Origin of the sequence: Sporomusa malonica, from assembly GCF_900176355.1 — a bacterium.
In the GTDB taxonomy this organism is placed as follows: Bacteria; Bacillota; Negativicutes; order Sporomusales; family Sporomusaceae; genus Sporomusa; species Sporomusa malonica.
This window is the reverse complement of sequence record NZ_FWXI01000007.1, coordinates 1-115,343: the sequence shown is the minus strand read 5'-3', so window position 1 is coordinate 115,343 and position 115,343 is coordinate 1. Positions and strand designations below refer to the sequence as shown.

The window sequence follows — 115,343 nt, the reverse complement described above, 5'->3', positions numbered from 1 at the left end:
CTCAGTACTACCAATACCGACCGCTTCCAGCGACCTGGTTTTTCTCAGATAATCTCATTTTGCTAACTTCATTTAAGAGCTTTTCCAAATCAGCATAAAGGGCAGAGATATCGCCAACAGGTGCATCTCTTTCCCACTCGCGAATTTGTTGCAATTTCTCTTCAATCTTGTCAGTAAGTTCATTTTCTTGTTGAATTATAGCACGTTTGTTATTCATCACCGCTCTCCCTTAATAATTATTATCCTCATTATTGTAAAGAAGTGAGTATCTTCTGCGCAAAAAGCTATATTGTACCACTATTAATATATCAGGCAGAGTCTATAAAAATCATGATAAAAATACATAATTCTACCATTTTTTTGGGTTTTTATTATAAATTTTACTTATCCCTGAGCATCAATTCGCACATAGCCGGTTAATCGCATTGCTAGCTCTGATCAGCCTTTTCCTGATTATTAATATTCAGCCGGTAGCCAACGCCCCGTACCGTACTAATCAGGATCACCCGCGACAAACAGGCTACTTTTTGACGCAGTTGTTTCACCAATGCATCGGCACTGTTAGGCACGGCTTCGCCAGGTCCCCATATATGGTTGAGAATTGTTTCCCTTGCGACAGCTCTTTCTCTGTGTTTTAGCAACAGCTCTATCAGTTGACCTTCTTTCTTGGATAATCTAATACACTTGCCTCCAAAAGAAAGTATTCGCGCCTTAGGAACATAGGAAAGCCCATTGTATTCGTAATTTCCTATCCAACTTCCTGAAACCCGCCGCGTTAAAGCGTTCAGCCGGGCAAGTAGTTCCTCGAACGAGAATGGTCTTACCAAAACATCATCAGCTCCGTTTTCCAGGGCTGTTAGCCGATCCTGTATCGTATTTCGGTGAATAAGAAGCAAAATTGGTGCTTTCACACCCTGCTGTCGTAAAATTTTTAGAACGGTTAAACCACTTTTCAAAGCAAGAATAATGGCATCATAATGGTCATATGACAGAAAACTGATTGCTTGTTCACGATCCTCACTCCAGTCAACCTCAATTCCATTGGTCGTCAACCCATTGTTTATCATGCGTGCAGTGAGCGGTTCATCTTCAACCAACAAAATTCGCATGGCTTCTTTTTCCTTCAACATTCAATCTTCCCAGCGAAGAACGAACCCGCTTCCTCTTTCATTCTCAATGCTACAGCAAAAACGAAAAGGTCCAAGACGCCGGCGCAGTTGAGCGATCAATGGATCAACCGCAGCAAGCGACACCGGTTTCTCTTTCCAAATAGCTACTGCCAAATGTTCCCGCGAGACCGGCTGCCCTTTACAACGCAACAGTACTTCAAATAAAGCTGCTTCCTTTTTCGACAGATGAACCACTTGCCCTTTCGCGGCGATCGCCCGTTCGTCGCTGCGGTATTCTAATTTACTGGACTCTGCAATAATAGCTTCATCAATAGCATGGGTACGACGTATCAGATTTTGGATTCTTGCCAAGAGTTCCGGAAATACAAATGGCTTGGAAATATAATCATCTGCACCGCAATTCAGGCCAGTGACACAATCCTCCACTGTGCTGCGTGAAGTCAACATAATAATCGGTACGTAATTTCGCCGCCGCCGGAGCAAACTGCATATTTCGATTCCGGTGCACCCTGGTAGTATCCAATCGAGAAGCAGCAAGTCATATTTATTTCTCGTACACAGTGTTAATGCTTCATCTCCATCCTTCGACCATTCGACATTCCAGCCGGCTTTTGTAAATTGCATAACCAGAATTTCGCCAGTAAAAGGATCATCCTCTGCCATCAGTATACGCATCCATTAGACACCCTCTTTACATATCTCACCAGTCTCATTATAATTTACGCAATCTTATAAAATCATGAAAGTCTTCTATTTTTCACTGTTCTTCATAGATTTTTTCTATTAATAGGCGATATTCCGCCTCCACTGCTCGCAAGTTTTGTCCATAATTCCCGTCAGCGGTCCGCAGGCTGTTTTCCAGGATCATCGCGGTGCGCTGCAGACGAGGCGCGGCAAAACTCCCAGCTGCTCCTTTCAAGGTATGAACTAGTCGCTCCCCCTCCCGCCATTGTCCATCCCGGACTGAGGTGGTGAGTTCTGTCAGTAGAGGTCCAATTACAACTGGGAAACGCTTGATACATTCTTGGTAAGTAGCATAATCGCCGCCTACATACGCAAGCAGTTTTGCCGAATCAAAAACCACCTCTTTTGTGATTATACTTTCTGTCTTAGGCGAATTCTTATCTGTCAGCACCGCATATAGTTGTGACGCCGTAAATGGTTTAGTCAAATAATCATTCATACCGGCGCTAAGACACCGCTCCCGTTCTTCGGCCAGCGCCCCCGCAGTCAGTGCCACAATAAAAACATCACGGTTTCTCGTTGTTTCTGGCGAGCCACGTAGTAAGAGAACCGTGTCGTAGCCGTTCAGTCCTGGCATTTGGATATCCATCAGAACGACATCATATTTTCTTTTTTTCAGTTTGTGCAAGGCATCCCGTCCATCCAATGCTACATCAGCATCTGCGCCCATTTGCGCTAATAATTGCGCAATGAGTCTGCGATTCATCTCATTATCATCGACGAGCAGCACACGCAATCCCTTAACCGCAGCTTCTGTCAACGACCAGCCTGCCGTGTTATCTTTAGTAAACTTTCCAGGCTTAAGCGGCAGAGAAAAACAAAATGTCGATCCTTCACCCACATTACTGTCAAAGGATACATGTCCCCCCATTTTTTCAACCAGCAATTTAACAATAGACAAGCCTAAGCCGATACCGCCGTGGCGCCGCGTTGAGGCCGTATCAATCTGAAAAAACCTTTCAAAGATTAGGTCCTGGTTTTCTGGTGAAATTCCAGGTCCCGTATCAGTTACAGCAAATTTAACTAACTGTTTGTTCCCCCCGGCTTCAACGGCCTGAGCGACACGCAGGATCACCTGCCCAGATGCTGTAAATTTAACCGCATTGTCCAATAAATTCGTTAATACCTGCCGGATTCGAACACTGTCGCCCAGCACCCAGACAGGTAAATCTGGGTCGATAGAGACTTCTAAAGCTAGTCCTTTAGTCTGTGCTTTTGAGTTGATTAATAATGAAGTAGAGCGTATTAGGTCGACCAAGGAAAATACATCTTCTTCAATATGGATTACATCTGATTCCAAACGAACAAAATCAAGGACATCATCAAGAATTGTTACCATTGATCTGGCGTTAGCATGGATGTCGTGCACCTGCTCGGAAATTTCCACCGGCAGAGACTTCGCCAACAGCAGCTCGGAGCTAATCAGTATCCCGGTCATCGGTGTTCTCACTTCATGGCTCATGTTGGCTAGAAACTCTGTTTTTGCACGGGAGGCCACTTCGGCAGCGTCTCGTGCAACCTGTAGTTCCCCCTCCCGGTTACGGTTCCACAATGCCACAGCCAAAAGTTCTCCCAGCTGTTCTACCACTTCAAAGTCTGCTTCGGTGTAGTCTTGCGCCGAATTAGCCAGTGTGATATGCCCCAGCAGCGCCTTGCCAAACATCGCAGGCACAGTCAGATAATTTTTCAAATGAAGCCGTCCTTTGAGTAATCCTTTTGTTACCGGATGATCAGCTGGATTGTTAGTGAAAAAACCAAAATCTAAGCTGTGCTGTTCTTCCGGTAAATCATTCAAACCAGACGCAGCAGCGCACTCCTCCTGCTGCATTGCAATTAGTGTGGTGCTCGGCTGGCCTACCATTGAAGAAATAAAGCCATATTTACTTCCAGTTAATAATTTCGCCTGATTCACCACTAATTGGTAGATTTCGTCAGTGGTAGTATGTGGATTAATAATTGCTGCCGACAATGAGGCTAGTGCGACATTAATCATCGTCTCACGTTCTAATTTTTCGTTAACATCATACAGCGCCGCTTCCGTGAGCTTCTGTTCAGTGATATCAACAAGGGTACAGATAATGGCGGGCTGCCCCTCAAATTCAATAATTAGCGCACTGATCAACGCCCAAAAAGATTCCCGGTGGATGCCTTTTAGCTGGATCTCCATATTTTTCACGACACCATCTCTGTCCAACCGCGCAATCAGCTTATCCCTGATTTCAGGATTAACATAGAAACACGAAGTAGCTTTTCCCAGTATCTCTGCAGCGTCATTAGCAAATCCCATCACCAACGCACTTTCGTTGATAAATAAAACTGTCCTATCCGTTTGACTGGTAATAACAACTCCGATCGGAGCCGTATTAAGTAGTTCACGAAACTTGCTTTCTCGCAGAAATTTCTCCGCTTCACGTTGCTTCCGCGCATCTATATCGGTGAATGTGGCAAAGATAGCATGCTGCCCTTCAAACATAATGAACCGGGCACTAATGCTAGTCCAGAAGGCATTATCATTTTTTCTTTTGAGTTTTGCCTGAAAATCCGTGACCTTTCCATGCTCTTGAAGAAGTTCAAGCATTTTATTTCGTTCACCTAAATCATCCCAGAAGTCTGAGGCCGCATGACCAAGAACCGCTGCACGATCCACGCCCCCTGCACTTACTAATGCGAGCTTATTTACATACATCAAGCTGCCGTCATCTACTCTTGAAATCGAAATGGCGCTAGGCAGTAACTCGATTAATTCCCTGAACTGTTTTTCGTTGAAACGAAGCGCCATTTCTGCCTGTTTTCGTGCTGTGAGATCACGGACAACACTAAACACAACCTGTTTATTTCCTATCTTTTCCCCTCGTGACTTTACTTCCACAGGAAATAACGTATTGTTCTTACGCCGGTGGACGGTCTCGAAGGTAACCCCGCTTTCAACAGCCGTAATTAGCTGAGTAGTAATCAATTCCTTTTGCGGTTCTGGGCGCAGATCAACAATATGCATATTGAGAAGTTCTTGGCGCGAGTAACCATAGTTCTCCTCAGCCGCTGGATTAGCTTCCATAATTCTGCCGTCTGCAGGGTCAACAAACAACATAATGTCTTGGCTGTGAGTAAAGAACAGTTGGAACTTGCGCAGCTCTTCCTGCGCCATCTGGCGCTCTGCCACTTCTGTTTCCAGCGCCCTACTTAACTGTTGCAATTCGCTGACCATCTTCGCCAGTTTGGCATTGCTGTCATGCAGCTTCTTTTCTGCGATTCTTTGCTGAGTAATACTTTCTTCCGCTATATCAGTATTACAAATTCCCCTTGATCTTTGGAGCTCATTGTCCACACACGTCACCCTTCTCATTGTCAGTTTATTACTGACATATATATCCTTAAATGTTAATACATTACGGTTTTAGATTGTTTTTATTATACATCTTTCGACAATACCCTCTATGATTCTTCAGAAAATATAATATTTATTTGCAAATAGCTTCTATACTCTCACAAGAATTTAATAGTACCATTTACTGAAATTAAAATGGCCTTCAGGAATCTTTTTACCTGAACGCCATAATCGCTGTTCGGAACACCCTCTATTGTCATTCAAATATAAGGAGCACTGGCGGTCATTACCACCAGCGCTCCTTATTGCATAATTGCCGAATAATGGACGCTAACTACCAGCTTGATCGCGGGCTGCCCTAGCCTCATGCCAGGCGTCCCGCGCCAGGTTGGTTATCCTTGGCTCAAGCTTGGCTGATGGACTGCCAACAACCTTGCTCAAATATAATAAAGCTGTTTCGGTCTGACCGGTGCGCCGCGCCAGTTCACCAATCAAGTAGGTAACAGCCGCTTCACTCAAAGTACCAATGGGTAACCGCTCTCGCATTAAAGCCTGCTCATAATATTGGCCGGCTTTTGTGAGGGCGCTTTTTTCTTCCTCGGCATTCTCGCCTTCACGGTATACCCAGCCAAGTTTTAAATATAATTCAGCCAACCGGCTAGCCGGGGCAGCAATCAGGTCGGCAAAGAAAATCGCCAGCTTGTACGAAGCAATGGCCTGTTCACGCGTCCGTTCCCCGCTAAAGTTCACATTGACTGTCCGCGCTGCCAAAAATTCCGTAATCTTATCATAGGCTGCTGCAGATAGCTCGTCAAAATAGGAGTCAGCTGCCGCATAGCCGCAGCTAGAGCACACCCAAATGGTGTAATAATACGGTTTTATCTCTTGAAAATAAGCACAAAAATCGCTGTCTTGTTTGACCATAGCTTGTCGTCCCCGCAGCTTGGTAACACTAAATTTCTTCTGACACGCAGGGCACTGCTTCTCTACCGAATATGTCGGCTCAGCCATATTATCGCCTCCATATATACCATATCATACCAGGCCTTATGTCTCAAGTAGTATTTAACAGGTCTTGCTGTAAGCCCCACATTTGGTAAAACACCCCTTTTTGAGCCAATAACTCGGCCAAGGACCCTTGTTCGGCTATTTTTCCTCCTTCGATCACCAGGATTTCATCCATAGCTTCAAGACCAATCAGCCGATGAGTGATCAAAATAACCGAACAACTACCAGCCGCTTGCAATACGTTCTCCATAACAATACTCTCAGCGTAAGCGTCAAGCCCAGCAGTCGGTTCGTCTAACAGCCAGACCGGTGCTGTTTTTAACAATGCCCTTGCCAGAGCAATCCGCTGACGCTCTCCGCCAGATAAAGCCAAACCGTTCTGGCCTGTCATTGTTTTCAATCCCTGAGGCAGCTTGTCTATAAACTCCCCTAACATAGCGCCAGCAATGGCAGCCTTAAGCTCAGTCTCAGCAGCATCAGGTTTGGCTAACAGGATATTGTCTCTGATGGTTGCGTTAAAAAGATAGGTATCTTGACTGACAACACTGATAGCCCGCCGCACGGCCGCCGGCGCATAATTCCTAATGTCGTCTCCGTTTAACAGCAGTGCCCCCTGGCTATAGTCCCAAAACCGTAAGATGAGCCCGGCCAGCGTACTTTTTCCGGCACCGCTGGCCCCTACTATGGCTAACTTTTTGCCTTGCGGCAGATTAAATGTTATCCCGGATAGTGCCGACGGCAGACCAGGCTGATAGGCAAATGACAGGTTATGGGCGGCCAGGTGCACCGCTCCCGGCAATATCTCCTTGGTTCCTGAAAGCTGAGCAATAACTGGCTGCCGAGAGATGTCTTTAATCCGCTCCAGAGCGGCCTTGCTTTCCTGCCAATAGTAGATGACCGCCGGAAGAGGAAGAATAGCCTCAAAGCTTGCCTGCACGGCCAACGCCGCCACTGCCAGATAAACCCCTGCAAGCGTTCCGCTGCCAACCAGCGGCGCAGCCAGTGCAATCACGGCAATTACGGTTATGTTCATCCCCAAAGTTCCCAGAGCGTCAGCCATAGCCATTACCGCATTAGCCTGCTTTTGTCTATTTATCAGCCGGCTGTTTAGCGCTGTCACTTTAACAGCCTGAGTCTTTGCCTGACCGAAAGCAGCCAGTTCAGTCAGTCCCTCAATGCTGTCAGCAAGTGCGCCATTGAGCATAGCCCGAGCCTCGATAACCTTTCGCCCTGTGGTCTGCCCAAGTCTGCCAAGCACGACAGGGATAACGCAGCCTGCTGCTATAAAAGCCCCAGCAACCGGCCAGGCCAGCGGTGGGGCCAGCCATGCCAGAAATGCCACCGTTCCTGCAGCCGTGACTACCGCAATCAGCACTGGGAATACAGCTCTCAAATAGAAAAACTTTAGCGTCTCGACATCTGCGACCAGGCGGCTAAAAATATCGCCTTTATTAAACGCCATCAAACCTGCAGGTGCCAGTGGCTCAAGCTGGGTATACAGCCAACCCCTGATATCGGCCAACAATCGAAAGGTAACGTCATGACTCACATACCGTTCCAAGTAACGGCAGACCGCCCGCATAAGACCAAAAAACCGTACTCCGACAATAGCTACAGACAACTCAGCCACCGGCGGGTGGAGCGCAGCCGCTGAAATCAGCCAGGCCGAGGCGGCCAAGAGCCCCACATTGGCATATATAGTAAAACTGCCCAGCATACAAGCCGCAGCTGCCATCCACAGGGTACGCCTGCTGCCTGTTAACAGTTTAATCATCCTGCCCCTCCCCTGCTTGCGCAGCACCCATAAGTTGACTATATATCCCCTGATGCGCAAGCAATTCGGCATGTGTTCCGACCTCTGCGATTTTTCCTTCTGAAAGAACCATGATCGTATCAGCCTGACGCACTGTTGTCAGGCGGTGAGCAATAATAATGGCTGTCCGTCCTGCTAACAGCCGGGCCAGAGCAACATCCAACACCGCCAGCGAGGTCACATCAAGCCCGCGCGCTGCCTCGTCTAAAATAATTAGCGGTGCATCTTGTAAAAATGCCCTGGCAATGGCCAGCCTTTGTCGTTCGCCACCACTTAGGCTCCGGCCGCCTTCACCTACCAGCGTATCATAACCCGCAGGCAGGTGGCAGATAAAATCATGAGCCCCTGCAGCCTTCGCAGCTTCAATAACAGCGTCTAGCGTAGCGTCTGGCTGGGCCAGGCGAATATTATCTGCCACCGTTCCCTGGAATAAATGCGGTCGCTGCGGTACAAAAGCTACCTTACGCAGCCAATCTGAAAGGCTAAGTGTCGTAAGATTGATGCCGTTTACTGTGATTTTTCCGGATACAGGTGTAACAAAGCCTAAAAGCAGCGCCGCCAACGTGCTTTTGCCAGCGCCACTTGGGCCGACAATCGCTAGATGCTGACCGGCAGCAAGGTCAAAGGATATTCCAGCTAAGGCTGGGCGCTCACCATTTTGATAAGCTGCATAAACCTGCTTAAACGCAAGAGTTACTTGACCTTGCTTAGGCAGCTGTTTGCTACCGGCCTCCTGTTTATCACCTGTCAGAGCAAGCAGCCGGAAAATATCAGTTGCCGCTGTCTTGCCTGCCATTCCGGCGTGGAATTGGCTGCCAAGAAGCCGTAGCGGCAGATAATACTCAGGAGCTAATAACAGCACGAAAAAGGCCTGGGTAAAAGTAACCTCGCCATAAAGCAGCCTAAGCCCCAGTGCCACCGCCACCAAGGCCGTACTAATAGTAGCTAGCAGTTCAAGCGCCAAGGCTGACAGAAAGGCTATTTTTAGTACATCCAGGGTGGTATCTCGAAACTCCCGGCTGACCCTGCTAATAATCGCTATCTGCTCAAGGCTTCGCCCAAATAGTTTTAGCGTGGTCAGTCCAGCCAGCACATCCATAAAATGTGCGCTCAAATTGTTTAACGTCTCCCACTGCCTGGTATTTCGCCTTTCAGCCGCTTTGCCAATAAGAATCATGAACATAGGGATTAATGGTGCTGTTACCAGCATAATTATAGCTGAAGTCAAATCCAGCGGCCAAATGATAAGCAGGATAAATACAGGGATAAGGGTGGCCTTGGCCAGTTGAGGCAGATATTTGGAAAAATAAGCATCCAGGTTTTCCACCCCTTCGCTCACGACATTAATCAGTTCACCGGCGGGTTGGTTAGCGAGCGTTACTGGCCCTAGACCTAAAAGATGACCTGTCAGCCTTTCCCTCAAGGTTGTTTTTACTGCTGCTGCCAGGTTAAACGCCAGCACCCCTTCGAAATAAGTAACAACCGCCCGAACGAGGGCCAAGCCAGTAAGCAGCCACAGGAACTCAGCCACTGCGCCTAGCTCTTGCCTGCCTAAAAATATCTGGTCAATTACTTGAGTAATGTAATACGCCTGAGCAACCGCCAACACCCCACCGCCTGCCCCCAGCCCGGCGACCACTAACAGTAACCCACGCTCTTTGAATACTTCCCTGCCTAATTGCCTGTCGATCAACATACATCACCTACATCTAGTGTAAAGAGAAAACCGCCTTAGTATGGCGGTTTTCGTTGTTAACGAAGAAAGATACCTCTGACAACTATATACTACAGCGCGCAGCATATTCCTGCTGGTTTCCAACTTATTCCCAGATAAATCCTAGAACCAAATCCCCAATACACTAAGGCAAAAAGCGAGATTGCTTCACAAACCTTCACAATGACAAAGAACTTGATCCACAGTCATTGTAAGCAGCAGCATAGCAATCTCGCTTTTTATCTCTAATGTAAGTGTGTTACCGGGCCTGTTTCTTCCAGTTGATCAATATCTACGTGAAGTGTATTACGTTTCTCAAGGTAAGTTACATGAGCAGTATTCCGGCCTTTATCCACATCTTCAATCCAAACATAATTATTGCGGTACTTTACGCCAATAATATCAGCCGACTTCATTATTTCTTCAGCCCTTGTCGCTTTCACTGTGACCACCCCTTTTAGGAGTAGTATGTCACCAGCTCTGTCTTTTCATGCCTATGCTACAGTTGAAGCGGGAGGCACTCCCCTCTAACAAGGCCCAGCAGCTCCAGGTCAACATATTTACCGGCATGAAACGCGGCTTTTCTCAAGGTTCCTTCATAACGGTAGCCACACTTCTCAGCCACCTTACGGCTGGCCTCATTACCGGCAACCACGGTAAGCTGCAGTCTGGGGATAGGCTTTGACTCAAATAAAAATGCCGAAAACAGCGCCAATGACTCAGACATATAGCCTCTTCCTCTATCTTCACGTTTAAAAATCTGATAGCCGACCTCATACCCGGCTCGGTAATCAGCATTTCTATAATAGATAATCTCGCCGACAATTCTACCCTCTTGTTCTTTATCGGTAATCAGCATCCGGCCAAAATTCTCATGCCAAAACCCTCTTTCAGAAAAACCACGGCGAAATGCAGGCTCAGCCGGAATATCAATCAGCCAATACTCGCCTTTTTCTGATACGTCTGTCATTAACCTATAAATTAATTCAAGGTCACACTCCCGCACAGTCCGCATGCAGACCTTTTCCCCTTGAAGCACACAGCCACACCTCACACTACCACGCCTTCCACTAATAAACATATGTGTAAACACAAAATTTACGCCAGTATAGTATCCCTCATTATCTAATATTATCATAAAAAAGTAAAGCCTGGCACTTTAATGCCAGGAAATAATTTGTATTACCTCATCATCCAAGACCTGATATAACAATATTGCCTGCAGCATCAATACTAAACTCCCGTGCATGACCAGCATTTTTTGTAAAATCCGGATGCTCTCGCAGTCTGTCGGTAAGAAAAATAAGTTCTTGGTTAGCCGATCCTAAGAGATACTCGTTCGAAGGACGCTCTTTAACATACGGCCCGGCGACCAGCAAGTCAGCAACTGCAAGCAGCCTATTCCAGCCGGGGTTAGCCGCAGCCTTAAGTTCCTGATAGGTATAACCTGTAAAAATGGTTATCGTTAACCCCTGTATAGCTAAGTACTCAGCCAGCTCAGCGATGGAGTCGGCTTGAGCAAATGGTTCGCCCCCGGAGAAAGTGACGCCATTAATCCCCTGGATAGCCAGAATACTGCTGGCCAGTTCCTCTGCAGAGACTACCTGGTTGTCCTTAAACTCAAGCATGTCCTGGTTAAAGCAGCCCTGGCAGCGCCGGGGACAGCCCTGAACCCAGACTACGGCACGAAGACCAGGACCATTTACAACAGATTTAGGTAAAAAGGCGGCCATGTTAATCAGGCCGCCCTGCCTATTTTTTCCCTGGACGTTCATCGCCGGTTGTCTCTGATTTTCGCAGGATCAGCCGGCTGTTCGTAGTACTCGGGCGTCATGTCACGTACCTTAACTTCGCCGAGCGCATCTTCGATCGGCTTGGTAATATCCAGACATTTGCCGCCTTTGGCGCCAACCACTTTGATACTGACATTGCCGCTCGCATCAATGGTAATCTCCAGTTCCTCTTTATCCATCTTCTCCCGCCCTTTCCGCTTTAGTCCTGCTCCTCAATTTCTAAGAGTACCTGACCGGAACCTGGTTCGCCAGCAAATTCACCCGGATAGGAGGCCGACTGGGCGCGGCCTTCTTGCAGCCACTGCCGAAGGTACTGAATATTTTCCCGCTGGGAAACTGATAGCGGTACTTGGCGTTTTAACGACAACACAATATCCTCAGTGGTGATTTCGCGCATATTATCACTAAAGGCAAGGTACATGGCATCAATAATAGCCTGTTCAATCTCAGCCCCGACATAGCCGTCCGACTCTTTTATCAGGCGCTTGATATCAAATTCGCGCGGCGAACGGTTACGGCGTTTGAGATGAGTGACAAAGATTTCGCGGCGCTCAGCCATATGGGGTAAGTCAAGAAAGAAGATTTCATCAAACCGGCCTTTGCGCATAAGTTCAGGCGGCAAGGCGGCAATGTTGTTGGCAGTAGCGACAACAAAGCAGGGCGCTTTTTTATCCTGCATCCAGGTTAGAAGGGTGGCAAACACACGCTGACTGGTACCGGCATCGCCAGAACCGAAGGCAAATGCTTTTTCAATTTCATCAACCCACAAAATGCAGGGGGCAATCGTCTCGGCAATGTGCAGTGCCCGGCGGGTTCTGTCTTCCGACTCGCCGACATAGGAGCCAAACAAAGCGCCGACATCCAATCTTAAAAGCGGCAACTGCCACAGGCCACTGATCATTTTCGCGGTTAAGCTCTTGCCTGTTCCAGGGATACCGACCATGGCAATCCCTTTAGGTGCAGGCAGACCATAATCGCGGGCATCTTTGGTAAAGGCTTTTTCCCTAAGCCGGAGCCAGTCTTTTAAGACACCCAGGCCGCCAACGCTTTCGGCTGTCTCAGTAGTGCTCAGGAACTCAAGCGCTTCACTTTGACGTACCAGCTGAGCCTTTTCTTCAGTAATCAGGGAGATACTGCGGTCATCCAAGCAGCCACAGGTAACAATCGCTTTAGAAAATACCCGCCGGGCCTGACCGGCTGTCATCCCCATTGCGGCCTGGACAACCTTTTCCCGTCCGGTTTCTGTCAGGTTCATTTTAACATTGGCACCTTTTAACAGACCGTCTAGTACATTGTCAAGTTCTTCTCCGTTCGGACGCCGCAGGTGGATAACCACAGCCTCATCCTGCAATTCATCGGGAATTTGGCCGGTAGGGGTTGTAATCACAATAGAGGTCCGGGTTTGGGTCAGGCGTTGTACTACGCTTCTAAGTTTGCGCCTGACAGGCGGGTTGGTCCAAAAGTCGTGAAAATCCTTACAGACAAAGATAGCTCCGGTATTATCCATCCCTGTCTTTTCCATTAGATCAAGCGCCACCAGCGGGTCCCGGCATTTTAAATCCAGGGAAGTCCTCCCAGCCAATACAACAAACCCGTCAGCAACATCCCATGACAGACAAGTACGGTTTTTCTGCTCACACACCGTCTTGACATGTTCAATAGCCCGCTGTTCCTCAGGTGTCACAATAACAACAAGTGTGACACGCGCTCTTATATATGTATCAAATTGCTCGGCAAAATTATCCATTCCCTTACCTCCTTCATTCTGCCATCTCACACCCAACGTCTTACGATTAGTCTGATTTGGCCGTCCTGATCCCGCTGCTGCTCGACAACATTAAATCCCTGGCGATTAACCTGTTCCATCACTGTCCCCAGGGCGTACTGCTGCTGAACTTTGGTAGTAAACTGCTGCTCACTCACACCCTGCACCCCAAACCAGTCAGCCACAAAGCTATATGTCCCGTCAGCACCTAGTGTAAAACCAATATCATATCCCTGCCGCATGCGCACAGCAATATCAACTGGCGTTTCCTGGCCGCGGTACCCTCTGATTGACACTTTTTCCTCAATCTCATAGCCTAACTCTTTAAGACAGGTCAGCAATAATTCTTTATTGGCAATCTTAGTGGCTACCTGAGTAAAATGCGACATTGTTATTCCCTCCTCTACATAAGCTTGGCTGCCGGTGCGTTGTTAACAAGTATCTGCTTGCTGCCAACCTCGTAAGCCGTTACTACCAGCTGCCCGGCTCCATCAATGCTGATACTGGCTTGAATAGCCGCCTGACCAGAGCTGGCCGGAGCACCTGTCGTTATAATGAGCGGACTATCTTCATTAATACAATGACTGCCGCCCTGCTCCAGGCGGTAAATAAACAATGCATACTCCTGCTGTCCTTCATAACCGGCCCTAATAGTCAGCTCAGCAACAGGGCCATCACTAGGATAAAAAGTTCCGCTCACCGTCAACAGCCGGTATTGATAGTGGTCCTGATCTAAATAGCGCAGCCCATAGTTGTGCCTGATATAACCACAGGCATCAAAGCCTGCAGTTAACGCTGCAGCGCCACAGGCGGCGGCATCAAGTAAACGTTTATCATAAATAGGAATTCCTACAAAGAAATCATGTATACCTTGCTTGAACGGCAGCTGTTGACCACCGTCCCCGGTCACAATGACCCCGGCCAAATCATCCCCGGCATATCCCAGCCTGGCCGCCTGGCGGAGTGTCTGCTGCAGTATCGTTTCTAACTGATTGGCGCACTCATTATCACTCGCTTGCCCAACCGTTGGCCCCATTAGCCACTCGCGGACATGACTTAAAACCCGTAGCTGCCGCTCATCGCAGCCTAAACTATGACCTGCTTGAACAACAGCTGCTTCTACAATACCAGCATCTAGATCCAGTACAAGATATCGGTCCTCCGGCTTTATTCGCATACCTGCCCCCCAGGCAGCTGCCCAAGGGTGCTCTACCAGCTCCATCCGGGTAAAACCAGCCTGCCTGACAGCACCTGCCAGCCAGCTGCGATACCGCTGCCAGACAGCCTCATCCATACAGGCTGCCACCGGCACAGTAAAGGTAATGACAGCTTCACTACCTAAGCCAAGAGCTTGACCGGCCCGGCTGATGACCGCAGCTATATAGTCTCTGGCTATCTCTTGACCAGAGAGCCGCCGGCCGCCGGCCGCACTGTACACCCGTTTACCGGTAATAATATCTAGCTTTAGATTACTAAATATCTTCCGGTCATCTGTCAGGCCGCTCAAATTCTCGGCAACCTCCTGCCCGATCAAATATTCCTCAGCCGCTCCCCCATACAGGATCAGAGCGGGAGCTGCATATACAGCCTTGCCATTACGGTCAGTGCTTGTGCGTATCGGCCGCATAACCCCAGGCACATAGAGCGTCTCAGCCTGCCGGGACACTTGCCGCCAATAGGCAGCTACCGTATATGCATTGCCAAAATCAATTACCAACCGTCCAGCCACCCGATCCCCTCCCTATGACTAGAGCATAATGTCATACCGGAATTTCCCGGCCAACAGAGTATGTAAAAACGTCACCGCCTGCCCGACCGCCGGCACAAGATCCGGCACTGCCATTAGCTCTTGGGCCTGTCGCCAATCTGCATGAGTAGCACGGGCCAGCGGCTTTATCATGCGTATTTGTTTAATGGCAATAATCCCGTCTTCTGGTTTGCTTACTGCCGCTGTCGAGCCATCATAGCTGACTGCCAGCAGCCTGCCCGACTCTGGCATACTCCATAATAATTGGCCGCACTCAGGCTGCCATACCCTTAACATGCCGTCCGCGCCCGTACTTACGGCTATTCTGCCATCTCCGCTCAGCTTCAAGGACTCCACTGCGCCGATGTGGGCCGCCCAAGACCGGTTGCCGCATTTACTGCCTGTTAGCGCATATACCCTGATCTTTCCGTCCCGCCCACCACCAACTGCCACCCGCAGCTGGGCATTGACAGCAGCTGCACCAAAAACACTGCCCGGATACTGCCCCTGATTGACCATATACGCACCATCCCAGCCCCAAACCCTGGCAGCTGCCGCGCCACCGGCACAAGCAGCTGCCAGTAGTTGACCACTGTAGTCAGCCTCCAGCGCAGTTACCATCCCTGGCTGACCGTTTACACTGTTAACCCATTTTACCTCAGGCAGCCGCCAAGTATGTGCTTTTCCTTCCCGTCCAGCAGTTGCCAAATAGCGCCCGTCAGGCGTAAAGGCGATTGCCGTAATGGCATCAGCATGAATATCTACCGTTCGCCATACATGACGGCTGCCGATCTGCCATAATCTCAGCCGGCCATCCCGACCTCCGCCCGCCACAATCCGCCCATTAGGATGAAATGCCGCACACTCAATAACGGTATCTGTCAGCGCGAACTCCAGTAAAGCCATTTCCCTACCGTCAGGAACAAAAGCCTCTCGTCCATTTTGAGGACATACAGCCAGGGTTTTCTCCCACCCCGGGCGTTCCCATGCCCGCGGTTGCCAGCCTGCACTTTGCAGCATTAGCGTAATCTCGGCTGCCCAGTTTACCGGCGCGCGAAAGGCAAGGCGATATAACTCAGGCCATCGCTGCTGACTAACCAGCAGCTCAAGCATGGTCTCCCAATCTTTCGTAGTAATTTCCTCATATTCGTCATGACCACTGTTCTCTAAGAGCAGTCCGGCTAGCAGCAGGCTTTGACCATCTTTGCGAACAACCTCCAGAAAACGCTGCCTCTCAGCAGATCCAGCTTCCTTGTAGCCTTTAGCCAAGAGCGGCCGTGCTTCCTGCCAGTCAAGTGCATAATACTTATCCCATTGTCCGGTCGCTGCGTAGAAAAAGGCAGCCCGGCTGTCATTAGATGGAGCGTAGCGTGCAATAACAGCCCATGATTTCAATCGTTCATTATCAGCCTCAGCCAATACGATTTCACATACAGCGTCAATGGCTTGCCTGTCAGTTAACGTTAAGAGCAACCGTCTGGCACGTCCGGCAATAATCCGGTCAGAATCATCAACAGCGATTAGCAACTCAGGCACAAGTTCCGGCCCATCGTCTAACATAACCCTGTCTGCACCTGTTTTCAATACAGTTGACAACCTGATGCCCAGTGGCTGTGAAGCCAGATACCCAGCTTCAAGTAATATTTCTTCCAGCTCAGGACACCGGCTCTTAGCCCACTCACTGCAAAAAGCATCTATAGCACCGCTATCAGTTAAAGAACTAAGCGCCGTCCTGGCACAGGCGGCTGCGCCCACGTCAGCAGCAAGTGTTTCGATGAGCGGCCCAATACCCTCAGGCCCCATTCCGGCGGGGATATGCGGCTTACCGGCACTAAGCGCTGACAGCACTTTTTCCCGCACTTCCCGGTCAGCTTCCGCTTGAGCCGCTTGGTCACTGGCGCTATCTTGGTCAGGCGAAGCATCACTCGCCCCAGACCGACTTTTATTCATGATACCCCAGACAATGTCGCGGATATTTTGGCGCTCGCCTGCAGCCAACTGTTCTTTAACGACAGCCTCGACCAACTCTTTGAGTTCTGCCATATAGTCACTAGGATAAATCCAAGCTAGCTGCCGTAAAAAATCTTTGTCATCATCACGAAGCGCCATTATTTCACCACCTTATACATCGTCTTTCGTTTGTCCTGTTAGAAAGTATAACTTTCCGTCTGGATAAGGCAGCATCGACTTCCGCTGTCGCCAACGGCTCGGCGCAAGCCGTGCTTTCTTTATTCCTTCCCCTGTTAATACTCCAGTTCTTTGGCATTTACCCGTTTGCGGAACGTCCAATAGACCCATCCCTGATACACCAGTACTACCGGCACTAAGGCCAAGGCAGCAATGGTCATGATCGTCAGAGTATAGTGCGAAGAAGATGAGTTGACGATAGTCAAACTCCAGGCTGGGTTAAGACTTGAAACCATGAGACGGGGGAACAGCCCCCAGAAGAAGGCGATTGTCGTCAGAGCCACAGTCAAACTGCTTAAAATAAAACCTAGTCCATAGCGTTTGACATATACCGCGCCATAAGCACCGACAAACATGACCACTGCACCCCACAGACTAATACCTGCGCCCATACTAGTAAACAAATCAGTGTTGGTATAGGTCATACCGACAAGCGTCAGGCAAAAAACCGCTGCTAAAACCCCAGTCTTTACCGCCGCATTCCTGGCCCGTTCCACCATATCACCCTCAGTCTTGAGTGTCAGATATAGTGCGCCATGAAAAGTAAATACCAGGAAGAAGGCAATACCACCTACCAATGTATATGGACTTAGCAAATCAAAGAAAGTGCCGACATACTGCATCTTGGCATTAATAGGTACACCCTGAATCAGATTGGTCACTGCCACGCCCCAAAGCAGAGCCGGTATGGCACTGCCAAAAAATATCATAAAATCACCGGTCGATCGCCATGCCGGGTTTTCGTCTTTACTTCTGAATTCAAAAGCGACTCCCCGCCCAATCAGTGCAATCAACATCAGGAACAGCGCCAGATAGAAACCACTGAACAAGGTGGCATATACATGCGGGAAAGCGGCAAACATAGCGCCTCCGGCGGTAATCATCCACACCTCATTCCCGTCCCATACCGGACCGACCGTATTAATAATGACCCGGCGTTCAGTATCATTTTTCCCTAAAAACGGAAGCAGGATCCCCACACCGTAATCAAACCCCTCCAGAAAGAAAAACCCGATAAAGAGAACCGTGAGCAGAATAAACCACAGTACACTTAGGTCCATAACGTCGCCCCCTTTGCTGCTGGTTTATTAGTGTTAACCGGTGTGGAAACAGGCCCTTGCCGGACAAATTTCTGCACAAGATACACAGCAGCTGCTGCCAGCAAGGCATATACCAGGGTAAAGCCAATCAATGAAATCCAGATACTGATTGCGCCAACTGACGGCGACACAGCCTGATCTACCTTTTGCAATCCGAATACAATCCACGGCTGACGTCCGCCCTCGGTAACATACCAACCTGTTGAGTTGGCAATATACGGCAGCGGCAGGCTCCACAGTACAGCCTTCAGCACACAAGTCTTGGCTTCCAGTTGGCCGCGCCACCAGAAGAAGCCAGCTGCCAGCACCACAAGCATCATGACACTGCCTGCCGCCACCATGATTCTAAAGCTCCAAAACACTGGTGTTACTGGCGGCACATAGTTACCTGGGCCGTATTTAGCGATATACTCTTTTTCAATATCTTTAATACCTTTTACAGCAGTGTTTGGATCATTATTGGCCAGCAATGACAGCATGGCAGGGATTTTTAGTTCAACTGTATTGGTCTTATTCTGCTCATCAATAACTGCAGCTATGGCAAAGGGGGCTGGATTAGCCGTCTCCCATAGTGCTTCAGCAGCAGCCAGCTTCATCGGCTGGGCTTTGGCCATAAATTGGGTCTGTGCATGACCGCTGCCCATAAGGAGAAATAAGCTGACTGTCGTCCAGACAAGCCCAAGCTTAAATGAGGCCCGGAAAAAATCCAAATGGGTTTTACGGAGAAGATGATAGGCGCTGATCGCGAGAACAAAGAAACCAGCCGTCACCAGACCTGATAATACAGTATGCGGAAATTGGTAGAACACATAAGGATTAGTAATGAGTGCGACAAAATCAGTCATTTCAGCCCGGCCATTATTAATAACATAGCCAACCGGCGACTGCATAAAGGAGTTGGCTGTCAAGATCCAGAAAGCCGACAGATTGGTAGCCAATGCTACAATCCAGATACTGACAGCATGCAGCATTTTAGGAATACGTTCCCAGCCAAATATCCAGAGGCCGATGAATACCGATTCAAGGTAAAAAGCGGTAAGTGCCTCCATGGCCAGCGGCGCACCAAAAATGTCCCCCATAAAACGAGCATACTCTGACCAGTTCATGCCAAAATGAAACTCCTGAACAATACCTGTGACCACACCCATAGCAAAGTTGATAAGAAATAGTTTACCCCAAAATTTGGTTTGCTGTTTGTACATTTCGTTACCAGTGCGGACATAGATAGTTTCCAGAATAGCGACAATAAGCGACAGACCCAGTGTCAACGGCACAAACAAGAAATGATAGATGGTCGTGATCCCGAACTGCCAACGGGACAAAAGTAATTCTTCCATGCTCCTACCTCCTACTTAAATTTATTTTGCTTTAGCAGCTAGAGCTGCAAAAGTAACAGTGGATAAATCAGCAATCAGCCGGTCCTGAACTGCAGCCAGCGCTTGATGCACCGGACATTCCTGACCACAATCGCGATTGCACACCTTACGATCGTTCAGACAGCGCTGAATGCCGAGCGGGCCCTCCATGGCACTAATGACATCATACAGCGTAATTTCGTTAGCAGGCTTTGCCAATGTAAAACCACCCACAACGCCACGATACGATTTGACCAAGCTGGCAGCCACAAGCTTACGCATAATTTTCTGAAGAAACCGGGATGGAATGTTCTGTCTTTCGGCAATACTTACACCGTTTGCCACCTCGCCTGACGGCAGACTGGCCAGATATAACACCACCCGAAATGCATAATCAGTGGCCTGGTTTAGCTGCACAGCATCACCACCTTTTACTTGTCATAATAAATATATACTGAACTGGTATAGTATTAATTTTATTGTACTGCTCTTGCCTAAATTTTGTCAATAGTTCTTAGTTAGAAAATTGTATTAATAAAAAATAATTCGCAATACCGTATCATTACCTGTGCGATTTAATTGGGCTGCATCTAGAATAAAAATACTGCTAAAATCTGTTCATTGAAGCTATTCCAGGCTTCTGCTAAACTGAATAGTACTGATGTCCAATTACGGAATCTGCGCCATCATCTTGGACGCTGGACTTTTATCTTCTAGGGAGGAGCATTATGGTCAAGACTAACTCGAATCGCCGGCTTGATGGTGTGGCGCTTATCGTTTTCTTAATCTTTGCAGCGCTAGTAAGCAGGTTAGTAATATTGCAGCTAGTGCAAGGAGAAGTTTTTGCACTCCAAGCGGACAATAACCGCATACGACTTATGCCAATTACTGCTCCTCGCGGTGCTTTCTATGATCGCAACGGCACTTTGCTTGTTTCTAGCCGCCCCGGCTTCACCGTATCTTTAGTCCCCATTTCCGGGCCAATAGCTGATGAGGTTATTGTCAGGTTAGCCGATATTCTAGCTATGAAGCCTGAGGATATTAAGAAGAAAATAACACAGCAGGACAATCCGCTTGCGCCTATACAGATTAAGCATGACGTGGGTCCTGAGATTATTACCAGGATTGAAGAACGCCGGAACCAGCTTGAGGGTGTTGTCATTGAGGTTCAGGCTGTGCGTAATTACATCAATAACGAAATGGGTGCCCATCTATTTGGCTATGTTGGCGAAATCAGTGAGGATGAGCTAAAGAAAAAGAAGACCGAAGGCTATAAGACCGGCGATATTGTCGGTAAGTTCGGCCTTGAAAAAGTATATGACAAAGAACTTCGCGGTATAAACGGCGGCAGTCAAATAGAAGTCAATGTAAGCGGCAAACCGGTACAAATGCTGGGCAAAAAAGAACCGGTATTAGGCCATGGTTTGATACTAACCATTGACGCTAAGATTCAAAAAGCAGCTGAAAAAGCTATTGATGACCGGCTTCTGTATCTGCAAAAGCAGTTAGGCAACCCTAACGCCAAGGCAGCCGCCGCTGTGGCCATTAATCCGCAGACTGGCGAAATTCTTGCAATGGTAAGCCGTCCGACCTTTAATCCCAATTTGTTCAATGGCGGTATATCATCCAAAGACTGGAGCGCAATTAATGATAATCCCTTTAATCCGATGCAGAACCGGGTTATTGACGCCGAATACCCACCTGGATCAGCCTTCAAGATCGTTACAGGCACAGCAGCACTTGAAATGGGCAAGGTAACGCCTGAAGAAAAAATCTTTGACAGCGGCCAGCACTGGCTGGTACCTAAGGGCAACGCCCACGGTGCGGCGCTGGGCTGGATTGACTTTCAAGTGGCTATGGTGAAATCAGACAATGTCTTCTTCTATGAATTAGGCAATCGCCTAGGCATCGATAACTTGGAGAAATGGGCTAGGGCGTTCGGTCTGGGAGCGCCTACAGGCATTAACCTTATCGGCGAAAGCGAAGGCCTTGTTGCCAATCGCAAGTACAAAGAAAAAGTATATGACGAAGAATGGTATCTGTCTGAAACCTTTGATGCTGCCATCGGTCAGGGATTTCAGCTTACAACACCTCTACAGATGGCCTCAGTTATCTCCCAGATAGCAAATGGCGGCCACCGCTACCGCCCCTACCTGGTAAGTAAAATTGTTTCGCCTGAAGGGCAAACTGTTAAATCCTTCGTACCTGAAGAGTTAGGTACCCTACCTATATCACAAAAAAACCTCAAGACTATCCGCGATTCCTTACGCGCGGTTGTCGCGCCAGGAGGTACTGCCGCATACATTTTTGAAGGATTTCCTATTCCCATTGCTGGTAAAACAAGTACTGCCGAAAACCCGCATGGCGATGACCATGGCTGGTTTGTCGCTTATGGGCCATTTGACAACCCTACGATTGCCGTTGCCGTCATGGTTGAGCAAGGCGGCTATGGGTCAGACTCAGCTGCGCCAATTGCCCGCAAAATCATGGAAGCAGCTTTTAATTTACCGGCTTCTAAAGATATGGCTGATATCTTTGCCGAAAAAGAAGCTGCCAAAATAGGCTCAACTCCAGCTAAACCTAAACAATAGCTAAAAAACCAAGAAGGGATACTGAAGCAGCAGCTGCTTTGAGTATCCCTTCTTGGTTTATTGTCTTTCCTGCCAGCTCAATCAATATCTTATTGGCTTATTCCTTAACAGCAGATAAAGCCAGTTTCATTCCTAGTTCCTTACAAAGACTTAGCCCTTCTTCATTGGGAACTTCTTGAACAATCAATCCGTCAGCAACAAGTACAGCTCCAAGGCCCTTCATTCTCTCCACCCAATCTGTCATCCACTGTCCCTCGCCCCAGCCATAAGAACCAAACAATGCAAGCGGCTTTCCAGTTAATTCAGCAGCCTGTAATGTTTTCACAAATGGCTCCATCTCAGTCTCTTCCAAAACCTCATCACCCATAGATGGGCATCCCAGGGCTACAGCATCGGCTTCAAGCACATTACTCTTTGACGCGTTGCTTACAGCAATTAATTCAACACTAACCCCATCATTATTTTTAGCGCCGTCCGCTACAGCTGTCGCCATTTGTTCGGTATTCCCAGTACCACTCCAATAAATAACAACTATCTTCTTCATACTTACGCCTCCCGTAATTGAAATAGATTCTCAATTGATTGTCAAAAAAAATATCAGCCAAGCTTTAGATCAGCTGCTCACCTCCGCTATTGTATACTTATTAATGAAATTGATAATCGTTATCATTAATAATAGCGCGAAAGCACGATTTAGTCAATATCTCCCAGTATATTAATTGGTCTTTTTATTCTCTCCCTTGCTTCATTGACTCTTCGACGCCAGGTAATCGCTTATTTACAGTTCAACGCAGATGAGATAGTATTATAAAAATCAGAGAGTCTTTTTTTACAGATGAGCCCTGGGCAGGTCTCTTGCCCTATTTTCGTGACAATTAAACTAGAGGAGTACGCCTTATGAAACGTTTAGTACCCCAGACATTACGCAATAAGATGATTTTGTTTACTTTAATTATCGTGAGTATTCCGATACTCTTAACCGGATATATAATCAAATTAGAAACACAAGAAGCATTACTAGTAGAAAAACAGGCTAAATTATTTGGCATCGCTTTATTATTAGATAATAACCTTGGCGAAGGTTACAATGAAATATTGATATCAAGAAGTGCTGACAATGCAGATCGTGCGACGCAGATAAAAGCATTAAATGAGGTATTGAAGAATTACACTGATACCTTGACCAGCGCTTATCCCGGGGTTGGCGCCGGGTACTATAGTATGGAACTTGATGCAATTATTACGTATGGCCCAAGTGATAAATATGCCGATAAGGTTGGCATTACCATAGGACCCACACATCCTGGCCGTAAGGTTATGAATACAGGCGAACGGCTGGTTGAATTTGCGCCAATGGTCAGGGGCGATATTATGAACGCCATGATTCCTATTATACGTCATGGCGAGGTTATTGGGTATATCTGGGCAAACGAGCTGACCGATGACATCCATGCGCAAATGGCATCCATGGACTACAACATCTACCTGGCTGTAAGTATCGGCATTATCGTTAGTTTACTATTGTTTTTCTGGATGACCAAGGGTTTTATCCATGACGTCGAGACCATAAAAAACGGCCTGGAGCAGCTGAGATTTGACCTAGATCACCGGCTTATTCCCATGGAGGGGGAAATGGGACAGATTAGTGATGCCATCAATCATATGACGCGTTCCTTGCTCAACGCCCAGACGTTAAACCAAAATATTATGCACAGTATTGCCGATGGTGTCATTACTGTCGATATTAATGGCAATATAACCAGTGCCAATAAGTCTGCCGAAACCTTAACAGGCTATACTTGCTCAGAAATTGTAGATAAGCCTTATAAAGAGATCTTCTGTGAAGGCAAGCATTTTAATAGTTTGCTGTTAGATACCCTAGCAACAGGAACAAATTATATCGGCATCGAGATGGAATATCCTGTGAAAAATAAAGATATTTACATCAGCATCAGTACCAGCCGTCTAAAAGACAGTACCGATAAGATTATTGGCGCAGTTGTCGTATTCAAAGATTTAACAGAGCAGCATCGCCTCCAGGCGCAGATACTGAGAGCCGAGCGCTTAGCCTCCTTAGGAGAATTAATGGCTGGTGTTGCCCATGAAATACGCAACCCGCTCACTGCCATAAAAGGATTTGTACAATATTTGCAAGACACAGACACCGAAGAAGAACGACAAGAATATATGCCTGTGATCATTAAAGAAGTGGATCGGGTAAACCGCGTTATTGAGACCCTCTTATATTTTTCCCGGCCCTGTAAAACCAATTATAAACTGGTGGATATCAACGGCTTAATCAAGGAGACGCTAGTATTGGTTAAAAACACAGGTACCAAACATAAAGTGGAGTTTAGGCTGCAGTTTGGTGAAACAATCCCTCAAATCGAGGGAGATGCCGAGCAGCTCAAACAGGTTTTACTCAACCTGTTAATTAATGCTGTGCAAGCCATCACAGGCCAGGGAATAGTTGAAATTGCAACATGGCAGGGGCCTAGTAGTTTTGTGCATGTAAGTATCACCGATACCGGCAATGGCATTACGCCAGCCGATTTAAGCAAGGTCTTTGATCCCTTTTTTACTACCAAAGTGACTGGAACCGGATTGGGTCTAGCAGTGGTGCAGCGAATCATTAATGCCCACTATGGACGGGTTGATATCCAAAGCGAGATCGGTAACGGCACTGCGGTTACCTTACAATTTCCTGTTTTACATCATGGAGGCGAAGCTGATGAATAGCAACTATACGGTTATGGTTGTTGATGATGAAGACAGTGTGCGCAGATTACTGTCAGCTGTTTTAAAACGAGAAGGCTATCAAGTGGTGTGTGCTGAGAGCGGCGAAGAGGCTTTGAGCAAATTCAAGACGGTTCAGCCTGACCTAATTATTATGGATATACGCATGCCTAACATTGACGGTATAACAGCATTTAAAGAAATGCGGAAAATAAGGCAGAATGTTACTGTTATTCTGATGACAGCCTATGCTGCGGTAGAAACGGCAGTAGAAGCCATCAAACTAGGTGCCTTTGATTATGTTATTAAACCTTTTGATATTGAAGAAGTCAAATTATTAACTAATCGCGCCATTCAATTACAAAAAATGACTGAAAAAATCTATGTTTTAAACCAGCAGTTAATCGCTAGCTACCGGTTAGACAAAATTATAACCAACAGTCCAAAAATGCAGGAGTTATGCCAAGATATAGCTAAAATCGCTCAGAGTAATGCCAGTGTGCTAATTACCGGCGAAAGCGGTACAGGCAAAGAGCTGATTGCTAATACCATACATTATAATAGTAAACGGAATAGTGGTCCCTTTATAAAAATCAACTGCGGGGCATTGCCGGAAAGTCTTCTGGACAGTGAGCTGTTTGGCCATGAGAAGGGCGCGTTTACCGGTGCTGTTATGCGCCGCCCAGGACGGTTTGAGCAAGCCGACCACGGAACATTATTCTTGGATGAAATCGGCGAGATCTCACCAAATTTGCAGGTCAAGCTCTTAAGGGTACTACAAGAACGGGAATTTGAGCGGGTAGGCGGCAATAAAACTATTAAAACCGACATTAGGGTGCTGGCAGCAACAAACCGCAACTTAGCAGAAATGGTCAAGCAAGGTACCTTCCGGCAGGATTTGTACTATCGTTTAAATGTTGTGTGCCTGTCAGCACCACCCCTCCGGGAACGCCGGGAAGACATCGAGCTATTGGCTGGCTATTTTTTGCAGAAATTCACAGCAGAAAACGAGAAAGATATTATGGGGTTTGATCCAGATGCTTTGAAACTGTTAGAAAACTACAATTGGCCGGGCAATGTGCGGGAGTTGGCTAACATAGTCGAACGCTCTGTTATTATGAGTACCGGCAGCAGGATTTTCCCGGAAGATTTACCTGATAATCTCAAGTACAGTAATGACAGTGACCTAGTGAGCTCGTTTGGGTTTGAAAAACCTGAAGGAAAAACCCTAAAAGAGATGATCAAGAAAGTCGAGTGTATGTTCATCAAAGAAGCGCTGCAGCGTAATCAGGGTAATAAGGCAAAAACGGCCAAAGAGCTGGGTATGAGCAGGCGCTCTGTTTTATACAAAATTCAAGAATATGAGATTGAGTAAGTACGAAAAAAAGTGCGCACTGCGCAAGAAAATGCGCACTGTCGTCAATAAATTAGTTCATTATTTTTAAAGTTGTCTGGAAAAGGCAATCGTTAAGCTAGTATTTACAACTATTCAAAAGCCCTTTCGATTTTTCGATAGGGCTTTTTTCTTTTTTGGCACGGATTTTGCAATGATACAGTATAGTTTAAGATTCTTGTCGTTCCAGGTCGAATCTTAGAAGCAATCAGGCAGGTTGCACTAAATCAATTTCAATTTATCAGGAGGTTGAATATGACAAACAAACAAGCAAGCATTCAGCAAGTTACTGAATACCTGAAAGACGGAATGACGATCATGGTGGGCGGTTTTTTGGCGGTCGGCACACCGGAAGGCCTAATTAAGGCACTCATTGATCAAAAAGTTCAAAACCTTACACTAATTGCCAATGATACTGGGTTTCCTGACAAGGGTGTCGGCCCTCTTGTTGTCAATCGCCAAATAAAAAAAGTAATTGCTTCTCATATCGGCACAAATCCTGAAACCGGCAAACAGATGATTGCAGCGGAAATGGCTGTTGAATTAGTGCCGCAAGGCACTTTAGCAGAAAGAGTTCGCTGCGGTGGTGCCGGCTTGGGCGGTGTCCTTACACCAACCGGAGTAGGTACTGTTGTAGAAGAGGGAAAACAAAAGCTGTGCGTTGATGGTGTTGACTATCTTTTAGAAAAGCCATTGCGGGCTGATATTGCTTTGATTAAAGCGAAAAAAGCAGATAAAGCAGGCAATCTTGTCTATGATAAATCAGCGCGTAATTTCAATCCGTTAATGGCCATGGCTGCCGATTTGGTCATCGTTGAAGTAGATGAGCTAGTTGAAGTGGGAGAAATAAACCCAGATGACGTAATGACGCCGGGCGTAGTAGTAAACAAGATTGTTTATTTGGGGGGTTGCTAGTATGAACGCGAAAGAAATGATCGCGAGACGGGTCGCTTTGGAACTGGAAAACGGTAATGTTGTAAATCTGGGCATTGGTTTGCCAACAATGGTGGCCAACTACCTACCTGAAGGTGTTGATGTAACGCTGCAGTCAGAGAATGGTTTCGTCGGATTAGGTTCTTTAACCGGAGATGCAGACGCTAATTTGACCAATGCCGGTGGTCAACCTTGCGGCATTATTCCTGGTGCTGCCATGTTTGACAGTGCTATGTCGTTCATGCTCATCCGCGGCGGCCATGTAGATGTAACCGTGTTAGGTGGCCTGGAAGTAGACGAAGCAGGCAATTTGGCAAACTGGATGGTTCCCGGGAAAATGGTCCCCGGTATGGGCGGTGCCATGGATTTAGTAACAGGGGCCAAAAAAGTTATTATTGCCATGGAGCATTGTGCAAAGGACGGCTCGGCAAAAATCCTGAAAAAGTGCCGACTCCCGTTAACCGGCAAAGGTGTAGTCGATCTAATTATCACTGAACTTGGTGTATTTCGCGTAACCAAGGAAGGCCTTGTTCTGGAAGAAATCGCCCCTAGAATTGATGTTGAGTCTGTTACAGCCCGTACTGAGGCCAACTTTATTATCAGCCCAGATCTTAAACTGATGCAAAATATTTTATAGGAGGAGATCTACATAATGGTAGGAGCTATTTCACGTTTTTTTACCAATATTGTAAATAAATATTTGCCTGACCCGTTAGTATTCGCTATCTTGCTTACAATCCTTACCTTTGCTATGGGCATCACCATGACACCCAATTCTCCCCTGGATATGGTCAATATGTGGGGCAAGGGTTTTTGGAATCTGCTGGCTTTTGCCATGCAAATGGCCCTTGTCCTTGTTACAGGACATGCGTTAGCCAGCTCAGGTCCGGTAAAAAGAGCTATGACCAGTCTGGCTTCTGTGGCCAAAACGCCGGCTCAAGGCGTTATGCTGGTCGGCTTTGCTTCAGCTGTAGCCTGCGTAATTAACTGGGGCTTTGGCCTGGTTGTCGGAGCCATGTTTGCACGCGAAGTGGCCCGCCGGATTCCCAAATCCGATTACCGGTTGTTAATTGCCACTGCGTATATGGGTTTTTTAAGCTGGCATGGCGGCTTATCGGCTTCTGTTCCTTTGGTGGCAGCAACGGCTGGCAATCCAATGGAAAAAATGGTCGGACTTATCCCTATCTCCCAAACAATCTTTACTCCCTATAACATTTTTATCACTGTGGGATTAATCATTGCAGTACCGCTCATGGCTCGGATGATGCTGCCGAAAGAAGATGAAATCGTTGCCATAGACCCGGCACTGTTAAAAGAAGAAGCTTCTGTTGCTAAAGTATTAGGACCTGATGCAACCTGGGCAGAAAAGCTTGAAGAAAGCCGGATATTGGCTTGGGTGGTTGGCCTATTCTGTGTTGTTTATCTGGGTGCGTATTTTTCCCAAAAAGGATTCGACGTTAACATTAATACCGTAAATCTGATGTTCCTGGCAGCTGGTATTCTGCTGCACAAAACTCCGATGGCTTACGCCCGGGCCATAAGTGCAGCCGCCAAAGGAACAGCCGGAATACTGATTCAATTCCCTTTCTATGCAGGTATTCAAATCATGATGGAGCATTCCGGCCTTGGCGGCATTATTACCAATTGGTTTGTTAATGTTGCTACCGCTGAAACTTTCCCCGTAATGGCGTTTTTTAGCTCAGCTCTGATCAATTTTGCCGTACCTTCCGGCGGCGGACACTGGGTTGTGCAAGGTCCCTTCGTTATGCCCGCCGCCCAGGCATTGGGTGCAGACTTGGGTAAAGCCGCCATGGCCATCGCATATGGCGAAGCTTGGATGAATATGGCGCAACCCTTCTGGGCGCTGCCTGCCTTAGCCATTGCCGGACTGGGTGTACGTGACATTATGGGATATTGTGTTACCGCACTGATATTCTCAGGGATAATCTTTGTCGTTGGCCTACATTTCTTCTAATCCGAGAATCAAATTTATCTAAATTAATATACAATGGAGGTAAGTACACATGAGAGAAGTAGTTATTGCTAGTGCCGCACGCACCGCAATTGGTAGTTTTAACGGTTCATTGGCACCGTTTTCGGCAGTGGAGTTGGGAGCACATGCTATCAGCGAGGCTGTTTCCCGTGCTGGTATTGCAAAAGATACTATTGATGAAGTTATATTTGGTAATGTATTGCAGGCTGGCCTGGGACAAAACCCAGCTCGCCAAGCAGCTATTAAAGCTGGACTTTCTGTCGAAACACCATCCTATACGATCAATAAAGTCTGTGGTTCAGGGTTAAAAACAGTTAACTTGGCTGCTCAGGCCATTCTCGCCGGAGACGCTGATATTATTGTTGCCGGTGGGATGGAAAGCATGACAAATGCGCCCTACCTGCTTGATGCTAAAGCCCGTTGGGGTTACCGCATGGGGAACTCCAAAATCACCGACATCATGATTCAAGATGGCCTTTGGTGTGCATTTAATGACTATCATATGGGCATTACTGCCGAAAACGTTGCCGAAAAATACGGCATTAGCCGCCAGGAGCAAGACCAAGTGGCAGTTGAATCGCAGAGCAAAGCCGTTAAAGCCATTGCTGACGGTGTGTTTAAAAAAGAAATTGCCCCTCTTGTCATTAAGACGAAAAAAGGCGAAGTCGTAGTTGACACTGACGAATATCCACGGGCAGGAACTACCATCGAATCTTTGGGCAAATTAAAACCTGCCTTCAAAAAGGATGGTACTGTTACTGCCGGCAACGCTTCCGGGATTAATGACGGCGGTGCCGCACTTGTGATCATGTCTGGCGACAAAGCCAGGGAGCTGGGTATTACACCATTGGCGAGAATCCGTGCCTATGCTTCCGGCGGCGTTGATCCAAGTATCATGGGAGTCGGACCAGTCCCTGCAGCCCGAAAGGCATTGGCCAAGACTGGGTTAACAATAAATGATATTGATCTTATTGAAGCCAATGAGGCCTTTGCGGCCCAATTCCTTGCCGTTGGCAAAGAATTAGGTTTCGCTCAGGAAAAAGTAAATATTTACGGCGGTGCTATAGCGCTGGGTCATCCAATCGGTGCCAGCGGCGCACGTATTCTAGTCACTCTGTTGCATGCTATGGAACGCAACAACAAAAAATTAGGATTGGCCACACTCTGCATTGGCGGCGGCCAAGGCGTTGCAACCATTGTGGAAAGAATTTAGATTACTATTTGAGTAGAGCATTATAAACAACCAGTATGAAAAAAAGCAAGGCCTATCTGCCAGATAGGCCTTGCTTCTTTCATACTGGTTGTAGCCCTAAACATTAGAACCGGATTTATAGCTTTTTAACAAATTCAGATTTTAATTTCATAGCTCCAAAACCATCAATCTGGCAATCAATATTATGATCGCCATCAACCAGCCGTATATTTTTTACTTTTGTACCTACTTTTAAGGCTGATGAACTTCCTTTTACTTTAAGATCTTTGATTATTGTTACAGAATCGCCATCGTTTAAGACATTTCCATTTGCATCTTTAATAATCTTTTTATCTTCACTATTTTCGGTCTCTAATCCTAACGCCCACTCATGAGCACATTCGGGGCAAACTAAAAGACTTCCATCTTCGTAAGTGTATTCCGAATTACATTTTGGGCAACTTGGCAAATCAGCCATAATTTCATTCTCTCCATTCGTTATTGTTAATTTTAATATACTATCATAGTTTTCGCATATTGACAAACCTTCCATTTACATCCTGGAACGACTTGAATCCCGACAATGGTGATGCTTTTTTAATAGCACTGATAACAGCCTGCTCCATGACTCGCGCTGCTAATAATCCCACCACGTTGACATCTGCTGCCACATGGCCTGCCGACAAAGCAAAAATGGTATCACCATCAAGCATGGTGTGAGCAGGCCGCATGGTTCGGGCATAGCCATTATGGGCCATAGACGCTACTTTGTTCGCTTGTGCCTTAGTCAGCGCTGCGTTAGTAATGATTGCGCCAATTGTTGTATTGCTTGCGAAGGCGTTGGTTGCCTTATCATACTGCTTGATCATTCCTTCCTCAGTAGACAAAAAAGCAAATGGATCGTCCTGGTAGGCTCCTGCTAAAACAGCTCCGCTGCCGGGGTCGATAACGTCTCCAAAACAGTTTACTGCCACGACTGCCCCCAACATGAGATTACCTACTTGTACACAGTATGAGCCTAGTCCGCCTTTCATGGCATGCTGGCTTCCAAAAAACTTTCCTACCGTTGCACCAGTTCCTGCACCAACAGACCCCTCGGAAAACTCCTGACGTTGTGCGGCGATACAGGCCTGATAACCCATTGCTTTATCAGGCCGCACGCGGTGATCCCCACATGCAAGATCGAATAGTACCGCACCGCATACAATTGGCACCTTCGTTACGCCAACGTCAAAGCCTACGCCTTTTTCCTCCAGGAACTGCATGATACCTGCTGCCGCATCAAGGCCAAACGCACTGCCGCCTGCCAACATAACGGCATGGACTTTGTCCACATAGTTCTCTGATTTCAAAAGATCGGTTTCACGAGTTCCCGGTGCCCCGCCCCGCACATCAACGCCAGTAACGGCACCTTGTTCACATAGAATAACGGTACATCCGGTCACGGCATCTAAGTCATGGGCATTGCCGATTTGGATACCTGGAATATCGGTAATTTTCTTGATTTCCATTATACTATCTCCTCCTAAGCTGCTGACTGATGACCACTTGGATGTCCTCCAGTTTAAATGCAAAAATAATCTTTCTCGTTAAAGAGCAATTCCCATATTTATAATATCTTCCAAGATTTTGATTGTCTGTTTTTCAGATGGTTTATATTCAACAAGAGATAAGCCCAAGATATTACATTCTTTAATCAATAATTCTAACAGACTGAAAAGCGTTTCAATTTTTAATCCACCCGGAGCAGGAACTGGTACAAAGGGAAACTCTTTGGGATCAAGTACATCTAAGTCAATGTGGACATAAATATTCTCCGATCCTTTTAATTTAATAGTGTCTAACACGCTATTTACATTTGATTCAATGTCATCTACTTTTAACAATTTAATATTCTCTGCTTCTATATATTTTATTTCGGCATCATCAAGATCTCTAGTCCCCAGTAATAAAATTTGTGAAGGCAACAGCGTAAAAAATACTTGATTTAAAATTCCTATATCTCCTTCTCCAAGAAGCGTTCTAAGTGGCATTCCGTGAAAAGCTTTACTCTTAGAGGATTCCGGGGTATTGAGGTCTCCATGTGCGTCAAGCCACAGAATTGTGATATCTCCCTTTGTTTTGCTATTCAAATAAGAGACGGGAGCAATAGCAACATCACAGCCACCACCAATAGTAAAAATAGTTGTGGGTTTTTCTTGCATGATCAAATTTTTACATTGCGCCAACTGTACCATAATCGACTTATAACCGATAATATTATTTTCAAGGCTACAAGCATCTTCTAAGCTTACTTCAACGTCGATAATTGTTTTTTGGCATAAATATTGTTTTTTGATTTCAATGGCACCCTCATATGTAGATTGATCTTGTCCACCACCTTGCCATTGGGGGAAAAAAATATTCAGGTGTTTTTTCATAATCATGCTTCCTTTTGTCTAAAATACAAAACTTACTCCAAGTATTCCAAGAAAAAGCACAAACTCCTGCCAAGTCCACATACGGAATCTGGCAGGAGTGTATTTTGTTTTTCGCTGTTACACCGTTCGCCACATCGAGCAAAATAGTACTGAAAGTAATCCTATAAAATCTATTCGAAGGTGAATCTTACCGGTTTAAACAGAGCCAGAAGAATCAATCAGGTATGCGATTCAGGGTGGTCAACAATTTCGTTATCGAAGTGGTCAACTTTTTGATTGCCAAATACAACTGGCGACGCCCCTGCTAATCCGGGACACAGACAGCGTTTTGCCGAAAAGCCTTGATCGTTTGAACTGCTACGATAAAGATAATGAGAGTAGTCACGGTTATGAATAGTGCCGCCAGCCAGCCGAACAAGGCTAATCCTGTAAACTTGAAGGCTAGGGTCGTGGCAATAGTCACTGCACACATGGGGAAAGTGTAAGCCCACCAGGATACAGAGAAATTCAGCCCTATGAAATTCCGCACTATTGAAAAAAGCAGCAGGGTAAAGAAGATCGCAACATATAGTAGGACGCGAGCCAATCCGTCCATCTCTCCTGTCAACCTCATATAGGATACAAAGCCGACTGCCGGAGGCGCAACTAGAATAAACAGCGTTGGTATTAGCTTAGGCGGGAGTTGGGAATGGAAGATGATACGATAAAATATTATGTTGAATAGCACCAGCCAGAAAAACAGGCCAACGCTAAAAAAGAACCATGACAATTCCTTGTGAGCGAACTCTACTCCGGTGGACGGCACCAGGATATTGCCGACCACGGGAATAAACCACGCCGGGTTAGAGTGAGTAATCTCATAGCTACGGTTAATCCAGCGGGACATAAAGACGATGGTAAAGGCAAAGTGCATACCTGTGCCCGTTATCCATAAGTACCTCGCCACTTCACGGGATATTTCCAACGTGCCGATACTCAATAGTAGCAGGCTGATAGATATTGTTGGGAAGAAACTAGCTTTGATCGGATGATTGAATTCATTCACTGCATTCGTAGTATGTTTCACTAGTTTTGTAAAATATGTGACACTAACGGCGGCGAATACCACATAAGCCACTGTCAGCAATGCCAGACCAATACCAAGCTCCAACCCAAAGACCTGCTCAAATCGCTGATATGCGATAGATAATCCACACAGGCCCATGACGCTGGCAAACAGCCCGATAGGAAAATGAGGCAGACCTTTTTCCAAATAAATCACTCCTTATTTTTTAGCTAGCACGCAATCTGAATCTTATATTGTTCTATCAATACCCTAAGCGCATTCAAAACACCTGAGGAACCACGCAACTGGCATTGAATTCCAAAGCAAATTGATATCGTAAGCATTTATCTTCCTCCAGAGTTTTAATCCTGTCTATAGACAACTCGACTGTACTTTTATCACTATTGAATTCTGGCTACTAGTACTTGCCCTTGAGTCAGTAAGAGTAAACGCCGGTAACGAGGTTAAGTTCCACTTCATAACAACATGTAACACATTAATAAAGGGCATGCACTTCAAAAAGGTTGTAATAGCATTAAATTTTGAAGAATAATCAGCTAAAGTTGATTTCGAAGACGCCTAATCTCCTCGCTACCATCATGCACTGTTTAAGATAGCGTTGGGTCTCCGTATCATACTAAACTATGCAGAAAGAGGGATTGACATACTGCGGCTAGCAAGCCCCGCCGGTGTGTTTATAAATCGCCTCGCTCATCCGCCGCAGGCCTTTCTCTACAATGGCCCTGGGCATTGCCAAATTCAGACGTACAAAGCCTTTCGCGCTTCCTACAAACAGGCCGTCGCCACCCTCCAGCAAAACACCGGCCTTGTTGGCAAAAAACATAGGCAGGTCATCCACATCAGGCAGGCAACGGTTCAAATCCACCCAGGCCAGATAAGTAGCCTCTGGGATACGGTAGACAGCGTCCGGTAAATTTGCGGCGAGATAGTCAGATACGAGCTGGAAATTACCATCCAGATAGGTTTGTAGCTGCTCCAGCCAATCACCGCCACGCTCGTAAGCCGCCTGTGTTGCTGTGATCGAAATTGGATTTACGAGGCCAATCAGCTTATCATGGGCAGCCATTTGTTTCCGTACTTCGGCATCCCTGACAATGATATTGGAAAACATCAATCCGGCCATGTTGAAGGTCTTGCTGGCCGCCATACAGGTGATGAGCTTGGGATAGTCCGGCATGACCTTGGCAGTGGGAATATGCTTTTTGCCCTGCCGAATCAGGTCACAATGGATCTCGTCGGAAATTAGCCACAGTCCGTATTTCACCGCAATGGCGCCCATCCGCTTTGTCTCTTCTTCCGTCCACATCCTGCCGGTGGGGTTATGAGGATTGCACCACAGCAGAAGCTTGACCTTGGGGTCCGCCGCCTTCCGCTCCAAATCCTCAAAATCAATGGTGAACCAGCCATTGTCATTTTTCAGTGACGAACAGACCAGTTCCCGGTCATTAAAAGTCGCCGCGTGCTTGAAATAGCCGTAGGCCGGGGTGGTGATCAACAGCTTTTCGTCCGGTGCTACCAAATCACCTACCAGTTCGTATAGTGCCGGAATGACGCCCGGCGTGAATACCAGTTGCTCTTTTGGGAAGCTCCAGTCATACAGCTTGCGGCACCAACCAGACAACGCCTCATAATAGCCGTTGTCAAATACCTGGCTGTATCCGAAAATACGCTTGTCTACCCGGTCTTTGATGGCCTGACAGACCTCAGGCGGCGTAGCAAACTCCATATCTGCTACCCACATACGTACGAAATCATCATCCTCATAGGGAAACTTCATCTCAGGGCCAGCACGAAAGATGTACCCCCTGAAGCCATCCGTATTCATGGCGTTTGTATTTCTGCGGTCAATGATCTCATCAAAATTATATTTCATCTTGGTTCTCCCCAAATCAAATTTGGCTTCCAAAATCACTCCGCCTTGAAATTGTAATCGCATTTTTGGCATTGCGAAAGGATATTTTCGCTGTCCTCTCTGTGGTATGCGCCCGACCATCTGCAAATGCTTTGCAGGATGGGTACGACCGAAATCCCCTTATCCGACAGGCAATATTCCACTCTCGGCGGGATTTCATCAAATTGTCGCCTTTGAATAATTCCGTCTTCCGTCAACTCTTTCAAAGTCGCTGCCAAAACTGCGTCCGTGATATTTGTCATTTCCTTGCGTAGAGAGCTATAACGTAGAACCTCTTTCTCTGCCAGAAGACAGATAATCCGCGACTTCCATTTCCCGCCGAAAATCCGCAATCCATATTCCAGTGGGCAACGAATATCTTTTTCCAACTTAGGTTTATACATTCTGTAGATCCTCCTGTACCGTAATTATATAAGCCATACTGTACAAGCACAAGCAACTATGAAATTTATGAGTTACTCATGAATTTGCTAATATATTCCCTCTCAGAAGTCCTTTGACTATAATCAAAGCAAGCTCAACGACAAGAGCCTTACAAAAATCCATTTAGGAGGAATTATAATGAAAGTCAATGCTTATCTGGAAATCACTATGAAAATTGAAGCCGTCAATCGTCCTGCAGCAGCAAAGGTCTACACCGATTACCGCCTGCCTTTCCTCAATACCATCGAAGGCGCTCTGACGAAAGACCTGCTAATCCGGAACGAGGATGTTCAGGTTCTGCATGGTTTTGACAGCGTAGAACATGCGCAGGTATACTTGACTAGCGGGATGTTCCAAAACGACGTGTTTATCGGGTTAAAGCCGCTCTGGAGCGCCGCCCCCGATGTAAAAATCTATACCGTCGCTTAAGCGGTAACCACCACATCAAAAAACAGTTGTTGTAACGGCTGAATCTCGGTGTATTACAAATTCATAATAAAAGGCTCACAATATCTGAGCCTTTTACACCTTCAGCAGTTTTGTACCATATTAGCCACAGCCTACTGTTTTAACGCCCTTATGAAAAAACAGCCATAATTTACTTTTTCAGTAAGCTATGGCTATTTTCTTTGCCTGAAATAATATCTCCTGCTACATTTTAAAGGTGTCAAAGTATCTTTCCCTTTGACACCTTTTTATAAAGCATTAGATTCCGAAGAAAAGACTGTAACCCTTATTGCTTTCTAATAGTGCGGATCCCCACTTGCATTTACCAATACAAGTGGGCGCGAGCAGAACTATCCACAGTACACCGTTTTGATACTCTGCGGAAATTCAAATACATATTCTTTAGCAACCGGTGCTGCTGCTTCACTCTCCCAGCTAGACGATTCCCATTATATAGTCAGTCTGCCGAGAGCACTGATCCTCAGATCTAAATTCCTTGACCACTCTTGCCAGACTCGTAAAAATTCAAGCCTGGCAGACTTATTATCCCACTTTAACCGAATGAGTGTTATTTTGTTTATTTTCTTCAGATGGAATTTGTATGAGGTCACGACCCCGAAATTTCCGCCTCCTGCTCCTCGCAGCGCCCAAAACAGTCTTTAATGATGTCCTCCAGACCGAATCCTCACTTGTACCCCCTGTCTTTCTGACCATAATAATGCATTGATTATATCCTGTACATTACGGCAATAACAAACAGCCTCCCCCCATTACGCATAGGGTGAGGCTGTTTTCACAGTTACCAGTGATACGGTTCGCCGCATCAAGTAAAATATTACTGAAAGTAATCCTATAAAATCGGGCGCCTGATTACGTCTAATACTGTTCCATCACGGTATTCTACAACAGCAACAACCTCGTCGCTCATTTTCAGCGGTGCAGGTTTTCCGCCTAGCTCATAGGCTGTATCACGGAGCTCCTCTACCGTCATTAGGGGCAAGCCCGATCCCTTCAGATTCTCAATCAGATCCTGGCGCTTGGGATTGACCGCCACGCCGCGATCAGTAACAATTACGTCTACCGTCTCGCCTGGTGTGGAGATTGTTTGCACAGCGTCTGTGACCATCGGCAAGCGGCCCCTTAAGAGTGGTGCACAGATGATGGTACATTTCGCACCAGCAGACGCATCCGGATGGCCCCCGAGAGCCCCCATCATAATGCCGTTGGAATCGGTCATTACATTTACGTTGAAATTTGTGTCTACTTCAGTAGCACCAAGTACTACATAGTCAAGTTTGTTTACCATTGGACCTTTATTCCAGGGATTAGCATAGAAGGTGCAATCATATTCCTGATGCCGGGGGTTGTCGCGTAGTGATTGGATTGTCCGGGCATCAAAACTCTGCACATCAAATAACGTTCCAATCAATCCTTCGTCCAGTAAATCGCAAAATGGACCGACTATACCGCCAATAGCAAAGCTTGCGGCAACCTTATCACGGATCATAGCATCCCTTAGATATTTGCCTGCAGCTACAGTGGCAGCGCCTGCGCCTAATTGCATGCCAAACCCCTCTTTGAAATATCCCGCATATTCGATCACTCTAGCAGCAAGCTTGGCCATATGGAGATCGCGGGGATTGGAGGTAACACGCAACGCGCCGGTTGAAATGCCTTTTGGATCACCGATACAGTCAACTTTTACGATATAATCAACTTGGTATTGTGGAATACTTACCGGGCAAATGGGATGATCTACTAGATTATCAGTGATTGCCACCACCGTATCAGCCATACGGCTATCTACCGTGGCATAGCCCATAGAGCCACAGGCTGCAGCTCCATGAACACCGTTAATGTTTCCATAGGTGTCGCAGGTGGGCGCTCCGATAAACGCGACGTCAATCCTCAGTTCTCCACTCTCAAGCGCCCGCACCCGGCCGCCATGAGAACGAATGATCGTTGGCTTTGTTAATTTATTTGTTGTCAAGAATTGTCCCAGCTTGTTTCTCAAACCACTCGTCTCAGCCGCAATAAGAACACCTTGCTGAAAGTATGGGATTAATTCATCATTTGTATCTAAAAAAGAACTTGGCGCTAAAGTCAGACCTTTGATCCCTTTGCGAGCAATTGCGGCAATTACCGTATTCATCACGTAATCGCCATTGCGGAAATGATGATGAAACGAAATAGTCATGCCATCTTTTAACCCGGATGCCTCAATTGCTTCATCAATGGATGTTAGCAGCTTGTTTTCGCCCGGATATACCGCTTTAAGCTTTGGACCTACCTTGCGCGCGCCTGCCGGCGGCTGGGTTACAAACGGTCCTCTGTAGTTCTTTACTTCCTGATATCCTTGTATGCTAGCTGGAATTTCCCGACCTGCTGCATTAATCATCAGATCCCCTCCTTCTGGTAAACGCCGGCGGCGCGGGCATTTGCTAACACTCTCTCTGCTCTTATGACCATGGGCATATCAATCATCTTTCCGTTTAAAGCGATAACACCTGAATTTTTTGCTTGGGCTTCCTCAAAAACGGCCAGCACTCTCTGGGCGTAGTCAATTTCTTTTTCTGAAGGGGTAAATACTTGATGGATTAGATCAATTTGGCGAGGATTTACACAGGATTTACCGTCAAAACCCAGTTCTTTAACCAGCATTACTTCATTAATCAGTGTTTCTTCATCCCGCAAATCAGAGAATACGGAATCTATTGCCTGAATCCCCGCCTCCCTTGCAGCAAATACAATCATACTTCTGGCAACGAACAGTTCCCTGCCGCCAGTGAAGATATTCCCCTTTGTTTTTTCGGTCTTAAGCGAAGCGGCGAAGTCTTCTCCGCCGATAGCAATTGCGATCATGCGCGGGCTGGCAGATGCGATTTCATAGGCGTTGCGCAAACCCTTAGGACTTTCAATCGAAACCATGATCTTAATGGATCCGGGTTCGAAGCCCTGCTGCTCTTCTACTTTTGTTATAATGTTATCAATATCCTTAATTTCTTCCCCGCTTTCACCTTTCGGCAAACGAATATAATCTGGCTTCGCCGGCAATAAGTATTCCAGGTCATCATAGCCCCAGGGAGTACTTATATGATTAATACGTACCCCGATTTCGCACGGAAACTTAAGCTTTTTTAACGCATGATAAACAAGTTCCCGGGCGCTGTCCTTCTCTGAAACAGCCACAGAGTCCTCAACATCGAAAATTACGCTGTCCGCTCCGTATATCGCTGCGTTCTGCAGCAGTCCGGGATTATTTCCAGCTGCATACATAACAGTCCGCCGAAGTCTTTCCTTCAACATATTAGAATCCCCCCTGGCCTGAAGCTCGCTTAATAGCCGTTTTCATGCGTGCTTCTATCGTATAGTCTAAAGCGCCTTTTTCATTTGCGTGTACAATTGCATCTTGTATTCCCTGTGCCTCTAGTATCTTTACGATCAAGTTCTTGATGTGCTCTCCGTACTGCTGCATAGTCGGAGTGCGCAGCTCGACTTGTATCCCAACACCTGCTTCTGCCGGAGCCAGCATTATCAGGATGTCCGACGATTCAATTGTACCTGCTTGCGCCGGTTTTATCAGCCTAGTCATAAGTAATCCTCCCTAACACAATTTAGGACACTGTCTGTCCGCCATATTTCTACCGGGATTTTGAACACCTTGTTCTCATAGAGGAATATTTTCTGCAATCTCGAATAACAACTGTAGCTAAACAATTAAGCTGGCAATATTCCTAAGGAGAAACGATATGGATGAACGTGATTGGCTTATCTTTCATATTCTTTATGAAAAGAGAAATATTACAAAAACCGGACAAGCTCTTTTCATTTCGCAGCCTGCTCTTACGACCCGTTTACGCCAGATCGAAGACGAGTTAGGGGCGAAGCTAATATATAGATCAGGTAAGGGTATCCATTTCACATCCCAGGGAGAGTATCTCGCCAAGTGCTCGAAAGAGATGCTGACCCGGATACAAGAAATAAAAGATCGAATTACCAATATGCACGAGGGCGTCAGAGGAACTTTACGTATCGCGGCGACACACTATATGACAAAGTACAAACTGCCACGTCTTTTAAAACTTTTTAAAACACTTTATCCGCAAATGGAATTTAAGGTAAACACTGTCTGGAGTAAAGAAGTTTTAAACCTAGTCAACACCCAAGAAGTCCATATTGGGTTTATGCGTGGAGAATATCCTTGGCCGGACGAAAAAAAACTACTCTTTGAAGAAAACATGTGCATTGCATCAACAGAACCGATTTCAATTCAAGACCTGCCAAATCTCCCAAGGATAAGCTACCGTACAGATGAATCAGTACAATTATTGATTGACAATTGGTGGAGGGAAAACTTTACTGTTCCCCCTTTTATAAGTATGGCAGTTGATCGTCTTGACACTTGTAAGGACATGGTCGAAAATGGTCATGGGTACGCGATAATGGGCAGCGGGATATTGCACAAGTCAGACGACGTATATAAAACGGTCATCCTCGATAAAAATAATACGCCAATTATCCGTAGGGCATGGATGATTTACCAAAAGGACGCATTATCTATCAATGCGGTCAAAGCTTTTGTTGATTTTTCCGATACAATTGATTATTTAGATTTTTAATAACAGCCCTTGCATTATTAGCTGCAAGGGTTGTTATTTAGAAGCTGTAAAAAATATCCTTCTAAAACGGAACAACACCTTTCCATCTTGTTGAAAGTTGTATTCAGTTTCAATATTTCTCAATATATCCTGTGAAAACTCGAATCTCAGGTCTTCATTTGGCAATTTATCAAGCAGCGGTCTCAGCCCTGTCGACGTATACCAATCAACTATACTTTTATGACTATCCATAACATGGTAATAATGCGTTTCCCATAAACTTATTTCTGATGTGAGCCTACTTAAAATGTCATAGTAAAATTGCGGTGGATAATAGAAGGTTTCCGCTGTAGCTGAAACAAAATATTCATTCCACTTTCTAGCTTCCACTGTTTTCTGAATAGCTATTTTAATACCCATATCAGTGATATTAGGTACTTGAACCGCAAGTATTCCACTATCCTTCAGCAAGGAAAAAAGTTTGGGTAACAATTGCTCATTATTTGGTATCCATTGAATTGCCGCATTTGAAAACACAATATCAAATTTTCCCAGCTGTGTTAAATCTGCTCCTGCATCGCCTATTACCCATTTTAACCCGGGTAAATTTTCCTTGGCCTTTTGTATCATATTGGGGGAACTGTCAAGACCAGTAATGTCTGCTTGAGGCCATTTATTTTTTAGCTGTCTTGTACTATTGCCTGGCCCACACCCAATGTCAATAATTCGCTCAGGGTTATCTTTTTCGATTCTCGAAATTAAATCTATAACGGGTTGTGTACGTTCTTTCTCAAATTTCAAGTACAGATTTGGATTCCAATCCTTCATGAAAAAGCTCCCCCCATTGTTTACATAATAAACCATTGGCTATGCACTAAACGCTGCCAATGGTTTTTTTGTCCTTCTATCAACAGCTATAATAATTCATCAGGCAGCCAGCTATGATAATATCGCGATCATCTTTTGAGAGGTTTTCCAGCTTTAGCTTTAATGTTTTTGTACCGCTAGTACTGATAACTATACTGTCTACCGTCTCTGCCCCGGACTGGACAGCCTGGAGAATGCCCGGAATATACAAATAATCGCCAACTGCTAATTTGTCCTGCTCACCTTCGCTGATGGTAAACGGCAACATTCCCCAATTAATGAGGTTGCTGCGATAGCGTTTGGTGGCATACTCAAGCGCAATATTCGCATCTCCGCCCAGTACACGCTGACACGAAGCTGCCTGTTCCCGGGCCGAGCCGTCACCAGGCTTGCGAGCAAAAATAACTGTGCCGATACCTGTTTCTTGGATAAATTGCTGCAGTTGTTCGATTGAATAACCGCTGTAAGGGAGTACGCTATTAAATACACGTTCCACCTCAGCATCCACTTGTCCAGCGGCCACCCTTTGCCGCTTAGTCTCTAAAGCCTGCGCCTCCTTGGCCCTGCCCACATAAGCGGGATCTTTGCGGGATAGCGTAAACTCCGCCAATTTATATGGATTCGACCGGTACGAAGAAGTCTCACCGGAAGGAATAAGTTCATCTGTAGTAGTAACAGGATCGTGAATTACCGAGGTCACTCTGAGCAGCAGGTTAACCGGCAAAGGCCGAATCTCAGGCCAATTGGCAATATTGGGGCCAAATACCAGTTCTACTTCAGGCTTTGCCTTGCCAAATCCTTGATACACCCGCTTCTCATAAACTTGCTTATTAAAGGTATAGGGCACCGGTTTAAGGACATCGGCAATTTCAGTAGCCGGTGTAAGTCTGCCGCCGTTAACGGCCGTAGCCGCAATCGAGCGGGCATCCATCAGGGCAACCGAGGCTATTTGTCCGCTGTCAGGCTTAGAACCTTCCCGGTTAGGAAAGTTGCGTGTGGTGTGACGGATACTAAAGCCATTGTGTACCGGTACATCACCGGCACCGAAACAAGGACCGCAGAAGGCTGTCCTGATTGTCGCTCCGGCTAACATCAGACTTTCGATTGATTTGTTATTGATTAATTCCAGATTAACGGGCTGGCTGGCCGGATACACACTCAAGGAAAAGGCATCATCGCCAATGGATGTAGGGCCTAAGATCTGTGCCATGGCAACAATGTTTTCAAAGGTTCCGCCAGCACAACCGGCAACAACAGCCTGATCCGCCCGGAGACGCCCATTGACCAATTTATCTGTCAAACTGAACTGAAGCTTTGGGTTTTCCAGCTGTCTTTGCCCTTCAATTTCTATTTGACGCAAAATATCGGCGCCGTTTTGGTTCATTTCATCAATCGTCCAGACGTTGCTTGGGTGGAACGGCATAGCAATCATAGGCCGGATACGGCTGAGATCAACCTTAACCATTCCGTCATAGTAGCTGACTTCGCCCGGCTCGAGCTTGCTGTAAGCGTCAGGGCGGCCATGAATACGGTAAAAGTCAGTCACCTGCTCATCTGTTTGCCATATAGATGACAAACACGTAGTTTCTGTAGTCATTACATCAATGCCATTTCTAAAGTCGACAGACAGGTTGGCAATGCCAGGTCCAACGAACTCCATCACCTTGTTTTTGACATAACCGGAGTTAAACACAGCACCGATAATAGCTAAGGCTACATCCTGGGGTCCTACTCCGGGTAAAGGCTTACCTTCGAGGTAAACTGCGACTACCTCGGGATAGGCGATATCATAGGTACGCTTTACCAGTTGTTTAACCAGTTCGCCGCCACCCTCGCCAATTGCCATTGTTCCTAAGGCACCGTAACGGGTGTGGCTGTCCGAGCCTAAAATCATTTTGCCGCAGCCTGCCATCATTTCACGCATGTATTGGTGAATAACAGCCTGATGAGCGGGAACAAAAATTCCGCCGAACTTTTTGGCTGCCGCTAGACCGAATAGATGATCGTCTTCATTAATAGTACCGCCAACCGCACACAAGGAATTATGGCAATTGGTTAATACATATGGCACGGGGAACTCCTTCAAGCCACTGGCACAAGCAGTCTGGATAATTCCTACGTAGGTTATATCATGTGAGGCTAAAGCATCAAAGCGCAGCTTCAAATTCCTTGAGTCATTAGCTGTGTTATGGCTGCCGAAGATTTGGCAGGCCATCGTTGCTTGCTTAGCTGCCTCCCTGTCGATACGGTCCAGACGCAAGCCTGGCAACCCAGCCCCTGCTAACTTGCTATTAACTTGCTCAACGGTTACTGCCCCGGTGTCTTCTACTGTCAGATGCCCTTTTACTAAAAAGACACCTGCTTTCGTTAGCTGTACCATACGTCACTCTGCCCTCCTCTTGTCCAGGCTTAACCTTCTTCTACAAGTACCTTTTTACCCCTTAATTTCATGATTTGCGGTATGGCAACCCATAAGAAGGCAATAGTCAGAAATACTAATGAGATCGGATCCTTAACAAACATGGTGTAATCACCGTTATAAAGGTTCATGGCTCTGCGCAGGTTATTCTCAATCATGGGTCCCAAAATAAGGGATAGAACAATTGGCGCTATCGGGTAATCATTTTTGGACAGGTAGTAAGCGGCAACACCGCTGCCAATCATCAAAAACAGGTTAAATAGACTGCCTTGTACAGCATAAACACCGAACACAGAGATAGCAATTATCCCTGGTATCAGGTATTTAGGCGGTGTTTCAATAACTTTGGCAAAGACTTTAACCAACGGAAGATTTAAAACTAACAGCATAACATTACCTACCAGCATACTGGCAATCAAACCCCAGGCTACTTCCGGATGGTCTTGGAATAAAAGGGGACCAGGAGTGATATTAAACATGATGAGGGCGCCCATCAAAACAGCTGTGGTACCTGTGCCCGGAATCCCTAAAGTTAATAAAGGAATCATGGCTCCCCCGGAGGCTCCGTTATTGCCGGCTTCCGGTGCAGCTACCCCTTCAATAGCTCCCTTACCGAAGTTCGCTTTATTGGGGCTTAATTTTTTCTCAACCGTGTAAACCATAAACGAAGATAACGTGGCTCCACATCCAGGTATCAATCCCTGGAAGAAGCCTAGCAGCGAACCACGCAGAATTGGCAGGGCGCTGTCTTTCAAATCTTTTTTGCTGGGTATGATGCTGCCGACTTTAATAGGCTCACCATCGGCATAATCATTGGTTAGAATTGTCTTAAAGACTTCGCCCAGTGCAAACATGCCTACAGCCAGTGTTAAAAATTCGATACCGCTATAAAGCTCTGAATAATTAAAAGTCATACGCGCTACTCCCGATATGGGATCAACGCCCACCATAGACAGGATTAAACCCAGCGTGGTCATCATAAAAGCTTTAACCTGAGATTTGCCGGCCAGACTGCTTAAGGCGCAAAGCCCCAAAATCATCAGAGAGAATTGACCGGCAGGACTAAACTTTAAAGCAAACTCGGAGAGAGGAACAGCCATAAATACAAGTCCGATACACGCAATGACACCGGCGACAAAGGAACCAATGGCACAAATAGCCAAAGCAACCCCTGCCCGTCCTTGTTTCGCCATTTGATAGCCGTCCAAAGTCGTACATACCGAAGAGTTTTCCCCTGGCGTGTTGATTAAGATGGCTGTTGTCGATCCGCCGTACATTGCGCCGTAATAAACACCGCACAGCAAAATGATCGAGGCTGTGGCCGCTTGTTCCATCGGCAAGGAACTTGTAGCCATTGCTGCCACCGGAATTAGAAGGGCCACGCCGCTGATTGGACCGATGCCTGGCAGTACACCTACCAGCGTCCCTATCAGGCAGCCGAAAAATGCAAATAGAAGATTAAGAGGCTGTAAGGCTATACTGAGACCTTGAAAAAGAAATTGTAATGATTCCATTCTATCCCCTCCTTAAAACGGCATTGGTGGCAATACGCCTTGAGCAATTTCTACATAGAGATAATAAACACTACCCGCAAAAGCACCAGCAATGAGTGCCGACTTCAAATAGCCACCCTTTTCCATATTTTGAAAGCCAATAAATAAAAATAAAGAGGTGGAAATAACGTAGCCAAGCGGCTCAAGTAATAGCGCATAAAGAATCAACGATATAAACGTAATTAAAAACTTCTTGTACTCCAGCTTTTCTTCCTTAGCTTTTGTTTTAGACTTCATTGCTTGATACAGATTTACCAAACTGAGCATCACGAGAATTACCGCCAGCAAAGACGGAAGCTCTTTGGGCCCGATAGAACTTCCTGCAGTCGATACCTCTATGCTTTGGATATACATAAAAACCGCGATACCTAAAGCCAGGAAAACAACGCTCGCATAGCGATCAAATGTTTTAACCACAGTATTTTCCACTTCCTTTCTAAAAAACTGTGGAGAAGAGCAAGAGAGAAGCTCTTCTCCACGGTTCATAATGTTAACAATTATTCTTTTACAGCCATACCCATTTCTTTATAAAGTTCGGTGTATATCTTTTGTTCAGCTTTGATATGATCATAGAAACCTTTGGCATCTGCATACATTTCGATAACACCTTGTTTCTTCAGGTCATCTTTCCATTCTTGAGTTTTTGCCAATTCTGCTACTTTTTCGCCCCAGTATTTCTTAGCAGGTTCAGGTATATCTTTACCAGCGAAAACTCCCCGCCAATTAACGGTAACAACGTCGTAATTCTGTTCTTTATAGGTTGGGACAGCTTTCATGACCTCGTCGCCAGTCATTCTTTCTTTGGAACCTACACCTAATACACGTACCTTACCAGCCAGAAGATACTGCTTAATGGAGGATACATCAGACGTCAAAGCCGCACCATGACCGCCAAGAAGAGCAGTTAAGGCTTCACCGCCACCGTCATACGGATTATATTTGATTGCTTTCAGATCGACGCCGGCTTTACGTGCAACCTGGATAATATTCAGGTGATCCCAGGTTCCAGGGGCGCCGCCACCGACGAATGTAATGCTGGCTGGATTAGCCTTGGCTGCATCCATAAGATCTTTTAAAGTTTTGTACGGAGATTCTGCGCTAACAGCAATTACACCATAATCTCCCTGCAGCATAGCTAACGGATAGATTTGATCTGGACCGATCGGGCTGTTACCGTCTCTCTTTATATGATTTAAGATAAAAGGAGTCGAAGCTATCAGTAGTTTATGCTCGTCTTTAGAACTCTGGTTAGCAAAAGCAACAGTACCTGTTACTTGTCCGCCGCCCGGTTTGTTCTCAACCATCATTGGCTGAGTAACAATCTTCTTTTGATCAAAGATTTTAGTCATAGTTCTGGCAACCATGTCAAGTCCACCGCCAGCACCTGCAACTGCCATAATTGTAACTTGTTTCTGCGGCGCCCAAGCTTTCTTTTCGTCAGTACCTGCTGATTGTTTACTGCAACCAGCTAAACTGGTTACTAGTACGCTGGCGACCAGAACCGACAATAGTTTTGTTTTTTTTGAAAACATCAATTTTTCCACACTCCCATTTTAATAATTAATAAAAACAAGGTTAAATAATTAAGTTATAGCCTCCCTTCCAAAACCCTTCTTCTTTAGCGCAATATTCCGAACATTTCGACATAAGACTTTTCATATCAATTTGGATAAATTTTTGTCAATACACCTTAGGTTGTCGAATTTATGTATATAATAATGTCCTGATATAATTATAGCTAAAATTCATACTAATTCATAATTCGGATAATTAATCGCGGTCGATTCAAAAATTATATATCAGAATATTACATTAGCAATGTTGCAACTGACATGGATAGAGGATTTGCAGCGAAGATATGAGAATATATGTACTATATACCACTATTTATATCCGCGGCTGATTTTCCTGGTCGATCGCCATTCCACAAATCCGGTCTAACAACCTGTTAAATATATAAAAATTATCTCTTTACATATGAATTTGAAGCTCCAGAAGGAGGGCCTTATGAATATTCTCCTTGTTGATGATTCTCACTTTAGTCGATATTGTGTTGCAAAATCGCTCGCACGGGTAGGGCACAATGTAATTGAATGCGAGAATGGTGAAGATGCGTTAAAACGTTTTTCGGAATGTTATTTTCCATTAGTTTTGACAGATATCATGATGCCCGGCATCACCGGACTGGAATTGCTGAGAAAAATTTCCGCATTACCTGCAGGAAAAGATACTGATGTTGTGTTATTCACTGCAAGTAACCAGGTTGAACTTGCAATCGAGGCGCTCCGGGCGGGCGCTTACGACTATCTGCTAAAGCCCATCAATGAACAGGAACTATCAATTATTATCCAGCGTGTGATTGAGCAGCGGTTGATTTTAAAAGAGCATCGGCAATTAAAAGAACAATTTATTTACGAAGTCGAAGCAGCTACAGAGGAAACACGGCAGGAACTGGAGCGCTTGAAAGAGGTCCTGGCGCATACTTCAGGCACGCATCAAGTAGGATTTTTTTCGCCGATTATGCAAAATCTAGTATTACAGGCACAGAAATATCATACAGATCGCGCTATTCCAGTCCTAATTGAGGGCGAGACAGGGACAGGAAAAGAACTTTTTGCCTCAATGATTCACAACGGCTGTTTATTATCCGGCGAGCCTTTCGTGCCTATTAATTGCGCTGCTATATCCCCTACTCTGTTTGAAAGTGAGCTTTTTGGTTATGAGGCTGGTGCCTATACCGGCGGTTTGACCAAAGGCCAGAAAGGGAAAATAGACTTAGCCCAGGGCGGGACGTTGTTTCTCGATGAGATCGGTGAGATGTCGATGGAATTACAGGCCAAGCTCCTGCGGGTGATCCAGGAGAAAGAATTCTTTCGCGTGGGCGGACTGCAGAGAATTAAGACCGATATCCGGATTATTTGTGCCACAAATGTCGATCTTTATGAGCGATTAAAAAGCGGGACCTTTCGGAAAGATCTTTATTATCGCCTAAAAGTAGGCCATATTTTGATCCCGGCGCTACGCCAACGCCCTGAAGATATTGTTCCGTTAGCAGAACTATTTTTAAAGCAGTTTGCTCAGGATAAAGGAAAAAGGTTTGTTAGGCTGGGAGCAGAAGCTGCTGAACTATTGCTTGCCTATGAATGGCCTGGTAATGTCCGCGAGTTGCGTAACGCTATGGAATGGGTAGTGTTTATGTACGACGATAGAGAAGTAAAACCCTGTCACTTAGGGATTTTGAATTCTCATTTCTCTAGTGATTTCAGTAACGGTTTTGCCCGCATAATAGATCCTCTAAATTTTACTCTGCCGCAAGGGGGGTTTTGTTTAGACGATTATACTGATCGCATTATTGAAAAAGCTCTGGACATGCATAAAGGAAATAAGGCAGAGGCAGCACGAATGCTCGGTATAACCAGAAGGGCGTTTAGCTACCGTCTTGAAAAAGCCAATCCGCGGCTTGCCGACCATGATTAACGTATAGGTAAATCTGGGCTAGCAATAGTGAACCGAAACGTCGATTATGCTTGTTTGTATTTGAACTAATAGTTAATTGTTTTTGTCTTGCTGTAGCGAAAATTGAGTCTTTCAGGGATTTTTTAGAAAAGCATGCCGCTTTGGCATGCTTTTTGCTTATATATTAATTATTATAAAATTACCGGAGGTTCATAAGATGCTGGAATCATGTTTTGATCAGACAGGTTCTTTGAAAGATACTGAATTTAATTTGTTGGCAAATAAGTTCCGCTCTACCATTCAGGCTTATTCTAATAAATATTACTTACCAGGTGGAGATACTGATGATCTCTATCAATGGGGGCTTCTTGGACTGTATAAAGCGGTATTGACCTATCAAAAGAATAGACCCTACAGCTTTGACCTTATTGCAAAAGTAAATATTAGAAATATGATTAAATCCTCGGTAACAATGGCCAACAGAAAAAAGCACTGGGCAATAAATAGTTCGCGGTCGTTCAACTACACGCCACATAATTCAGGCTCGGAGTGCACACAAGAATATATTGACCGGTTATTTGTCCAGAACCGGATACAAGACCCGCTTGAAGTTATCATTAATCAAGAGACTACAACCATGATCGCCAGCTTTATTGATGGGCATTTGTCGCATACTGAACGGAAAGTAATACTATTATATATTAAAGGATATAAGCAGCGGCACATCTCAGACAAACTGGCGTCTGATCCTAAAATCGTAGATAATGCTTTGCAGCGGGCACGAAAAAAACTATTTAATTATTTGAACTCAATAGAAAGAAGGTAAAGTAGCTGCTTAGTAAACGTAAAAAAGCCTGCCTAACGTGAGATGCCGTCAAGCAGACGTTTGAAACCAAGGGGCGGCGGCAAAGATATCAGCCATCATTTGCTGCGCTGTCATACAGATGTCTTGTTCTGTAGGCTTTGGGGGTCATATTCATTTGCTGTACGAAGACACGATTAAAATAAGAAGGATCAGTAAAACCACATTCACCGGAAATGCGATAGGCGGGATAATTGGTCGTTTCTAGCAATTTGCAGGCATACTCAATCTTTAATTTATTTACATAATCTATATAGGTGACCCCTACTTCTTTTTTAAAGATGCGGCTGAAATATTGGGGATTCACAAATACATTGGACGAGACCAGTTGCAGGGGTAATTTTTGTTTAAAGTTATCATGGATGTATTTTATTGATTTTTCAATAAAATACATCTGGTTAGTTTTTGGCTCCATAATTTCTTCGTCGGCTTGTACCTGGCATGCAGCTGCACTAGTCAACAGATCATGGAATACCTGTTTGAAAACAGACGGTTTAATGGGTTTCAGCAAATATTCCTGAACGCGGAGGCGAATTGCTGTTTGCGCATAGGAAAAGTCTGAACAGGCCGATAGGATCATAACACATGCCTGGGGAAGGAATTTCTTTATCTCCTGAAGAGCCTGTAAGCCATCCATTTCCGGAATGAGTATATCCATCACTATAATGTCCGGCCGGTATTTTTTTGCCAGCTTGACAGCCTGAATTCCATTTTCACAAGTGATTATTTTATCTTTAGGAAGAAGCTCTTCAGCCACAATCGATTCGAGAAATTCCAATTCGAGTAATTCATCTTCTACAATTAAAACTACACTCATCGTTATCTCCTCGCATTGGGTTTTGTGGGAATCGAGATGGTGACGGTACTTCCGCTATAGTCTGATTTTGCGATTGTTAACCCGTAATTTTCGCCGAAATATCGTTTCAACCGTTTGTCCGTACTGCGAAAACCTATTCCTAGCTTATTTTCGGATTGCTGAAGACTTTGTAAAACTTCTTTGGGAAAGCCATTCCCATTATCTATGACAGAAATATTGATGTCATTTTTATATTTTTCTGCGTAAATTTTTATCTTGCCCCCGTCCCTTTTAGGGGTAATGCCATGGATAAGGGCATTCTCAACGATGGGCTGTATGATCATATTGGGTATTCTATGGGGCTTTATATGATCTGCAATATCAATGTCATATTCCAGACGATTTTTAAATCTTATTTTCTGAATATAAAGGTATTTCTCGATATTATCCATCTCGGCTCCGATGGTGTGTAACTCATCGTCTTGCTTTAAGTTATACCGCAATAAATCGGAAAGATAGTATATGAGTTCTTCCGTCTTATGGGATTTTTCATAGTAAGCGATACGAGCTATGGTATTTAAGGTATTAAAGAGGAAATGCGGGTTAATCACCAGCGACATATTTTTTGCTTCCAGGTCAATAATCTTTTTTTCCAGCATTTCTTTTTCAATAGATAATCTTGCTATAGCCTTATCAGTGTTATTGATGCTTTCAGAAAAGTCATAGCAAATATTTTGGGCAATATGGTTACAAAGTTGTTCATGAATTTCAATTTTGTTTTCCTCAATGGTTTTTATCGCCGCAATTGATTTGGCAATAAATTCCGGTTCGAGCTTTTTATCTTGTGCCATGGCCATTATATCAATCAGATATTTCTGATATTCACTATCTGGCGAGTAAACCTGCGCGCCAACGACATAGCCTATGGTTTGGTTGTTAATAACGACTGGCAAAAGAATGTTTGCCAGTCCATAACGGCAGATAAATCGGTCTCCCTTACCTGTATTTAATCTGGAAATATAATCTGAGCAGATCCGCGTTTCCCGCTCCTGGCAAATAAGTTTGCAAAAATCGGGAGACGGATTAAATTCAAGCAGAATATCACCGTTGGTATCTATCAGCTGTAAAGAAATATTGGATAAGGCTAAAAGTCCGCTATAGCGAGAATACAGATTGGAATCCATTAAATTTTTTAATGTTTTGTCAGTCTTGTTCATGCTTTTCGCCAATATCCTTTTCTAGGATTGATTCGTTCAATTCATCCAAAGTGCATGAGCGGCAATGCGATTGCAAAATAGTATTATTTTAAAACAAAATAGTACATTTTATTTCATAATACAACACCATTATAGAAATGTAAATAGAATCAAGCCCTCAGCCCAGCCTAACCCCAGGTGTGTGGCCACCACCCAGAAAAGACGCAGGCCAAAACCTCCAAGTGGAGATTTTGACCTGCGTCGTATTATCTAACTGATGATTATGCCTCTTTTTTGGCTGCAGGGAGTATCAGTTCTACGTCACCATGAGGACGCGGAATGACATGAACGGAGATCAGTTCGCCAACTCGCTGAGCAGCAGCAGCACCGGCATCGGTTGCTGCTTTTACAGCACCGACATCGCCTCTTACCATAATAGTTACCAAACCACCGCCGACTAATTCGCGGCCAATCAGATGAACGTTGGCAGCTTTAACCATGGCGTCTGCCGCTTCAATTGCACCTACCAACCCTTTTGTTTCAATTAATCCTAAAGCTTCTGATTTACTCATTTTTGTTTCCTCCTAAAATTTTATTTTATTATCGTTATTTTTGAGGTTGCTGTCAGATTCATAGCATTCGCTTCTTCTGTATCGATATGACATTCAAGAGCCGAGGTATTGTTGGCTCTGATGGCGACATTCGAGTAAGTTCCTCCCCGAAGTCCGCCTATTTGAATGGTTACCTGCTCTCCATCGGCTACACCAAGGTGTTTTGCATCTTCCAGTGTCATATGAATATGCCGCTGCGCAATGATCACGCCTTGGGAAAGAAGGATACTTCCTTTGGTGCCAATGAGCGTGATTCCCGGAGTTCCTTGCAGATCTCCCGACATTTTCACCGGCGCGGTTATGCCAAGCTTGAAACAATCTGCCTGGAGTATTTCTACCTGGGTTTGGCTTCTCGCTGGCCCGAGGATGCGGACTTTTTCAATAGCGCCTTTGGGCCCGGCTATGGTTAGGGTTTCCTTGCAGGCATATTGCTGGGGCTGGGACAAATCCTTGATTTTTGTCAATTGGTATCCCACACCAAACAGGGTGTCCAAATCTGCCTGAGAAAGATGAATATGGCGGTTAGATATTCCCACAGGTATGGAGCTCACGTTGGCTTCCTTGTTAAAATCCCCCCCTTCTCTGATTGCTTCCAGCAGAAGCGCTGCTAAAGCGTCATACTTTCCCACTTAGCTATCACCTCTTTTTTTTCAGTAGCGAAATGACCTCATTCACAACATTCATAATATCATCTTCACTGATGGCACTAGGGCTAGCGCTCTGTGCCCCGCAGGCTGAATAGGCGGGAGTTGTGTTTTCGGTGCAGTCTTTGATTCCATAGGCTACACGTTTGATATTGATCAAGTGCATGGGGGTTACATTATCGGAGGTTGCACTTCCGCCCCAAGTACCGCACCCCAGTGTAAAGGACGGGGAAAGACCGGTACTTGCACCCACACCGCCCTGGCTGGAAGCTGTGTTGACCAAGATCCTGAATACTGGTTTTTCAGCGAATTTTATGGCCATTTCAGGATTTTCCGTATGAATGGAAAGACTGTGACCGACACCGCCATTATTCAAGAGTTTGATGCTCAGATCACAAGCTTCTTCCCAGTCTTTTACGGTATAAAACGCCAGCACGGTAGTCAGCTTTTCATATGACAGGGGATATTCTTCACCCACGCCCTGTTGTTCACCTAACAGGACCTTTGTTCCCGGTGGAATGGCTATTCCGACACTGTCGGCAATGACTGCGGCAGATCTTCCCACCATTTTCGCATTCATGGCATGGCCGCGAACAAACAATTTCTTGGCAACTTGGCTTGTCTCCGCCGGGGTCATGAAGTAACCACCCTGGCGTCTGAACTCTTCCATAACCTGATCACGAATGCATTCTTCAACAATAACCGATTGCTCTGATGCACATATGGTACCATTGTCAAACGTTTTACTGGCAATAATATTTTTGACAGCCTTCGAAATATTGGCAGTTCTTTCTATATAGGCCGGAACGTTGCCCGGACCTACACCCAGTGCCGGTTTACCGGCGCTATAGGCAGCCTTTACCATGGCCGAGCCACCTGTCGCAATAATCAAGGCGACCTCATCACATTTCATCAGTTCGTTAGTTGCATCCATTGAGGGTTTGGAGATACAGCCAATGATATTGGCCGGGGCACCGGCAGCTACTGCAGCATCATTCATCAGTCTGGCTGCTTGCAGCGTGCACTTCAGCGCCGAAGGATGCGGGGAGAACACAATCCCGTTACGGGATTTAATGGCAATAATCGATTTGTATATGGCCGTGGATGTGGGATTGGTTGAGGGAATAATCCCCATGAGCAATCCTACTGGCTCGGCAATTTCCATAATTTTGTTGTCTTTATCTTCTTTGATGACGCCGATGGTCTGCATGGGTTTGATGAATTCATATAGTTCTGTGGAAGCAAAACGATTTTTAAAGATTTTATCTTCAACTTTGCCAAATCCTGTTTCTTCGACTGCCAGTTTTGCCAGAGAAACGGCATTTTCCTCTGCTACCTTCACCATATTCCGGATAATTTTATCAATCTGCTCGCAATTGAACTTTGCAAGTTGAGTTTGTGCCAGTTTGGCCTGACGTGCAAGATTTCTTGTCTCTTGCACAGATTGTAAATCATAATCAAAGTTTTCCAATTAACAATTCCTCCCCCCACTGTCTTTACCTGTTTTTGCAGGTATACAGGTTACTTTTCAGTCCCCTGCTCGTAATATCCCGTAAGTTTCTGGATAAGTAAGTCTTTATTTGCTTTGGATATCACTCTGCTTGCAATGCCAAGTTCTTTGTATTCTCTTGCCAGATTCCTGAGTTTTTCCACAGAAAATGATTTTAGTGTGTTCACGCTTTTTTCAAGGCCGAATTCCTGTACGAGAGCATCCACGCCATCTTTACGGAGCTCTTTCAGCGTTATTTGCGCCGAGTTAGTGCTTTCTTTTGATTTCTCTTGTTGTGGTTCAGGGCTTGGTTGCTCCAGAGCGGGATTTGCCTGTTGAGTGACTATGCTTTCAATCTCATGATGCGGTCTGGGAATTATATGTTGAGCAACCAATGACAAGTGACCCATATTTTTAACCGCTGTCACCCCTGCTTCCACGGCAGCTTTAACAGCTCCCACATCACCGGTTACAATAATTGTTACGAGGCCGCCACCGACAAAGGTTCTCTCGACAAGTTCCACTTGCGCCGTTTTGAGCATGACATCTGCACATTCAATAGCAGGGAGGAGTCCTCGTGTCTCAATTAGGCCAAGAGCCTGCATAAATTACCCTCCTATTGCCCAGCCATAAGATCAGCCCAGTTTGCCGGATAGGTTACATAAAAGAATTTGACATACTCGGATGAACTCCAGGTTACTTTTGTACCTTTGGGTACGAAGAGGACATCACCCTGGTGAGCATGATAAGTCTCACCATCGATGGTGATGGACAGGGTTCCCTCAAGGATAATATCAATCTCTTCATAGCACAATTCCCACTCAAAGCTGGATTTTTCAATTGTCAAAAAGCCTGCGCTCATTTGGGAATCATCTTTACTGACCACTTCACGATAAGCTACGTTATTGCCAGGATCGCCGGTGTCAAAGGTCTCAAGCTTCACTGTCCTGCCGCGCACAATTTTTAGACCACTTTTCGGGTCACCATCTGCACGGAAGGGCGGTTCCAGAGCCGGAGCAGGAACACTTGCCAGGAGTTTGTTAGCCAATACCGCTTTTACAACTTGATAGATCATATCTGGATCAATCTCGGTTTCCCGGCAATCTTGCTTCGGCAGATCACTGTCTTTACCGTTTGGATTTCCTGCGGCAGCTGAGTTTGCTGCAAATTCCACGCCCAGTTCCTTGGCCAGATCCTTGGCTGCCGGTGTAATGATGGTATCGCTGTCTACGCAGAATATTCTTTGTCCCTTTTCTGCCGCTGCTTTTACCGCGTTTGCACAAACAAGTTTTTTCAATATAGCACCTCCTTTTGGTAGAGTGTTGTATCTGATTGTAGGCTTAGAACAGGGTTGTCCACAATTTTTTGGCCGGCGATGGAATGACTTCTACATCGACTAACAGGCCTTTTTCCACAACAATGGCTTTCCCGGCTTCGATACCTGCTTGCACAGCGGCAACATCGCCGGTAAAGGTGAAGTAGGCTTTGCCTCCCAGTCCACTGCCCAAACGTAGTTCCAGAGCCTGTATGTCTGCCGCTTTGAGTGCGGCATCGGCGGCTATAATCATCGATGACAGGGAAAAGGATTCCATGATCCCCAGAGCGCCGGTTCCATCCGGCATGGTTGTAGCTGTGATGGCCGGGAAAACGGCCTGATGAACATTAGCAAGAACAAAGCTATCTACCAGATATTCTCCTGCTGTTTCTACCCCTACGCTGATAGAGCTTTCTACAGCAGAAACGTCTCCATGGACGATGGCGATAAATTTCCCCGGGCAGACAGCTGTTGCGCTGACAACTTCGACGTAGGCCGTTTTAAGCATCAGGTCTGTCGCATAAATTCCTCTTGCAATACTTGTAAGCTCAATCATACCTATTGCCCTATACATACGACCCCACCTTTATCACAATAGAATCACCCGTGCTCTCGATAACAGAACCACTCAGGCTGGAGTGAACTGCCGCGCCAAGACTGTTGTCCGGAATTTTACCAATCAGTTGCCCGGCTTGCACCTGTTCGCCTACGGCGACAACTGGTATAGCCGGCGCGCCGATGTGCTGCCTTAAAGCGACACGAATGGTTTCAGGTCGAAATTCGATCTGAGTCATGGGGGCAGGTTTATCGAAAGCTGTTAAGCCGATTTTGGCAACTAGACGTTTGCTGGGAATCAGGCGATATTCTCTGGCTGACCGCGCCTCAAAATTCAGCTGGGTCGGCTGATATCTAATCCCCTGTTCTGCCAGCTTTTGCTTATATAGAATATTGACAGATTTCGGATGGAGATTAGCCGGGCAGGAGAATAGCTCGCAGGCATTGCATTCACAACACAATTGGGCAATTTGTTGATCTTTCACGTCTGCCAAATTATAGCTCAGGGCCCGCATGACTTTATGTGGCTGCATATTGTGTCCTAAGAGGTAGCGGGGACACAAATCGGTACACATGCGGCATTGTTCACAGGCGGTTTTGCCGATTACTCTTGCTCGATCGACGCTCACGGATTTCTTTCGAATGAGAAAGTGATCTTTTTTAAGCAGTACATAGCCTTTACTTTTCTTGGTGACATACCCGTCCAGGTTGTTCATGACCGAACCCATCATGGGACCGCCGTCGATCACGGCATAGTCATCCACATTATCCACGCCGCATTGTTTGAATACCTCCCGGATGGATATGCCCACAGGAACTTTAAGAGTCATACGGTGAGGTATATCGCCGGCAACGGTGATGTATGTTTCTGTTACAGGGCTCCCGGCTATGGCCTGGGCTATATTCAATGCCGTTTCCGAATTGATGACCACACAGCCCACTTTTAGGGGAATGGATGCTTCCGGAACAATTCTTTGCGTCAGTTCATGCACCAGAACCTGTTCGTCACCAGCAGGATAGATATCCCGGAGTTCCATAACTTCCACATAATTTGAAAGTCCCAGCGCGGTAATTCTTTCCCGCATGAGGACAACGACTTCTTTGTGTTTGCCCTTGATACCAATGACGGCTTTGCGGGCTTCAATATACCTTCCCGCTGCTTCCAGTCCTCTGATGATCTCATCAGGAAACTGCTCCATTAATTGCTGGTCCACCCTGAGCAGGGGTTCGCATTCAGCTCCATTAAGCAATATATACTCGGCTTTGGAAGTTAGTTTGGCGTGAGTTGGAAATCCGGCTCCTCCCGCCCCGATAACCCCTGCCGCTTTGATTACGTCAATCAGATCCAAGCTTTTCCACCTCCAGATTTGTTAAAACGTGCAGTCTTCGTCAATGATTCCTACAATGACGGCATCAATGGGTACATCGTCCCGACCCAGCATTTTGCGGGCCGAGCTGCCACTACAGACAATCACTCGTTCGCCAACACCGGCACTGATTGTGTCGGCAGCAATCATAAGACGACCGGCATCAATACCACCGAGGACTTCCACCAGCATGAATTTCAGCCCGACAAGAGAATCAGCTTTTCTTGTTGACCATATACTATCAATTACTTTTGCTGCGATCATAAAATCTCACCTGTTTTTGATTCTTTCAATTTATACTGTATATCTTTCATAGCTGCTTCCACCGACGCCGTATCTCCGAAAATGGCAATCATGATCAGATTCTGCGGGCAATGCCCTTTAATGTCTTCTACTACTACCCCGGCCGCTTTTTCTGCGATATCAGCAGCAAAAACCATATCAATCAGCCGCCCCTGAACCAATCCCACAGCACCATAGTTCCCAATGGGGATGGTTGAAGCCGAACCTTTTCGCCGAAAGAGAATATCTAAGGTCCCCTGGGAGGGGGATTTTATAATCCGGTACTCCATGTCTAACGTCACTCCTGTCTAAAGGATTTCCTGTGTGCAGTTAAGTGCAATTCCCAAAGGTGTTACAAACATGGGGTTTTGCGGTTTGTAAGTGGGAAGGTTAGTTTGCTTGGTGATAATATCTTCGATTCCATTCAGGCAGCAGGTTCCACCTACTAGATAGATTTCTTTTACTGGATATTCACGTATGTGGCGACTGATAATGGATGAGACTTTTTCAATGACAGGGCGTAATACGGGGATCAATTCCCGATGGTTTTTAAAATCCCGCTTATATTGATCCGCATCGTCAAAACTCATTTTGTAGGCACCGGCAAGGACGAGAGAAAAGTGAGTGCCCCCTGTAGGTTCATCGGCGACATAAATCACTTTGCCATCTTTCAAAATGGCAATGCCCGTAGTGCCGCCACCAATATCAACAATCACACCATCTTGAATCTTAAGTACGGCATTAGCGGCTGTCGGCTCATCCAACACGTTGGTAATTTCAAATCCAGCCCCCTGGACCACATGTTTAATGGCTCCTGAGTCAAGGGAATCGGTTCCCGGGGGAAGCGCCGCGGCTGCATAGATCAGTTCTGCGCCCAGTTTCTGCTCGAGTTCTTGTTTTAACTCTTTAACGATACGAATCGCACCGATATAGTCCACTACCATGCCATCTTTGACAACATGAGCAAAACGATAAGCACCGGCAACAGGCTGATAATTCTCATCAAGGACCGCCAGTACAATATAAGCTGTCCCCAGGTCAACCCCGGTGTAATATACGGAGGATTTAGTCACTATGGGTGCTTCGATGACTTTCTCAAAATCACGAACAAGTTGATCACAATATTGAAAGGCTGAATTTACCGTTTCCATTTCTGTCCTCCCAGACACTTCCACATCATCATGCAGAGTATATTAATGATCAGATTCACCGTATCAATCAGGTCTTGCCGTGAGCAAGCTTGCTTGTCCTCATTCCAATAGGTTTCCAACATGGCTGGCTCGACCTCACGGAGGGAGGCACGTAAGTGATTCAGCAGGGCAATCTCTTTGCCGTTTTCCAAGCGCACATGAAACTCACTGATATCAACATATTTTTCCAGATGTTCGGATCGTTGTTTGATTTCTTCTTCTGACCATCCCCAAAACTGAATAGTGTCTGGGGCTAATTGTTCCCGCTCAGCGTTTCGTACGTTCCGGAAGGCTTTGCCCAGTGCCATAACTTCTTCTGACAGGACAGCATCGCCCGAGCGTATAACTTCTGCCGCAGTGAGGAGAAATAAAGACTCTATCCAGTCCATTCTTCCACGCAATCTCTGGGTACACCATTTTTCCCCTTGCTGTGTCAGCTTCAACTCGCTGGGGTTTGACTTCTTGTCGTCACTACACTGAGCCTGTACCAGCGTAACTCGTCTGTCCACAAGAAATTGGCGGGCGCCTGGTGTAATCTTTGTATCCGGTTCCAGAACATAAGTAGCAAAGGGTTCTGTTTTATATAAATCTCGCAATTCCATTTCGGTGATGAATTTCATTGCCTTACCCCCTTTCCTGAAGTCTCCTTTAGCAAAATCCCCGTCGCTTGCTGAAGCGCAAAATACAAAGAGTATATATATATATGAAGAAACTCATTTCTTTTCAGATGTTTCTTGTTCTCTAACTAAAAAGTTTTTCAAGGCTTCTACGCCTGTATTTGTATTATCTTTTAAAGAAATCCGGAAGTAAGGTTCGGAAATCCCTATTTTTTTTAGCTGCGCTATACATAACTTGTCATTCTCCGGCGCCAAATCAATCATGGTAATCACGCCAATGACGGGACAAGTAAACGATTTGGCAAAACCAGGCGGATAGACTTCAGTGGGTCTGGATTGGTTAATAAGCATGAGCACATGGGATGCGGCTTGTGCTGTCGCAATCAGGTATTTGTACATCGAAGCGTTTTCAATATATGAACCCGGTGTGTCAATGGTGTTTTTCCCATAAATAACATCCTGGGTCTTTTTCAATGGTCTGTTGGCATCATTTAGCACATTAATCAGGGTGGATTTACCAGCTTGGGTTGGCCCGACGACCATAATTCGTTTTTTCATGTCCGGGTAATCTTGGCCGGCGTGAAGCCCAACAGCTTTTCGAAGGTGTCATTAATGGCAATCATGGCTGCTTCGACACTTGCCACATCGCCGGATATGACCAGCGAGCCAGTAAAGCGATCAAGAAACCCGATCTCTACGTCCGATGTCTTTGTAGCAATATCGGCTGCGATAATTGCAGTCTCACTCGGAGTGAAGGTTGAGATTCCAATGGCTCCCCGTTCTTCAACTCCCAGACGTTCATATATGTCCTGTACGGGCGCAGCGATGATGTGAGCCAGCGAGACTTGCTTGCCAGGTACATATTCCTGGATAATACGTTTTTTTTCAAATGCATCGGCTACACTCATAAATCCTCCCGTCCGGCAGATAATGTACCAGGTTTTAATGTCTGATGACTTTGACCTGCAAGTCATAATCTTTTATGAACTCTTCAATCTTAGCTAACTCTTCTTCTTTAAAGCTCAAATCTTCAGTAATGGCGTATTTAATGTCTAATTGCTTGTATTTGTTAATGCCCAGTTTATGATAGGGAAGCAAGTCGATTCCCTGAAAGTTTTTGTAACCTTTAAAGGGTTGGAGAAATTCCATCGTTCTGCGAATGGTCTGTTCACTATCATTCAAACCCCTGACGAGGGGCATCCTGACTTTGACAGTAAAGCCTCGGCGTATGAGCTCTGTTAGGTTATCCAGAATGCGTTCATTGCGCACTCCCGTAAGTTCATAATGCCGATCAGCGTCAATTTGCTTGATATCATACAGAAACAAATCGGTAAACTGGGCTACCATGAGCAGGGAGTCCGGTTTTGCATAGCCACAGGTTTCAATGGCTGTATGGATTCCCATGCGTTTGCATTCCATCAGCAGGTTGGTGGCAAATTCCGGCTGGGCTGTGACTTCGCCTCCCCCAAGAGTCACTCCTCCACCTGAGCTCAGGTAGAAGAGTGCATCTTGTTGGATGATTTCCAGGACTTGAGAGATGGTTTTGTCTGAGCCGGCAATGGACAGTGCCTGTTTAGGACAGAGGGTTTCGCATTTTCGGCAACCCACACAGTCAATCGTTCTGTTTACTTTATGCCTGGGTTTTTCACCGTTGGTTCGCAGCGGCCCATCTTCCTCATCCTGGAAATGATGTATTTGGACGGGACAAACAGGAATACAGTTGCCACAGTCAACGCACAAATCTTCTTTGAACATGACCTGATATTTTCTTTCAAGGCCCTCGGGATTGGAACACCATTTACATCTTAAGGGACAGCCCTTGAAGAAAATTAGGGTTCGTATGCCCGGTCCATCATAGATTGAATATTTTTGGATATTGAAGATTCTCGCTTTCCGTTCTAGGATGTTGCCGTTTTCTGTACTCATCATGTACCGTCCCTTAGAATACCGATTAAAAATCTATTTCTGCCAATGCTTAGGAAGATATTTTTTGAGAAGTCTATTTCCTTCATCATTGATGGAGTAATAAACGACCAATTCACCTTTGTTGTCCAGCACCACATCATTATCATCAATGACAAAGTTGGCTTTCAGATCCATGAGGTGTTCCACAAAGACTTCTTTGGTAAACTGTTTTTCTGTGCCATATTCCGGTTTGAGCGCCTTCATAATTTCATCAACGTTGGTTTTGTCAACAGTGGAAATATAATGAAGCATTCTAAACCGCAGTGGTAATAGTTCAGCCATAATTATGCCTCCCCGCCTTTATTGAAGAATTCCTTCGGATTTATCGCCACAAGCGTAGCGCCAATCAGTACCAGGAAACTTCCAATGGCCAAATTCTTCGTAAGCTCCGCGCTCATGAAGAGAACAGACAGGATAACGCCCCACATGACATAGGTTCCGTTAAGAGCCATACCTTTGGCAACACCGCATTTGCTGTTGGCTGTATACCACGCCAGGTAAGATACCCCTGCCGCCAAGGCAGCAATAGCAAAGGTGCCAATTGCTCCAGGTACTACAACCACTTGGGAAATAACGGCCCAACCACCGACGAAAGGAAGAATGAAGATAGCTATACACAAACCGGAAGTCAGCTCACGGATATTAATGGCAACTTTCGGGTCAATCATGGACATACCGAATACTGCCAGAACGGCTTCAGCACCCCACCCGAAAGCAGCTAATGAGGCAAATAAAAGACCAAGGTAAAAATTATCGCTGGCTGTACCTTCGGGCGGTACATAGGATATGACGAGAGCTCCGATAACAGATAACAGCATGCCGGCCCAAACGCGGGGCAGAATATGCTGTTTAAGGAAAATCCGCGAAAGAATTGCACCAACGACAGGATATAATGCGGTAATTGTTAACGCATAAGCAGGGCCTGCCATCGAAATTCCCAGAAGGTAGCCACAATTGGCCACAGGTCCACCCAGTAAAGCGGCTACGCAAACCATAAGTCCGGGAATAGTTTTAAGACTACGAACGATTTCCTGTAAGCGTCCACCCCAGCCGTTATAGATGAGTAACCATAGACCTGCTAACGTATCATTCATACAAGCGGCGGCCAGTGGCAAGGCATACAAGGCAGCGTCATCTCCCAGGGCAGGTACAAGAGTCAGCGCAATACCCAAGACCACATTGTTTATGCCCCAGGTACCACCGCTGAAAAGGCCGATCAATACACCTTTTCTGTCAAACTGGGCATCCATTTTCCCCTTCATCATCAGAGCTTTTTGATTTCCCGATATGTTCATATAGGCTATGTTCCCCTCCTTATTTTCGGGCTATCTGAAGAACTTGCATTCTTCAGATAGTCCGTTTAACCGCAAGTTTTAAAAATGATCTAACATCGTTCTGCTGATAATTTCATCCTGTACTTCCTTGCACAGCTCTACGAAGTAAGCGCTATAGCCGGCGACACGGATGATCAAGTCCCGGTACTTGTCAGGTTCGAGCTGGGCTTTCTTCAACACTTCATTGTCAACATAGCTGAATTGCATCTGGCCGTTGCCAAGAATGGATGCCGTTCTAAGCAAGGTAATCAGGCCATTTTCGCCTTCCGGCGTTTCCAGTATACCCCGTAATAGTTTGAAATTGTGCACCATCCCAATACCCATGGACTCGACACTCAGCTTGCTGACCGATTTAATGATGGCTGTAGGTCCCAGTTTGTCGGCCCCCTGTGTCGGGCTGATGCCATCTGACAGCGGTGTCCAGGCTAAACGCCCATTAGCTGACGCGCCAGTAATTTCGCCGATCGGCGTGTTATTGGAAATAGACAGGGTGCCATGCGTGAAGTGCGAATAAAGCATCTCAAAGGTGTTGTGAACCCGTTCTGTCCAGACGACGATATCTGAGGCAATTAAATCAGCATAATCATCGTCATTCCCATATTTAGGTGCGTTCAGGCAATCTGTCCGCAGGGTTTCGTAGCCTTCAAAATTCGCAGCCAATGCATCCCTGATTTGTTTTAGCGTATATTTTTTATCCTCAAAAACCAGCTTTTTAATGGCTGCCATGGAGTCAGCATAGGTTCCTAGGCCAGAGAAGATCAGCCCGGGTCCGCTATTGACAAGCGCTCCGCCGTGGGTAACATCGGTACCTTTTTCCATACAACCTTCTACCAACAGGGACATAAGGGGTTTGGGAACAAGATCTCGGTGCACCCGCTGGCTGACAATGGTCCCAATGGCAGATAAGCGGATAATATGCTCGATTTGCTGTTTGCAGGCAGCATCAAATTCTTCATATGTCTTAAAATTGTCAAGATCTCCTGTGTCAAGCCCTTCCATGGTGCCACGCCATTTCATCACGCCACGGTTCAGAACAAACTCTATGGCAATGGGCCATTGGGTATAACCGGTAGATGTCCACTGATAGATTCTGCCTGATTTTTGCGGTTCAACGCACCCCATGAGGCAGTAATCCCGTGAATCTTCAATGCTAAATCCCTTGGCAAGCATCATTTTGATATGAGAATCATCAAAATGGCAGGCGGGGAATCCAAGCCCGGCCTTGACAACATCGACGATTTTCTTCAAATACTTTTGCGGTGATTTGTTATGAATCCGGCAAGCAAGGGACGGTTGATACATCTTGGTAAAACGAACGGCATCCATGATCAGATAAGTCAGATCATTGGTTGCGTCGCCCCCAGTTCGCTTCTGCCCACCGATGGTGCAGTTGATAAACGGTTGGTAGCCGGCGAAATATTTTGCTCCCAGTGCACTGGACAGCCACATAACTTCCGAGCATTTTATAATAAAGCAAGAGAGCAATTCAAAGGCTTCCAGTTTGTTCATCCGGCCAGCTTCCAGGTCAGCCTTGAACATGGGATAAATGTATTGATCCAGTCGTCCAACGGAAATGCCAGTCTGGTTTTCTTCCACCACAAACAGTGATTGCAGTATCCAGATGGACTGGAGTGCTTCATGGAAGGTACGGGGCGGATTGGCCGGTACATAGGTTAAAATATCGGAAATCTTGTAAAGCTCGTGCTTACGGGCGGAGTCATCTTCTCTGTCGGCCAGTTCTCTTGCATAATCAGCAAGCCGTTTGGCATACGCCAAAATACCGTCACAAGTCTCGATTTCCGCTTTATAGAAGTAAATCTTGTCCATGTCCTCTGGATTTTCCATGGACAATTTGCTCAGCCTGTCGATAGCTTCCTGTCTTGCGCCATTAATGCCTTTTTTAATGAGTATGACATCATAACCCGGACAGGTATCGCCACCACCATTAACCTGATGATAGGAAAGATCACTGACAAAGGATTCGCCCGAAAAGGACCATACGCCCGCTTCTTCATATTGCTGCTGACAAATTTCATCCAGGCTCCGGCCTTCCCAGTAAGGGAAAATCTCTTCCCGTAAAATCCGCTTGTCTTCTTCACTGATTTCAAAGGGATCCTGTTGTCTAGTTGACATGGTATCCAGTTCATCCCGGATCCATCTCCAGGCAATATCCGGGGATACAGCACCAGCTCTCGCTTTCCCGCAGGGATGTCCAACAATCAGTTCATCTTTTTGGATCACCAGGGGAGCTGTCTCACAGGCTTTGCGGAAGCACTTGGCCCGGAGAAGAATCTTGGGTAAGCCAGCATTTTCTTTGGTCACTTGCGTGAAAGCCCTGGCACGATAGGTACTGACACTGGGCTTGGCCTTTAAATAAGCAGCTTTCAGTCGTTCCAGGCGCGGTGTTAATCCTGTGATTTCGCCTTCAAACGCAGGTGATTTTGTCGGACTATACGCTGCTGGACTGTTTACAGCACTGTTTGCGGCCAGTTCCTTGGAAATTCCCTGAAACAGCTTCATGATGGCCGCTGTTTCTTCCGGGGACAAGTTCCTGGTTGCATCCGCAAATTTGTTCGAAAACTCTTGAATATTCAACTTTTTTTGTCCTCCCTCTTACTTAATTCAGCAGGATGTTACTGATATATTAAAATGATTTTTGGAAAATACCGATCAGATCTTCTCTGGACGGCTGCCTGGGATTGGTGGGGGTGCACCGGTCATGGAGGGCCAGCTCAACCATATTTCCCACCTCAGTCTCAAACATGCTTTTGTCGATTCCCAACTCGCGAATGCTATTGGGAATACCCAGAGATTTTTTCAAATCCTTGACGGCCTGCATGAAATTTATTGCTCCTTCCCGGTACGTCCGGGCAGGCAATTGCACCACAGCAGCCAGTTTCGCATATTTTTCCGCTATGTCTCTACTGGCAGTGTTGTTCAAATGTGCGTTATATTCAATCACCGCGCTCACCAGCAGCGCATTGGCTCGCCCGTGAGAGATGTGAAAAGTTCCGCCCAAAGCATGCGCCAGGCTATGATTGATCCCCAGACCGGCATTTGTAAATGCCATGCCAGCGATACAGGATGCATTTTGAATGCGTTCTCTCGCGCAAGCATTGCTGACATCGTTGTATAAGTTCTTCAGATTCTCAAAAATTAATTGAACTGCCTTCTCGGCAAGCGCATCCGTGCAAGGGGTTGCCGCAGTAGAAACATAAGCCTCAATGGCATGCACCAGCGCATCTATACCCGTATCTGCCACCACCTGCTGAGGAACATGCTGGATACAAGTAGAATCAAGTATGGCTATATCCGGAGCTATCCAATCATCTACAATGACCACTTTTTGTCCTTCTGCAGTAATAACCGAGAAATTGGTTACTTCCGAGCCTGTACCACTGGTGGAAGGAATAGCAATAAACAGCGGTTTCTTGAATTCCTCCCCGGCGGCTTTTCTGAACTGCCACAAAGAATATAAAATCCCCTTGGCAGCATCAATCACAGAGCCCCCGCCCAAAGCCACAATAGTATCGGCCTGGGTTTCCAGGTATTTCTTCATGCCTTGGGCAATGACTTTCACATCCGGATCAGGACGTACATCCGTAAAAACAACCGACTTTATCCCTGTTTCATTCAAATAGTCTATGGTTTTTTGAAGATATCCCAACTTCTCCATAACCGAATCAGAAACGATAAACGCACAAGACCCATTGATTTCTTTAAGAAATTCCATGGATCCCTCATTAAAATAAATCTTGGGCTTAATGACAAATTTTCTCATTACCGCCGTCACCTCAAATCTTCTCCACCATAAGCTGCTTAAGTAACTTTTCCAGCAACTCATTCAAATCTTGCTTACTTTCAAGGGAACGCTGATTGGCAAAAGAGCAGGGTTCACTCTTTATATCCCCCAGCTGCCGCACGCCATAGCCGACTTTTCGGATATTGATCAAGTTCAGCGGTGTGACATTATCAGAAGTAACCCCGCCGCCTGCTGCGCCGCACCCCAGCGTCAATGCCGGGAAGAGATTAGTGGTCGCTCCTATCCCCCCTAATGAGGCGGGAGTATTCACCAGCACTCTTGATACCGGTTTTTTCAGGGCAAATTCCCTAATCACCTTCTCATTGGTGGAGTGAATGACCAGGGTATGTCCCCGTCCCTCATTTACCAGTAATTCTATGCATTTTTCACAAGCATTCAGCCAGTCCTTTTCCACATAAAATGCCAGAACCGGGCAAAGTTTTTCTCTTGAATACGGATTGGCGGCAGACACATATTTTTGTTCTGATATCAATACCTGCGTATCTTCCGGAACACATATGCCACTTTGCCGTGCCAGCTCTATCGCCGATTTGCCGACAATTTCCGGATTTAACCTGCCATCAGGACGGAAAAAGTTTTTGCTGAGCTGCTGAGATTCCTGATCTGACAGGAAATAAGCACCATTTCTTCTGAGCTCTTGCCTTACTTCATCGGCGATACAGTCCTCAGCAACAATGGATTGCTCCGAGGCTGAGACGATACCATTATCGAAAGTTCTGCTGGCAATAATATCTGCTACGGCCTTTTTTATGTCGGCTGAACGCTCAATAAAGGCAGGTCCATTACCCGGACCACCATAAATAGTCGGTTTTCCGGAGGTATACGCCGCCCTGACCAGCTTGGGCACACCTGTAACCAGAATAAGCGCTGTGTCTTTGTGATTCATCAACGCGACTGTACCGTCAACAGCCAGCGTTCGCAAGTATCCGATGGCGCCAGAGGGCAATCCACTTTCTGCTGCCGCTCGTATCAATATATCAAGCACCCTGCCAATCGTTTTCCTGGCCTTAGGATGAGGCGAGAAAACAATAGCATTGCCAGATTTTATGGCAATCAGGGCTTTATAGATTGTAGTGGATGCAGGGTTGGTCGAAGGAGGCAAAGCGATAATCACTCCGACAGGCACGCCAATATCCATGGTCTTGTTTTCTTTGTCTTCACTAATAATACCGACAACTTTCATATCCCTGATTTTCTTATAGAGAAAATCACTGGCAAAAACATTTTTGACAAACTTGTCCTGCCATTTACCAAATCCTGTTTCCTCGCAGGACATAATGGCCAGTTCTCTGGCATATTTATGCACTGCTTCAGCCATATGCCGGACAATTTTATCCAATTTTTCTTGAGGGAAAGTTGCCAGCAGCTTTTGCGCCTCACGGGCGTTTTCCACAAGAATCCGAGCCTCCTGGACAGAGAGCAAATCATTGTCAATTCTATTCATCTCTCACCCACGCCCCCTTTCCACTCGCAGAATCAAAAGTTACAAGTCGTTATTTACCAGTCGATAACATATTTAGCAATAATCTTTTGTACTTCCTCATGCGGCCTGGCAATGACATTGGAGCTATAGACCTTACCTACTTTGCTGGCTGCTTCAATGCCAGCCTCTACAGCCGCTTTGACCGCGCCTACGTCGCCACGAACCACAACGGAAATCAGGCCGGAAGCCACATTTTCATAACCGACCAATTCCACGTCCGCAGCCTTGCACATGGCATCCGCAGCCTCTAGCACTGAAACCAGGCTATACGTCTCGATGAACCCTAAAGCATCATTTTTGTACACACGGATTCCCCTTTCTCCAACACTCAATGTTCATTGCGCATCAATGTCATGTCGCGAAACAATCTTTCCTACCCGCCTGATGGGGCGCGGCATAACATGGGAGGCTGTCAGCTCGCCAATAGCTGCTGCTGCTGCTGCACCAGTTTCTACAGCTGACCGCACGGCTGCCACATCGCCTTTAATCATGACCGTGACAAGCCCGGAACCCATATTTTCATACGAAACAATCGTAACGTCAGCCGTTTTACACATGACATCCGCCGCCTCAATTGCCGGAACCATGCCTCTTGTTTCAATAAGCCCCAAGGCCTCTTCTCCAACGTATTCCATCAAAGCAACTCCTTTTTATAGATTTAAAATTCCAAAAAATCATTACTTTATCTTGGTCTTACCGATTGATAATTTATTTTATTTAGTAATCTTATAATATCGCATGCCAAACAGATTTTTTTGAAAAATCAATATATAAAATTAGCACTATTATATCTTAGTGAAATTCAGTTATTGTACTAAAGCGATTTTCTTGTAAAATCGTGATGAAAATCGCAAAAACAACTGATAAAACCGCAGGTTTTTTTATTGCATAATTCATTTCGAGCCTATTTTCGCCACTCCAAGAAGCGAAAATAGGTTGATACTAAGTGGCAAAAATTTTTCCATAAAAATAGCACAATATTGTCCAATTATATAAATTTTATACAATTTAATCAGAGCTGGATTAGACTTGCGCTGCAGCAGCTCAGCTTTGGCACAGAAAAGACTAGGCCTCTGCCCAGTCCTTCAGGACGCCGGCAGAAGCCTAGTCTTTTTCATATAGCATCAGTACTGTATCTATTCCGTCAATTGCAACAAAACTATACTAGCCGAAATTCATCGGCAACCCCCAATAATCAGTCTCCATGCATTGATTTTGTTAACTTTTTTTGCTATAGTAAATTATCAATAATCCAAAAATCCAAGTTTGATATACTTGGTGGAGCTATATATGACAATGGAAGAATTAGTACAACAAAAGCTGCGCCATGTTTTTCGCGATGAAAGCATTGTCTTTGACAAATCCCGCTTTGCCGGTGGACTTACCAATTACAACTACATCATGGACATTAAGGGCACCGAATATGTCATCAGGCAACCTGGTGGCATGACAGAACAGATTATTGATCGAAAAATGGAAAGGGTCAATAATAATATAGCCTCAGAGTTCGGCATAAACTCTGATTGCATCTACTATGATGAAGACAGCGGCATCAAAATAAGCTTATACATAAAAAATAGCCAAAACATGGCTCATGCCGATCCTGGCTCCCACAAAAATCTGAAGTCGGTTTCCAGCTTGATGAAAAAAATTCACTCTTCTCCAAAGCATTTTTCAAACCGCTTCGATTGGCAATTGGAGCTGTTTAAATACGAACAGATTATCGAACAGCTAAACGGCGACTTATTCTTTGATTACACACCCCTAAAAGATCAATTAGTCACTTTTGTCCAAGAAAACATCAAAAATACAATCCTTGCGCCATGTCACAATGACACAGTGCCTGAAAATTTTATCATCGACGGTACTGGTAAAACCTATCTTATTGACTGGGAATATTCCGGAATGAATGATCCCTGTTGGGATGTCGCAGCCTACATTCTTGAATCAAAACTATCCGCAGAAGCTATCCACTATTTAACTCAGGACTACTTCGGCCGGCCAGTGACCCCGATGGAAGAGCTAAAAATAAAAAGCTTTATGATGGCACAAGATTTACTCTGGACCGCTTGGGCATTAATCAGACATTACAATGGCGACGACTTTCTTGAATACTGTGGTATCAGATATGAACGCTTCCGAAAAAATATCAAACTAATGACCAAATCCCCCCATTGTCCCATTGCCAGCATGGTTATGAGTTAGTTAAAATCACAACCGCGTCTCAAGATGCGTGAAGCTTATTCTGCATTAAAAACCGGGCTATCCCTTACAAAGGATCGCCCGGTTTTTTACTTTGCCTAAATACCCAATTGTTCCCTTACGATAATAACGTGAATTCTGTCTTTATCCGCCGGCATCTGGCCATTGATAACCGTATAGCAGCGGCATACCCGTTCAGGAGAATTGCAGTTTGAACATTCGCCAGTTTTGGCGCAGGGTGTCGAGCGCCCTAGTTTTTTTGTCAGCTCGGGCGCCACCTTTTCCTTAAGACGCTGCCAAGCTTCTTCCTGATCCTTGACGATTTTATTTTCGCCAACTACAATAATCACTTTGTCTGGCCCAAACATCATGGCTGCTACGCGATTACCTTTTCCATCGATATTTACCAGTTCGCCATCCAGTGTTAGCGCGTTAGCGCTAGTAAAGTAAACATCTGCCAGCATCCCAGCTTTACGGCGTTTTAGGTTTTCAGCGGCAGAGATCCCCGGTTCGAATTGATTAATTACTTTGTAGGAGCCATTTACTATGGCGTCAAATATTCCTACCTCTCGAAGAGTAAGAGAATTCCCCATCGCAACCGTTGCCCCCTGAGGTATTAAACCCAACGCAAGGTGCCTGGCCTCATCGCTATCATTCGCGATGTATGCCTGAATATTAATCGAGCCAAGCTTTTCAATCAGCTTATCCATAGACGATCCCTGCCTTTTTGGTGTTTATCATCTACAGTATTATGCTCTTATTGAAAAATTTAACAACATATTTTCTGTCACCCCGGCAAGCTGCATAACAAACATCATTTCACCGCATACCCGCTTGCAGCCGCTGTAGGGCACAAAGCCACGGTCAGAAGAACGGCGGATGTTTTCAAATTCAAAACAACTCACCCTTAAAGGCCCGCTGCATCAGGCTGTTGAAGTTGTTTTCCATTTCCACCAAGCTTTGCTGCATGAGGGCTTTTTGTTGTTCGGTTTTTTCGACAATGGCGGCGAATTGGTTTTGGAGTTGCACTGGGGTAATTGGGACCAATATTCCTCTGATAGCATCTTTTGTAATAGTTTTTGTTACTGCACCCCTAACATTGTTTAATATTAATGATTTGCCACTCGCTGTATTGAATAAATGGTATACATAGATATTGTTCAATCCACTCAATAGTCTTATCATAAATTGATTCATACCAAGTGACACCGGGCGTTCTAAACATGGCATCAAGTAGACCTTTCCGGCACTACCTATTTTATTGATTATTAGCTCACCACCATAAACTTTAGTCTTAGTCAAAAATTCATATGCATCTTTCGTTATGTATTTTACATTCTTGAAAAAATTTCCGTTCTCTAAATCAGTTGTTCTCACCATCAAAGCGTAATTTTTTTGATCAAGTAACTCGACGTTATCACGTAAAACTTCGTAACTACCATTTGCATGATAATCTGTAAGTATATCAATATAATCGCCCAAAGGCTTTCTAATCCATCCTTTGGGATTAGATATCGGATCTCCAAACATCTCCAAAAACACACTCTGCACAAACTCGTCCAGTTTGACAAGCTGCTCTTTGCGTTTGTCGATGAGTTCCTGAGCTTTGTCCAAAACAGCGGCAATTTTTTTCTGGGTTTCGAGGGGGGGGAGGGGAATTTTTATTTCATCAAAGTATTTTTTGGTAATATGCTTCATTGTGGAACCATGTGTATACTTTTCCATCTCACGCAACACTTTGAATATTGCGTATTTAAAAAAAGATTTATCTATTTCAATTTTGTCAAATACAACCTTAAAAATGTGTTGATTCAATAAAGCTTGTTGCCCTGTCCACTGGTACACTCCAAGGCTAGCAGACCAAGAGATTAAGATATCACCTTTATTTACTATATACTTCTCTAAATAATTGCCTTGATAATAGTTAAAAACGCCGCTTGTATTAGTCAGATTCTGAATTCGGATAATAGGAGTCCCTTCTGTACTCCATTCTTCAGGTTTAAACGCATACCCATTTACATATGTTGCAGCATCCCGAAGAGCCACCCATTTGTATTTCACAATAAGAAGTCCTCCAGTTCATCTATCCCTTCTTGGATTTCTTTTTCAAGATGTTTAATTTTGTCTAATAGTATTTGGGGATGCTCATACTCCACTTCCTCATGCTCTATTTCCTTATACTTATTAATCGACAAATCATACTCATTACCCACGATCTCTTCTTTCGGCACAAAGAACGACTTATCTGTCCGTTGTCTGGTTGTTTCGTCCTGCAAGTTCTTAAACCGCTCAATAATATCATCTATATCATTATCCTCAATCACATTACGCTTATCATCCAGGGAATACCCATCAGCCTGCATATCATAGAACCAGACGGTATCTGTCCTACCGCCTTTGGTGAAAATAACTACGGCGGTAGACACTCCCGCATAGGGTTTGAACACGCCGGAAGGCATGGAGATAATGGCTTCCAGTTGGTTCTCTTCGATGAGGGCTTTGCGAATGCTTTTATGAGCGGTGGAGGAGCCAAACAGCACCCCGTCAGGGACAATCACGGCACACCGGCCGCCTAGGTCCAGCGTTCGCAACATTAAGGCCAGGAATAACAGCTCAGTCTTTTTGGTTTTTACCACTTTCCGTAAGGAGGCATTGATATCCCCTTCGTCCAGGCTGCCTTTAAAGGGCGGATTGGCCAGGATCATGGTATAGCGGTCTTTGACTTCATAGCGGGAGGACAATGCGTCAGCATAAGAGATGTTCGGCTTGTCAAAGCCATGGAGCATCAGGTTCATGGAGGAAATACGCAGCATAGAGGTATCAAAGTCGGTGCCATGAAACATGTGATTATAATAATGGTCTCTCTGAGCGTCAGTCAGTTGGTCGCCGATCTTATCATGAACATTGCCGTCGTCGTCGGTAAACACCAAAGCAGGGCTGGTGTATTTGCGCAAGATATGTTCGGCTGCCGTTACCAGGAACCCCGCTGTACCGCAGGCCGGATCACAGATGACATCGTCAATGTTCGGGTCTAGCAGTTCCACCATCATTTTGATAATATGGCGGGGCGTCCTGAATTGACCGTTCACCCCGGCGGTGGACAGCTTGGACAGCAGGTACTCGTATAAATCCCCTTTGGTATCCTGGTCATCCATATTCATGCCGTCGATCAGTTGTACGGCTTCATGTAACAGGCTGGGCTTTTGGATCATAAACACAGCATCTTTCATATATTCATAAAAGGCGGTGTTCTCCTCTTTGCCATAGGTTTTGATAAAGGGAAATACTTTCTCCAGCATGATATCCAGCATTTTTTGCGAGTCGTAATGGCAAAAAACAGACCAGCGGCAGGCTTCGCTGGTAAAGATGGACTGGTGCGGCCGGCCTAGCTGGTTGGCTTTTCTCTCTTCCAATATTTCTCTGTCATCAAGGCGTTTGATAAATAACAGGTACGATATCTGTTCCACAACAGTCAGGGGGTTGGAAATGCCCCCTGACCAAAAATTATCCCATAATCGATCTACTTTGCTGCGCAGCTCGGTATTAAGCATGTTTTTCCTCCAACTCTACTTCTACTTTGTAGGGTGTAATAAGTGCAAAGACTTCAGGGGTGATTTTGCCGCCGAAAATCCCGTCAATACCACTTTGACTACGGGTGGTATAGGGCGGCTCGTACAAGGCTGCAAAGGATATTCCTTTATTTTTAATAATGTCGTTTTTAATCATTTCCAGGGTACTAATCTGCATAGCCGACATTTTCCCGCTATGGGACTGGATAAATTGGCTAAAGCGGTTATCCAATTCCTCCACATCCACCCCCACGAACCGTCGTAGCAGTCCTACCAGGTCGCTTTGCTTGACCTGGGCTGTGTGCGCCAGCTCGGCAAGGGTAAATTCCACCCGCCCGGAACTAAAAATCTGATAGATGGTATCGATATCCTGCGCCGTCAGCAGCTGCCCGCGACGGATTTTTTGAATGACCAGCTGCATATCGAGCTGTGCTTCCAGGGCTTTCTTAACCCGTTCTACATAGGGGTCCATATTGGTGGTATAACTGGCAGTCGCTTCTTTAATCTTGAGCACTTCCTGCTCAGTATCGGCAATATCCAGTTTTAGAAAAGCCTTACCAGGTTTGTCACCACGATATTTCATGAAGTCCCTTAGCGTCTGCCTGGCTTTTTCCACGGCGTCATAATCGGCCTGGCGCCAGATGGCAGGGTTCATTAATTCGATCACATATTCACGGATATGATTAAATTGGTTGAGATTTAAGCGCAAGCGGGAAAGCTCGTAAACAATGCTTTCGATATGCTCGTCCAGTTTGGGATCGTCTTTCAATTTTAAGAGCTGCATGCGAACCATCTGATTATCAAACCAGAGCGCATCTTTTTGCCCTTCCACATCCACCCACTGCATGAGTGGTGCAACCTCCATTTTCAGCTTGGTTGTCAGCTCAGCACTGAGGATATTCCAGGTTTGGTCAAGCTTTAGCCACTCCAGCATCTTCCAGTTTTTGCGCACCTCTACCGAGGCAGCAGGCAGCGCCTCCAGGTCTTCCCGGATGGCAGTCACCAGCTCAGCCTGTTTATCTGTCAAACCCTTTTGCCCCAGGTTCTGCAGCAGTTGAATTCTAAGCTCCAGACGCATTTGCAGCGCCGCTTTGGACTGGCTGGGTAAATTGCCATCTGGTTTGATATCAAAAAACTCGAAGTTCTTCCAGTGATCCAAGACCATAAAATATTCTTTGTGCTGGCCTTTACCGAACAGGTCGGGGCACAGGCGTGTCCCCCGGCCCAGCATTTGCATAAACTTGACTTTGGAATAAACCGGCTTGGCAAATACCAGGTTGACCACTTCCGGCACGTCGATTCCGGTATCCAGCATATCTACCGATATGGCGATGCGCGGCCTGTCTTTTTCTTTAAAATCGTTAAGCAGGTCATCTTTGTTTTTTATCTCGGAATGAATGATGGCAGCAAGACTACCGTTGTACTGGGGATATAACTCTTCATCAAACAACTGGATAAGCAGTTTAGCATGTTTTATATTACGGGCAAAGAGTATGGTTTTTCCAATATCATCCCCAACCCGAATGCCTTTGGTCATAAGGGTTTGCAGGATGAAGCGGTTGGTATCTTTATTGGTGACAAATTCTTCAAGGGCCTCTTTGTCAAAATTGATCTGGCTTTCATCCAGCCCGTTCTCTTCGATTTGCTGTTTCTGTTCCTCGGTTAGATTCTCCCATTTGATGCCTTGACGGAGTATTTTGGTGGTAGCGTCTAAGGCTTTATAGCGCAGCAAATAGGGCGGCAGATGCTCGCACGCCTCTTCATAGGGATAGTAAAAGGTCGGATCACCATCAGGACAGGCAAAAATGGTAAAGGTATTGCGATTAATATAGCCCACAGGCGTAGCGGTCAGTCCGATAATATGGGCATCGAAATACTCGAGAATGTCCCGGTAGGTTTGATAAATACTGCGGTGGGATTCATCACAGATAATCACATCAAAAAAGCCCACGCTAAATTGAGTATAATAGCGAACCATGGTCTGATAGGTGGCAAAGTATAAACTGCTTTCCCGGTTGTCGGCATTGGCCCCGGTGATTCGGGTGCTGGTGGTTTCCGGCATAAATACCTTAAAACTGTTTTTCTGTTCTTTGGCCTGTTTGACAAGCTCGTCCCGGTCAGCTAAAAACAGAATGCGCTTGGCCCATTGGGCATTCATCATGCCTTTGGCGAGGGCAATGACTGTCCGCGTTTTGCCGCAGCCGGTAGCCATGACTAGCAGTGCTTTGCGCCCGCTGTTATCAAATTTTTCATAAACCCGTTTAATGCCTTCAATTTGATAGGGACGTCCTGCGATACTGCCGTCAATGGTTACTGTGCTTAACGGCTGTTTATTCTGATGTTGAAAGAATAAATATTCCATATCGCTTAAGGTATAGAAACCCCATATCTGCCGCGGCGCACTGTACCGGTCATCCCAGATAAATATTTCATGTCCGTTGGTATAAAAAATGACTGGGCGGACTCCGTGCATTTTTTCCAGGGCATCAGCGTACAGCTTTCCTTGATGACGTCCTGTTATGGCATCGGTTGCCGTCTTCTTGGCTTCAATAACAGCGATCGGTTGTCCTTTTTTATCCCAAAGGACATAGTCGGCACGGCCTTTGCCGGATTTATTGGGGAACGGTGTTACTTGATATTCCCGTTCCACCTGACGCTTATCGCCTGTATCCCACCCGGCTTCCTGCAGCATAACGTCAATCAGTTCCTGGCGGGTTTGCTCTTCTGTAAGACCAAGGGTATTGGTGACTACTGCCACAGCTTCCTCAGTCTGCTGCTGGTCGGGAGGATTGGCTGCCAGTTTTTTCTTGAGTTCATCCAGTTCCTTTTGGTAGGCTTCTTTCAGTGCCTCAAATTCCTTAATATAGGCATCTTCATCCACTTGTATTTTGACTACTGCCTGTTTCTTAACCTGTGACCAATTGAAGGTCAACGGGAAGAGCGATTTATCCCCGGTGACTTTGGCATAAAACCAGGCAGCTAATTTATATATGCTTAGTAAACATTTCTTGGCATCTTCTAAATCGTTATGTCCGTCATGGGCCGCTTTATTGCCAATTCTCCGTACGATATCGAACAAATCTGGTATTGCACTATTGATGTTATTCTTACGCAGAACCTGTATCTTATCGTGCTGACTAAGGCTGTAATCCATATTCAGGTTCAAAGCAACTATAACAAGATCCATAAGTTTTTCTGAGAATATCCTCATTTTAAATAAAGCCGCATTGGGATCGCTGGTTATGTATTGCTCTGCCAAACGTGCATTATCCGCCAATACCGGCCAGCTTTTATCTAAAAATGCGAAGTTGGACATAGGTACCTCCAAATGATATCAAGATACAGCTTATTGACTACTTCTCTACGGCAATTTTTTATACCTCTATTTTCTCAATGCTACATGTCGCTAATCGTTCCTATCCAATCTATTTTTCACCGTTACAACCTAGCACACCACCATCTGCCACAGGGGATCAAACAACTGGAGATCCTACAAAACAGATAAGAAAAGACTTGGCTTGTGCCAAGTCCCTCAGGACGCCGACAGAAGCCTTAGTCGTTCTTATGTCAACAGAATTGCATTATAAATTCTGGTAGACCAAAAAAAGAGACTGCATTGAAACACTAGCTTCAACGCAGCCATCGTACTCAGGTATTATCAGAGACCAGAACAAGTCACCCGACAGCAAATCTAATACGACCTGACCCATTCTTATAATAGTAGTTAATAGAAGTAAACTCCTGCTTAATCTGTAGGTTCTGAAATACTGTAAAGTTGCCGCTGGAGTCAACTACTTTTATATCCCATTTACATACACTGTTGTCTAAATTGAAAATAACATTTCTTTGCTTGCCGCAGCGCAACTCTGTACCTTCAAGAACTTCTTGCCACTCTTCAGAATTAGCTGGACATATAAACAGCGCGGTAACATGGTATGGGGAATTGTTAAGAATAGTCATCTCTTGCTGCTTTACTTCGCTGTATGAACAATCCACACGGGCTGATGAATGTACATTTTCTATCGGCAAACATAGCAACACTAAAGCAATAAACAATGAGAAAAAACCAATTTTTCTTTTATAGAACTGCATTACTATTACCTCCCTCGGATAATCCCCTGGTAAACGAGTGATTCACTCCAGGCAAGAATCTTGGTTACAGTCTTGACGCGATAACTTTCGCCACTTTTTCCATCATTGCTAAATCTACATACGTCCTCTCACTGCCAATAAATATCAGGGTATCGCCTTTGCGGAACCACAGCTGATCGACCTGATTCGGTGATACAGCTGTCTTAGGACCCCAAAAAGCATACTCCATCGGTTTATAATCTTGGCAACGAAACTCTTGGTAGTACCGCTCATAATCACTGCCTCTTAAAACCTGAATCATCAAAATAGCTTGCCCCTCAGCGGTTGAATAAGTCAAGTCATAAGCTTCCCCGCTTTTTTTCGAGTCAATAGATTTCAGTTTTAGCCCAGACTGACCTGTAATGCTTTCCACATCTTTTACCGTAAGGTATCTGCCATAATCTGCAGCCTCCGTTTTAGCAGCTGGCTTTGTCACTGTCGGTGCCTGCGCCTGAGCCGCAGAGTTTTTGCTTACACCGCCCTTAGCTTCGTCGTCCCAGCCGAGAGCCACCACCGCCAACACCACAACCAACATGCCAGCAATAAATCCATAAATCAATTGTTTATTCATAAATATACCCTTTCCTTTTCTGTTTAACAGTATTTTATTCACTACCTACAAACAAAAATGACTCTTTAATAATTTCCCCCATAAAACACCACCTCAAAAAACAAACTCAGTGCCAAACTAACAGCAACAAATCAATAAAAAAAACTAATTCACCTTAATAATAAAGTGAATCAGCCTTGAAAGATACTATACAAAAGTATACTTTTTAGCCTGCTGCAGCGGACAAAGAGGACACAACAGCCGGGGGTTGTGTCCTCTTTTATTTTTTCAATAGTTCCCTGTCTCGCCTGTCTTCACGTCCCCTCGTCTTTCCTGTCTGGATGCGGATGAACTCTGTATCTCCGCTTTTTCTGGAGCTTATTGGCCTACGGTCTACATTCAAGCACCCACAGCAAAGCAGACGGCAAAATCTATGGTTTCGCCGCCTGCTTTAGATTTATCCTATTAGAAAAAGTAATTGAATGTCGTCTGGAAATTGTTGTTGGTCCAGTCATTCTGAATCGATTTGACATTTTCCGCCGTCAATGTCAGTTGTACGTTTTTCCAGGGCACCCAGACATAGTCGAACCGCCACGCATTGACACCGTCAAAGGTATTCTGCCAGGAGCCGCCGGTGTCTTGCGTCAGAGGCACCCAGCTGAACGCTCCCCGGTTTGCATAGCCCGCAACTCCTGAAGGCATATGTCGGTAAGAGAGCCCCCAGCCATGATCCCCAACCTGATTCGGATTGACCATGCTGGTATACAGGGCCGGCATATAGTTAGTGGCTTTGTAGCGAGACTGCAATGCCACGAAGTAACCGGTCTTGCCGTTATACGCCGCGCCTTCACCATAGTTTTTCGCCGCTTCGAACGACAGAGCCAGACCACCGGAATCGGGAATTTCAAACGCACCATTAATGACTCGCAGATCAATATCCCGCACTGCATCGCTAAAGTCGTTCTTCAGTGCATAAACGCCGAAATCCGTTTTTTTGTCCGGCCTGTAGGTCGCTTCCGCCAAATTGATATTTTGGCTGCTGGCATGGGCATTGGCCAAACGCACTGTCAGTTTGTCCAGCTTTTTCGTGTAATATATTCCTTCGGTGTCACCGGTATTGCCATAGAACGCGCCTTTACCGGGGTACAGCATCATTTTTCCCATCTCCACCGTACCGCCGGCAATATTTTTGCCGGTTAACCAGAACCGGTCAAACCGGGGACTTTCTGCAGTGGTGCTTTTCAGATTCCATTTGGCTTGAACCAGCCGCGCATCCCACTGCCAGCGGTCACCCACCGGCACATTCAAATAGAGCCGGATCCGTTCCATAAACTGGGTCGAGTCCTTTATATCGCCATTAGTGAGCCAGGCACCGCCATCTCCTTTGCCAAGACTGGTGGCTACGCCTTCCAGTCGGTTATCAAAATAAAAGTTTACTTTTGCTTTTTCCTCAACCTTGGCAACCCGTTTCTCGACTTTGTCCATGCGGGCACCCAGCTTGTTCAAATCACCGTTAAATTCTACCGCCAGTTTCTCAATAAGTGCCTTTTGCGACGCATCGGCCTGTTCCAGTTTCGTCATAGCATTGGCCACCATTACCGCCATTTCATAGCGGGTAATATTGTATGTACCGTTAAAACGTCCCTGATCACCGGACACGATGCCAGCTTTGGCCAATTGCTGCACAGCTCCATATGCCCAGTGTCCGCTGGGTACATCCGCAAAAACCGGCTGTTCTTCCGCGAAAACCGCTATGCTGGGTGCATTAACAGCCAGCATCAGTCCGGCGGCCACTACGGCCAAAAAATTCTTTTTCATTCCCATTCCCCTCACTTTTCTGCCAATATTCTGATATTTTATTTCTGGCCAAACCCCAGCGGTACGTGATTCTCATTCCCCCTTTCCCACACCGCCCGGATGGCAGATTTTACCATTGAAATACCGCCACTGCCACAGACAGACCTACACCTGAACCGACCATCACCACCCGGTCGCCGGGGCGGATGCGCCCTGCTTTTAAGGCCTCATGCAGCGCCATGGGAATACAAGCTGAGCCGGTGTACCCGAACCGGTCCATGATACAGGTGGTTCTGTTCAATGGCAACTGTAGAATCGCCATAACTTCCTCAATCACCCACCGGTTGATCTGGGTAAATAAAATATGATCGATCTCCGCCACCGTCATGCCGGCCCGCGCCACTGCCTCCGCCACCAGTCCCGGCCACATTTGAATGTTCCGGTCCGGTGGCAGCGGTTTTAAAAAGGTCAGCAAATGTTTTTTCTCCCTGATCATCTCTTCGGTGAGCGGATATTTGGTTCCACCGCCATAAATGCCGAGAAAGTCATATTGGGTGCCGTCCGCATACAACCGTGACGCCAGATAACCGGATTCACCTTCGGCTCCCTGCAGGATGACAGCGCCGCCGCCATCGGCAAAAATGGCTGCAACCCGGCTATTGGTAAGATCCGCGTACTTGGACATGTTATAGACACCGCAAACCAGCACGTTGTTATACTGACCGCCGTAACCAATCATCCGGGCCGCCGTATCCAGCGCCGCCACAAAGCCAGCACAGGAAGCATTCAGATCAAAAATACCGGCGTTGACCGCCCCCAGCCGACCTTGAATCACTGCCGATGTGGGGGGACTGATATATTCAGGAGTATCGGTGGCCACAATCACCAGGTCAATGTCCGCCGGAGTCAAACCGGCGTCGGCAATGGCCGCCCGGCTGGCTTCATAGCCAAGATCGGCGCTGGACAAATCCGGGCCGGTCAGGTAACGCTGACGGATTCCCACCTTTTTTTCAATGGACTCAGGCAGCGGTTCACCCAGTTTCGCCTCCAAATCCGCATTGGTTTCCAAATAGGGCGGCACATAAAAACCTGTGCCGACAATTCGCGCCCTACGCATTAGTTGCAGCCTCCTTCCGCGGCATTCGAGACAGTTTGCCGCGCCACATCCTCCAAAAACACTTCCAGCGCTTGATTGTACTCTGCCGGATTCTCCAGTTTGCACATATGGGCGGACCGTGACAGTATCCTCAGACGCGCCCCAGCAATGGCCCCATGCAGATACCGGGCATACTCCGGCGGTGTTGTCCGGTCACTGTCACCCACCAGAATCAGTACCGGCAATTGCATCTTCCCGTGAAACTGGCGAAAATCCGAGCGGATTGTACTGATGGTAGCCTGACGGTAGCTTTCTTTCCGATTGGCCGCAAACATGGCCGTCAGTTCGTTCCTGATTTCATTTCCGGTTGCCGGGTGACAGGCGCCGGTCACAATCTTTCCGGCAAATTCCGCCATCGTCATTTGATCAATATTGCGCAGTCTTTCTTCCAGCCCTTCCGTCCCCATGGGCGGCGGATAGAAACCGGCGCTGGCGCTCAGCGTCATGCTCAGCATTCGCTCCGGCTGATGCGCCGCCATTTCCTGGCTTATCAGCCCCCCCATGGAGTGACCTACAAAATGGGCCTGACCTATCCCCAAAAAGTCCAATAGGGCCAGACAGTCATCGGCAAACCGCCGGATAGTGATTCCCTCCTGCCCGTCGCCGCTTTCTCCATGCCCTCGCAAATCCGGAGCAATCACCCGGAACTTTTTCTCCAGATACTCCTGCTGGCAACGCCAGGAATCTCCTGTCTCGCCCAATCCGTGAATCAGCAAAACAGCGGCACCGGCACCCCGGTCATCGTAGCGTAGTTTTAAACCGTCAATGTTCACAGTATGTTTCAACTTCCCACCTCCCCTCGTTTTAGTTTCCTTGACCGCTTCAGCATAACGGCTAAGGGGTACCCGGACTCAATGATCCCTAGTCTGCCACAGAGTGTTTCTGAAGAAAATCCCAGAGCAATGCCATGAATTCCGCCGGTTTTTCGATCTGGGGCGAATGGCCGCAACGCTCTATAATATGAATCCGGGCCTCTGGCAAAGCCTCGATGGTGGCTGCCATTTGTTCCAGCGGAATAATTAAGTCCTCCCGGCCGTGGATCAGCATGACTGGTTTGCCGATCTCCTGCATCCGGCCCATCAGATTGGTATCACTCATTGTTTCCGGATTATCCCGGTAGATGTTGACCGCACACCGGCTGGCATCAACAAAGGCCTGCTCGGCAAACCCAGAGCTAGGCGAATATTGCATGCAGGCGCCGATCGCCTGCCGCAGCACTTCCCGATCTTTAATCAGGAGTTCAAACATGGCACGCTTCGCATCATCCAGTCCCAGCCCATCCATCGGCACACTGTCAACCAGCGTCAGCGTCCGGACCCGCTCCGGGTGCTGCAGCGTATAATAGGCAGAAATCAGTCCACCCATGGAATGGCCTACCAAATGAAACTCCTGTAAATTAAGCTGCAACACCAACCCATGGATATCTTCGGCAAACTGATCAATGCTGTAGCCTACATCCGGATGGCCGCTATCACCGCAGCCCCGCAAATCCATCGCCACTGCCCGCAATCCAGGCGGCAGGCCGGTCAAAACCGGATCCCACCAACGTAACGAGGCCACATTGCCATGCACCAGCAAAAGTGTATTACTCCCATGTCCACGCACAGTATAATGCATATCAAAATCTTTCAAACGCAAAAAAGACATCCGTTCCACCTCTCATTCAGTCCAACTTCTTGTTAATAGTAGCATCAGGCAATTACAAACCGGTTACAAACCCTTTTGAATGACCAAGGGGTTATGGAAAACTTAGAAATAAGCTTTCCATAACCCCTTGCGTTTTTCACATTGCAGCGCACTGATTAAATTTCTCATTCCCCTCTATACCGTAAGCAGCTCTGTGGCGCTGCCAACGGTCAAATCAGCACGGCCCTCAACTCTCGGTCAATCGCTCGTAAAGCTCCCGCGTCCCGCTTGACGGCCGGATGCCCAGTTCCTGCGCAAACACACTGCAGCAGCGTTGGTAGGTTCGGACCAGCATCACTTGGTTCTGCAAATGGTGGTAACACAGAAGCTGCAGCTGGTAAGCCCGTTCCCAGCAGTTATCCCTTGACAGCATTGCTTCCGCCCAGTGCAGTCCTTCGTCATAGTTTCCCTTTCGTATGCACAAACGGGACAGATATTCCAGTGCCCGGAAATAAAGTTTTCGTAGCCGTTCCCGCTCTGCAAAAGAACTTTCATCCGCTGCCTCCTCCAGATAATCACCTTGATACAGCGCCACAGCCTCCCGCAACAAGGTCTCCGCCGTCGGATTTTTCCCTTTCAGCAGTATGACCGCCTCGCCCACCAGCTGTTCAAAGCGCGGGGCATCCAGCTCAATATTTACTGCTTCGTTCAACCAGTACGTCGAACCTTTGCGAATAATGAACCGGCTGGGTGTCCGGGGACCCCGGCCGGGATCAAGTACGTTCAACAAATTAGACAAGGCCACCTTAAACCGTGTATTGGCACTGGCAAAATCATCTTCCGGCCACATCTGCACCATGGCGATTTCTTTGTGCAGACCGCACTGCCGGTGGCTTAAAAGCAGACGAAGCAATTGCCGCGAACTCTCCCGTCTCCACTGGGAACCGGTAATCTCGCATTCATTCCGCCAAACGCGAAAACTCCCCAGAGTTTGGATTTTCAGCCCCTCGGCAAAAAGCGGTGTCCTGCCGGCAATCAGCTCCGCCGGGGCACCGTCCAGTTTCAGTCGCTTGGCCTGTTCCTCCAGTCCCAGGACGGAAAATCCGCCTATATTCCCCAAAAGCGACGGTTGATCATTTAGGAAGTAGGCCTGATTCTCCCGGCAGAGCCGGGAATATTCATAATAAGCCTGCCTGAACTGCCCGTCGTTTTCCTGTTGCAGCAAACGCCAGCAATCCCACCAGGCCGATGCCGTACGTCCCAGATCATCTCCACAGCGGGCGAATAATTGTCCGGCCCGCTGCAGATATCCCTCCGCTTCCTGATAGCAGTTGCAAAGCACTGCGCTCATGCCCAGACTATGCCAGGCCACGGCGGCAAACCACCAGTCCCGGAAACGTTCGGCAATGCTTATGCATTCCTGTCCGCACTCCAAGGCAACCGGCCAGTTGCCCCGCAGTGCGTGCCAAAGTCCTTTTCCCTGCAAGATTTCTCCCTGAAGCCGGACAATATTCAATTCCCGGCTTAAAAGCGTTGCTTTTTCGTAAGCATCCCAGGCCGCCTGCCGCTCTTCTTCCCCCGCGCCGAGCAAACCATGTCCCATTCGCACGTATCCCATCATAATCACAAAAGGCGACCGCAGTTTTTCACCGGCGGCGACAGCCTCCCGCGCCGCCACCAGTGCCGGTTCCCGCTGTCCCAGGTATACGTGGCACAAGGAAATGATCAGCAGGCTTTCCCGGAAAGAATAACTGATCCTCTCCGCCGACTGCCGCACATTGTCTTTTCCCCGCAACAACTGCAGCGCCCGGTGAGGCTGACCGGTCCGCACCAGAATTCTCGCCCGCAGATTATTGCGATCCTGTAAGGCAAACGGATAGTATACGCGGCTGGCCAGCCGCAAATACCGCTGCGCCTGCCGCGTTCTTCCCTGATTCACCAAATTCTCCGTCATGAGTTCCAGAAGTTCCGCCTTGTCTTTTTTCATAGACGCAGGCAGTACCTTGTAGGATCGGCGCAGCAGCAGCTGAGCCTCCAGCGGCTGAATGGTATCCAGATATACTTCAGCCATATGCCGGTAAGCCCGGCTGACTCCAGCTGCATTGTCTTCTTTCCGGCATAGTTGAGCCGTCCTTTTGTAGAGCAATAGTGCCTGCTGGTAGTTATTGCTGTAACGCTCCTCTTCTCCTAACGCCAGTAGAATATCCGGACTTTCCCGCCAGTCCAGCGGCAAGTATTCCAGATAGCGGGCCAGCAGACGGCTCCGCCCGCTGTAAATCAATTCCAGAGCCAAGCTCCCCAGACATTGCCGCGCCTCTTCCCAGCAACCTGCCTGCACAAATTGCCGCAGCGCCGCTTCATTGTCTCCCTGCTTCCGGTAATAACTCCCTGCCCGCCTCTGCAATTCGCTTATATTCTCCAGATATTTCTCCGCTTCCCGGCGCAGAAACTCCTGAAAAAGATGATGATAGCGGTAAAAGCCAAGGCTTGTCTCCACCACAAACAGTCCTTGCCTCCGGGCCGCATCAATATGCCGGCCGGCCGCAGCATCTCCAAAAATATCCCGGCACAGCCGGCTGTTGAATAGATCCAGCAGCGCGCTGCGCAGTAAAAACTCCTTCATATCCTGCGACTGTCCCGCCAAAATATCCCTGGCCAGATACTGAAACAGTGCATCCAGGCGTCCGTCTTCCCATTCTTCGCCATCGCCAAAAGGATCCATCAGCCGGCTGACAGGCAGTTGCCGGTAATTGCCCATCATTTTGACTGCCATTGCCCAGCCTTCCGTGAACGAATACACCCGCTCCACATCCTCCGCAGTGTATGCACCTTCGCCGGCAGCAGTCTCCTCCAGACACCGCCGGATTTCTTCACGGTCAAAACTTAACTGCCTGGTTCCCAGGGAAAGAAGGCATCCGGTAATCATCAACCGCTGCACTTCTTTCAGACTCACTTGCAGCCGGGTCAGGAGCACCACACGAATTTCCTGCGGCCGCCGGGCCAGAAAACGGTCAAAAAACTGTTGAATTTCCGGATCATCCTGCACCAAATGCCAATCATCCACCACCACGACTCCAGGCCTTGCCCCCCCTCCGGACAGTTCTTCCAAACCGGTCAGCAGCAGAGAAAATGCCATTTTCCAGTCAAACTTATCCTGTTTCTCCACCTGCTCCCTGTACCACGCCGCAAGGCCGGGAACGCTTGCTTCCAGCGCCCCGGCCAAATAAAGAGAAAAATTATAGACGTTGTCATCCTCCGGTCCTGCGGTATACCAGCCGCAAGGCAGAAAGTAATTTTGCAGCGCCTGCACCACTGCCGTGGTTTTCCCATACCCGGCGCCGGCCGTAATGACCGTCACCGGGTAGGCATCCAGTTCTCTGATGATTTCCGTCAGCAGTTCTCGCTGGACCAGACCGTTATCCAACCGGGGCATGGTCAGCTTGCTTTTCAGCAATACTATGGACCGCATATTTCTTTCCACCTCTGCAACTTGTTTCAATCATTTTATTTCTCCGGCACGTATTCGTCCGGCTGTTTGGGATTGTTTTTGGGGTTATTTTTTTCTGTATCAGGTTTTACCGGCTGATTCGTATTTTTGTCGGACGAATCCGCAGCCGGGATCATTTCCGACGCCGCCAATGCCGGAACAGCTGGTAGGGATACCAGCAAAAATGCAGCGGTCAGACCCGCACCTATAATAGATTTCCAATTCATCATATCACATCACGCCTTTCCAATGATACATTCTATTTATGCCAATGCTGCTGGGAGCGTCCCTCAAGAACGCTCCCAGCAGTTGGCGGTACCGCTATAATTAATAAGGATCCACCAGTTGTCCGTTATTCAAATCGTAGACCTTGCCGCCAGCTGCGGCCGGAATAGTTTTATTCGCCGGCGGCTCCTTGCCATTTTCCACCCAATCCACCAAAGCGTCAAAGGATTGGTGCACATAGGGCAGTACCGGCTGAATGACACCGTTGGGATCACGCTTGGGATCATTTGCCCAACCGTCCAAGTGGCTTCCCCGCTCCACCAGATACAGACGGTAAATATCTTTGTGACCGGCTTTTTCTACCAGTTCCTGATAGGGCAGCGCGCAGTCCCGCACAGTGCAAAGCGAATCGTAGGTACCGAATACACTGATCAGCGGCTTGCTGATGTTGCCTGTATTTTTGATCAGATCCATGTTGCGCTTCGCTTTAGCCGGACGTTTGGCAAAATCATACTCTGCCCATTCCCGGGGATTTTTCAGAAATTCGGTCCAGCGGATTCCCGGCAGGAAGTCTGGGTCAATACGGGTACCGTACAGGTACGGAATGCTGCTCCAGTAAATATCGTAGTACTGGGGCCAAATAAATTCAGAGCCTGGTTCCATATATTGATACAGTGCCTTTTGCGCCGCTTCTTTCTGCTCTGGTGTGGCATCTTTGTCTTTGTACAGCGTCCAGCCGTGTTTAATGTAATCCCGGAAAACATTCAGCGCGTTGTGGCTGGTGGGATGCCAGAACATGCCTTCCCAGTCCACGCCGCCGTCGTAGAGATCTCCAAAACGTTCCAGCGCATAACGTACTGCGTAACCACCATTAGACTGTCCAATCAGATAAGTTCTGGAAGGGCTGTAACCATAGATTTTTTCACAAACCAGCTTACCGGCCACCGTGGCCTGTTTCAGCCGCTCCCCCCATTCCTGGACCGAGTCATCCACTTCCTTGCCTTCCGGCACGGGGCCAAAAGCGCTGAATGCACTGCGCCAGTTCATCCATACGGTTCCGTCCTTGTCCAGCGTCCGGTCAAGATCCGGCAAGGTTTCCGGCGTGGTCCCCTTGTCGGAAGTGACATAAGCATACCCCTTGGGTAAAACATAATCGGAAAAAGTGGTGTCAGAAGACCAGTACGGACGAATGCCCGGCGATGGTGACGCCACCAGTTTGCCGTTCCAGTTATACGGCAAGCGGATGCAAAACTGGGAATCCTCGAAATAACCAGTGATCATATAGCCGGGAACAGCTTCCTGCGGTGTGTACCACTTCGGTCGAACCGCTTTCTTTTTATCCCCGTCTTGAATAAAATCATTGGGCGCCAAAGCGGACCGGTTTAGTTCTCGGGCGGCCCATTCCTTGGCCGTCAGCCTATCTTTGTCACCAATCGTTGTCAGGTCGTCCACTTTTTGCACCACCACGGAATGGGCCCCGGGAATAAAGCTGGACATGGCCCAGGCGCTGCCGGCCGTCAGACAGGTGAGAAGCACTGTCAGCAGCCAAAGTCCCTTAAAATGAATTTTCATGATTGCCTCCTTGTGCGTTTTCTGAATTTTTCATTTTCATCATAAAGAAGACCAGTTACAGATCGGTTACACGCCTTTCACCAACATCCGACGGTAATGTTCCACCTCACTAAGGCTGGACAGGGTGATAGCAACTCAGTAAGCTAAATAACACGAAAAGTGCTTATTTTCGCAATTGAGTAAAATTTTATCGCGAACTAGCACTACTGCCCTTATGATGTGAATTGACAGGAGGTGACAGGATATGCCCTTATTAACCACGATAACCCGCTGCAAAGGCTGTGGCATTTGCATAGAGTTTTGCCCAAAGAAAGTCCTTGAACTCGATGAAATGGGTAAAATCAACGTCGCCCGCGAAACGGACTGTATTGCATGTGGTCAGTGTGAACTGCGCTGTCCGGACTATGCGATCTTCGTAACCAAAAACAAGTAGGAGGAATAGAATTATGGCAAAAGCAATACTAATGCAAGGCAACAATGCTTGTGCCGAAGGCGCACTGGCGGCAGGAGCCCGGTTCTTTGCCGGCTATCCTATTACTCCTTCGACAGAAGTAGCAGAAACACTGGCCAAAAGACTCCCGCAAGTCGGAGGGACGTTTATCCAACTGGAAGACGAAATTGCCAGTATGGCTGCGATTATCGGTGGTTCTCTGGCAGGGGCGAAATCGCTGACCGCGACAAGCGGCCCCGGTTTTTCATTAAAACAGGAGTTAATCGGCTATGCGTCAATGGCTGAAGTGCCTTGTGTTATTGTAAATGTACAACGTACCGGCCCCAGTACTGGACAACCCACTTCCCCGGCACAGGGCGACATCATGCAAGCCCGCTGGGGCTCACATGGCGACAGAGGTGTGATTGCGCTTAGCCCGTCAAGTGTCCCGGAATGTTTTCATGTAACGGTAGAGGCCTTTAACCTTGCCGAAAAATACCGTACGCCGGTAGTACTGCTGCTTGACGAAATTGTTGGGCATATGCGGGAAAAGTTCGTTATGCCGGATATGGATACAGTAACCGTCATCGGCCGGAAAAAGCCAACCCTACCACCTGGTGAGTTCCTGCCCTTCAAACCTGATGCAGATGGCGTACCACCCATGCCTGCTTTCGGCGAAGGCTACCGGTTCCACACCACCGGCCTAATTCATGATTATACTGGCTTTCCTACCGGCAGCAATGAAGTTACCCACGAAGTGATTGACCGGTTACATACCAAAATAAAGAATCATGTGGATGATATCGTAAAATACGAAGATTTCCAGCTGGAAGATGCGGAAGTTGCAGTTATTGCTTTCGGCGGTACTGCACGCAGCGCATACGCAGCGGTTGAAAGCGCCCGCGAACAGGGAATAAAAGCAGGCCTATTCCGGCCAATCACCATCTGGCCAATGGCTGAGAAGCAAATCAGCACTATAGCCCAAAAAGTAAAAACCATTATCGTGGCAGAAATGAATTATGGACAATATGTAGGAGAAGTTCGCCAGATAGTTTGCGCTAAAACCAATGTCGTTTCGTTGGCAAAATGGAACAATGAACCCATTACTCCCGACGAACTTCTGGCAGCTATTAAAGCAGCCCGATAATAAGGAGGGAACATCGTAATGGAAAAACTAATTGAAAAATATTTCCGGCCTAAACTTCCGCATATCTGGTGTCCAGGCTGCGGCAATGGGATTGTAACCGCAGCGGTAGTCAAGGCCATTGATAAACTAGGCTTAGACCAGGATAAAACCTCTATTGTATCCGGCATTGGCTGTTCTTCCCGCGCCTCCGGCTACCTTAACTTTGATACCCTGCATACAGCGCACGGGCGCGCCATTCCTTTCGCTACCGGCGTAAAGCTGGTAAAACAGGATCATCACGTAATTGTGCTGACCGGAGACGGGGATGCTACCGCGATTGGCGGCAACCACTTCATCCATGCAGCCCGCCGTAACCTGGACATAACAGTTGTTGTGTTCAACAACAACATCTATGGCATGACTGGCGGTCAGTTTTCACCTTTAACCCCGCATATGGGCAAAGCTACTACGGCTCCTTATGGCAATACCGATAGACCGTTTGATTTGTGCGAGCTTGCCAGAGGCGCCGGCGCAACCTTCATCGCCCGGGCAACCACTTTCCACGCCACACTGCTTGCAGACGTAATTGCCAAAGGTCTTGCTCATAAAGGCTTTTCGCTTATTGAAGCAATTACCGCCTGCCCGATTTCCTTCGGGCGCCAGAACAAGATGGGTTCCCCGGCAAACATGATCAGATGGCAGCGGGATCATGCCATTATGATCGACGCTGTGTCCAAACTGACTCCCGAACAGTTGGCTGATAAGTTTACTATCGGTGTATTGCATCAGGCAGAAGCACCTGAATATGTAACCGAATATCAGAAGGTAATCAAACAGGCGATGGGGGGCAGGGAATAATCATGTTGCAGTTTCGATTAAGCGGTTCCGGCGGACAAGGCTTAATATTAGCCGTATTATCCTGGCAGAAGCGGCGATCAGAGATGGCAAGGAAGCCATTCAGTCCCAGTCCTATGGACCGGAGGCAAGAGGCGGTTCCAGCAAATCTGAAGTCATTATCAGCGATAAGGTTATTCGTTATCCCAAAGTGTTAAGCCCTGATTTTTTGCTGGCTATGACCCAGGAAGCACTTATTAAATATTGCTCAGACCTTAACAGCCGCAGTATCGTTGTTGTCGACAGCACCTTTGTCAAGGAAGTGCCTGATAACCTTAAACAGGTTTACTCAGTGCCGATTACCCAAGTGGCTAAAGAGCAATTGGGCCGCGAATTGTTTGCAAATATAGTTGCCCTGGGGGCTATTGCCGAACTCACCAAAGCTGTTAGCCGCAGTGCGCTGGAAGAAGCCGTACTGGCGCGTGTACCCAAAGGAACCGAAGAGGCAAACAGAAAAGCACTGGAATTGGGCATGTCCTTAGTTTCAGAACAGTAAACCCTCCCAAGAGGATTACCCTGTATGGAAACGGAATTATATACAGTCCGGGAACTAACCCGGACTGATTTCCGGCTAACATCAATGAAGAAATGTGTTTACTTTTTTATCTCGAAAAGACTGATTATTCATTCTTTAGAGGCAATACCCAGCGAGTCTACACCTGTTCGGCGAATTGCTAAAGCAGGTGGTAAAAATACAACATAAATATAAAAGGAGATGGAACAGTGCAAAACGAGTCTTTTTTTAAACGCTATGGCTTAGTGCTTGGATTCCTGGTTTTGCTAGGCATTCTGGCCCTGCCGACACCGGAAGGGTTACCAACTGCAGGTCACAGAATGCTCGGAATTTTATTGTTTTCCGTTATTGTCTGGATGTCGGACTCAATTTCCTACCCGGTAAGCGCCGCTGTCATTATGGGTTTAATGTCAGTTCTGCTTGGCACAGCGCCGGATGTAGCCAACCCGAAAGTTATCTTAGGGACAAGCAAGGCGCTCACTATGGCGCTAGGTGGTTTTAGCAACACGGCGTTTGCCCTGGTCGCAGGTGCTTTATTCCTGGCTGTGGCCATGACCCAAACCGGGCTTGATAAACGAATTGCCTTATTTGTACTATCCAAGATTGGCGCCAAAACCAATCGCGTATTAATCGGAGTTATTATTGTCGGCTTTATTCTCAGCTTCTTCGTCCCCAGCACTACCGCAAGGGTATCATGCATGGTTCCCATCGTTATGGGCATCATATCCGCCTTCGGTGTTAACAAAAAAAGCAGCTTTGCAGCAGTAATGATGATCGCAACAGCGCAAGCCGACAGCCTCTGGAATGTGGGCATTAAAACAGCGGCCGCACAAAACATGATCGCCGTTGGCTTTATAAAATCCCAGTTAGGAGTTGATATTTCCTGGATTGACTGGTTTATTGCCGCCGCTCCCTTCTCGGCAATTATGTCGGTAATCCTCTATTATGTCCTCATGAAACTTATGCCACCGGAAACCAATGAAATTGCCGGCGGCAGCGAGACGGTAAAACGCCTGCTTACAGAAATGGGACCTATGTCAACCGCCGAGAAAAAATTGCTGTGCATGTCCTGTACCCTCCTGTTCCTGTGGGCGACTGAGAAAATTCTGCATAACTTTGATACCTCAACAACGACCATTGTTGCCATTGCCCTCATGCTGCTGCCCGGGATTGGCGTCATGAACTGGAAGGACGCTCAGCCTAAGATTAACTGGGGTACCATTATCTTGTTTGGTGTGGGTATAAGCCTTGGATCTGCCTTACTGTCCACTAAAGCCGCCGCCTGGCTGGCCAAGATTATCGTGAGCACTATTGGTCTGCAAGCCATGCCTGCTTTAACAATTCTGGCAGTTTTGGCCGCCTTCCTGATTATTGTCCATCTTGGCTTTGCCAGCGCTACCGCTTTAGCTGCCGCCATGATTCCTATCGTTATCTCCATCCTCCAAAGCGTCAAAACACCAGGCATCAATATCGTCGGACTGACCATGATTCTTCAGTATGTTGTCAGCTTTGGCTTCATTTTACCGGTAAACGCACCACAAAATATGATCGCGTATGGAACCGAAACCTTTGAAGTAAAGGATTTTATCAAAACCGGTATTCCTTTAACCATCATTGCCTATCTCCTGATTCTGTTGATGGGGGCAACTTATTGGAAGTGGCTCGGTTTAGTCTAGCTAATATAACCGGATATCTAAAGAAAATCTGCCGATACAAGTTTATCGGCAGATTTTTCTTTATCCTCTTATCGCAAGCCCATCAGCGTTTTTAATTCCTTGACTTTATTCCGGCTGACCGGTACTTCCTCTGCTTTGAAATCATCCATGCGGAGCTGGTAGGAGCCATGAAACCACGGGATTATTTCCAGAACCTTATTCAAGTTAACCAAATATTGACGATGCACCCTGTAAAAATTCGGTTCAGCTAATATTTTTTCTATTTCCTGCATGGCCAGAGTAGCAACATATTCTCCGTCTTTCGTGCGAATGAAAACATCTTTATTTTGAACATAGATAAAAACAATTTCCTGTTTATCCAGCGGAATAATTTTACCGTTCCTAAGAATACAAATCTTTGCAGTACAAGGTTTTTCCGGCAAAATTGTCCTCTGAACTATGGACCGGATTTTTTCCAGCACTTTGGCCAGGCTGCTTTGGGTAATGGGTTTTGTAATATAGCCTACTGCCGAGGTTCCAAATGCCTCCAGCGCATGTTCCGGAAACGCTGTGATAAAGACTAACAGCGGCGGCCGGTGCAATTGGGTTAACTTTTGCGCTAACTCCAGTCCGGATATCCCCGGCATCTTGATATCCAGAAAAACCAAATCACATGTTGTTTGACTAATATGAGCCAACGCATCAAACGCGTTTGAAAATTTCGCAACAACGTCGATGTCTGCTTCCTTTTTCAAGAGATATTCGATTTCATCACAGATCAGTGCTTCATCATCAACTACAATGGCTTTCATTTTCATAGACTTCCACCTCTCTTGTATAAGGTATTCTAATGATTGCCCACGTACCGCTGCCTGGCTGGCTTTCAAGACGCAGGCCATACGCATCACCGTATATCCCTTTCAGACGTTGATGTACGTTTTGCACACCGATCCCTTCCGTATCGGCGGAAAATAGCTGTCGGATTATTGCCGGTTCTATGCCAACACCATTATCAAAGACAGATATTTGGACGAAATCCTCCTCCCGGCAGGCTTTAATTACAAGCTGACCTGCTGAAAGCTTGGGAAAAAGACCATGCTGAATAGCATTTTCCACCAGAGGCTGCACAGACAAAACAGGAATACGCGTTTTCAAAACAGCTGCTTCGATATCAAATGTTACCGCAAGACGTGACCCGAAACGTGATTTGGCAATTTCCAGATAGGATTGTACTTTTTCTAATTCCTCTTCAATTGTTACAAAATCGTCATGCTTGGCAAAACTGTATTTCATGATTATCGCCAAATGCTCAAGCAAATTTCGTGCCGTTTCCGGACTGGTACGGCAAAGCGACATAATGATAGTAATCGTATTAAATAAAAAATGAGGATTGATTTGCGCTCTTAGTGCTTTCAATTCGGCCTTTTCCCGCATCTTTTTCTGAGCATCAATCTCTGCCAGTTCAATCTGAACCGACAACAACTCGGCAATACCCCGGGCAAGCTGAATATCCATCTCGTTTACTCCGCCCGCTTGCATCCGCGATAATTTAATGGTACCAACTACAACCCCCTGGGCAATAAGCGGAGCTACAACTCCTGAATGCAAGGGACAATCCGGAACAGGACAGCCACGCTCTTCGTGGGTGTGAATAACAGCGAGTGTCCCCTCCGCGACCGCACGTTTGGTAGATTGCGTAAGTATAGGCTCACCTGCACGGTGATGATCTGACCCCTTACCGATATAAGCCAATATCTTTTCCCGGTCAGTAATGGAAACAGCATCTACTTTTGTAAGTTCGTAAATAATGTTTGCCGTTTCGGTTGCCGACCGGCTGTTTAAACCATGGCGAAGGTAAGGCAGCGTTTTACTGGCAGTCCGCAGCGACAGCTCGGCGGCTTTCGCGGCATGAGCTTCCTGCTGGCTCTGAATATCCTTAATAATAAGCATAAAAGCGACTGTTCCCAGGACTGAAACAAGAGTTGTCGGTATAGCGATTATCTTCTCCATCGCCCAGGCGGCTTCAAAAGGTTTGGCAAAAACCAACACCATTACTTTCTGAATTAATTCTGCCACCAGCGCAATGGCCCCGGCTGTTTTCCAAGTCATATTGTTGAGCCCGATCTTCTGGCGCATTATTCCCGCAAATAGCCCCCCCAACGCTGTGGCGACGCCGCAGGTCTCGGCGGTAAAGCCGCCAAGCAGATACCGGTGGAAGCCGCTTATCAAGCCAACACTGAACCCAACTATCGGGCCTCCCATAATGCCACTCATCAGAGTACCGATGAGCCGCGTATTAGCCCAGGCACCCTCAATCGGAATTCCGTTATAGGTCCCCAGGATGGATAGTATGGAAAAAATAACGGTTAAAACAAACCAATGCCTTATATTCATTGGCAGGTTTACACAGCTGGCAATAAACCTGCTTCGGCCAAGTAAATAGGCAACCAGCGCTATTAATGCCATGTCCCCCAACAAGTTTAAAACAATGTCCAAGTTCAAAAAATCCACAGGATTCCTCCATACATAAAATAAAGAATAGACTTCTTTAAAATTAAAAAAAATCCTGCAAGCACCTCATTTCAAGGTGTTGCAAGATTTGGTAAGACTCTGTTGCAGGCCTCCACTTCCGAACAAAGAGCCCCAACGCCTGCACTGCGCAAGGGTTGAGGCTTTGGTTCATTGTTACTGGATTATTTACCATTCAGTACGGATACTCAAATCCGCTCTTTGTTGTGCGTCACCGATTCTGAATAACCGGTAAAGGATATACAGAACAGCATACCAGACAGGGGCAACATATAATGCTACCAGATTATCATGGTCATACCCCATTCCGAGCGTCACCGCAAGCATAAATGCCCCAACCACATAATTAGCATATGGATAACACGGCATAGGATATTTCAGATTGGCAATTTGCTCACTGGTCAGGCTTTTCCGCCACTTGTACTGAATATACATAATTAACGACCAGGTCCACATACAACCGGTTGTCGTGATGGCTGACATGTAATAAAAAACGTTGTCAGGCGAGATATAGTTTAAATAAACGCCAATCAAACAAAACGCACCGGAAAACAGAATACCGTTAGCAGGAACCTGGCTGGCAGAAAGCTTACCGAGAAAAGCAGGAGCCTCATTGCGTAGTGCCAGACCATAAAGCATCCGTCCGCAAACATAGATGCAGCTATTCAGGCAAGAGGCTGCCGAAGACAGAATGACCAGGTTGATAATCGAAGCCGAATAAGGAATGCCTGCCTTTTCAAAGATCATTACAAAGGGGCTAACACCTTTCGGCAGGGTTTCATAGGGGAATATCGATAAGATAGCCACCATGGATCCAACATAGAAAATCAGCACCCGCCAGAACACTTTATCAATGGCCGATTTGAGCGAGCGCTCAGGATCAGCCGCTTCGCCGGCTGTGATCCCAATAAGCTCCACGCCGGAATAAGCAAACACGACCATAACCAAGGCCATAGCAACACCGGTCCAGCCAAAAGGCATAAAACCACCATGAGTCCATAGATTAGAAAAACCAATTGCCACCCCACCGTTACCAAACCCAAAAAGAATCATTGCAAAACCAACTACCAGCATAGCGACAATAGTAACAACCTTGATTAAAGCAAACCAGAATTCAACTTCCCCATAATATTTGACTGCAATCAGGTTAACAGCCATAATAACACCCAGACAGATGAGTGCCGGTATCCACTGCGCCAGGTCTGGCGCCCAATATTTCATGTACATACTTACGGCTGAAATTTCGCACATAGCCAAAACAACCCATTGATACCAATAATTCCACCCAGTTATAAACGAGACTAACGGTCCGCAGAAAACTCTGGCATAACCGGCAAACGATGATGCTACCGGGTTTTCTACAGCAACTTCACCAAGGGCCCGCAATACGAAATACATGACAACACCGCCGATGGCGTACGCCAACGTAAGAGCTGGACCTGCCATCTTACTTGCCTGCGCAGAGCCCATAAATAAAGCAACACCAATAACACCACCGATAGCAATCAATTGTATATGCCTGTCTTTGAGATCTTTTTTAAGATTTTCTTTTTCCAGGTGTAGCGTATTTGCTTTCAATTTACTCGCCTCCTCTTGTTTTTATATAAAAAAACGCCTGCCAACAACCTTTACGGTTGTCGACAAGCGTCTTTGCTTGCAGCTATTTTGTTAAATTAGTTTTCGGCGGCAGCACGCAGAATACTTTGCTCCAGCACGGTAATACCGCGATCCAGTTGCTCGTCAGTAACTACCAGCGGAATCAACAGACGAATTACATTACTGAAAATACCGGCACTGATTAACATGACCCCTTGCTCTAAACAATATTTCACTACCTTAGCTGTAATATCTTTGGCTGGTTCCTTGGTTTTCCGGTCTTTAACCATCTCAATGCCGATCATGGCACCAATGCCTCTTACATCACCAATCATCGGGCATTGTTCCTGCAGGGCTTTCAGCCTTGCCATAGTTGTGCGGCCAATTTCTTCAGCCCGGTTACAAAGCTTATGGTTCTCAATATATTTGATTGTCTCCAACCCAGCCACACAGGCCAGCGGGTTACCGCCATAGGTGCCGCCAATATTTCCGGCATCTGGTGCATCCATATATTCTGCCTTGCCTGTAATCGCACTTAGGGGAACACCGGCAGCGATTGATTTTGCCGTAGTCATGATGTCCGGCTCTACCCCCCAGTGTTCAACAGCGAACATTTTCCCAGTACGGCCAAAACCGCTTTGGACCTCATCGGCAACAAGCAAGATCCCCTTACTCTCGCAAATGGCCTTGAGTCCTGGCAAGAATTCCGGCGGCGGTACGATAAATCCGCCTTCTCCCTGTACAGGCTCGATAATCATGGCGGCAATATGCTCAGCGTCGATTTCCGCTGTAAAAAACCGTTCGAAGTTTTCCAGACAGTGCATGCCGCATTCCGGATAGGTAGAACAATAATGGCAGCGGTAGCAGTAGGCGGAAGGAACCTTGTAAATCTCCGAGGCCAAAGGCCCAAATCCATATTTATAAGGTTTTACCTTACTAGTCAGGCTCATAGTCATAAAAGTGCGTCCATGAAAAGCAGCTTCAAAAGCAATAATGCCTGTTCGTTTGGTTGCATGCCGCGCAATTTTCACTGCATTCTCGACAGCTTCGGCGCCACTATTGGCAAACATGGTCTTCTTCAAACTGGAACCAGGCATTAGCGAATTCAATTTTTCTGCTAGCTCTACATAAGGTTCATACATGGCAATGGCAAAAAAGGAATGAAGTAATTTGTCTGCCTGCTGTTTTATGGCGTTGACCACTGGCTCGGGACAGTGACCAACATTCAGAACTCCTACACCTGCATAGAAATCTAGAAACTCCCGGCCCTCGACGTCGGTAATGACAACGCCACTGGCCTTTTCCACAAATACTCCTGTAGAGTTGGCAATTCCCCGGGGAACTGCATTGTTTTTTCTCTGTATCAGCGCTGCCGACTTTCCTTGTGTATTACTCATTATAATGTGCCTCCCTGGTATGAATAATCAAAAACGCTGAGTATATATCGGTACGATATACATTCAGCGCCGTTGCTAAATGAACTATTCAGCTTTTGTTTATAGTCAAATAGTACCAGATGCACGATAGTGCGTCTATGTGAGCACTTCACAAACTATTATGTCCAGCTTTGTGAACTATTCATAGCTCGCTGCCCAGTTGTTTGCCGACAATAACCCCTAACTGCAAAGTCAAGCGATCATAGGGATCGCTCAAGTTTCTCCCGGAGATTTCCTCAATCTTTTTTAGTCTGTAATCCAGCGTGTTACGATGAACAAACAGGCGTTTCGCCGTTTTGACAGCATTACAATTCTCCTCGAAATACACAAACAAACTGGACACCAATTCCATGTTGTGCTTGGCATCATAGTCATGGAGCGGTTCAATGACTTCCTGATGATAAGCAGCCAGTTTGTCAGGTTCCATCTCAAAGAGCAGCTTGTAGATACCTAACTGTTCATAGACATAGATTGGCTTAGCCGCAGTTTGATGCGCAGAAAAACGCAGAACCTTAGTGGCCTGAATATAACTTCGCCTGGCATCCTGCAGACCCTCAAATCTGCCACCCAAACTGGCAGCAACTGCTAAGCCTGGTATTTTAGCAGCAAGCCTCTCCAATATTGCTGTTAAAAGCTCACTGTTTTGACGTGATCCTGTAGTATTATCCTCATAGGGCATAAGTAAGATAACATCATCAACCCGCAGCATGGCTGGGATCTTTTGATTGTGTATTGCTAGAACATCACGGACAATTTGCTCAAAACGTATTTTAAGGGCAACCAGGTCTTTTTCAGCCTTTGGTTTTTGACTTTGGATAAATTCGAGTAAGCGGGCAGGACTAACAATGGCTATTTGATAAGGTTTCGTCAAATCATAGCCATAATAAGCTGCCCGCTGAAGGATTTCTTCCGGGTCGGCCGAGGTACGAAACAATAACTGCTCCAAAAAATCGTTGATGGATCGTTCCTCGGTTTGTTTCATAATAATATGTCTGCATATGTCACCGGTAACCTCGACAAGTTTTACCTCCCAGGGTAGTTCAAAAACCGGGAAATTTGCCTGATCTGCCAGACTAATAACCTCAGCAGGAACCTCTTTGATATAGGGCCCGACATTAACAATAATGCCTGCTAGTTTTTTCCTGATAATGCCGCGCACAATATCTTTCAGCTTATGCACTTCACCATTCAAACCGATGCCAGTGATAATCAGCAGCTCGCCTCCCTGTACCCAGGGAATTACATCAGGCAGATCGAGAAAATGCACCCAACGCACCCTACGGTCCAAACCGGATTTTCCCGCAACAAGTGTAAGCTTTTTTAAAGAAGGTAAAGTACATATTTCCTGGCAACTGATCATAACTGGCAGCCTCCTCTCGGTTTGAACTCGGTCTACTCGCTAAAATTTAAAAACAATTAGTTTTTCTTCTGTCATCTCTTTTACAGCATACTGTGGGCCTTCTCTGCCAATACCGCTTTCCTTGATGCCCCCATAAGGCATGTTATCTGTTCTAAAGGTTGCACCATCATTGACGATAACCCCGCCTGTTTCAATCTTCATGGCACATAACCGGGCGATTTCTAAAGAATTGGTAAACACACCGGCCTGCAATCCATATACAGAATTATTCACCATAGCAATGGCTTCCTCAATTGTGTCATAAGGGATAATAGAAAAAATAGGAGCAAAGGCTTCCTGGCAAACGATACTCATATCAGGGCAGACATCGGTTAAGATGGTAGGTTCAAACCAGGCGCCGCGCCGTTTGCCGCCTGTCTGCACCTTGGCTCCCAGGGCAACTGCCGCTTTGACCCATTCTTCGGTTCTGGCTGCCTCTTCTTCACTAATCATAGGACCAATGTCTGTGGCAGGATCAAGTGGATCACCCATAACTACTTTCTGAGCATAGGCTACTGCCTGATCGCAAAATTCATTGTACACACTGCGATGAACATATACTCTTTGACAAGATATGCACACCTGACCTGCATTCGCAAACGCATATTTGGCACATAACCCGGCAGTTGCGGCGATGTCAGTATCATGATGGACGATGTTGGCCGAGTTAGAACCTAATTCGAGTGCTACACGACGGAACCCTGCATTCTTTAGCAAATCTTTGCCGACAGACGGACTGCCGGTAAAGCTGTAGAAGCCAATCCGTTCCTCTTCGGTCAATAGCTTACCCAGTTTAGAGCCTGATCCTGTCAAGAGATTCAGAAAGCCAGCAGGCAGCCCTGCTTCGGCAAAAATTTCGCATAATAATACTGCCGATAAAGGTGTTACTGTAGCCGGTTTGTATATCACCGTATTTCCTGCTGCTAAAGCCGGTCCAATCTTGTGACAAGCTAAATTGAGGGGGAAATTAAACGGGGTAATGGCACACACAATTCCTACAGGCATCCGCATAGTAAATGCCCAGCGATTTTCGCAGCCTGGCGCACCTGCCAGCGGCACCATTTCGCCAGTCATACGTTTTGCTTCTTCGGCAGAAAGGATGAGAGTCTGCTCGGCTCGTGCTACCTCAGCCATTGCTTCCTTCAGCGGCTTCCCCACTTCCTGGGAAAGGAATTCAGCCATTTGCTTTTGCTTCTGTTTGAGCAGTTGACTGGCTTTCATCAATATTTCATACCGTTTGTAAGGCTCTAGCTTTACAGTCTTAAAAGCTTTTTCAGCAGCATCAACCGCTTTTTTCACCTCAGCCTCGCCAGCTGCCGAAATACGGGCGATCTCTGTACCGGTGGCTTTGTTGGTTACACTAATTTTTTCCTCGGTTACATTCCAGGCTCCATCAATAAATAAACCATATTCTTGCATGATATTACCTCCCTCTCCAGATTAAAAATTGAATTGTGCTGCATAGCAATGAAGACTGGAATGTAATGCATATCAATCTACATTACATTCCAGTCTTCATTGACTAATCATTCCTTACCGGAATTACTATGACAGTTTCAGAATAACAAACTTTTCCCGGCCAGTCAACGAAAGCTCCTTGTGAGATATTCACAATTAATTAATTTTAATTTGTGAATATCTCACATTCAATATAGGCACCCTCCCTACGGCTTCCGCTTAATTCCGTATCGCTTCGGCTCATGTATCCTTTATTTACTATTTTAGTTAGACATTGCTAATATATACTGTTATAATTATTAACAAATAATTATAACAGTATATATTGAAAGGGGAGAATAAATTAATGATGTGGAAAGAAAAGTACAAAATAGGAATTCGAACAATAGACGAACAGCATGAAGAACTTTTTTACAGAGTATCCCAGTTTGTAAAATTACTTCACCAGGAAGATCCGTGGCAAGAGAAACTTAGCCAGATAAAAGAAACCATGGAATTTATGCAAAGCTACGTCATTATTCATTTTGACTATGAGGAAGCATATCAAAAAGAAATTAACTACCCTAACCATGAAGGACACCGGAAAATCCATGAAGATTTTAAGCGAGAGATCGGTAAGTATGCTGAAACCTTTGCAACAGAGGGCTATAATGAAGAGTTAGTGCAGCAATTGGGTGGGAAACTAATGACGTGGTTAATCAATCATGTAGTGGCCGATGATCTAAAAATGGCACAATACATCGGTCAGGAGGCTGGTAAGTCATGAAAGCAGAATTTGTAAATCCATTTTTTCAAGCACTTAAAGACGTATTTAAACTAATGCTGGATTTAGAGATTACCAAAAGCTCGTTAGCAGCAAAAAAGGATTTGATATCGGAAAACGAAGTGACTGTAGCCATTAAGCTGACTGGAGATATTTCTGGTTCTGTACTTTTCAGTTTCCCTGAGAGTACTACGCTAGAAATCGTGAAAATAATGTCTGGAATGGAGATGCATAAATTAGACAGTTTTGTAACTTCGGCGTTAGGAGAGGTGTCTAATATCATCAGCGGTAATGCCGTTACATACCTTTCCCAGGCAAATTATCACTGCGATATACTGCCACCTCAAATCGTTATTCGGGAAAATAATTCTACTGCTCTTGATACAGAGCAAACTTTAACGATTCCGTTGCACACATCAATAGGTGGTATAAGATTAAATTTTGCCATTGGCGAAAACAAGTAATACAGAGAGATGAATACGAGGACCGATGCAACAAGGTGACACCACTTTGTTGCATTTCTTTTTCTAAAGTTACTGTAATTAAGGGATACTAAAGGGACAGCAGACTGTGTCCTCCACTTGAAAGAACTACAATACTTGTCCTAGCACTACGGCCATTTTTGTAGAATCATACATTCCATGCTGTTTAATAATATCAGTTATTTTATTTGAAAACCAATTAATATGGCCAAAGAATGCCGTATCTACGGTTTGAATGGCTAATATTATTATTTCCTCATCCAGGGAACGCCTATAGAACGCAGCCAACCCCGCCATAAATAACTGAATCGAAGATAATAAAATCATCATCATAGTATAGCCGAAGGCCGATCCATTAAAAAAATATATGTTAGTAGTCATAAAGTTAACTAAATAGTTCTCTAATATATATTCATATTTGTCATATTCTCTATCAATAAACGTTTCCTTGATGTTCTGGTATTCCGACAAGGAAAAAGTTTTATCATCTATAATGGAGCGAATTTTCCTTAAGTTATCGATGTACTGTCCGGTATAATCATTATCCGCTTCATATGTTCTACTGAGTATAATTTCATGAAAGCTTCCTAATGAATCCCTTATACTCGGTTCTGAGAAGTTTACACTTTCCGCATATTCACTCATTCGAAGAGATTCTTCACCTAAAATGAGCAGCCGTTTTTTTAATGGCAAACATCTATTTTGCAAACCGTTTATGGCATTTGGTAAAAACTCAAAGTACTTTTTTATGCGTTGCATGTCGTATTCATCTGTAGAGGAAAGCTCATAATGGTAGATATTAGGACGTATTAACCCGCTAATCTCTTCCTCACTGAAACTGATTCTGTTTTGGCTAATAATTGTTTTAATTGCTTCACGGCAAACAAAGATTAGCGAAATTTCAATTCCACGTGTACTTAAACCGATTATTCGCGGATAGGTTTTACAGGCATCAGGCAAATACTCGTAACCATATTTGAAATTTATATCGCATAAATTGCTTTTATTTAGAAATGAACATTGATTGCCAGTACATTTTAACTGTCTTACATGATTTTGGCTTATCGTAATATTTCTTTCGATATCGTCAATTCCCTCATTGGCGATTTTTTCAAGAGTGACTTCATCAACTGCAAGGTATGAATCCCATACTTTATTTCTATAACAACAGTAGCCACAGGCACGGCACCTGAAGGCTCTAACATGCGAACCAATCATATTTCCTCCTTCTATTATCTTCCAAGATATTGCTTATTCTTTCTGAAAACATATGTTACAGGTAACTAGTTCCATATGCTTTCTTTGTTTCCTTCTGCCCTGTATCTTTGTAGGAAACAGCACGAACCGTACTCTTATATCTTCTGTTGCCTTACCTCACAAAAGGTGGCATAATTTAATCGTGCAAATTTATCCATCAAACGACTAAGCGCATACTTACAAGACACCTGTGTAAAAAAATATAATTTTTATTGACAGAATACAACTATAAGCGTATAGTTAAATAAACAAAGTTACACTTTAACTTAATATGGTAAATGTGATGAGGGAGAACTTGCGCTCTATGTCGTTTCAGAGAACCGGTGGGTGGTGTGAATCGGTACGATGGGAATGCAAACGTCGCTCCTGAACAGCAAAGCTGAACTGCAAAGTAAGCTGCGCCGGTCTCAGCTCCGTAAGGAGTGCAGTCGTTATTCTGCTAGGGTTGTTTGACCTGATGAGAGATGCAGATAGTTATATCTGTAAAAAGGGTGGTACCGCGAGGATTATCTCTTGCCCCTTTAAGTCTATTTGACTTGAAGGGCAAGAGTTTTTTTATTTTTATAGGGGGTATGGCCATGAGTTACTTGGAAAACTTGGTTTGATTTTGCTTGTCAAACTTCAAAGCCTGGCGTGAGGTTTTTTCATTATCATCCTGCCGATGATGGATTAGCCAAATAATAATGTTTTTAGGAGAGGGTGCATAATTATGAGTAAACTAGCAAATATCGATTGGGATAATTTAGGTTTTAGTTATATAAAAACAGACTTTCGTTATGTTTCTACCTGGAAAGATGGCAAATGGGATAATGGCCAACTTGTAACTGATAATAAACTCTCAATCAGCGAGGCCTCTACCGCATTGCACTATGGACAACAGTGTTTCGAAGGATTAAAAGCCTATAGAACAAAGAATGGGGATATCCAACTTTTCCGGCCTTATGAAAATGCCAAACGGATAAACCTCGGCGCTCAACGTCTGTTAATGCCAGAAATTCCCGAAGATAAATTTGTAGAAGCCGTATTACAGGTGGTACGAGCCAATGAAGCCTATGTTCCTCCCTACGGTTCCGGTGCCACTCTATATATTAGACCATTACTAATTGGCGTAGGAGATAATATTGGTGTTGGTCCAGCTCCGGAATATTTATTTTCTGTTTTCTGCATCCCTGTCGGCCCGTATTTTAAAGGCGGTATGACACCTGTTAATTTTATTGTCTCCGACTTTGATCGGGCAGCTCCCTACGGAACAGGGGCTGCCAAAGTAGGCGGTAACTATGCAGCAAGCCTGTACTCCTATCATTTGGCGAAAAAAAGCGGGTTTGGTGATTGTATCTACCTTGACCCATTGACTCATACAAGAATCGAGGAGGTCGGCTCAGCCAATTTCTTTGGTATTACGTGGGATGATGAATTTATCACACCAAAATCACCCTCGATTTTGCCAAGTATTACGAAATATTCCCTTCTCTATCTAGCTGAAGAATATTTAGGCCTAAAAGTGGCAGAGAGGGACGTTTTGATTGATAATCTAAATGAGTTTAAAGAAGCGGGTGCTTGCGGAACTGCGGCTGTTATTACTCCAATTGGCGGTATCCAATATAAAGATAAATTCCATGTCTTCCATAGTGAAACGGAAGTTGGTCCAAATACTACCAAACTGTACAACACTCTTTGCGGTATTCAATTCGGTGATTTGGAGGAGCCAGCCGGTTGGATTGTTAGAGTCTAAATACTTTCTCCTTGAAAGCTGTAGATACTGCAGTCGACGTTCTTCTCACGGCTGGTAAAATTTCTGACGATCTTAGAAGGTAAGCCAAAAGGACTGAAACCTCTGCCAAGGATTCAGTCCTTTTTTCGCCGTTACTAATGTTAACCTAAGTCAACGGGTCACCCCGTTGACTCGGCTCCAAAACCGAGCATGATGATTTCCCATCACTCGGCTCCTCAGTAATTTGGCCGTATCTTTCGGTACCTCCGACTATCTTTAGATGAGTTGTAGTCGCTTTATCATGACAATGTTTATGAAGAAGCTTAGATTCCATTCGATAACGGTTCTTTCCCGTTAAAGCTATCTTCTTATTGGCAATCGCCAATATATCTTCTTCCTTGAAATATAATCCACAATGAGCGCATTTACCTTGCTGTTTCTTTAATAAACCGGCAAGCTTGTCATTTATCTCTGGATGTCTTCCCATTCGCGTTGCCCAATATATCCAATCACCATCGAACGGACTACGGTTTCCTCGCACCTTGACATGGCGGCGAATTGGCGTTTCATGATGATTTAGCAGCTTATCTGTGTCGTCTGCCTTAAATTCGACTTTTCCGTTCCAGCGTTTCCAGTATCGGCAATAAATCCATTTTTTCGATTTATCTGGATGCCTGTGTTTTGCCTAGGCCCACAGCATTTGAAAGGTTGCGTAATTGGCTTTTGAGAATGTTTGCTTGGATACCACGGTGGAGTAATAATTGCACCATCCTCTAATCGGGTTAAGCGTGTTTATTAGCTTACCTTGACCGTCAGATTTGTGGTTATCAATTATTTCACGCAAACGTTCCAGATGTCTCTGAACACCTTTCTTGCTGGGCTTGATCAATGTTTTAAAGATTATTTGCTTTGGAGCGCCGTTGTATTTTCCTACCGGATACTGGCGAATGGTAAATCCCAGAAAATCAAACCCCGGTTTTGCACCTGAAGGCCCCTGCAGTGTATGGGTAATTTGGGTCTTCTCTGGCTTAAGGCTTAACCCCATATCGGCTAACCAATCTGATACCCTCTGCTTGAGCTGCTCAAGTACCCGCAAATCTCGATGAAGCACTACAAAGTCATCCGCGTAACAGATGACTTTGGGCGTCCAACTCACTTTTCTATCATCAATGATAGCCCACTTGGAAGTGTTGCTTATTATAGCAGTTTCGAGTCCATGTAAGGCGATGTTGGCCAGTACGGGAGATACCACAGAGCCTTGCTGCGTCCCGGTGTTAGTCTTTTGGAAAACGTTCTTGTCTATGATTCCTGCCTTCAGCCACTGTTTTATGATGGTTCTCATTTTGGGAAATGTCTGCAATTTATTTAGCAAAGACCGGTGGTCAATCATATCAAAGCATCTGGCAATGTCTGCATCTAAGACGTATTTAGGCTGATGTACTATACCGGTAAAGATGGCTTGTATGGTATCGTGACAACCACGTCCAGGCCGGAATCCATAACTATTCGTTTCGAATTTCGCTTCCCATTCGGGTTCAATAGCTGTTTGACTACTGCTTGCAGCGCCCTATCCCGAATTACTGGTATCCGTAGCGGGCGCTTCTCGGTTTGTCCCGGTTTTGGTATATATACCCGCCGGACAGGTTCAGGCTTTGGTTAAACTCCAGGCTTTCTGCCAGTTTGATTCTTTCTTTTGGGGTTAACACAACAACTCCATCAATTCCAGGGGTTTTCTTCCCCTGGTTATCTTGTGTTACTCTCCTTGTGGCAAGCAGTCGGCTATACCAGGATTTCATTAGCAGTCTTTGCAGTTTGTGAACCGTATTTCCATCGCCACGCTCAGAGGCTTGGTAAATGCGCTTTTGGAGCTTAAAGACTGCCCTTTCAACTTTCTTCCATGGGATGGTCTTCCATTCATACATCGGTTTTGAGGCCGTGCTCATAACTTGTTGACTCCTACTCAAACTTTACCTTCCAAATTACCCTGTTTACCTCAGGGGTTGGGAATTGAATGATTATTCTCACCCAACATCAAGTATCAAGTTGTCAGGCCAGACGTGAGGAAAGTCTCCTCACACCGGCCTCCCCTCCATCCCCATGAATGGCTTTTGCCACCCAAGTTTCGGAGGAACGGGTCGCACGATACGGTTCTCCGTATCATGCTTAACGGCGAACAAGGAAGAAATCCTGCCAAATCATTGGAAATTTTACCAGGAGTTCTTCTTTTTATTAAGTAAAAATAGTGGCTATTTATTTCAAGCGAGAAAGTTGGACATAAAGACTATTTTTCTTTGTGCATTTCGTGTTGAAAAAAAGACGTTTCGTGTATGCAAATCGTACGTGTAAGTCCAATTTGTTATAATAAAAAGCATAATATCGGTAGTTTTAGATTGTAGCGATTACAATGTGGTGGACGGGGGTAAAGGACCCGCAGAATTAAAGAGCAATAAATAAAAGATTTAACCTAATACAGTATAGGACTAATAATGGAGGTGTAAGCCAATGAATGAACAGAAAAAACCAACATGGAAGGAATTTGAGGCTCAAATTATTGCGAAAGCGCTAAAGGATGAGACTTTCCGTAGGGAACTGATCCAAAACCCAAAAAAAGTGCTGCAACAGGAAATTGACAAGGAGTCTGGTGTAAAGCTGCCCGCTGACTTGGAAGTCAAAATTGTGGAACAGCCAGCCACTACGCTGATAATAGTTTTACCAAGCGTGCCAGTCGGAACCCTAAGCGACAGTGAGCTGGACCAAATCGCCGGGGGAGGAGGAGCCGCATCGTGTGACAATGGTCTTGCCAAGTCGCTGCCTGGGTGTTCGTTCTGTTGGTAAGAAGGAACGTTATAACAAAAAAACTAAGGATTGTGTATGGAAACTGATTTGAGGGGAGGCTGGGACACATATCTTGACAGCTAGTACGGAATATCGTTAAATGTTGAATAATTGGAAATGAAGGTTAACGTATTACAGAATAGGACAAATAATAGAGGTGTAAATAATGAATGAACAGAAAAAACCGACATGGAAGGAATTTGAGGCCCAATTAATCGCGAAGGCGGTGACCGATGAGACCTTCCGTAGGGAACTGATCCAAAACCCGAAAAAAGTGGTACAACAGGAAATTGATAAGGAGTCCGGCGTAAAGCTGCCCGCGGAGTTGGAGGTCAAAGTTATAGAACAACCGGCATCGACGCTGGTAATAGTCTTACCATGTATTCCGGTTGAAACCCTAAGCCATGATGAGCTGGACCAAGTTGCCGGGGGGTCTGTGCCAAATTGTAATAGTGGTTTTGCCAAGAATCCGCCGTATTGTGGCCTTAACCCAGCGTGGGGTTAATGCGTTATGCCAAATTAACAAAAGACTGGCTGCTCCGGGGGTGGAGTGATGAACCGAGAACAATTATTAATTGGACGAACGGCGATTGTCGCAGTCTGTCGGAGCAAGCCTTCTTTGTTGCCCAGGCTTGTGATGGGCTAACGGATTTTCATTCCATTGACGTGCTTCCCCAGCATAATGATTTACTGGATAAAATGATCAAAAGGGGAATGGTGGAGGAATGCGCTCAGGGAGATACTCCAGCAGCTTACCAGTTATACCGGCGGGCTGATAATCCCTATGTAAAAAGTATTCATTGGGCGGTAACCGGACTGTGTAATCTGAAATGCCGTCATTGTTTTATGGAGTGTCCTGAAGGACGCTACGGCGAGCTTCCCTTGAAGGATATTCTGGGTATGATCGTCCAGTTTGTCAGAGCCAATGTTCACCAAGTGGAATTAACTGGTGGGGAACCCTTTCTGCGGCAGGATCTGCCGGAGATTATGTCAGCATTGAGGGATAACCATATAGCTGTGTCTCAAATTTATTCCAACGGGCTTTTAATCACAGATGATATATTGGGTAAAATCAAAGAGTTCGGGTTTTTACCACATTTCCAGATCAGTTTTGACGGTTGCGGTACCCATGATGGGATGCGCGGTCTAAGGGGGATTGAACAGGCTACCGTGCAGGCTATCCGCCGGCTGCGCGCCCATGGTTTTCCGGTTACTATCGCTACCAGCGTAGACCGGACCAATATCGGCGCATTGCCTGAAACCTATGCCTTAATGAAGCAACTTGATATTAAATCCTGGCGGGTCGGTTCTCCGCAAAAGATCGGGGATTGGCGGCGAACTGCCACCGCCCTGAGTCTTGAGGAGCTGATGACAGCCAGCGCACCAATTGCGGCCCGCTGGCTACAGGATGGAAAACCATTTTCCTTGCAATTGGCCAGTTTTACTAAAGCGTGGAAAACCAATAATCAGGAAATGTTTACTCCTGGCAGTTATGACTGTACAGCCTGTAGAGTGGAGACTTCGGTCCTGCCCGACGGTACGGTCATCCCTTGCCCCGGTTTTACGGATACGGTTAGTTACGCAGAAATGCCGAACTTGTTAAACGAATCTTTTTCGAAAATATGGTCGCAATCAACTTTGCGATCGATTATTGACCTGAAAAAAAGTGATATCTTGGCAACCGTTAGCGAATGTGCCACCTGCGAACAATTCAAGATATGCGGCACCGGCTGCCGGGCTGCGGCTGTGATGGTAAACGGTGAGTTAAGGTCTAAAGACCCTGACAGTTGTGAAATATATAAGAAGAACTACTTGCAACGCTTTCAGAAATTGACGGTGTCACTAGTCGATCAAGTCTAAAAAAGCGGGAGTATTGCATTGGCCACCACCTGATATACATCGATACCGAGAAGTCCTGGGCATAACCGTTAGCAAAAAGTGGGGCTTCAATGTCGGCTACTGCCGGGAAGTTATAATACACTTGAATCAAGAAGCCAACCAATAGCCCAAGGCTTGGCAATTGGTTGGCTTCTTGTTCCAGGAGTTATTGTTTTTTCTCCTCCGAATAAGAGGGTTCCTCAATCGGAGCCCTGCCATTAAAACTTTTTAACACTGAGTGGCGGTAAGCACGGCTGACTGGTAGCGCTTCCGGGTATCCCTCAAGATAGGCGTTCATAGTCTTATCTTCTTTTTGCTTAAGGCGGACAAGCAAGCGCGGATTCAGATAATGACTGCGATGGCAGCGTAATAAAAGGCCAGTTTGAATTTTTTCTACAAAATCGTGTAGGCTTCCATGGGTATGGTAAATGTTACCTCCAGCCATCACTCGAACTGTCCGCTCCCCTTTGGTTACGAAACAGCCTGCAATTGACTCCATCGCTATAATCTCCATGCTTTTGCCTTGCCACAATACTATTTTCTCCGAGCAGCTAGCGGCTAATGAAGTTTTCAGAAAAGCTTTTAGCTTTTTTTCTTCAATAGCGTTTTGACCATCAGCCAAGCGATGTGCCAAGCGTTCCAGTGTCTTGCTCAGGCGCTCAGGCTGTACCGGTTTGACCAGATAATCAATGGCATTTAGCTCAAAGGCTTTTACCGCATAATGACTATAAGCCGTAACAAATATGATGGCGGTTGCCGGCAGCAGCGACATTATTTCTGCTGCCGTTTCTAAACCATTTAATCCAGGCATTTCAATATCTAAAAATACGGCATCCGGCGACAGAGTTTCCAATCTTTCCAGGGCTGCAAACGAACTGGTGAACTTTCCGATAATCTCGACTTGACCTTCCAGCCGATAAGCCAGCTCTTCCAAAACACAGCGTTCATCATCAACCAGGACAACCTGTAGCAAGTAAGTCTCCTCCCGCTGACTCCAGTTTCAAGGAAATCGCCAGTATTTGGCGAATATTTGTATATTCTCTAGTAAGTAGTGAAAAGTCCTTGCGTTGATTAAAATTTATTTGTTGAAAGAAGGCAGAGCTGATGAGTTTTTATCTGCAACGCCCAGAATGGCAATTATCGGCAGCACAAGAACAAGAATATCGCGCCAACTGCTGGCGTAGGGATAGTTATGCCGGCGCAATATCCATTTTCATTATTGTGGGGTTATTGTTTTCTACATTTTGGGGCGATATTTTGATAGTCAAATATTATGACTTAGGGATATCCGCCGCTTCAATTTACACCGTGTTTCTGCTTATTGGCTTGCGGGCTTTTGTTACATTATTTACACTAGCATTGGGGATATGGTTGTATAAACATCGTCATCGTCCCCGTTATGAAACCTACGATGTTTTTCTGTTCGTCTGGATGCTGCTCTTGGTGCCGATGATGCTTTTGTCGGAAACAACTAGGCCTACTACATACTACACCGGTTCTATCTTCCATTTGGGCTTGGTTATTATGATGTATATCGTGCTGCCGCAGCAGAATCTTTATTTTCGTACTCTGCCGCCACTTCTATTTACTACTGGCTTTATCTACATTTATTCCAGCATGAAACAACCACCAGCTTACTTTGGGTTTGCCAGTATCTATGCAGTCTTTATTATGGCGAATCTGGTGGGTTTTGTTGTTTCTTATATGACCTTTACCATGGAGCGCCAACGGTTTGCCCTTGACCGGGAAAAAGACCGGCTGGTTTCCCTCCTTGCCCAGGGTAAAGAGGAGCTAGAGCAAAAGAACCGGGAGCTAATGAGAGAGAAAGAATTAGTCGCCAGCTATGAGGCAGACTTACGCAAACAGGAAGTCCAGCGGGAAAAAATGCGAACCCTGCAAGCGCAAATTAAACCACATTTTTTATACAATACCCTTAGCACTATAGCTTATTATTGCAGGAAGCAGCCTGAACAAGCCTATAGCCTGATAGGTGATCTTTCAGTATATTTACAGGGTGCCTTTAAACTGCATACTGAACAAATCAATTTAGAAAACGAATTGCAGCTTGTACGCGCTTATTTGTCCATTGAATCAGCCCGGATGGAAGAGCGACTAAAGACCGAGTTTGAAGTCGAAGGCGATTTTACCGCCTGCCGCTTGCCACCTTTTACCCTCCAGCCCCTGGCGGAAAACGCGGTTCGCCATGGTTTGGCGCCGGTAGTAACAGGCGGCACGCTTAAAATAGTTGCTAAAGAAGAAGCGGATTGTTATTTGTTTGAAGTAATCGATAACGGTACTGGCATTACAGAGGAAAAACAGGCCGACCTTCTTGCACCTCACAAAAGGGACAACGATTCTGGCATTGGTCTTGCTAATGTACATGAACGCTTGATGGGGCTATATGGCAGTGGCCTTCGCATACATAGTCAGGTTGGCAGTGGTACTTCGATCTCTTTTTGTATTTTAAAAAGGACAAAGGGAAATTGATGAACTTAAACTTTCTAGAATATAAAGAACTCTCTTGCGAATAATCTTTGGGATCAATTTTTGACAATCGCTCACCAGCAGAAAAAACACAAGCGATACCCGGGAGGGTGAGCGCATTTTAAAAACCGTCTGACCAGGCAGCTACCTAATTGGAGGATACAAAGGGATACAAAGGGACGGTTCTTCCGTTTCCTAGGCTTTAACTACAATGTTAAATGTAAGTCCACTTATTCGCGCTATTTGTCTGATTGATACCCCTTCACTTGCTTTAAGCTGTCTTAAATATCCATCTCTTTTTGTTTTTTCCATAGTTTGCAATTCACTAGTCTCTATAATTCCCAACACTTGCTTCACAATTTGTTTTGCCTCTTCATCCGTTAATCTAGGTTTGTTCTTTACTTCAAAAAATTTTGCTCCTTGCTCATTCATAAAATCCACAAATATTTCTTTTGCCCTTTCAATGTCTTGCGACAATATCTTAAGAACAAAAGTTGTATCCACTATACGAGGATGCCCTATATATTCGCTATAACTACTCCATGGATACTCGCCTATAACAGGCGTGATATTTGCTTTTATAGGGTTTTGGTGTATATATCGTACTACTGACAATAAATAACTATCATCTTCGATTACTTCACTTTTGTATCTATCTTGAAATAAATGACCAGATCGTTTGTATTTCCAATTATACCAATAAACATAGCTTACTCCTATTCGTTTCATTACGCTTTCCAACGACTCGTTATTCACTTTTATAATAAGGTGAACATGATTATCCATAAGGCAATAGGCAAAAATGTTAAACCCACATTTCTGCTTATAATGCTTTAGAGTATCAATAAACTTGACTCTATTCTTCATCATCCTCAAATATAATTTGTCTGTTTATTCCTCGTAGCATTATATGATATATTCCGCTATTACTTTTCTTCCGGGCAGTTCGCGGCATTTTACTCACCTACTTTAACGCTTTTCCTCTTATTATATCTTATATCACAGAAACAAAGGGGGAAACACAGTAGAGTAGAGGCCTACCTCACGGCGGCCCCCCTCTCAGAACCAGGACGGGCCCTATTAAGGCATCCGGCTCTTCCACAGCGTTCACTTACAGTTAGCCATATATATTCACATAGATTCTTGCCTTAGCAAGTGGGAATCGCTCCTCGATCTTTGCAAACCCATCCCAGTTCAGGCTCTTCTTCTGGCTCCTTCGATTGAGGATCTTAAACAGGTTGCGCCTTACGACATATCGGAATGCTTTGATTCGCTGGAGGTTGTCAGTAATACCGTAATAGCGAAAATGGCCAATTAGTTTGGCGTTTGCCTGCTTAACAAGGTCTCTTATCTCGGTATGCATATTCTTGTG

The 115,343-nt window shown here is 45.9% G+C and carries 106 protein-coding genes, 1 pseudogene and 1 other annotated feature; of the genes and pseudogenes, 26 read left to right on the top strand and 81 right to left on the bottom strand.

Annotation, left to right across the window (positions count from 1 at the left end; all coding sequences use genetic code 11):
* Nucleotides 1–7 precede the first annotated feature (7 nt).
* The 18 genes from B9A22_RS10135 to B9A22_RS10050 all read right to left on the bottom strand — a co-directional run bounded on the left by B9A22_RS10135 (nucleotide 8) and on the right by B9A22_RS10050 (nucleotide 20,098).
* The gene (locus tag B9A22_RS10135; RefSeq protein WP_084575619.1) at nucleotides 8–217 is read right to left on the bottom strand and encodes a hypothetical protein; all 210 of its coding nucleotides are present in this window, start codon (nucleotides 215–217) and stop codon (nucleotides 8–10) included.
* Between the two features lie 211 nt (nucleotides 218–428).
* Nucleotides 429–1,109: a response regulator transcription factor gene (locus B9A22_RS10130; RefSeq protein WP_176215479.1), complete on the bottom strand. Its 681-nt coding sequence runs from the start codon at nucleotides 1,107–1,109 to the stop codon at nucleotides 429–431.
* Between the two features lie 21 nt (nucleotides 1,110–1,130).
* A complete protein-coding gene (locus B9A22_RS10125) occupies nucleotides 1,131–1,805 on the bottom strand; it encodes a response regulator transcription factor (RefSeq protein WP_084575617.1) in 675 nt (224 codons plus the stop codon).
* Nucleotides 1,806–1,887: 82 nt separating this feature from the next.
* Complete coding sequence (locus B9A22_RS10120) at nucleotides 1,888–5,199, bottom strand: PAS domain S-box protein (RefSeq protein WP_176215478.1); 3,312 nt, start codon at nucleotides 5,197–5,199, stop codon at nucleotides 1,888–1,890.
* Between the two features lie 330 nt (nucleotides 5,200–5,529).
* Nucleotides 5,530–6,210: a DUF2225 domain-containing protein gene (locus B9A22_RS10115; protein WP_084575615.1), complete on the bottom strand. Its 681-nt coding sequence runs from the start codon at nucleotides 6,208–6,210 to the stop codon at nucleotides 5,530–5,532.
* A 43-nt stretch (nucleotides 6,211–6,253) separates the two neighbouring features.
* Nucleotides 6,254–7,981, bottom strand: a complete 1,728-nt coding sequence (cydC, locus tag B9A22_RS10110) for a thiol reductant ABC exporter subunit CydC (RefSeq protein WP_176215477.1) — start codon at nucleotides 7,979–7,981, stop codon at nucleotides 6,254–6,256.
* Nucleotides 7,974–9,716 (bottom strand): thiol reductant ABC exporter subunit CydD, encoded by a 1,743-nt coding sequence (gene cydD / locus B9A22_RS10105; RefSeq protein WP_245823934.1) that lies wholly within the window; start codon nucleotides 9,714–9,716, stop codon nucleotides 7,974–7,976. The genes cydC and cydD overlap by 8 nt, the downstream gene beginning before the upstream one ends.
* A 263-nt stretch (nucleotides 9,717–9,979) precedes the next feature.
* Complete coding sequence (locus tag B9A22_RS10100; RefSeq protein WP_084575612.1) at nucleotides 9,980–10,177, bottom strand: H-type small acid-soluble spore protein; 198 nt, start codon at nucleotides 10,175–10,177, stop codon at nucleotides 9,980–9,982.
* Nucleotides 10,178–10,233: 56 nt separating this feature from the next.
* Nucleotides 10,234–10,749, bottom strand: coding sequence for a GNAT family N-acetyltransferase (locus tag B9A22_RS10095; RefSeq protein ID WP_281252385.1), 516 nt, complete (start codon nucleotides 10,747–10,749; stop codon nucleotides 10,234–10,236).
* 175 nt (nucleotides 10,750–10,924) lie between these two features.
* Nucleotides 10,925–11,509, bottom strand: coding sequence for a 4Fe-4S single cluster domain-containing protein (locus B9A22_RS10090; protein ID WP_084575610.1), 585 nt, complete (start codon nucleotides 11,507–11,509; stop codon nucleotides 10,925–10,927).
* Nucleotides 11,506–11,706, bottom strand: coding sequence for a DUF2997 domain-containing protein (locus B9A22_RS10085; protein ID WP_084575609.1), 201 nt, complete (start codon nucleotides 11,704–11,706; stop codon nucleotides 11,506–11,508). The genes B9A22_RS10090 and B9A22_RS10085 overlap by 4 nt, the downstream gene beginning before the upstream one ends.
* Nucleotides 11,707–11,726: 20 nt before the next feature.
* The gene (locus B9A22_RS10080; RefSeq protein WP_084575608.1) at nucleotides 11,727–13,274 is read right to left on the bottom strand and encodes an AAA family ATPase; all 1,548 of its coding nucleotides are present in this window, start codon (nucleotides 13,272–13,274) and stop codon (nucleotides 11,727–11,729) included.
* A 26-nt stretch (nucleotides 13,275–13,300) separates the two neighbouring features.
* Complete coding sequence (locus tag B9A22_RS10075) at nucleotides 13,301–13,681, bottom strand: DUF1257 domain-containing protein (protein ID WP_084575607.1); 381 nt, start codon at nucleotides 13,679–13,681, stop codon at nucleotides 13,301–13,303.
* A 14-nt stretch (nucleotides 13,682–13,695) separates the two neighbouring features.
* Nucleotides 13,696–15,021, bottom strand: a complete 1,326-nt coding sequence (locus B9A22_RS10070) for an Hsp70 family protein (protein ID WP_084575606.1) — start codon at nucleotides 15,019–15,021, stop codon at nucleotides 13,696–13,698.
* An 18-nt stretch (nucleotides 15,022–15,039) separates the two neighbouring features.
* Nucleotides 15,040–17,148 (bottom strand): WD40 repeat domain-containing protein, encoded by a 2,109-nt coding sequence (locus tag B9A22_RS10065; protein WP_084575605.1) that lies wholly within the window; start codon nucleotides 17,146–17,148, stop codon nucleotides 15,040–15,042.
* Nucleotides 17,149–17,282: 134 nt separating this feature from the next.
* Entirely contained in the window at nucleotides 17,283–18,287 is a 1,005-nt protein-coding gene (cydB, locus tag B9A22_RS10060) for a cytochrome d ubiquinol oxidase subunit II (RefSeq protein ID WP_084575604.1), read from the bottom strand.
* Nucleotides 18,278–19,663, bottom strand: a complete 1,386-nt coding sequence (locus tag B9A22_RS10055; RefSeq protein WP_084575603.1) for a cytochrome ubiquinol oxidase subunit I — start codon at nucleotides 19,661–19,663, stop codon at nucleotides 18,278–18,280. The genes cydB and B9A22_RS10055 overlap by 10 nt, the downstream gene beginning before the upstream one ends.
* A gap of 21 nt (nucleotides 19,664–19,684) precedes the next feature.
* On the bottom strand, nucleotides 19,685–20,098 hold the full coding sequence (locus B9A22_RS10050; protein WP_084575602.1) for an RrF2 family transcriptional regulator: 414 nt from the start codon (nucleotides 20,096–20,098) through the stop codon (nucleotides 19,685–19,687).
* Between the two features lie 311 nt (nucleotides 20,099–20,409).
* Here B9A22_RS10050 and mrdA point away from each other — a divergent pair, with 311 nt between their 5' ends.
* Nucleotides 20,410–22,272: a penicillin-binding protein 2 gene (gene mrdA, locus B9A22_RS10045; protein ID WP_084575601.1), complete on the top strand. Its 1,863-nt coding sequence runs from the start codon at nucleotides 20,410–20,412 to the stop codon at nucleotides 22,270–22,272.
* 97 nt (nucleotides 22,273–22,369) lie between these two features.
* Here the strand turns inward: mrdA and B9A22_RS10040 are convergent, their stop codons facing one another.
* Nucleotides 22,370–22,816 carry a flavodoxin gene (locus B9A22_RS10040; protein WP_084575600.1) on the bottom strand — a complete coding sequence of 149 codons (447 nt, stop codon included), beginning with the start codon at nucleotides 22,814–22,816 and terminating at the stop codon, nucleotides 22,370–22,372.
* A gap of 353 nt (nucleotides 22,817–23,169) precedes the next feature.
* Between B9A22_RS10040 and atoS the strand changes: the two genes are divergently transcribed.
* The 6 genes from atoS (at nucleotide 23,170) to B9A22_RS10010 (ending at nucleotide 30,540) form a co-directional block, all read left to right on the top strand.
* Nucleotides 23,170–25,011 carry a two-component system sensor histidine kinase AtoS gene (gene atoS, locus B9A22_RS10035; protein WP_084575599.1) on the top strand — a complete coding sequence of 614 codons (1,842 nt, stop codon included), beginning with the start codon at nucleotides 23,170–23,172 and terminating at the stop codon, nucleotides 25,009–25,011.
* Nucleotides 25,004–26,383 (top strand): sigma 54-interacting transcriptional regulator, encoded by a 1,380-nt coding sequence (locus B9A22_RS10030; protein WP_084575598.1) that lies wholly within the window; start codon nucleotides 25,004–25,006, stop codon nucleotides 26,381–26,383. Before atoS ends, B9A22_RS10030 begins: the two co-directional genes overlap by 8 nt.
* Nucleotides 26,384–26,656: 273 nt before the next feature.
* The gene (gene atoD / locus B9A22_RS10025) at nucleotides 26,657–27,316 is read left to right on the top strand and encodes an acetate CoA-transferase subunit alpha (RefSeq protein ID WP_084575597.1); all 660 of its coding nucleotides are present in this window, start codon (nucleotides 26,657–26,659) and stop codon (nucleotides 27,314–27,316) included.
* Between the two features lies 1 nt (nucleotide 27,317).
* Nucleotides 27,318–27,971, top strand: a complete 654-nt coding sequence (locus tag B9A22_RS10020) for a 3-oxoacid CoA-transferase subunit B (protein ID WP_084575596.1) — start codon at nucleotides 27,318–27,320, stop codon at nucleotides 27,969–27,971.
* A 15-nt stretch (nucleotides 27,972–27,986) separates the two neighbouring features.
* Nucleotides 27,987–29,309 (top strand): TIGR00366 family protein, encoded by a 1,323-nt coding sequence (locus B9A22_RS10015; RefSeq protein ID WP_084575595.1) that lies wholly within the window; start codon nucleotides 27,987–27,989, stop codon nucleotides 29,307–29,309.
* Nucleotides 29,310–29,358: 49 nt separating this feature from the next.
* Entirely contained in the window at nucleotides 29,359–30,540 is a 1,182-nt protein-coding gene (locus B9A22_RS10010) for an acetyl-CoA C-acetyltransferase (RefSeq protein ID WP_084575594.1), read from the top strand.
* A gap of 115 nt (nucleotides 30,541–30,655) precedes the next feature.
* Here the strand turns inward: B9A22_RS10010 and B9A22_RS10005 are convergent, their stop codons facing one another.
* The 6 genes from B9A22_RS10005 to B9A22_RS09980 form a co-directional block, all read right to left on the bottom strand.
* Entirely contained in the window at nucleotides 30,656–30,997 is a 342-nt protein-coding gene (locus tag B9A22_RS10005; RefSeq protein WP_084575593.1) for a zinc ribbon domain-containing protein YjdM, read from the bottom strand.
* Between the two features lie 43 nt (nucleotides 30,998–31,040).
* Nucleotides 31,041–32,030: a P1 family peptidase gene (locus B9A22_RS10000; protein WP_084575592.1), complete on the bottom strand. Its 990-nt coding sequence runs from the start codon at nucleotides 32,028–32,030 to the stop codon at nucleotides 31,041–31,043.
* A 78-nt stretch (nucleotides 32,031–32,108) separates the two neighbouring features.
* On the bottom strand, nucleotides 32,109–32,939 hold the full coding sequence (locus tag B9A22_RS09995; RefSeq protein ID WP_245823931.1) for an arginase family protein: 831 nt from the start codon (nucleotides 32,937–32,939) through the stop codon (nucleotides 32,109–32,111).
* 304 nt (nucleotides 32,940–33,243) lie between these two features.
* On the bottom strand, nucleotides 33,244–34,191 hold the full coding sequence (locus tag B9A22_RS09990) for an SLAC1 anion channel family protein (RefSeq protein ID WP_084575590.1): 948 nt from the start codon (nucleotides 34,189–34,191) through the stop codon (nucleotides 33,244–33,246).
* 466 nt (nucleotides 34,192–34,657) lie between these two features.
* Complete coding sequence (locus B9A22_RS09985) at nucleotides 34,658–35,911, bottom strand: MalY/PatB family protein (protein ID WP_245823930.1); 1,254 nt, start codon at nucleotides 35,909–35,911, stop codon at nucleotides 34,658–34,660.
* Nucleotides 35,912–35,913: 2 nt separating this feature from the next.
* Complete coding sequence (locus B9A22_RS09980; protein ID WP_084575589.1) at nucleotides 35,914–36,300, bottom strand: winged helix-turn-helix transcriptional regulator; 387 nt, start codon at nucleotides 36,298–36,300, stop codon at nucleotides 35,914–35,916.
* A gap of 178 nt (nucleotides 36,301–36,478) precedes the next feature.
* On the opposite strand from B9A22_RS09980, the gene B9A22_RS09975 reads away from it, so the two are divergent.
* The gene (locus B9A22_RS09975) at nucleotides 36,479–36,769 is read left to right on the top strand and encodes a hypothetical protein (RefSeq protein ID WP_084575588.1); all 291 of its coding nucleotides are present in this window, start codon (nucleotides 36,479–36,481) and stop codon (nucleotides 36,767–36,769) included.
* Nucleotides 36,770–37,637: 868 nt separating this feature from the next.
* Here B9A22_RS09975 and citF read toward each other — a convergent pair.
* From citF to citD, 3 genes are read right to left on the bottom strand one after another with little or no spacing between them, the layout of a single operon-like run.
* On the bottom strand, nucleotides 37,638–39,185 hold the full coding sequence (gene citF, locus B9A22_RS09970; protein WP_084575587.1) for a citrate lyase subunit alpha: 1,548 nt from the start codon (nucleotides 39,183–39,185) through the stop codon (nucleotides 37,638–37,640).
* Complete coding sequence (locus tag B9A22_RS09965) at nucleotides 39,185–40,093, bottom strand: HpcH/HpaI aldolase/citrate lyase family protein (protein WP_084575586.1); 909 nt, start codon at nucleotides 40,091–40,093, stop codon at nucleotides 39,185–39,187. The genes citF and B9A22_RS09965 overlap by 1 nt, the downstream gene beginning before the upstream one ends.
* Nucleotide 40,094: 1 nt before the next feature.
* Complete coding sequence (gene citD, locus B9A22_RS09960; protein ID WP_084575585.1) at nucleotides 40,095–40,379, bottom strand: citrate lyase acyl carrier protein; 285 nt, start codon at nucleotides 40,377–40,379, stop codon at nucleotides 40,095–40,097.
* 157 nt (nucleotides 40,380–40,536) lie between these two features.
* On the opposite strand from citD, the gene B9A22_RS09955 reads away from it, so the two are divergent.
* Nucleotides 40,537–41,406 carry a LysR family transcriptional regulator gene (locus tag B9A22_RS09955; RefSeq protein WP_084575584.1) on the top strand — a complete coding sequence of 290 codons (870 nt, stop codon included), beginning with the start codon at nucleotides 40,537–40,539 and terminating at the stop codon, nucleotides 41,404–41,406.
* A gap of 33 nt (nucleotides 41,407–41,439) precedes the next feature.
* On the opposite strand, the gene B9A22_RS09950 is transcribed toward B9A22_RS09955, so the two are convergent.
* From B9A22_RS09950 to B9A22_RS09930, 5 genes are all read right to left on the bottom strand, one after another.
* Entirely contained in the window at nucleotides 41,440–42,213 is a 774-nt protein-coding gene (locus tag B9A22_RS09950; RefSeq protein WP_176215476.1) for a methyltransferase domain-containing protein, read from the bottom strand.
* A 79-nt stretch (nucleotides 42,214–42,292) separates the two neighbouring features.
* Nucleotides 42,293–44,632 (bottom strand): hydratase, encoded by a 2,340-nt coding sequence (locus B9A22_RS09945; protein ID WP_084575582.1) that lies wholly within the window; start codon nucleotides 44,630–44,632, stop codon nucleotides 42,293–42,295.
* 29 nt (nucleotides 44,633–44,661) lie between these two features.
* Nucleotides 44,662–46,185, bottom strand: coding sequence for a tripartite tricarboxylate transporter permease (locus B9A22_RS09940; RefSeq protein WP_084575581.1), 1,524 nt, complete (start codon nucleotides 46,183–46,185; stop codon nucleotides 44,662–44,664).
* Between the two features lie 12 nt (nucleotides 46,186–46,197).
* Nucleotides 46,198–46,710 (bottom strand): tripartite tricarboxylate transporter TctB family protein, encoded by a 513-nt coding sequence (locus B9A22_RS09935; protein WP_217805922.1) that lies wholly within the window; start codon nucleotides 46,708–46,710, stop codon nucleotides 46,198–46,200.
* A gap of 11 nt (nucleotides 46,711–46,721) precedes the next feature.
* Nucleotides 46,722–47,756: a tripartite tricarboxylate transporter substrate binding protein gene (locus B9A22_RS09930; protein WP_084575579.1), complete on the bottom strand. Its 1,035-nt coding sequence runs from the start codon at nucleotides 47,754–47,756 to the stop codon at nucleotides 46,722–46,724.
* A 475-nt stretch (nucleotides 47,757–48,231) separates the two neighbouring features.
* Here B9A22_RS09930 and B9A22_RS09925 point away from each other — a divergent pair, with 475 nt between their 5' ends.
* A complete protein-coding gene (locus tag B9A22_RS09925; protein WP_084575578.1) occupies nucleotides 48,232–49,701 on the top strand; it encodes a sigma-54-dependent transcriptional regulator in 1,470 nt (489 codons plus the stop codon).
* A 196-nt stretch (nucleotides 49,702–49,897) separates the two neighbouring features.
* Complete coding sequence (locus B9A22_RS09920; RefSeq protein WP_176215475.1) at nucleotides 49,898–50,506, top strand: sigma-70 family RNA polymerase sigma factor; 609 nt, start codon at nucleotides 49,898–49,900, stop codon at nucleotides 50,504–50,506.
* An 88-nt stretch (nucleotides 50,507–50,594) separates the two neighbouring features.
* On the opposite strand, the gene B9A22_RS09915 is transcribed toward B9A22_RS09920, so the two are convergent.
* The 23 genes from B9A22_RS09915 to B9A22_RS09805 form a co-directional block, all read right to left on the bottom strand.
* On the bottom strand, nucleotides 50,595–51,359 hold the full coding sequence (locus B9A22_RS09915) for a response regulator transcription factor (protein ID WP_084575576.1): 765 nt from the start codon (nucleotides 51,357–51,359) through the stop codon (nucleotides 50,595–50,597).
* 2 nt (nucleotides 51,360–51,361) lie between these two features.
* Nucleotides 51,362–52,555, bottom strand: coding sequence for a histidine kinase (locus tag B9A22_RS09910; protein ID WP_084575575.1), 1,194 nt, complete (start codon nucleotides 52,553–52,555; stop codon nucleotides 51,362–51,364).
* A gap of 260 nt (nucleotides 52,556–52,815) precedes the next feature.
* Nucleotides 52,816–53,106, bottom strand: a complete 291-nt coding sequence (gene eutM / locus B9A22_RS09905; RefSeq protein WP_084575574.1) for an ethanolamine utilization microcompartment protein EutM — start codon at nucleotides 53,104–53,106, stop codon at nucleotides 52,816–52,818.
* A gap of 20 nt (nucleotides 53,107–53,126) precedes the next feature.
* A complete protein-coding gene (locus tag B9A22_RS09900; RefSeq protein ID WP_084575573.1) occupies nucleotides 53,127–53,774 on the bottom strand; it encodes a phosphate propanoyltransferase in 648 nt (215 codons plus the stop codon).
* Nucleotides 53,775–53,781: 7 nt separating this feature from the next.
* On the bottom strand, nucleotides 53,782–55,260 hold the full coding sequence (locus B9A22_RS09895) for an acetaldehyde dehydrogenase (acetylating) (protein ID WP_084575572.1): 1,479 nt from the start codon (nucleotides 55,258–55,260) through the stop codon (nucleotides 53,782–53,784).
* 50 nt (nucleotides 55,261–55,310) lie between these two features.
* Nucleotides 55,311–55,883 (bottom strand): BMC domain-containing protein, encoded by a 573-nt coding sequence (locus B9A22_RS26560; protein WP_084575571.1) that lies wholly within the window; start codon nucleotides 55,881–55,883, stop codon nucleotides 55,311–55,313.
* Between the two features lie 11 nt (nucleotides 55,884–55,894).
* Nucleotides 55,895–56,575: a cupin domain-containing protein gene (locus tag B9A22_RS09885; protein ID WP_084575570.1), complete on the bottom strand. Its 681-nt coding sequence runs from the start codon at nucleotides 56,573–56,575 to the stop codon at nucleotides 55,895–55,897.
* Nucleotides 56,576–56,618: 43 nt separating this feature from the next.
* The gene (locus B9A22_RS09880; RefSeq protein WP_084575569.1) at nucleotides 56,619–57,167 is read right to left on the bottom strand and encodes a BMC domain-containing protein; all 549 of its coding nucleotides are present in this window, start codon (nucleotides 57,165–57,167) and stop codon (nucleotides 56,619–56,621) included.
* Complete coding sequence (locus B9A22_RS09875; RefSeq protein ID WP_084575568.1) at nucleotides 57,160–58,497, bottom strand: 4Fe-4S dicluster domain-containing protein; 1,338 nt, start codon at nucleotides 58,495–58,497, stop codon at nucleotides 57,160–57,162. Before B9A22_RS09875 ends, B9A22_RS09880 begins: the two co-directional genes overlap by 8 nt.
* A 21-nt stretch (nucleotides 58,498–58,518) precedes the next feature.
* Nucleotides 58,519–58,779 carry a EutN/CcmL family microcompartment protein gene (locus B9A22_RS09870; protein ID WP_084575567.1) on the bottom strand — a complete coding sequence of 87 codons (261 nt, stop codon included), beginning with the start codon at nucleotides 58,777–58,779 and terminating at the stop codon, nucleotides 58,519–58,521.
* Nucleotides 58,776–59,087 (bottom strand): BMC domain-containing protein, encoded by a 312-nt coding sequence (locus B9A22_RS09865; RefSeq protein WP_084575566.1) that lies wholly within the window; start codon nucleotides 59,085–59,087, stop codon nucleotides 58,776–58,778. Before B9A22_RS09865 ends, B9A22_RS09870 begins: the two co-directional genes overlap by 4 nt.
* Before the next feature lie 18 nt (nucleotides 59,088–59,105).
* Complete coding sequence (eutJ, locus tag B9A22_RS09860) at nucleotides 59,106–59,948, bottom strand: ethanolamine utilization protein EutJ (protein WP_084575565.1); 843 nt, start codon at nucleotides 59,946–59,948, stop codon at nucleotides 59,106–59,108.
* The gene (locus B9A22_RS09855) at nucleotides 59,936–60,607 is read right to left on the bottom strand and encodes a cobalamin adenosyltransferase (RefSeq protein WP_084575564.1); all 672 of its coding nucleotides are present in this window, start codon (nucleotides 60,605–60,607) and stop codon (nucleotides 59,936–59,938) included. Before B9A22_RS09855 ends, eutJ begins: the two co-directional genes overlap by 13 nt.
* 93 nt (nucleotides 60,608–60,700) lie before the next feature.
* Entirely contained in the window at nucleotides 60,701–61,162 is a 462-nt protein-coding gene (locus B9A22_RS09850; RefSeq protein ID WP_084575563.1) for a EutP/PduV family microcompartment system protein, read from the bottom strand.
* Nucleotides 61,159–61,512 (bottom strand): ethanolamine utilization microcompartment protein EutS, encoded by a 354-nt coding sequence (gene eutS / locus B9A22_RS09845; protein ID WP_084575562.1) that lies wholly within the window; start codon nucleotides 61,510–61,512, stop codon nucleotides 61,159–61,161. The genes B9A22_RS09850 and eutS overlap by 4 nt, the downstream gene beginning before the upstream one ends.
* A gap of 34 nt (nucleotides 61,513–61,546) precedes the next feature.
* Nucleotides 61,547–62,530, bottom strand: coding sequence for a choline TMA-lyase-activating enzyme (gene cutD / locus B9A22_RS09840; protein WP_084575718.1), 984 nt, complete (start codon nucleotides 62,528–62,530; stop codon nucleotides 61,547–61,549).
* A gap of 33 nt (nucleotides 62,531–62,563) precedes the next feature.
* Nucleotides 62,564–62,851 (bottom strand): hypothetical protein, encoded by a 288-nt coding sequence (locus tag B9A22_RS09835; RefSeq protein WP_084575561.1) that lies wholly within the window; start codon nucleotides 62,849–62,851, stop codon nucleotides 62,564–62,566.
* Between the two features lie 2 nt (nucleotides 62,852–62,853).
* Nucleotides 62,854–63,864 (bottom strand): DMT family transporter, encoded by a 1,011-nt coding sequence (locus tag B9A22_RS09830; protein ID WP_084575560.1) that lies wholly within the window; start codon nucleotides 63,862–63,864, stop codon nucleotides 62,854–62,856.
* Between the two features lie 78 nt (nucleotides 63,865–63,942).
* Complete coding sequence (gene cutC / locus B9A22_RS09825) at nucleotides 63,943–66,498, bottom strand: choline trimethylamine-lyase (RefSeq protein WP_084575559.1); 2,556 nt, start codon at nucleotides 66,496–66,498, stop codon at nucleotides 63,943–63,945.
* A 49-nt stretch (nucleotides 66,499–66,547) separates the two neighbouring features.
* Nucleotides 66,548–67,684, bottom strand: a complete 1,137-nt coding sequence (locus B9A22_RS09820; protein WP_084575717.1) for a 1-propanol dehydrogenase PduQ — start codon at nucleotides 67,682–67,684, stop codon at nucleotides 66,548–66,550.
* 13 nt (nucleotides 67,685–67,697) lie between these two features.
* Nucleotides 67,698–69,170, bottom strand: a complete 1,473-nt coding sequence (locus B9A22_RS09815) for an acetaldehyde dehydrogenase (acetylating) (RefSeq protein WP_084575558.1) — start codon at nucleotides 69,168–69,170, stop codon at nucleotides 67,698–67,700.
* A 53-nt stretch (nucleotides 69,171–69,223) separates the two neighbouring features.
* The gene (locus B9A22_RS09810; RefSeq protein WP_084575557.1) at nucleotides 69,224–69,514 is read right to left on the bottom strand and encodes a BMC domain-containing protein; all 291 of its coding nucleotides are present in this window, start codon (nucleotides 69,512–69,514) and stop codon (nucleotides 69,224–69,226) included.
* Between the two features lie 30 nt (nucleotides 69,515–69,544).
* Nucleotides 69,545–69,844, bottom strand: a complete 300-nt coding sequence (locus B9A22_RS09805; RefSeq protein ID WP_084575556.1) for a BMC domain-containing protein — start codon at nucleotides 69,842–69,844, stop codon at nucleotides 69,545–69,547.
* Between the two features lie 655 nt (nucleotides 69,845–70,499).
* Between B9A22_RS09805 and B9A22_RS09800 the strand changes: the two genes are divergently transcribed.
* Nucleotides 70,500–71,414: a phosphotransferase gene (locus B9A22_RS09800; RefSeq protein ID WP_084575555.1), complete on the top strand. Its 915-nt coding sequence runs from the start codon at nucleotides 70,500–70,502 to the stop codon at nucleotides 71,412–71,414.
* 95 nt (nucleotides 71,415–71,509) lie between these two features.
* Here B9A22_RS09800 and B9A22_RS09795 read toward each other — a convergent pair whose 3' ends face one another.
* The 12 genes from B9A22_RS09795 to B9A22_RS09745 all read right to left on the bottom strand — a co-directional run bounded on the left by B9A22_RS09795 (nucleotide 71,510) and on the right by B9A22_RS09745 (nucleotide 87,193).
* Nucleotides 71,510–72,121 carry a lactate utilization protein gene (locus B9A22_RS09795; RefSeq protein ID WP_084575554.1) on the bottom strand — a complete coding sequence of 204 codons (612 nt, stop codon included), beginning with the start codon at nucleotides 72,119–72,121 and terminating at the stop codon, nucleotides 71,510–71,512.
* A 39-nt stretch (nucleotides 72,122–72,160) separates the two neighbouring features.
* The gene (locus B9A22_RS25395) at nucleotides 72,161–72,316 is read right to left on the bottom strand and encodes a hypothetical protein (protein WP_176215474.1); all 156 of its coding nucleotides are present in this window, start codon (nucleotides 72,314–72,316) and stop codon (nucleotides 72,161–72,163) included.
* A complete protein-coding gene (locus tag B9A22_RS09790) occupies nucleotides 72,303–73,472 on the bottom strand; it encodes a restriction endonuclease subunit S (protein ID WP_084575553.1) in 1,170 nt (389 codons plus the stop codon). The genes B9A22_RS25395 and B9A22_RS09790 overlap by 14 nt, the downstream gene beginning before the upstream one ends.
* Nucleotides 73,469–74,962, bottom strand: coding sequence for a type I restriction-modification system subunit M (locus B9A22_RS09785; RefSeq protein ID WP_084575552.1), 1,494 nt, complete (start codon nucleotides 74,960–74,962; stop codon nucleotides 73,469–73,471). The genes B9A22_RS09790 and B9A22_RS09785 overlap by 4 nt, the downstream gene beginning before the upstream one ends.
* Complete coding sequence (locus B9A22_RS09780; RefSeq protein ID WP_084575551.1) at nucleotides 74,955–78,296, bottom strand: DEAD/DEAH box helicase family protein; 3,342 nt, start codon at nucleotides 78,294–78,296, stop codon at nucleotides 74,955–74,957. Before B9A22_RS09780 ends, B9A22_RS09785 begins: the two co-directional genes overlap by 8 nt.
* Nucleotides 78,297–78,655: 359 nt before the next feature.
* Complete coding sequence (locus B9A22_RS09775) at nucleotides 78,656–79,072, bottom strand: hypothetical protein (protein WP_084575550.1); 417 nt, start codon at nucleotides 79,070–79,072, stop codon at nucleotides 78,656–78,658.
* 64 nt (nucleotides 79,073–79,136) lie between these two features.
* A complete protein-coding gene (locus B9A22_RS09770) occupies nucleotides 79,137–79,682 on the bottom strand; it encodes a hypothetical protein (protein ID WP_139796223.1) in 546 nt (181 codons plus the stop codon).
* A gap of 444 nt (nucleotides 79,683–80,126) precedes the next feature.
* Entirely contained in the window at nucleotides 80,127–81,479 is a 1,353-nt protein-coding gene (locus B9A22_RS09765; protein ID WP_176215473.1) for an S-layer homology domain-containing protein, read from the bottom strand.
* A 109-nt stretch (nucleotides 81,480–81,588) separates the two neighbouring features.
* Complete coding sequence (locus B9A22_RS09760) at nucleotides 81,589–82,575, bottom strand: 3-oxoacyl-ACP synthase III family protein (protein WP_084575547.1); 987 nt, start codon at nucleotides 82,573–82,575, stop codon at nucleotides 81,589–81,591.
* On the bottom strand, nucleotides 82,575–83,399 hold the full coding sequence (locus B9A22_RS09755) for an alpha/beta fold hydrolase (RefSeq protein WP_084575546.1): 825 nt from the start codon (nucleotides 83,397–83,399) through the stop codon (nucleotides 82,575–82,577). The genes B9A22_RS09760 and B9A22_RS09755 overlap by 1 nt, the downstream gene beginning before the upstream one ends.
* Nucleotides 83,400–83,475: 76 nt before the next feature.
* Nucleotides 83,476–84,261, bottom strand: a complete 786-nt coding sequence (locus tag B9A22_RS09750; RefSeq protein WP_084575545.1) for an alpha/beta fold hydrolase — start codon at nucleotides 84,259–84,261, stop codon at nucleotides 83,476–83,478.
* 226 nt (nucleotides 84,262–84,487) lie between these two features.
* The gene (locus B9A22_RS09745) at nucleotides 84,488–87,193 is read right to left on the bottom strand and encodes an AfsR/SARP family transcriptional regulator (protein ID WP_176215472.1); all 2,706 of its coding nucleotides are present in this window, start codon (nucleotides 87,191–87,193) and stop codon (nucleotides 84,488–84,490) included.
* Between B9A22_RS09745 and B9A22_RS25390 the strand changes: the two genes are divergently transcribed.
* Nucleotides 87,194–87,826, top strand: coding sequence for a hypothetical protein (locus tag B9A22_RS25390; RefSeq protein WP_176215471.1), 633 nt, complete (start codon nucleotides 87,194–87,196; stop codon nucleotides 87,824–87,826).
* Between the two features lie 228 nt (nucleotides 87,827–88,054).
* Here B9A22_RS25390 and B9A22_RS09735 read toward each other — a convergent pair whose 3' ends face one another.
* Nucleotides 88,055–89,524 (bottom strand): alpha/beta hydrolase family protein, encoded by a 1,470-nt coding sequence (locus B9A22_RS09735; RefSeq protein ID WP_084575542.1) that lies wholly within the window; start codon nucleotides 89,522–89,524, stop codon nucleotides 88,055–88,057.
* Between the two features lie 244 nt (nucleotides 89,525–89,768).
* Here B9A22_RS09735 and B9A22_RS09730 point away from each other — a divergent pair, with 244 nt between their 5' ends.
* From B9A22_RS09730 to B9A22_RS09705, 6 genes and pseudogenes are all read left to right on the top strand, one after another.
* Nucleotides 89,769–89,957, top strand: a complete 189-nt coding sequence (locus B9A22_RS09730; protein WP_084575541.1) for a 4Fe-4S binding protein — start codon at nucleotides 89,769–89,771, stop codon at nucleotides 89,955–89,957.
* A gap of 13 nt (nucleotides 89,958–89,970) precedes the next feature.
* Nucleotides 89,971–91,101 (top strand): 2-oxoacid:acceptor oxidoreductase subunit alpha, encoded by a 1,131-nt coding sequence (locus tag B9A22_RS09725; RefSeq protein WP_084575540.1) that lies wholly within the window; start codon nucleotides 89,971–89,973, stop codon nucleotides 91,099–91,101.
* A gap of 18 nt (nucleotides 91,102–91,119) precedes the next feature.
* Nucleotides 91,120–91,938, top strand: a complete 819-nt coding sequence (locus tag B9A22_RS09720; RefSeq protein WP_084575539.1) for a thiamine pyrophosphate-dependent enzyme — start codon at nucleotides 91,120–91,122, stop codon at nucleotides 91,936–91,938.
* Between the two features lie 2 nt (nucleotides 91,939–91,940).
* Nucleotides 91,941–92,470 (top strand): annotated as a pseudogene (locus tag B9A22_RS09715) (2-oxoacid:acceptor oxidoreductase family protein).
* 24 nt (nucleotides 92,471–92,494) lie between these two features.
* Complete coding sequence (locus B9A22_RS09710) at nucleotides 92,495–92,677, top strand: hypothetical protein (protein ID WP_084575538.1); 183 nt, start codon at nucleotides 92,495–92,497, stop codon at nucleotides 92,675–92,677.
* A gap of 20 nt (nucleotides 92,678–92,697) precedes the next feature.
* Nucleotides 92,698–94,164, top strand: coding sequence for a DASS family sodium-coupled anion symporter (locus B9A22_RS09705; protein WP_245823929.1), 1,467 nt, complete (start codon nucleotides 92,698–92,700; stop codon nucleotides 94,162–94,164).
* 68 nt (nucleotides 94,165–94,232) lie between these two features.
* Here the strand turns inward: B9A22_RS09705 and B9A22_RS09700 are convergent, their stop codons facing one another.
* From B9A22_RS09700 to B9A22_RS09675, 6 genes are all read right to left on the bottom strand, one after another.
* Nucleotides 94,233–94,961, bottom strand: a complete 729-nt coding sequence (locus B9A22_RS09700; RefSeq protein WP_084575536.1) for a LytR/AlgR family response regulator transcription factor — start codon at nucleotides 94,959–94,961, stop codon at nucleotides 94,233–94,235.
* The gene (locus tag B9A22_RS09695) at nucleotides 94,936–96,654 is read right to left on the bottom strand and encodes a LytS/YhcK type 5TM receptor domain-containing protein (RefSeq protein WP_245823928.1); all 1,719 of its coding nucleotides are present in this window, start codon (nucleotides 96,652–96,654) and stop codon (nucleotides 94,936–94,938) included. The genes B9A22_RS09700 and B9A22_RS09695 overlap by 26 nt, the downstream gene beginning before the upstream one ends.
* Nucleotides 96,655–96,840: 186 nt before the next feature.
* Nucleotides 96,841–98,250 (bottom strand): amino acid permease, encoded by a 1,410-nt coding sequence (locus tag B9A22_RS09690; RefSeq protein WP_084575535.1) that lies wholly within the window; start codon nucleotides 98,248–98,250, stop codon nucleotides 96,841–96,843.
* A 95-nt stretch (nucleotides 98,251–98,345) separates the two neighbouring features.
* Nucleotides 98,346–99,665, bottom strand: a complete 1,320-nt coding sequence (gabT, locus tag B9A22_RS09685; RefSeq protein WP_084575534.1) for a 4-aminobutyrate--2-oxoglutarate transaminase — start codon at nucleotides 99,663–99,665, stop codon at nucleotides 98,346–98,348.
* Between the two features lie 181 nt (nucleotides 99,666–99,846).
* Nucleotides 99,847–101,064, bottom strand: coding sequence for a PucR family transcriptional regulator (locus tag B9A22_RS09680; protein ID WP_084575533.1), 1,218 nt, complete (start codon nucleotides 101,062–101,064; stop codon nucleotides 99,847–99,849).
* A gap of 39 nt (nucleotides 101,065–101,103) precedes the next feature.
* Entirely contained in the window at nucleotides 101,104–102,522 is a 1,419-nt protein-coding gene (locus tag B9A22_RS09675) for an aldehyde dehydrogenase family protein (protein ID WP_084575532.1), read from the bottom strand.
* A 385-nt stretch (nucleotides 102,523–102,907) separates the two neighbouring features.
* On the opposite strand from B9A22_RS09675, the gene B9A22_RS09670 reads away from it, so the two are divergent.
* Both B9A22_RS09670 and B9A22_RS09665 read left to right on the top strand, forming a co-directional pair.
* Entirely contained in the window at nucleotides 102,908–103,327 is a 420-nt protein-coding gene (locus B9A22_RS09670; RefSeq protein ID WP_084575531.1) for a bacteriohemerythrin, read from the top strand.
* Nucleotides 103,324–103,788 carry a chemotaxis protein CheX gene (locus B9A22_RS09665; protein WP_084575530.1) on the top strand — a complete coding sequence of 155 codons (465 nt, stop codon included), beginning with the start codon at nucleotides 103,324–103,326 and terminating at the stop codon, nucleotides 103,786–103,788. Before B9A22_RS09670 ends, B9A22_RS09665 begins: the two co-directional genes overlap by 4 nt.
* Before the next feature lie 126 nt (nucleotides 103,789–103,914).
* Here B9A22_RS09665 and fliB read toward each other — a convergent pair whose 3' ends face one another.
* Nucleotides 103,915–105,024, bottom strand: coding sequence for a flagellin lysine-N-methylase (gene fliB, locus B9A22_RS09660; RefSeq protein ID WP_084575529.1), 1,110 nt, complete (start codon nucleotides 105,022–105,024; stop codon nucleotides 103,915–103,917).
* A 313-nt stretch (nucleotides 105,025–105,337) separates the two neighbouring features.
* Nucleotides 105,338–105,587 (top strand) — a binding site (T-box leader).
* Nucleotides 105,588–105,772: 185 nt separating this feature from the next.
* Here fliB and B9A22_RS09655 point away from each other — a divergent pair.
* On the top strand, nucleotides 105,773–106,795 hold the full coding sequence (locus tag B9A22_RS09655; protein ID WP_084575528.1) for a branched-chain amino acid aminotransferase: 1,023 nt from the start codon (nucleotides 105,773–105,775) through the stop codon (nucleotides 106,793–106,795).
* A gap of 664 nt (nucleotides 106,796–107,459) precedes the next feature.
* On the opposite strand, the gene B9A22_RS25815 is transcribed toward B9A22_RS09655, so the two are convergent.
* Nucleotides 107,460–108,314, bottom strand: coding sequence for a reverse transcriptase domain-containing protein (locus tag B9A22_RS25815; protein ID WP_245823948.1), 855 nt, complete (start codon nucleotides 108,312–108,314; stop codon nucleotides 107,460–107,462).
* A 37-nt stretch (nucleotides 108,315–108,351) separates the two neighbouring features.
* On the bottom strand, nucleotides 108,352–108,717 hold the full coding sequence (locus B9A22_RS25810) for a reverse transcriptase N-terminal domain-containing protein (RefSeq protein ID WP_217805919.1): 366 nt from the start codon (nucleotides 108,715–108,717) through the stop codon (nucleotides 108,352–108,354).
* Between the two features lie 559 nt (nucleotides 108,718–109,276).
* On the opposite strand from B9A22_RS25810, the gene B9A22_RS09645 reads away from it, so the two are divergent.
* The 3 genes from B9A22_RS09645 to B9A22_RS09635 all read left to right on the top strand — a co-directional run bounded on the left by B9A22_RS09645 (nucleotide 109,277) and on the right by B9A22_RS09635 (nucleotide 111,469).
* Nucleotides 109,277–109,609 carry an NHLP leader peptide family RiPP precursor gene (locus tag B9A22_RS09645; protein WP_084575527.1) on the top strand — a complete coding sequence of 111 codons (333 nt, stop codon included), beginning with the start codon at nucleotides 109,277–109,279 and terminating at the stop codon, nucleotides 109,607–109,609.
* Between the two features lie 166 nt (nucleotides 109,610–109,775).
* Nucleotides 109,776–110,114, top strand: coding sequence for an NHLP leader peptide family RiPP precursor (locus B9A22_RS09640; RefSeq protein ID WP_084575526.1), 339 nt, complete (start codon nucleotides 109,776–109,778; stop codon nucleotides 110,112–110,114).
* Nucleotides 110,114–111,469: a radical SAM/SPASM domain-containing protein gene (locus B9A22_RS09635; RefSeq protein ID WP_084575525.1), complete on the top strand. Its 1,356-nt coding sequence runs from the start codon at nucleotides 110,114–110,116 to the stop codon at nucleotides 111,467–111,469. Before B9A22_RS09640 ends, B9A22_RS09635 begins: the two co-directional genes overlap by 1 nt.
* A gap of 184 nt (nucleotides 111,470–111,653) precedes the next feature.
* Here the strand turns inward: B9A22_RS09635 and B9A22_RS09630 are convergent, their stop codons facing one another.
* The gene (locus B9A22_RS09630) at nucleotides 111,654–112,460 is read right to left on the bottom strand and encodes a LytR/AlgR family response regulator transcription factor (RefSeq protein ID WP_084575524.1); all 807 of its coding nucleotides are present in this window, start codon (nucleotides 112,458–112,460) and stop codon (nucleotides 111,654–111,656) included.
* 131 nt (nucleotides 112,461–112,591) lie between these two features.
* On the opposite strand from B9A22_RS09630, the gene B9A22_RS09625 reads away from it, so the two are divergent.
* Nucleotides 112,592–113,974, top strand: a complete 1,383-nt coding sequence (locus B9A22_RS09625; RefSeq protein WP_084575523.1) for a sensor histidine kinase — start codon at nucleotides 112,592–112,594, stop codon at nucleotides 113,972–113,974.
* A gap of 192 nt (nucleotides 113,975–114,166) precedes the next feature.
* Here B9A22_RS09625 and B9A22_RS09620 read toward each other — a convergent pair whose 3' ends face one another.
* Nucleotides 114,167–114,838, bottom strand: a complete 672-nt coding sequence (locus B9A22_RS09620) for a transposase (RefSeq protein ID WP_245823947.1) — start codon at nucleotides 114,836–114,838, stop codon at nucleotides 114,167–114,169.
* A 250-nt stretch (nucleotides 114,839–115,088) separates the two neighbouring features.
* Nucleotides 115,089–115,343 (bottom strand): group II intron maturase-specific domain-containing protein (locus B9A22_RS09615; protein ID WP_281252383.1); only part of this gene is annotated, 255 nt, incomplete at its 5' end.

What these genes read in the sequence shown, in the direction of transcription:
- B9A22_RS10135 (WP_084575619.1), bottom strand. Translation starts at nt 217, where the DNA reads ATGAATAACAAACGTGCTATAATTCAACAAGAAAATGAACTTACTGAC.
- B9A22_RS10130 (WP_176215479.1), bottom strand. Translation starts at nt 1,109, where the DNA reads ATGCGAATTTTGTTGGTTGAAGATGAACCGCTCACTGCACGCATGATA.
- B9A22_RS10125 (WP_084575617.1), bottom strand. Translation starts at nt 1,805, where the DNA reads ATGCGTATACTGATGGCAGAGGATGATCCTTTTACTGGCGAAATTCTG.
- B9A22_RS10115 (WP_084575615.1), bottom strand. Translation starts at nt 6,210, where the DNA reads ATGGCTGAGCCGACATATTCGGTAGAGAAGCAGTGCCCTGCGTGTCAG.
- cydC (WP_176215477.1), bottom strand. Translation starts at nt 7,981, where the DNA reads ATGATTAAACTGTTAACAGGCAGCAGGCGTACCCTGTGGATGGCAGCT.
- cydD (WP_245823934.1), bottom strand. Translation starts at nt 9,716, where the DNA reads ATGTTGATCGACAGGCAATTAGGCAGGGAAGTATTCAAAGAGCGTGGG.
- B9A22_RS10095 (WP_281252385.1), bottom strand. Translation starts at nt 10,749, where the DNA reads ATGCGGACTGTGCGGGAGTGTGACCTTGAATTAATTTATAGGTTAATG.
- B9A22_RS10090 (WP_084575610.1), bottom strand. Translation starts at nt 11,509, where the DNA reads ATGAACGTCCAGGGAAAAAATAGGCAGGGCGGCCTGATTAACATGGCC.
- B9A22_RS10085 (WP_084575609.1), bottom strand. Translation starts at nt 11,706, where the DNA reads ATGGATAAAGAGGAACTGGAGATTACCATTGATGCGAGCGGCAATGTC.
- B9A22_RS10080 (WP_084575608.1), bottom strand. Translation starts at nt 13,274, where the DNA reads ATGGATAATTTTGCCGAGCAATTTGATACATATATAAGAGCGCGTGTC.
- B9A22_RS10075 (WP_084575607.1), bottom strand. Translation starts at nt 13,681, where the DNA reads ATGTCGCATTTTACTCAGGTAGCCACTAAGATTGCCAATAAAGAATTA.
- B9A22_RS10065 (WP_084575605.1), bottom strand. Translation starts at nt 17,148, where the DNA reads ATGGCGCTTCGTGATGATGACAAAGATTTTTTACGGCAGCTAGCTTGG.
- cydB (WP_084575604.1), bottom strand. Translation starts at nt 18,287, where the DNA reads ATGGACCTAAGTGTACTGTGGTTTATTCTGCTCACGGTTCTCTTTATC.
- B9A22_RS10055 (WP_084575603.1), bottom strand. Translation starts at nt 19,663, where the DNA reads ATGGAAGAATTACTTTTGTCCCGTTGGCAGTTCGGGATCACGACCATC.
- mrdA (WP_084575601.1), top strand. Translation starts at nt 20,410, where the DNA reads ATGGTCAAGACTAACTCGAATCGCCGGCTTGATGGTGTGGCGCTTATC.
- B9A22_RS10040 (WP_084575600.1), bottom strand. Translation starts at nt 22,816, where the DNA reads ATGAAGAAGATAGTTGTTATTTATTGGAGTGGTACTGGGAATACCGAA.
- atoS (WP_084575599.1), top strand. Translation starts at nt 23,170, where the DNA reads ATGAAACGTTTAGTACCCCAGACATTACGCAATAAGATGATTTTGTTT.
- B9A22_RS10030 (WP_084575598.1), top strand. Translation starts at nt 25,004, where the DNA reads ATGAATAGCAACTATACGGTTATGGTTGTTGATGATGAAGACAGTGTG.
- atoD (WP_084575597.1), top strand. Translation starts at nt 26,657, where the DNA reads ATGACAAACAAACAAGCAAGCATTCAGCAAGTTACTGAATACCTGAAA.
- B9A22_RS10020 (WP_084575596.1), top strand. Translation starts at nt 27,318, where the DNA reads ATGAACGCGAAAGAAATGATCGCGAGACGGGTCGCTTTGGAACTGGAA.
- B9A22_RS10015 (WP_084575595.1), top strand. Translation starts at nt 27,987, where the DNA reads ATGGTAGGAGCTATTTCACGTTTTTTTACCAATATTGTAAATAAATAT.
- B9A22_RS10010 (WP_084575594.1), top strand. Translation starts at nt 29,359, where the DNA reads ATGAGAGAAGTAGTTATTGCTAGTGCCGCACGCACCGCAATTGGTAGT.
- B9A22_RS10005 (WP_084575593.1), bottom strand. Translation starts at nt 30,997, where the DNA reads ATGGCTGATTTGCCAAGTTGCCCAAAATGTAATTCGGAATACACTTAC.
- B9A22_RS10000 (WP_084575592.1), bottom strand. Translation starts at nt 32,030, where the DNA reads ATGGAAATCAAGAAAATTACCGATATTCCAGGTATCCAAATCGGCAAT.
- B9A22_RS09995 (WP_245823931.1), bottom strand. Translation starts at nt 32,939, where the DNA reads ATGAAAAAACACCTGAATATTTTTTTCCCCCAATGGCAAGGTGGTGGA.
- B9A22_RS09980 (WP_084575589.1), bottom strand. Translation starts at nt 36,300, where the DNA reads ATGTATAAACCTAAGTTGGAAAAAGATATTCGTTGCCCACTGGAATAT.
- B9A22_RS09975 (WP_084575588.1), top strand. Translation starts at nt 36,479, where the DNA reads ATGAAAGTCAATGCTTATCTGGAAATCACTATGAAAATTGAAGCCGTC.
- citF (WP_084575587.1), bottom strand. Translation starts at nt 39,185, where the DNA reads ATGATTAATGCAGCAGGTCGGGAAATTCCAGCTAGCATACAAGGATAT.
- B9A22_RS09965 (WP_084575586.1), bottom strand. Translation starts at nt 40,093, where the DNA reads ATGTTGAAGGAAAGACTTCGGCGGACTGTTATGTATGCAGCTGGAAAT.
- citD (WP_084575585.1), bottom strand. Translation starts at nt 40,379, where the DNA reads ATGACTAGGCTGATAAAACCGGCGCAAGCAGGTACAATTGAATCGTCG.
- B9A22_RS09955 (WP_084575584.1), top strand. Translation starts at nt 40,537, where the DNA reads ATGGATGAACGTGATTGGCTTATCTTTCATATTCTTTATGAAAAGAGA.
- B9A22_RS09950 (WP_176215476.1), bottom strand. Translation starts at nt 42,213, where the DNA reads ATGAAGGATTGGAATCCAAATCTGTACTTGAAATTTGAGAAAGAACGT.
- B9A22_RS09945 (WP_084575582.1), bottom strand. Translation starts at nt 44,632, where the DNA reads ATGGTACAGCTAACGAAAGCAGGTGTCTTTTTAGTAAAAGGGCATCTG.
- B9A22_RS09940 (WP_084575581.1), bottom strand. Translation starts at nt 46,185, where the DNA reads ATGGAATCATTACAATTTCTTTTTCAAGGTCTCAGTATAGCCTTACAG.
- B9A22_RS09935 (WP_217805922.1), bottom strand. Translation starts at nt 46,710, where the DNA reads ATGAACCGTGGAGAAGAGCTTCTCTCTTGCTCTTCTCCACAGTTTTTT.
- B9A22_RS09930 (WP_084575579.1), bottom strand. Translation starts at nt 47,756, where the DNA reads ATGTTTTCAAAAAAAACAAAACTATTGTCGGTTCTGGTCGCCAGCGTA.
- B9A22_RS09925 (WP_084575578.1), top strand. Translation starts at nt 48,232, where the DNA reads ATGAATATTCTCCTTGTTGATGATTCTCACTTTAGTCGATATTGTGTT.
- B9A22_RS09920 (WP_176215475.1), top strand. Translation starts at nt 49,898, where the DNA reads ATGCTGGAATCATGTTTTGATCAGACAGGTTCTTTGAAAGATACTGAA.
- B9A22_RS09915 (WP_084575576.1), bottom strand. Translation starts at nt 51,359, where the DNA reads ATGAGTGTAGTTTTAATTGTAGAAGATGAATTACTCGAATTGGAATTT.
- B9A22_RS09910 (WP_084575575.1), bottom strand. Translation starts at nt 52,555, where the DNA reads ATGAACAAGACTGACAAAACATTAAAAAATTTAATGGATTCCAATCTG.
- eutM (WP_084575574.1), bottom strand. Translation starts at nt 53,106, where the DNA reads ATGAGTAAATCAGAAGCTTTAGGATTAATTGAAACAAAAGGGTTGGTA.
- B9A22_RS26560 (WP_084575571.1), bottom strand. Translation starts at nt 55,883, where the DNA reads ATGCAGGCTCTTGGCCTAATTGAGACACGAGGACTCCTCCCTGCTATT.
- B9A22_RS09880 (WP_084575569.1), bottom strand. Translation starts at nt 57,167, where the DNA reads ATGTATAGGGCAATAGGTATGATTGAGCTTACAAGTATTGCAAGAGGA.
- B9A22_RS09870 (WP_084575567.1), bottom strand. Translation starts at nt 58,779, where the DNA reads ATGATCGCAGCAAAAGTAATTGATAGTATATGGTCAACAAGAAAAGCT.
- B9A22_RS09865 (WP_084575566.1), bottom strand. Translation starts at nt 59,087, where the DNA reads ATGGAGTACCGGATTATAAAATCCCCCTCCCAGGGGACCTTAGATATT.
- eutJ (WP_084575565.1), bottom strand. Translation starts at nt 59,948, where the DNA reads ATGGAAACGGTAAATTCAGCCTTTCAATATTGTGATCAACTTGTTCGT.
- B9A22_RS09855 (WP_084575564.1), bottom strand. Translation starts at nt 60,607, where the DNA reads ATGAAATTCATCACCGAAATGGAATTGCGAGATTTATATAAAACAGAA.
- B9A22_RS09850 (WP_084575563.1), bottom strand. Translation starts at nt 61,162, where the DNA reads ATGAAAAAACGAATTATGGTCGTCGGGCCAACCCAAGCTGGTAAATCC.
- eutS (WP_084575562.1), bottom strand. Translation starts at nt 61,512, where the DNA reads ATGAGTGTAGCCGATGCATTTGAAAAAAAACGTATTATCCAGGAATAT.
- cutD (WP_084575718.1), bottom strand. Translation starts at nt 62,530, where the DNA reads ATGAGTACAGAAAACGGCAACATCCTAGAACGGAAAGCGAGAATCTTC.
- B9A22_RS09835 (WP_084575561.1), bottom strand. Translation starts at nt 62,851, where the DNA reads ATGGCTGAACTATTACCACTGCGGTTTAGAATGCTTCATTATATTTCC.
- B9A22_RS09830 (WP_084575560.1), bottom strand. Translation starts at nt 63,864, where the DNA reads ATGAACATATCGGGAAATCAAAAAGCTCTGATGATGAAGGGGAAAATG.
- B9A22_RS09820 (WP_084575717.1), bottom strand. Translation starts at nt 67,684, where the DNA reads ATGAGAAAATTTGTCATTAAGCCCAAGATTTATTTTAATGAGGGATCC.
- B9A22_RS09815 (WP_084575558.1), bottom strand. Translation starts at nt 69,170, where the DNA reads ATGAATAGAATTGACAATGATTTGCTCTCTGTCCAGGAGGCTCGGATT.
- B9A22_RS09805 (WP_084575556.1), bottom strand. Translation starts at nt 69,844, where the DNA reads ATGGAATACGTTGGAGAAGAGGCCTTGGGGCTTATTGAAACAAGAGGC.
- B9A22_RS09800 (WP_084575555.1), top strand. Translation starts at nt 70,500, where the DNA reads ATGACAATGGAAGAATTAGTACAACAAAAGCTGCGCCATGTTTTTCGC.
- B9A22_RS09795 (WP_084575554.1), bottom strand. Translation starts at nt 72,121, where the DNA reads ATGGATAAGCTGATTGAAAAGCTTGGCTCGATTAATATTCAGGCATAC.
- B9A22_RS09785 (WP_084575552.1), bottom strand. Translation starts at nt 74,962, where the DNA reads ATGCTTAATACCGAGCTGCGCAGCAAAGTAGATCGATTATGGGATAAT.
- B9A22_RS09780 (WP_084575551.1), bottom strand. Translation starts at nt 78,296, where the DNA reads ATGTCCAACTTCGCATTTTTAGATAAAAGCTGGCCGGTATTGGCGGAT.
- B9A22_RS09775 (WP_084575550.1), bottom strand. Translation starts at nt 79,072, where the DNA reads ATGCAGTTCTATAAAAGAAAAATTGGTTTTTTCTCATTGTTTATTGCT.
- B9A22_RS09770 (WP_139796223.1), bottom strand. Translation starts at nt 79,682, where the DNA reads ATGAATAAACAATTGATTTATGGATTTATTGCTGGCATGTTGGTTGTG.
- B9A22_RS09765 (WP_176215473.1), bottom strand. Translation starts at nt 81,479, where the DNA reads ATGAAAAAGAATTTTTTGGCCGTAGTGGCCGCCGGACTGATGCTGGCT.
- B9A22_RS09760 (WP_084575547.1), bottom strand. Translation starts at nt 82,575, where the DNA reads ATGCGTAGGGCGCGAATTGTCGGCACAGGTTTTTATGTGCCGCCCTAT.
- B9A22_RS09750 (WP_084575545.1), bottom strand. Translation starts at nt 84,261, where the DNA reads ATGTCTTTTTTGCGTTTGAAAGATTTTGATATGCATTATACTGTGCGT.
- B9A22_RS09735 (WP_084575542.1), bottom strand. Translation starts at nt 89,524, where the DNA reads ATGAAAATTCATTTTAAGGGACTTTGGCTGCTGACAGTGCTTCTCACC.
- B9A22_RS09730 (WP_084575541.1), top strand. Translation starts at nt 89,769, where the DNA reads ATGCCCTTATTAACCACGATAACCCGCTGCAAAGGCTGTGGCATTTGC.
- B9A22_RS09725 (WP_084575540.1), top strand. Translation starts at nt 89,971, where the DNA reads ATGGCAAAAGCAATACTAATGCAAGGCAACAATGCTTGTGCCGAAGGC.
- B9A22_RS09720 (WP_084575539.1), top strand. Translation starts at nt 91,120, where the DNA reads ATGGAAAAACTAATTGAAAAATATTTCCGGCCTAAACTTCCGCATATC.
- B9A22_RS09710 (WP_084575538.1), top strand. Translation starts at nt 92,495, where the DNA reads ATGGAAACGGAATTATATACAGTCCGGGAACTAACCCGGACTGATTTC.
- B9A22_RS09700 (WP_084575536.1), bottom strand. Translation starts at nt 94,961, where the DNA reads ATGAAAATGAAAGCCATTGTAGTTGATGATGAAGCACTGATCTGTGAT.
- gabT (WP_084575534.1), bottom strand. Translation starts at nt 99,665, where the DNA reads ATGAGTAATACACAAGGAAAGTCGGCAGCGCTGATACAGAGAAAAAAC.
- B9A22_RS09680 (WP_084575533.1), bottom strand. Translation starts at nt 101,064, where the DNA reads ATGATCAGTTGCCAGGAAATATGTACTTTACCTTCTTTAAAAAAGCTT.
- B9A22_RS09675 (WP_084575532.1), bottom strand. Translation starts at nt 102,522, where the DNA reads ATGCAAGAATATGGTTTATTTATTGATGGAGCCTGGAATGTAACCGAG.
- B9A22_RS09670 (WP_084575531.1), top strand. Translation starts at nt 102,908, where the DNA reads ATGATGTGGAAAGAAAAGTACAAAATAGGAATTCGAACAATAGACGAA.
- B9A22_RS09665 (WP_084575530.1), top strand. Translation starts at nt 103,324, where the DNA reads ATGAAAGCAGAATTTGTAAATCCATTTTTTCAAGCACTTAAAGACGTA.
- fliB (WP_084575529.1), bottom strand. Translation starts at nt 105,024, where the DNA reads ATGATTGGTTCGCATGTTAGAGCCTTCAGGTGCCGTGCCTGTGGCTAC.
- B9A22_RS09655 (WP_084575528.1), top strand. Translation starts at nt 105,773, where the DNA reads ATGAGTAAACTAGCAAATATCGATTGGGATAATTTAGGTTTTAGTTAT.
- B9A22_RS25810 (WP_217805919.1), bottom strand. Translation starts at nt 108,717, where the DNA reads ATGAGCACGGCCTCAAAACCGATGTATGAATGGAAGACCATCCCATGG.
- B9A22_RS09645 (WP_084575527.1), top strand. Translation starts at nt 109,277, where the DNA reads ATGAATGAACAGAAAAAACCAACATGGAAGGAATTTGAGGCTCAAATT.
- B9A22_RS09640 (WP_084575526.1), top strand. Translation starts at nt 109,776, where the DNA reads ATGAATGAACAGAAAAAACCGACATGGAAGGAATTTGAGGCCCAATTA.
- B9A22_RS09635 (WP_084575525.1), top strand. Translation starts at nt 110,114, where the DNA reads ATGCGTTATGCCAAATTAACAAAAGACTGGCTGCTCCGGGGGTGGAGT.
- B9A22_RS09625 (WP_084575523.1), top strand. Translation starts at nt 112,592, where the DNA reads ATGAGTTTTTATCTGCAACGCCCAGAATGGCAATTATCGGCAGCACAA.
- B9A22_RS09620 (WP_245823947.1), bottom strand. Translation starts at nt 114,838, where the DNA reads ATGAAGAATAGAGTCAAGTTTATTGATACTCTAAAGCATTATAAGCAG.